At 68.3% G+C, this 115,343-nt stretch carries 98 protein-coding genes, 2 tRNA genes and 1 pseudogene (2 of these 101 only partly in view); 39 read left to right on the top strand and 62 right to left on the bottom strand.

The window, feature by feature from the left end; translation table 11 throughout:
- Positions 1-1,560: the 3' portion of an EAL domain-containing protein gene (locus EV659_RS07515; RefSeq protein ID WP_132708250.1), read on the top strand. 69 nt of this gene lie to the left of the window's left edge; 1,560 of the gene's 1,629 nt are visible here — the last part of the coding sequence; its start codon lies beyond the left edge, outside the window; it ends in the stop codon at positions 1,558-1,560.
- 105 nt (positions 1,561-1,665) lie between these two features.
- Here EV659_RS07515 and EV659_RS07510 read toward each other — a convergent pair whose 3' ends face one another.
- The 4 genes from EV659_RS07510 to EV659_RS07495 all read right to left on the bottom strand — a co-directional run bounded on the left by EV659_RS07510 (position 1,666) and on the right by EV659_RS07495 (position 5,958).
- Positions 1,666-2,463, bottom strand: coding sequence for an enoyl-CoA hydratase/isomerase family protein (locus tag EV659_RS07510; RefSeq protein ID WP_132708249.1), 798 nt, complete (start codon positions 2,461-2,463; stop codon positions 1,666-1,668).
- 69 nt (positions 2,464-2,532) lie between these two features.
- Positions 2,533-3,654 carry an LPS export ABC transporter permease LptG gene (gene lptG / locus EV659_RS07505; RefSeq protein WP_132708248.1) on the bottom strand — a complete coding sequence of 374 codons (1,122 nt, stop codon included), beginning with the start codon at positions 3,652-3,654 and terminating at the stop codon, positions 2,533-2,535.
- Positions 3,651-4,883: an LPS export ABC transporter permease LptF gene (gene lptF, locus EV659_RS07500; RefSeq protein ID WP_165878781.1), complete on the bottom strand. Its 1,233-nt coding sequence runs from the start codon at positions 4,881-4,883 to the stop codon at positions 3,651-3,653. The genes lptG and lptF overlap by 4 nt, the downstream gene beginning before the upstream one ends.
- Positions 4,884-4,941: 58 nt before the next feature.
- Positions 4,942-5,958, bottom strand: coding sequence for a hypothetical protein (locus EV659_RS07495; protein WP_132708246.1), 1,017 nt, complete (start codon positions 5,956-5,958; stop codon positions 4,942-4,944).
- A 615-nt stretch (positions 5,959-6,573) separates the two neighbouring features.
- Between EV659_RS07495 and EV659_RS07490 the strand changes: the two genes are divergently transcribed.
- Positions 6,574-7,398, top strand: coding sequence for a glycosyltransferase family 2 protein (locus EV659_RS07490; RefSeq protein WP_165878780.1), 825 nt, complete (start codon positions 6,574-6,576; stop codon positions 7,396-7,398).
- 119 nt (positions 7,399-7,517) lie between these two features.
- On the opposite strand, the gene EV659_RS07485 is transcribed toward EV659_RS07490, so the two are convergent.
- The 5 genes from EV659_RS07485 to EV659_RS07465 all read right to left on the bottom strand — a co-directional run bounded on the left by EV659_RS07485 (position 7,518) and on the right by EV659_RS07465 (position 15,555).
- Complete coding sequence (locus tag EV659_RS07485; protein ID WP_132708244.1) at positions 7,518-9,725, bottom strand: 3-hydroxyacyl-CoA dehydrogenase NAD-binding domain-containing protein; 2,208 nt, start codon at positions 9,723-9,725, stop codon at positions 7,518-7,520.
- 94 nt (positions 9,726-9,819) lie between these two features.
- A complete protein-coding gene (locus EV659_RS07480; protein WP_132708243.1) occupies positions 9,820-11,031 on the bottom strand; it encodes an acetyl-CoA C-acetyltransferase in 1,212 nt (403 codons plus the stop codon).
- 97 nt (positions 11,032-11,128) lie between these two features.
- Positions 11,129-12,922, bottom strand: a complete 1,794-nt coding sequence (locus EV659_RS07475; protein ID WP_132708242.1) for an acyl-CoA dehydrogenase C-terminal domain-containing protein — start codon at positions 12,920-12,922, stop codon at positions 11,129-11,131.
- Between the two features lie 16 nt (positions 12,923-12,938).
- Positions 12,939-13,559, bottom strand: a complete 621-nt coding sequence (locus EV659_RS07470; protein ID WP_132708241.1) for a MerR family transcriptional regulator — start codon at positions 13,557-13,559, stop codon at positions 12,939-12,941.
- Between the two features lie 235 nt (positions 13,560-13,794).
- Positions 13,795-15,555 (bottom strand): alpha/beta fold hydrolase, encoded by a 1,761-nt coding sequence (locus EV659_RS07465; protein ID WP_165878779.1) that lies wholly within the window; start codon positions 15,553-15,555, stop codon positions 13,795-13,797.
- Positions 15,556-15,907: 352 nt separating this feature from the next.
- Here EV659_RS07465 and EV659_RS07460 point away from each other — a divergent pair, with 352 nt between their 5' ends.
- Positions 15,908-16,741 carry a crotonase/enoyl-CoA hydratase family protein gene (locus EV659_RS07460; protein ID WP_132708239.1) on the top strand — a complete coding sequence of 278 codons (834 nt, stop codon included), beginning with the start codon at positions 15,908-15,910 and terminating at the stop codon, positions 16,739-16,741.
- A 73-nt stretch (positions 16,742-16,814) separates the two neighbouring features.
- On the opposite strand, the gene EV659_RS07455 is transcribed toward EV659_RS07460, so the two are convergent.
- Positions 16,815-18,476, bottom strand: coding sequence for an EAL domain-containing protein (locus EV659_RS07455; protein WP_132708238.1), 1,662 nt, complete (start codon positions 18,474-18,476; stop codon positions 16,815-16,817).
- A gap of 454 nt (positions 18,477-18,930) precedes the next feature.
- Here EV659_RS07455 and EV659_RS07450 point away from each other — a divergent pair, with 454 nt between their 5' ends.
- Positions 18,931-19,461, top strand: a complete 531-nt coding sequence (locus EV659_RS07450) for a flavin reductase family protein (RefSeq protein WP_132708237.1) — start codon at positions 18,931-18,933, stop codon at positions 19,459-19,461.
- 28 nt (positions 19,462-19,489) lie between these two features.
- Here EV659_RS07450 and EV659_RS15130 read toward each other — a convergent pair.
- The 3 genes and pseudogenes from EV659_RS15130 to EV659_RS07435 form a co-directional block, all read right to left on the bottom strand.
- A pseudogene (locus EV659_RS15130) lies at positions 19,490-19,999 on the bottom strand (winged helix-turn-helix domain-containing protein).
- Positions 20,000-20,154: 155 nt separating this feature from the next.
- Positions 20,155-21,132 carry a DUF2336 domain-containing protein gene (locus tag EV659_RS07440; RefSeq protein ID WP_132708236.1) on the bottom strand — a complete coding sequence of 326 codons (978 nt, stop codon included), beginning with the start codon at positions 21,130-21,132 and terminating at the stop codon, positions 20,155-20,157.
- Positions 21,133-21,183: 51 nt separating this feature from the next.
- The gene (locus tag EV659_RS07435; protein ID WP_132708235.1) at positions 21,184-21,753 is read right to left on the bottom strand and encodes a gamma carbonic anhydrase family protein; all 570 of its coding nucleotides are present in this window, start codon (positions 21,751-21,753) and stop codon (positions 21,184-21,186) included.
- Positions 21,754-21,862: 109 nt separating this feature from the next.
- On the opposite strand from EV659_RS07435, the gene EV659_RS07430 reads away from it, so the two are divergent.
- From EV659_RS07430 to EV659_RS07405, 6 genes are all read left to right on the top strand, one after another.
- Positions 21,863-23,644 (top strand): monovalent cation:proton antiporter-2 (CPA2) family protein, encoded by a 1,782-nt coding sequence (locus EV659_RS07430; protein ID WP_132708234.1) that lies wholly within the window; start codon positions 21,863-21,865, stop codon positions 23,642-23,644.
- A 17-nt stretch (positions 23,645-23,661) separates the two neighbouring features.
- A complete protein-coding gene (gene mnmC2, locus EV659_RS07425) occupies positions 23,662-25,557 on the top strand; it encodes a tRNA (5-methylaminomethyl-2-thiouridine)(34)-methyltransferase MnmC2 (RefSeq protein ID WP_165878778.1) in 1,896 nt (631 codons plus the stop codon).
- Positions 25,554-28,142 carry a patatin-like protein gene (locus tag EV659_RS07420; protein ID WP_165878777.1) on the top strand — a complete coding sequence of 863 codons (2,589 nt, stop codon included), beginning with the start codon at positions 25,554-25,556 and terminating at the stop codon, positions 28,140-28,142. Before mnmC2 ends, EV659_RS07420 begins: the two co-directional genes overlap by 4 nt.
- A 115-nt stretch (positions 28,143-28,257) precedes the next feature.
- Entirely contained in the window at positions 28,258-29,121 is an 864-nt protein-coding gene (locus EV659_RS07415; protein WP_132708231.1) for a glutamate racemase, read from the top strand.
- Positions 29,118-30,272, top strand: a complete 1,155-nt coding sequence (locus EV659_RS07410; RefSeq protein ID WP_132708230.1) for a sialidase family protein — start codon at positions 29,118-29,120, stop codon at positions 30,270-30,272. Before EV659_RS07415 ends, EV659_RS07410 begins: the two co-directional genes overlap by 4 nt.
- Before the next feature lie 125 nt (positions 30,273-30,397).
- Positions 30,398-30,994, top strand: coding sequence for a cob(I)yrinic acid a,c-diamide adenosyltransferase (locus tag EV659_RS07405; RefSeq protein ID WP_132708229.1), 597 nt, complete (start codon positions 30,398-30,400; stop codon positions 30,992-30,994).
- A 29-nt stretch (positions 30,995-31,023) separates the two neighbouring features.
- On the opposite strand, the gene EV659_RS07400 is transcribed toward EV659_RS07405, so the two are convergent.
- Positions 31,024-31,773 carry an endonuclease/exonuclease/phosphatase family protein gene (locus EV659_RS07400; RefSeq protein WP_132708228.1) on the bottom strand — a complete coding sequence of 250 codons (750 nt, stop codon included), beginning with the start codon at positions 31,771-31,773 and terminating at the stop codon, positions 31,024-31,026.
- 240 nt (positions 31,774-32,013) lie between these two features.
- On the opposite strand from EV659_RS07400, the gene EV659_RS07395 reads away from it, so the two are divergent.
- Positions 32,014-32,421, top strand: a complete 408-nt coding sequence (locus tag EV659_RS07395; protein ID WP_132708227.1) for a GFA family protein — start codon at positions 32,014-32,016, stop codon at positions 32,419-32,421.
- A gap of 399 nt (positions 32,422-32,820) precedes the next feature.
- On the opposite strand, the gene EV659_RS07390 is transcribed toward EV659_RS07395, so the two are convergent.
- The 18 genes from EV659_RS07390 to bchF all read right to left on the bottom strand — a co-directional run bounded on the left by EV659_RS07390 (position 32,821) and on the right by bchF (position 52,352).
- Complete coding sequence (locus EV659_RS07390; protein ID WP_132708226.1) at positions 32,821-34,026, bottom strand: amidase family protein; 1,206 nt, start codon at positions 34,024-34,026, stop codon at positions 32,821-32,823.
- A gap of 288 nt (positions 34,027-34,314) precedes the next feature.
- Positions 34,315-34,402 (bottom strand) — tRNA-Ser (locus EV659_RS07385).
- Positions 34,403-34,474: 72 nt separating this feature from the next.
- A complete protein-coding gene (gene modB, locus EV659_RS07380; RefSeq protein ID WP_132708314.1) occupies positions 34,475-35,200 on the bottom strand; it encodes a molybdate ABC transporter permease subunit in 726 nt (241 codons plus the stop codon).
- A gap of 50 nt (positions 35,201-35,250) precedes the next feature.
- A complete protein-coding gene (gene modA / locus EV659_RS07375; RefSeq protein ID WP_132708225.1) occupies positions 35,251-36,033 on the bottom strand; it encodes a molybdate ABC transporter substrate-binding protein in 783 nt (260 codons plus the stop codon).
- A 293-nt stretch (positions 36,034-36,326) separates the two neighbouring features.
- Positions 36,327-37,547 (bottom strand): 5-aminolevulinate synthase, encoded by a 1,221-nt coding sequence (gene hemA / locus EV659_RS07370; RefSeq protein ID WP_132708224.1) that lies wholly within the window; start codon positions 37,545-37,547, stop codon positions 36,327-36,329.
- Positions 37,544-38,473: a putative photosynthetic complex assembly protein PuhE gene (gene puhE / locus EV659_RS07365; protein WP_132708223.1), complete on the bottom strand. Its 930-nt coding sequence runs from the start codon at positions 38,471-38,473 to the stop codon at positions 37,544-37,546. The genes hemA and puhE overlap by 4 nt, the downstream gene beginning before the upstream one ends.
- A gap of 17 nt (positions 38,474-38,490) precedes the next feature.
- The gene (acsF, locus tag EV659_RS07360; protein WP_132708313.1) at positions 38,491-39,558 is read right to left on the bottom strand and encodes a magnesium-protoporphyrin IX monomethyl ester (oxidative) cyclase; all 1,068 of its coding nucleotides are present in this window, start codon (positions 39,556-39,558) and stop codon (positions 38,491-38,493) included.
- A 44-nt stretch (positions 39,559-39,602) separates the two neighbouring features.
- Positions 39,603-39,950 (bottom strand): hypothetical protein, encoded by a 348-nt coding sequence (locus tag EV659_RS07355; RefSeq protein ID WP_200287373.1) that lies wholly within the window; start codon positions 39,948-39,950, stop codon positions 39,603-39,605.
- Positions 39,947-40,408 carry a photosynthetic complex assembly protein PuhC gene (gene puhC, locus EV659_RS07350; protein ID WP_165878776.1) on the bottom strand — a complete coding sequence of 154 codons (462 nt, stop codon included), beginning with the start codon at positions 40,406-40,408 and terminating at the stop codon, positions 39,947-39,949. Before puhC ends, EV659_RS07355 begins: the two co-directional genes overlap by 4 nt.
- 55 nt (positions 40,409-40,463) lie before the next feature.
- Positions 40,464-41,168, bottom strand: coding sequence for a photosynthetic complex putative assembly protein PuhB (gene puhB, locus EV659_RS07345; protein WP_132708221.1), 705 nt, complete (start codon positions 41,166-41,168; stop codon positions 40,464-40,466).
- A complete protein-coding gene (gene puhA, locus EV659_RS15125) occupies positions 41,165-42,139 on the bottom strand; it encodes a photosynthetic reaction center subunit H (RefSeq protein WP_132708220.1) in 975 nt (324 codons plus the stop codon). The genes puhB and puhA overlap by 4 nt, the downstream gene beginning before the upstream one ends.
- Before the next feature lie 24 nt (positions 42,140-42,163).
- Entirely contained in the window at positions 42,164-43,615 is a 1,452-nt protein-coding gene (locus EV659_RS07335; RefSeq protein WP_132708219.1) for a BCD family MFS transporter, read from the bottom strand.
- Positions 43,612-44,313: a magnesium protoporphyrin IX methyltransferase gene (gene bchM, locus EV659_RS07330; protein WP_132708218.1), complete on the bottom strand. Its 702-nt coding sequence runs from the start codon at positions 44,311-44,313 to the stop codon at positions 43,612-43,614. The genes EV659_RS07335 and bchM overlap by 4 nt, the downstream gene beginning before the upstream one ends.
- Positions 44,313-45,209, bottom strand: coding sequence for a ferredoxin:protochlorophyllide reductase (ATP-dependent) iron-sulfur ATP-binding protein (bchL, locus tag EV659_RS07325; protein ID WP_132708217.1), 897 nt, complete (start codon positions 45,207-45,209; stop codon positions 44,313-44,315). Before bchL ends, bchM begins: the two co-directional genes overlap by 1 nt.
- A complete protein-coding gene (locus EV659_RS07320) occupies positions 45,206-48,940 on the bottom strand; it encodes a magnesium chelatase subunit H (protein ID WP_132708216.1) in 3,735 nt (1,244 codons plus the stop codon). Before EV659_RS07320 ends, bchL begins: the two co-directional genes overlap by 4 nt.
- Positions 48,915-50,528, bottom strand: coding sequence for a ferredoxin:protochlorophyllide reductase (ATP-dependent) subunit B (gene bchB / locus EV659_RS07315; RefSeq protein ID WP_132708215.1), 1,614 nt, complete (start codon positions 50,526-50,528; stop codon positions 48,915-48,917). Before bchB ends, EV659_RS07320 begins: the two co-directional genes overlap by 26 nt.
- 13 nt (positions 50,529-50,541) lie before the next feature.
- Positions 50,542-51,810 (bottom strand): ferredoxin:protochlorophyllide reductase (ATP-dependent) subunit N, encoded by a 1,269-nt coding sequence (locus EV659_RS07310; RefSeq protein WP_132708214.1) that lies wholly within the window; start codon positions 51,808-51,810, stop codon positions 50,542-50,544.
- A gap of 17 nt (positions 51,811-51,827) precedes the next feature.
- Entirely contained in the window at positions 51,828-52,352 is a 525-nt protein-coding gene (bchF, locus tag EV659_RS07305; RefSeq protein WP_132708311.1) for a 2-vinyl bacteriochlorophyllide hydratase, read from the bottom strand.
- A 561-nt stretch (positions 52,353-52,913) separates the two neighbouring features.
- Between bchF and EV659_RS07300 the strand changes: the two genes are divergently transcribed.
- From EV659_RS07300 to EV659_RS07275, 6 genes are all read left to right on the top strand, one after another.
- Entirely contained in the window at positions 52,914-53,651 is a 738-nt protein-coding gene (locus EV659_RS07300) for a cobalamin B12-binding domain-containing protein (RefSeq protein ID WP_165878775.1), read from the top strand.
- A 106-nt stretch (positions 53,652-53,757) separates the two neighbouring features.
- Positions 53,758-55,140, top strand: a complete 1,383-nt coding sequence (gene ppsR, locus EV659_RS07295) for a transcriptional regulator PpsR (RefSeq protein WP_200287368.1) — start codon at positions 53,758-53,760, stop codon at positions 55,138-55,140.
- Between the two features lie 370 nt (positions 55,141-55,510).
- Positions 55,511-56,398 carry a chlorophyll synthase ChlG gene (gene chlG / locus EV659_RS07290; RefSeq protein ID WP_132708211.1) on the top strand — a complete coding sequence of 296 codons (888 nt, stop codon included), beginning with the start codon at positions 55,511-55,513 and terminating at the stop codon, positions 56,396-56,398.
- On the top strand, positions 56,398-57,804 hold the full coding sequence (locus EV659_RS07285) for a BCD family MFS transporter (RefSeq protein ID WP_132708210.1): 1,407 nt from the start codon (positions 56,398-56,400) through the stop codon (positions 57,802-57,804). The genes chlG and EV659_RS07285 overlap by 1 nt, the downstream gene beginning before the upstream one ends.
- Before the next feature lie 57 nt (positions 57,805-57,861).
- Positions 57,862-59,052, top strand: a complete 1,191-nt coding sequence (locus EV659_RS07280; RefSeq protein ID WP_132708209.1) for a geranylgeranyl diphosphate reductase — start codon at positions 57,862-57,864, stop codon at positions 59,050-59,052.
- A gap of 238 nt (positions 59,053-59,290) precedes the next feature.
- A complete protein-coding gene (locus EV659_RS07275) occupies positions 59,291-59,593 on the top strand; it encodes a hypothetical protein (RefSeq protein WP_200287366.1) in 303 nt (100 codons plus the stop codon).
- Positions 59,594-59,686: 93 nt separating this feature from the next.
- On the opposite strand, the gene EV659_RS07270 is transcribed toward EV659_RS07275, so the two are convergent.
- Together EV659_RS07270 and EV659_RS07265 are read right to left on the bottom strand one after the other, a co-directional pair.
- Positions 59,687-60,091, bottom strand: a complete 405-nt coding sequence (locus tag EV659_RS07270; RefSeq protein WP_132708208.1) for a c-type cytochrome — start codon at positions 60,089-60,091, stop codon at positions 59,687-59,689.
- Positions 60,092-60,357: 266 nt separating this feature from the next.
- Entirely contained in the window at positions 60,358-60,951 is a 594-nt protein-coding gene (locus EV659_RS07265) for a histidine phosphatase family protein (protein WP_165878774.1), read from the bottom strand.
- A 171-nt stretch (positions 60,952-61,122) separates the two neighbouring features.
- Between EV659_RS07265 and cobT the strand changes: the two genes are divergently transcribed.
- Positions 61,123-62,187 carry a nicotinate-nucleotide--dimethylbenzimidazole phosphoribosyltransferase gene (gene cobT, locus EV659_RS07260; protein WP_132708206.1) on the top strand — a complete coding sequence of 355 codons (1,065 nt, stop codon included), beginning with the start codon at positions 61,123-61,125 and terminating at the stop codon, positions 62,185-62,187.
- Positions 62,187-62,981, top strand: a complete 795-nt coding sequence (gene cobS / locus EV659_RS07255) for an adenosylcobinamide-GDP ribazoletransferase (RefSeq protein ID WP_132708205.1) — start codon at positions 62,187-62,189, stop codon at positions 62,979-62,981. Before cobT ends, cobS begins: the two co-directional genes overlap by 1 nt.
- Positions 62,982-63,121: 140 nt before the next feature.
- Here cobS and EV659_RS07250 read toward each other — a convergent pair whose 3' ends face one another.
- Positions 63,122-63,553, bottom strand: a complete 432-nt coding sequence (locus tag EV659_RS07250; RefSeq protein ID WP_132708204.1) for a hypothetical protein — start codon at positions 63,551-63,553, stop codon at positions 63,122-63,124.
- A gap of 193 nt (positions 63,554-63,746) precedes the next feature.
- On the opposite strand from EV659_RS07250, the gene typA reads away from it, so the two are divergent.
- From typA to EV659_RS07235, 3 genes are all read left to right on the top strand, one after another.
- Positions 63,747-65,588: a translational GTPase TypA gene (gene typA, locus EV659_RS07245; RefSeq protein WP_132708203.1), complete on the top strand. Its 1,842-nt coding sequence runs from the start codon at positions 63,747-63,749 to the stop codon at positions 65,586-65,588.
- 85 nt (positions 65,589-65,673) lie between these two features.
- Complete coding sequence (locus EV659_RS07240; protein WP_165878773.1) at positions 65,674-66,282, top strand: YceI family protein; 609 nt, start codon at positions 65,674-65,676, stop codon at positions 66,280-66,282.
- 131 nt (positions 66,283-66,413) lie between these two features.
- Positions 66,414-67,391, top strand: a complete 978-nt coding sequence (locus tag EV659_RS07235) for a DUF481 domain-containing protein (protein WP_132708201.1) — start codon at positions 66,414-66,416, stop codon at positions 67,389-67,391.
- A gap of 15 nt (positions 67,392-67,406) precedes the next feature.
- Here EV659_RS07235 and EV659_RS07230 read toward each other — a convergent pair whose 3' ends face one another.
- The gene (locus EV659_RS07230; RefSeq protein ID WP_132708200.1) at positions 67,407-67,838 is read right to left on the bottom strand and encodes a secondary thiamine-phosphate synthase enzyme YjbQ; all 432 of its coding nucleotides are present in this window, start codon (positions 67,836-67,838) and stop codon (positions 67,407-67,409) included.
- A 113-nt stretch (positions 67,839-67,951) separates the two neighbouring features.
- Between EV659_RS07230 and EV659_RS07225 the strand changes: the two genes are divergently transcribed.
- Positions 67,952-68,449 carry a PaaI family thioesterase gene (locus tag EV659_RS07225; RefSeq protein WP_132708199.1) on the top strand — a complete coding sequence of 166 codons (498 nt, stop codon included), beginning with the start codon at positions 67,952-67,954 and terminating at the stop codon, positions 68,447-68,449.
- A 76-nt stretch (positions 68,450-68,525) separates the two neighbouring features.
- Here the strand turns inward: EV659_RS07225 and EV659_RS07220 are convergent, their stop codons facing one another.
- Positions 68,526-70,316, bottom strand: coding sequence for an AMP-dependent synthetase/ligase (locus EV659_RS07220; protein ID WP_132708198.1), 1,791 nt, complete (start codon positions 70,314-70,316; stop codon positions 68,526-68,528).
- A 354-nt stretch (positions 70,317-70,670) separates the two neighbouring features.
- Here EV659_RS07220 and EV659_RS07215 point away from each other — a divergent pair, with 354 nt between their 5' ends.
- The gene (locus EV659_RS07215) at positions 70,671-71,015 is read left to right on the top strand and encodes a PilZ domain-containing protein (protein ID WP_132708197.1); all 345 of its coding nucleotides are present in this window, start codon (positions 70,671-70,673) and stop codon (positions 71,013-71,015) included.
- 345 nt (positions 71,016-71,360) lie between these two features.
- Here the strand turns inward: EV659_RS07215 and EV659_RS14840 are convergent, their stop codons facing one another.
- The 3 genes from EV659_RS14840 to EV659_RS07200 all read right to left on the bottom strand — a co-directional run bounded on the left by EV659_RS14840 (position 71,361) and on the right by EV659_RS07200 (position 74,223).
- Entirely contained in the window at positions 71,361-71,684 is a 324-nt protein-coding gene (locus EV659_RS14840) for a hypothetical protein (RefSeq protein WP_184409789.1), read from the bottom strand.
- 173 nt (positions 71,685-71,857) lie between these two features.
- A complete protein-coding gene (locus EV659_RS07205; RefSeq protein WP_243641588.1) occupies positions 71,858-73,444 on the bottom strand; it encodes a PH domain-containing protein in 1,587 nt (528 codons plus the stop codon).
- Positions 73,445-73,659: 215 nt separating this feature from the next.
- Entirely contained in the window at positions 73,660-74,223 is a 564-nt protein-coding gene (locus tag EV659_RS07200; RefSeq protein WP_132708195.1) for a PH domain-containing protein, read from the bottom strand.
- A 275-nt stretch (positions 74,224-74,498) separates the two neighbouring features.
- On the opposite strand from EV659_RS07200, the gene EV659_RS07195 reads away from it, so the two are divergent.
- Positions 74,499-74,708, top strand: a complete 210-nt coding sequence (locus EV659_RS07195) for a cold-shock protein (protein WP_132708194.1) — start codon at positions 74,499-74,501, stop codon at positions 74,706-74,708.
- Between the two features lie 190 nt (positions 74,709-74,898).
- Complete coding sequence (locus EV659_RS07190) at positions 74,899-75,396, top strand: hypothetical protein (protein WP_132708193.1); 498 nt, start codon at positions 74,899-74,901, stop codon at positions 75,394-75,396.
- A gap of 135 nt (positions 75,397-75,531) precedes the next feature.
- On the opposite strand, the gene uvrB is transcribed toward EV659_RS07190, so the two are convergent.
- On the bottom strand, positions 75,532-77,871 hold the full coding sequence (gene uvrB, locus EV659_RS07185) for an excinuclease ABC subunit UvrB (protein ID WP_132708192.1): 2,340 nt from the start codon (positions 77,869-77,871) through the stop codon (positions 75,532-75,534).
- A 149-nt stretch (positions 77,872-78,020) separates the two neighbouring features.
- Here uvrB and EV659_RS07180 point away from each other — a divergent pair, with 149 nt between their 5' ends.
- The 4 genes from EV659_RS07180 (at position 78,021) to EV659_RS07165 (ending at position 82,787) form a co-directional block, all read left to right on the top strand.
- Positions 78,021-79,070: an SDR family NAD(P)-dependent oxidoreductase gene (locus tag EV659_RS07180; protein WP_132708191.1), complete on the top strand. Its 1,050-nt coding sequence runs from the start codon at positions 78,021-78,023 to the stop codon at positions 79,068-79,070.
- Entirely contained in the window at positions 79,070-80,218 is a 1,149-nt protein-coding gene (locus tag EV659_RS07175) for an NAD-dependent epimerase/dehydratase family protein (RefSeq protein WP_132708190.1), read from the top strand. Before EV659_RS07180 ends, EV659_RS07175 begins: the two co-directional genes overlap by 1 nt.
- A 4-nt stretch (positions 80,219-80,222) precedes the next feature.
- Positions 80,223-81,215, top strand: a complete 993-nt coding sequence (locus EV659_RS07170) for an NAD-dependent epimerase/dehydratase family protein (protein ID WP_132708189.1) — start codon at positions 80,223-80,225, stop codon at positions 81,213-81,215.
- A 252-nt stretch (positions 81,216-81,467) separates the two neighbouring features.
- Positions 81,468-82,787, top strand: coding sequence for an oligosaccharide flippase family protein (locus EV659_RS07165; RefSeq protein WP_132708188.1), 1,320 nt, complete (start codon positions 81,468-81,470; stop codon positions 82,785-82,787).
- A gap of 155 nt (positions 82,788-82,942) precedes the next feature.
- On the opposite strand, the gene EV659_RS07160 is transcribed toward EV659_RS07165, so the two are convergent.
- The 8 genes from EV659_RS07160 to EV659_RS07125 all read right to left on the bottom strand — a co-directional run bounded on the left by EV659_RS07160 (position 82,943) and on the right by EV659_RS07125 (position 91,847).
- Complete coding sequence (locus EV659_RS07160; protein WP_165878771.1) at positions 82,943-84,079, bottom strand: glycosyltransferase family 4 protein; 1,137 nt, start codon at positions 84,077-84,079, stop codon at positions 82,943-82,945.
- Between the two features lie 96 nt (positions 84,080-84,175).
- A complete protein-coding gene (locus tag EV659_RS07155; RefSeq protein WP_132708186.1) occupies positions 84,176-85,057 on the bottom strand; it encodes a sulfotransferase in 882 nt (293 codons plus the stop codon).
- Between the two features lie 408 nt (positions 85,058-85,465).
- Positions 85,466-86,239 (bottom strand): potassium channel family protein, encoded by a 774-nt coding sequence (locus EV659_RS07150; RefSeq protein ID WP_132708185.1) that lies wholly within the window; start codon positions 86,237-86,239, stop codon positions 85,466-85,468.
- Between the two features lie 180 nt (positions 86,240-86,419).
- The gene (locus tag EV659_RS07145; RefSeq protein WP_132708184.1) at positions 86,420-87,349 is read right to left on the bottom strand and encodes a helix-turn-helix domain-containing protein; all 930 of its coding nucleotides are present in this window, start codon (positions 87,347-87,349) and stop codon (positions 86,420-86,422) included.
- Between the two features lie 116 nt (positions 87,350-87,465).
- Positions 87,466-88,335: a carboxylating nicotinate-nucleotide diphosphorylase gene (nadC, locus tag EV659_RS07140; RefSeq protein ID WP_132708309.1), complete on the bottom strand. Its 870-nt coding sequence runs from the start codon at positions 88,333-88,335 to the stop codon at positions 87,466-87,468.
- Between the two features lie 119 nt (positions 88,336-88,454).
- Positions 88,455-88,988, bottom strand: coding sequence for a molybdenum cofactor biosynthesis protein B (moaB, locus tag EV659_RS07135; RefSeq protein ID WP_132708183.1), 534 nt, complete (start codon positions 88,986-88,988; stop codon positions 88,455-88,457).
- Positions 88,978-90,855, bottom strand: coding sequence for a lytic transglycosylase domain-containing protein (locus EV659_RS07130; protein ID WP_132708182.1), 1,878 nt, complete (start codon positions 90,853-90,855; stop codon positions 88,978-88,980). The genes moaB and EV659_RS07130 overlap by 11 nt, the downstream gene beginning before the upstream one ends.
- Positions 90,855-91,847, bottom strand: coding sequence for a uracil-DNA glycosylase (locus tag EV659_RS07125; protein ID WP_200287362.1), 993 nt, complete (start codon positions 91,845-91,847; stop codon positions 90,855-90,857). The genes EV659_RS07130 and EV659_RS07125 overlap by 1 nt, the downstream gene beginning before the upstream one ends.
- Positions 91,848-92,066: 219 nt before the next feature.
- Here EV659_RS07125 and EV659_RS07120 point away from each other — a divergent pair, with 219 nt between their 5' ends.
- From EV659_RS07120 to EV659_RS07105, 4 genes are all read left to right on the top strand, one after another.
- Positions 92,067-93,725, top strand: a complete 1,659-nt coding sequence (locus tag EV659_RS07120; RefSeq protein ID WP_132708181.1) for an electron transfer flavoprotein-ubiquinone oxidoreductase — start codon at positions 92,067-92,069, stop codon at positions 93,723-93,725.
- Between the two features lie 232 nt (positions 93,726-93,957).
- On the top strand, positions 93,958-95,703 hold the full coding sequence (locus tag EV659_RS07115; RefSeq protein ID WP_165878770.1) for a tetratricopeptide repeat protein: 1,746 nt from the start codon (positions 93,958-93,960) through the stop codon (positions 95,701-95,703).
- Positions 95,704-95,837: 134 nt separating this feature from the next.
- Positions 95,838-96,770, top strand: a complete 933-nt coding sequence (locus EV659_RS07110) for a 4-(cytidine 5'-diphospho)-2-C-methyl-D-erythritol kinase (RefSeq protein WP_200287360.1) — start codon at positions 95,838-95,840, stop codon at positions 96,768-96,770.
- A gap of 101 nt (positions 96,771-96,871) precedes the next feature.
- Positions 96,872-96,945: transfer RNA gene (locus EV659_RS07105), tRNA-Gln, on the top strand.
- Positions 96,946-97,224: 279 nt separating this feature from the next.
- Here the strand turns inward: EV659_RS07105 and EV659_RS14670 are convergent.
- The gene (locus EV659_RS14670) at positions 97,225-97,896 is read right to left on the bottom strand and encodes a response regulator transcription factor (RefSeq protein WP_165878769.1); all 672 of its coding nucleotides are present in this window, start codon (positions 97,894-97,896) and stop codon (positions 97,225-97,227) included.
- Positions 97,897-98,210: 314 nt separating this feature from the next.
- Between EV659_RS14670 and EV659_RS07095 the strand changes: the two genes are divergently transcribed.
- Genes EV659_RS07095 through astB form a run of 4 tightly spaced genes read left to right on the top strand, consistent with a single transcriptional unit; the run spans position 98,211 to position 103,477 of the window.
- Entirely contained in the window at positions 98,211-99,533 is a 1,323-nt protein-coding gene (locus tag EV659_RS07095; protein WP_132708177.1) for a hydrolase, read from the top strand.
- Complete coding sequence (locus tag EV659_RS07090) at positions 99,530-100,594, top strand: arginine N-succinyltransferase (protein WP_132708176.1); 1,065 nt, start codon at positions 99,530-99,532, stop codon at positions 100,592-100,594. Before EV659_RS07095 ends, EV659_RS07090 begins: the two co-directional genes overlap by 4 nt.
- Before the next feature lie 10 nt (positions 100,595-100,604).
- Positions 100,605-102,077, top strand: coding sequence for a succinylglutamate-semialdehyde dehydrogenase (gene astD / locus EV659_RS07085; protein ID WP_132708175.1), 1,473 nt, complete (start codon positions 100,605-100,607; stop codon positions 102,075-102,077).
- The gene (astB, locus tag EV659_RS07080) at positions 102,074-103,477 is read left to right on the top strand and encodes an N-succinylarginine dihydrolase (RefSeq protein ID WP_132708174.1); all 1,404 of its coding nucleotides are present in this window, start codon (positions 102,074-102,076) and stop codon (positions 103,475-103,477) included. The genes astD and astB overlap by 4 nt, the downstream gene beginning before the upstream one ends.
- 148 nt (positions 103,478-103,625) lie before the next feature.
- On the opposite strand, the gene EV659_RS07075 is transcribed toward astB, so the two are convergent.
- The gene (locus tag EV659_RS07075; protein ID WP_243641586.1) at positions 103,626-104,426 is read right to left on the bottom strand and encodes a ferredoxin--NADP reductase; all 801 of its coding nucleotides are present in this window, start codon (positions 104,424-104,426) and stop codon (positions 103,626-103,628) included.
- Positions 104,427-104,817: 391 nt separating this feature from the next.
- On the opposite strand from EV659_RS07075, the gene tspO reads away from it, so the two are divergent.
- Positions 104,818-105,312 (top strand): tryptophan-rich sensory protein TspO, encoded by a 495-nt coding sequence (tspO, locus tag EV659_RS07070; RefSeq protein WP_200287358.1) that lies wholly within the window; start codon positions 104,818-104,820, stop codon positions 105,310-105,312.
- Between the two features lie 375 nt (positions 105,313-105,687).
- On the opposite strand, the gene pufC is transcribed toward tspO, so the two are convergent.
- From pufC to EV659_RS07015, 11 genes are all read right to left on the bottom strand, one after another.
- Entirely contained in the window at positions 105,688-106,845 is a 1,158-nt protein-coding gene (gene pufC, locus EV659_RS07065; RefSeq protein WP_132708172.1) for a photosynthetic reaction center cytochrome PufC, read from the bottom strand.
- Positions 106,845-107,816: a photosynthetic reaction center subunit M gene (pufM, locus tag EV659_RS07060; RefSeq protein ID WP_132708171.1), complete on the bottom strand. Its 972-nt coding sequence runs from the start codon at positions 107,814-107,816 to the stop codon at positions 106,845-106,847. The genes pufC and pufM overlap by 1 nt, the downstream gene beginning before the upstream one ends.
- A gap of 47 nt (positions 107,817-107,863) precedes the next feature.
- Complete coding sequence (gene pufL, locus EV659_RS07055; RefSeq protein WP_132708170.1) at positions 107,864-108,691, bottom strand: photosynthetic reaction center subunit L; 828 nt, start codon at positions 108,689-108,691, stop codon at positions 107,864-107,866.
- 132 nt (positions 108,692-108,823) lie between these two features.
- Positions 108,824-109,003, bottom strand: a complete 180-nt coding sequence (gene pufA, locus EV659_RS07050; protein WP_132708169.1) for a light-harvesting antenna LH1, alpha subunit — start codon at positions 109,001-109,003, stop codon at positions 108,824-108,826.
- 32 nt (positions 109,004-109,035) lie between these two features.
- Entirely contained in the window at positions 109,036-109,239 is a 204-nt protein-coding gene (pufB, locus tag EV659_RS07045) for a light-harvesting antenna LH1, beta subunit (protein WP_132708168.1), read from the bottom strand.
- A gap of 115 nt (positions 109,240-109,354) precedes the next feature.
- A complete protein-coding gene (locus EV659_RS07040) occupies positions 109,355-109,600 on the bottom strand; it encodes a hypothetical protein (protein ID WP_132708167.1) in 246 nt (81 codons plus the stop codon).
- 52 nt (positions 109,601-109,652) lie between these two features.
- Positions 109,653-111,107: a chlorophyllide a reductase subunit Z gene (gene bchZ / locus EV659_RS07035; protein WP_132708166.1), complete on the bottom strand. Its 1,455-nt coding sequence runs from the start codon at positions 111,105-111,107 to the stop codon at positions 109,653-109,655.
- A gap of 1 nt (position 111,108) precedes the next feature.
- Positions 111,109-112,731, bottom strand: coding sequence for a chlorophyllide a reductase subunit Y (gene bchY / locus EV659_RS07030; protein ID WP_132708165.1), 1,623 nt, complete (start codon positions 112,729-112,731; stop codon positions 111,109-111,111).
- Positions 112,732-112,758: 27 nt separating this feature from the next.
- Positions 112,759-113,748, bottom strand: coding sequence for a chlorophyllide a reductase iron protein subunit X (locus EV659_RS07025; RefSeq protein WP_132708164.1), 990 nt, complete (start codon positions 113,746-113,748; stop codon positions 112,759-112,761).
- Complete coding sequence (gene bchC, locus EV659_RS07020; protein WP_132708163.1) at positions 113,745-114,707, bottom strand: chlorophyll synthesis pathway protein BchC; 963 nt, start codon at positions 114,705-114,707, stop codon at positions 113,745-113,747. The genes EV659_RS07025 and bchC overlap by 4 nt, the downstream gene beginning before the upstream one ends.
- 132 nt (positions 114,708-114,839) lie before the next feature.
- Positions 114,840-115,343: the 3' end of a methyltransferase gene (locus EV659_RS07015; RefSeq protein WP_132708162.1), read on the bottom strand. It continues 738 nt past the right edge of the window; the window shows 504 of its 1,242 coding nt (coding positions 739-1,242); its start codon lies beyond the right edge, outside the window; the stop codon is at positions 114,840-114,842.

The raw sequence follows: 115,343 nt of genomic DNA, 5'->3' as shown, positions 1-115,343 counted from the left end.
GACTATCGCATTCTGCACGCCGATGGCGCCGTCACCGGCACCGCGCTGGGGGGCGCTAAGGGGCCCCTGGCGCTACCCGACGCCATCGCCGCCGATGACCGGCCGGCGCTCCATGGCGCCTTCGACGCCTTGTCGAGCACCTTTCGCAGTGGTCCGATCCGCTTGCGCCTGCCCTGCGACGACGGCGAAATGCGCCCCTTCATCGCCAATTTCGGCCGTCTGCCGCACCGCGACGGGCGTTATTATGCGCTGCTCACCAGCCCGGCCCATTACGGCACCACCGCGTCGCTGATCGACCATCTGGTGTCGGCACGCAACCGGCCCGACGGCGGCCGGGCCATGCTGGAGCGGCTGGCCCGCCTGCTGACCGAGCCCAGCGCCGGCCCCGCCGACGACGGCGTACCGCACCGGCTGTTGACGGTGTTGGAGACGTTGGGCGACGACGATCTGAACGACGCTCAGGTGCGCGCGTTCGAGCAGCGGCTGAGCGCCATGTCGTTGGGCGGCCAAGGGGCGATCAAGCTGAGCGACCACCGCTTCGCCGTGGTCCAGGAAGACACCGGCGACGGCGCGGCCACGCGCGCCATGATCGCCGGGTTGGGCGAGGCAACGGGCGTCGACGTCCGCTCCGCCACGCTCGACCCGAGCCGCGCGCTCGACCGCGAGGACGCGGTGCGCGCCATTGTTTATTGTCTCCAGCAATTTACTGAAGACGCACAAGGTTTCGACATCGACTCGCTGTCGACCAATTTCGCCAGCGTCATCCGCGAGGCCAATGACAATGTGAGCCAGTTCCGGCGGGTTCTGTCGGAAGGGGCGTTTTCCCTGGTGTTCCAGCCGATCGTCACCCTGGCCAACGGCATGCCGCACCATTACGAGGTGCTGGCCCGCTTCGACCAGACCGAGGGCCAGACCGGCAGCCAAGCGAACGGCCCGGCCCGCCCGTCACCCTATGCCACCATCGCCTTCGCCGAACGCACCGGGCTGATCGCGGAATTCGACCGCGCGGTGATCACCCGGGTGATCGACAAGCTCAACCAGATCGACGACCGGCATCGCCCGCCCCGGGTCGCGGTCAACATCTCCGGCCGGTCGCTGCAGAGCGATCCGTTCGTAACCCAGTTGTTGCGCCAACTGGCCCGGCACCAGCGGCTGTCCGACCGGCTCAGCCTGGAAATCACCGAATCGGCCGAGATCAAGGCACCCGAAACCCTGCAATCGACCATCAACCGGGTGCGCGACCTGGGTTTCAAGGTCTATCTGGACGATTTCGGTGCCGGCGGTGCGGGCTTTCGCTATCTCAAGGCGCTGCGCGTCGACGGCATCAAGATCGACGGCAGCTATATCCGCGATGCCCAACGCAGCCACCGCGACCACGCCTTCCTGCGCTGCATGGTGGGGCTATGCCGCGACCTGGATATCAAGACCGTGGGCGAGTGGGTCGAAACCCCGGAACAGGCGGCGATGCTGCGCGGCCTCGGCGTCGACTATGCCCAGGGTTTCCTGTACGGCCACCCGCAGCCCGGCCTGAAGGTAACCCCGCGCTCGGCGGTCGGCTGACCGGGCGCACCCGTGCCAGCCATGCGCCTGCCTTGCCATGCCGCCCCGCCGGCGCGCCGGCAGCCACGCCACAACGGTCGGGCGCCGGGTACCGGGCGCCGGGCGTCAGCCACCGGTGAAGCGCGGCGGCCGCCGGTCGGCGAACGCTGCTACCGCCTCTCCATGGTCGGGGCTGGCCTGGGTGATCATCTCATAGGCGATGGCGGCCTCGGAAATCTGGTTGGCCAGGTCGCGCAGCGGCAGGTTGATCGCCGCCTTGGTCCAGCGCTGCGCCCACCGCGCCCCGCCGGCCAACTTGGCCGTCAGGGCGTCGACCCGGTCGTCGAGCGCCGCCGCCGGCACGGCATCGTTGATCAACCCGATCTCGGCGGCGCGCGGGGCGGCCACCATGTCGCCGGTGAGCAGCAGTTCCTTGGCGCGCGGATAGCCGATGATCTGCGGCCACAAGAGCGCGCCGCCGTCGCCGGCCACCAGGCCCATCTTGACATGCGGATCGCCGATCGACGCGGTGTCGGCGGCGACGATGATATCGCACAGCAAGGCCAGCGACGCGCCAAGCCCGGCGGCCGGCCCGTTCATCCGGCAGACCACGGGCTTTTCCATCTCCAACGCGCCCAGGATGATGCGCTTGGCGTCTGCGGCGATGGCGCGAAAACGCCCCGGCTCGTCGATCATGGCCTGAAACCAGGCCATGTCGCCGCCGGCGCAAAAACCGGGCTCGGCACCGGTCAGCACGATCACGTCGCTGTCGGGGTCGGCGCCCAGGTCGGGGAACAGCGCAGCCAATTCTTGGTGCAGCCGCCCGTCGACCGGGTTCATGGCGCCGGGCGTGTCGATGGTCACGGTCAGCACCCGGCCGGCGCGCTCGAAGCGCAGCCGTTGATAGTCGCGGCCCAGGGCCATGGGCATCCTCCCTCACCTCTTTTGGGTATGGGGGAGAGCTTGACCGACGCCCGGCGGGCCGGTCAACGGCTACTCCTCGGTGAGGAAGATCAGCGCGAAGCCCACCAGGGCGAAGAACAGCAACGGCGCGAAGGCGGCCACCGCCGGCGGCACGCTGCCCAATTCGCCCATCGCCAGCATGAAATTCTCGGCGACGAAGTAACTGAAGCCGAGCGCCATGCCGATCAGCAGCCGCGCGGTGCCGCGCCCGCGGCGCATGGCGCCAGCGCCTGCCACCGCGCCCATCAACGGCATCACCAGGGTCGACGCCGGCCCCGACAGGCGGCTGAGCAGCGCGGTCGACAGCGCGGCGGCGTCGCGCCCCTGCTGCGCCATGGACGCCACCACCTCGCGCAAGGTGCCAAGCTCGGTCACGTCCGGGTCCACATTGCGGGTCAGGAACTGGTCGGGCGTCAAGGCAAGGTCCCACACCGCCGACTGCGCCGCCGTGGTCTCCAGCGTGTCGACGCCGAACCGGCGGACCCCGAACAACCGCCATTCGCCCTTGTCGTACCAGGCGAAGTCGGCGCGTTCGGTATAACGCACCATGCTGTCCGCGCCGAGGCCGTAGACGGTCACCTGGTCGAGGATCACCCGGCTGCCCGAGCGGCTCAGCGCCTCCACATGGATCACCCGGTCGCCCTGGGTCAGCCAGATATCGGTGCGGATATCGGGGCGCGGCGGCAGGTCGGCGGCATAGTCGTTCTGTTGCCAGTATTTCAGCCGGTTGGACGCGTCCACCACCACGGTCTCGAAGAACAGGAAATGGCCGATGGCGATGGCCAGACAGACACCGCCCAGCGGCAGCAGCAACCGGTGCGGCGACAGGCCGGTGCCGCGCATGACCGTCAATTCGCTCGACTGGCGCAGCGTCGACAGGGTGAACAACACGCCAAGCAGGGCGGCGAACGGCACGAACTGGTCGACCAGTTGCGGCACCCGCAAGACCACATAGCGCAACAAAGCCCCCCGGCCCGCGCCCTCGCCCGCCAACAACGCCTCCGACGTGGCCATCAGGTCGAGCAGTTGCAGCACCACCACGATCAGCGCCAGCACGAGCGCGAACCGCAGCGCGAACTGGCGCGCCAGATACCCGGCGAGCGTCGGCGACGGCACCGCCAGACGGACCAGGCGCTTGAACGGACGGGTCATGGAACGGGTCTCCGACGAAGGCGGCGGGCCAGACGCCCGAGCAGGGCGCCCAGGCGCTGACCGGCGGTTTCAAGCGGCGTCAGCGCGGGCGCCCCCGGCCGGTCGCCAGTGACATGAAAGGCCCACAGCGCAAACGCCCACAAGGCGGCATAGATCGGCCACATGGCAAGCCACGGCGCGGCGACGCCCGAGGCCACGATGGCGCGGCCGGCTTCCATCACCTCATGATAGACGATCACCGTGACCAGGCCGAGCAAGGCGCCCGCGCCGCTGTCGCGGCGTTTGTCGATGACCCCGAGCCCGAACGCCAACAGCGGCAGCGGCAGGAAGTTGAGCGTCGACAGCAACCGCCAGTGCCATTCGGCGCGCGCAGCCGCGCTGTCCGGGCCGGTCGCGACGGCGTCGCCGCCCGGGCCATCCGGGTCGCCCGGCGCGCCATAGCCGGTCAAGCGCCACAATTCGGGCAGTGTCGCCTCTTCTTCGCGGCTGCCGCGCGGGCGGAACGCTTCGATCGGCGGCAAGGCGATCGGGCGATCCTGGCGCTCGAAGCGCAGCAGGCTCGGCGTGCCGTTGACATCGGTCAGGTTCAGCAACCGGCCCTGATAAAGCCGTAACAAGATGACGTTCTCGTCCGCCGTGGCCAGAAACTCCCCGCGCTCGGCGGTGACCACCACCCGGCCCCCGGGGCCGTGGCGCTCCAGAAAGATGTCGGTGAGGATGCGCCCGCCGCGTTCCACGCCGCCCACGTTCAAGACCACCCCTTGCGCCAGGTCCACATACTCGCCGACACCGACGGTGGCACCGAGGGCGCCGCTGCGGGCGTCGAACTTGAGCGCGCTGTAGGTATAGAGGCTGACCGGCTGCACCCAGCCGACCACCAGCGCATGCAGCGCCATCAACGGCACCAGCACCACATAGAGCGGTCGCACCAGCCGGCGCAACGACACCCCGGCACCGCGGATCACGTCCAATTCGCTCGACCGCGACAACCGCCGCGCCGCCGCCAGCATGGCGATGAACGCGGCGAGCGGCAGGGCGGTGCCCAGATACTCGGGCAGCAGGTGCAAGAGCATGGCCCAGACCACGTCGGCCGGGCCGTTCTCGTTGATGACGAAATCGAACAGCCGCAGCATCTGCTCCAACAACAGAAGCAACACCGCGATCACCAATGTCAGGGCGAACGGCTCGGCGACACTGCGCAACAGGTAACGGTCGAGGGTCTGAAACACCGGCCGGGGCTTCCTCACGGCAGGACGACGGGAGCGGACAGCGTGGCCCCCGATCGCCTCAATGGCCGAATTTCCCGCCGCTATCAAGGGGACCGGCGGACACGGGCTCGCCCGGCGTCCCGGCGATCCGGCCGCTGCCGGTCAACCCGGTCAGCGCGAACAGGCCCAGATTGGTCGCCTGCATCAACACGCCATTGACCAGAAACAGCGCCGAGACCGCGCTGTCGGGCGCCGCCACCGCACCGGCCAGGGCCACCGCCACGGCGGCGAAGGCCAGTTCCTTGGCCGGCACCAGCGGCAGCCGGGTCATCGCCATATAGAGCGCCAGAAAGACGCCCCATGTGGACCAGTCGACCAGCGGCAACACCAAGGCCCACTGCGCCACCTGCAAACCGGAGACCACCGCCAGCCGCGCGCCATGCAGCGCGAACACCCGGCGCGCGGCCGCCGCCGGGATCGACAGCACCCGGCCGCGAAACACCAGGAACAAGGCCAGCAGCAGCGCCGCCGCTGCCGCCGCCCAGGCAAGCGTGCCCTCAAGCCCCGGCGCGGCGTCGAGCGCGCGGCTCAACTGCCCGGTCGCGGCGACCGCGGCCAACAGCGCCAGCGTGGCGATCATGGCCGCGGCCGACGACAGGATATTGACGTCCTTGACCAGCGCGAACACCGGCAGGCCGCCGGGGCGCGCGTCGCCCAGTTCGCGGCGTGCCCAATGGTAGAAATAGGCCTCGCCCGAATAGTCGACGACGGCGAAGTTCAGCACCCGCTTGCGCAGGAACACCGGCCAGGCGCGCCATAGCGGGCGGCCGAAGAGATGGCCGTAAATGGCGATCTCGAAGCCTGAGAACGCCGCATAGCGCACAGCGAACAACAGGTAGAACCAGGGCGAGGCCGGCGTGTCGGCGAGCACCGCCTCGAACCCGACGCCCCATAGCTGGTGGACGAGCAGCGCCAGCACGGCGCAGAACAGCGCCGCCTTGACCGTCCGCCCGACCCAGGCCGGCGGCGTCCAGGCGCGCGCGCGCCCGGCCACCTGCCGGCCCCGCGCCCATAATGATGCCCAGGCTGTGCCCATGGCCGTGCCGCCGCCTCCGTCGCCTCGGATGTGCCGCGCCCTGCCTTACTGTACCGGCCCGGCCGCCGCAATCGTCACGATCGCGACACTGCGGGCCTTTACCACCCCCGCACCGCAACCTATTTGAGGCACAAAGCCCGCAGGGCATCCCCGCAGAGTAGCGCAGATGATCCCCACAGACACCGAAGCCGCCGGCCTGGCAGCCCCCGTCGCACCGACCGACCGGCCGCGCTTCGGCCGTTCGTGTTGGTCCTGGTGGATGACGGCTCGCCGGACCTGGCGCGTCGGGTGCTGAAACAGGGCCGGGCGATTTATCCGTGGCATCTGTGGTGCCAGGCGTCGGATCGGCGAGCGAACCGACGCAGCGTGCGCTGGACGCTGGTTGAGCGGCGATCTACTATTTCTCGCCAAGACGGTCGAAAGACTGGTTTTTCTATACGTTCCTGGCACAAAGATTTGCCCGTCGCCAGTGCAATGACATTAATCTTAGACGCCGCGATTGGGTAAGCCACCCCGAAGACCGGGACGGCGAGCATTTTGACAGGAACCCAAAGTACCCCCCTGGACAGAGGACAAGCCGATGGGCTCTTATCCCGGTCTAATGAGGAGAGCCCCTTGACGGACAAGCAACAAACCGCCGCCACGCCCGAACGCTGGACCGTGGTCATCCCGGCGTTCAACGAAGCCCGGTTCATCGCCCGCACGCTCGACACCCTGGCCGCCCAAAGCATCGGCACGCCGTCGATCGTGGTGGTCGACAACGCCTCGACCGACGGCACCGCCGAGGTGGTGGCAAGGTTCGCCGCCGAGCATCCGGGCCTTGACGTGCGGGTCGTGCCCGAACCGCGCCAGGGCCGCCTTTATGCGCTGGAAACCGGCATCGCCCAGGTGACCACGGCCTATGTGGCGCTGTGCGACGCCGACACGCTCTATCCGGTCGACTATCTGGCGCGCGCCGGCGCCGGCTTCGACGCCCACCCGGACGCCGCGGCGGTGTTCGCGCTCGGCGTCTATCGCGGCTCGTCGCCGCTGCGCGCGCGGCTGGTGCGGCTCAAGGGCGCCATCGCCGGCCGGCTATTGCGCAACCAGGGCCACACCGGCGGCTATGGCCAGTGCTTCCATATGGGCCGCCTGCGCGCTGCGGGGGGATATTCGGTCGATCTGTGGCCGTTCATGGTCGCCGACCATGAGGTGGTCAACCGGGTGCGCCGCCACGGCCGGATCGTCTATAGCGGCAATTTTTGGTGCCTGACGTCGGACCGGCGCAAGGACCGCAGCCGGGTCGACTGGTCGCTCGGCGAGCGCTTGCTGTACAATTTCTCGCCCGGCTTCACCAAGGACTGGTTCTTCTATCGCTTCCTGCGCCCGCGCTTCGAAAAGCGCACCATGTACAACATCAACCTGCGCAGCCGGGACTGGGAAGGCGACCCGGCCCCCTGATCCCCCCGCGACGCCCGAAGACGCGACAGCCAAAACGACGCGCCGGCGCATAAAACGGCCACGCAAGGGGCTGGTCCCTTGCGTGGCCGCGATGCTTATCAGCGCCTCGACCGGTCGGGTCAGGCAGCAGCGCGCTGTTCCATGTCGCCATAGAAGGTGCGCCCGGCCGCCGCCATATCGCGCAGCAGCTTGGGCGGCGTGAACCGGTCGCCGAAGCGCGCCGCAAGCGCGTCGGCGTCCTCGACGAAGCGGGCGATGCCGTAGGTGTCGAGGAAGCTGAACGGCCCGCCGGTAAAGGGCGGGAAGCCCCAGCCGAAGATGGCGCCCAGGTCGCCGTCGATGGGGTTTTCCAAGATCCCCTCCTCGAAGCAGCGGGCGCATTCGACCACCTGCGAGAACAACAGGCGATGGCGCACGTCCTCGGCCGACGGTTGGTCGCCGGCGACCGGGAAGGCGTCGGCCAGGCCGGGCCACAGGCCGGTCTTGCGGTGGTCCTGATAGTCGTAGAAGCCCTTGTCGTTCTTGGCGCCGAACCGGCCCAGATCCTCGACCATGCGGATCGCCACCGCGTCGCCGGGGCTCGCCACATAGGCGTCGCCCAGATCGGCCATGGTCTGACGCATGATCTTGACCGACAGGTCGATGGCCACCTCGTCGCCCAGTTCGAGCGGCCCCATGGGGAAGCCCGCCTGGCGCCCGCAATTCTCGATCAGCGCCGGGGCGACGCCCGCCTCCAACATGCCGAAGCCTTCCATGATATAGACGCCGACACAACGCGAGGTGTAGAAGCCGCGGCTGTCATTGACCACGATGGGCGTCTTGCGGATCGCCTGGGTGTAGTCGAGCGCCTTGGCGATCGCCTTGTCGCCGGTCTTCTCGCCCTTGATGATCTCGACCAGCATCATCTTCTCGACCGGCGAGAAGAAGTGGATGCCGATGAAGTTCTCAGGCCGGCTCCACGCCTCGGCCAGGCTGGTGATCGGCAGGGTCGAGGTGTTGGTGCCGAAGATGGTGTCGGGGCCGACCACCGCTTCCGCCGCCTTGGTGACCTCGGCCTTGATCTCGCGGTTTTCGAACACCGCCTCGATGATCAGGTCGCAGCCCTTGAGGTCGTTATAGTCGGTGGTCGGGTGGATGCGGTCCAGCAGCGCCTGGCCCTTGTCCTGGGTGGTGCGGCGCTTCTTGACGTCCTTTTCCACCAGCCGCTCGGAATAGGCCTTGCCCTTGTCGGCGGCGGCCTGCTCGCGGTCCAGCAGCACCACCTCCATGCCGGCCTTGGCCGACACATAGGCGATGCCGGCGCCCATCAGCCCCGCGCCCAACATGCCGAGCTTCTGGATCGGCGCCTTTTCCACCTCCGCCGGGCGGTTCATGCCCTTTTCGGCCGCCTGCTTGTTGACGAACAGGGTGCGGATCATGTTGCCGGCCACCGGCCCCTGGATCAGCTTGGTGAAATACTTGCTCTCCAGCCGCACGGCGGTGTCCATGGGCACGATCGAGCCTTCATAGACGCAGCTCAAAATCGCGTCGACGGCGGGATAATTGCCCCAGGACTGGCCGCGCGCCATGGCGTTGGCGCCGATGAAGGTCTCCACCGCCTTGGGGTGCATGGCGCCGCCGCCGCCGGGATACTTGAAGCCCTTCTGGTCCCAGGGCGCGACCACCTTGGGGTTGGCCTTGACGATCTCCTTGGCCTTGGCGAGCAACTGATCGGGCTCGACGACCTCGGCGACGATGCCGAAGCCCTTGGCTTCCTGCGCCTTGATGGTCTTGCCGGTGGTCAGATACTGAAGCGCCGCCTGCAGGCCGATCAGGCGCGGCAGGCGCTGGGTGCCGCCGGCCCCCGGCAACAGCCCCACCATCACCTCGGGCAGGCCGAACTGGGCGTCGGGCGTGCACACCCGGAAGTGGCAGGCGAGCGGGATTTCGAAGCCGCCGCCGAGCGCCCGGCCGGCGACCGCAGCCACGAACGGCTTCGCCTTAGCGCCCTGCTTGAGCATCGCCTTGGCGTCGTGGCCGCCGGTCTCCAGCTTGCGCAGCAACAGGTTGAGCGACACGTTGCGCTCATAGACGTCCCCGGCGCGCATCGACGGCGCCTCGCGCGACAGATCCTGCAACATGCGCAGGTCGGCGCCGGCCATGAAGTCCTTCTTGCCCGAGATGATCACCGCGCCGACGATGGCGTCGTCGGTGATCACCCGGTCGACGGCGCGGGCCAGGTCGTCGCCCAGGCGTGCGTCGATCACGTTCATGGATTGGTCGGGCAGGTCGATGGTCAGGACGGCGATACCGTCGGCGTCGACATCAAAACGGATGGTCTCGGTCATGGAGTGGTCCTCCCAAAGGTCTCGCGGGGTCGGGCACAAACCCGGTCGCCCGGCGGGCCATCAAGGCACCGCACGGCCGACCGGCGGGCCTCGATCACACGCGTTCGATGATAGTCGCCGTGCCCATGCCGGCGCCGATGCACAGGGTGACGAGCGCGGTGCCCTTGCCCGACCGCTCCAACTCGTCGAGCACGGTGCCGAAGATCATCGCGCCGGTGGCGCCGAGCGGATGGCCCATGGCGATGGCGCCGCCATTGACGTTGATGTCGCCATGGTCGATGTCGAGCGCCTGCATGAAGCGCAGCACCACCGAGGCGAACGCCTCGTTGAGTTCCCAGACGTCGATATCGTCCTTGGTCATGCCGGCGCGGCTGAGCGCCTTGTTGGCGGCGAATTCGGGGCCGGTGAGCATGATCGTCGGCTCCGAGCCCACCGACGCGAACGCCTTGATGCGCGCACGCGGCTTGAGGTCGTACTTGGCGCCGGCGTCGCGGTTGCCAAGCAGCACCGCCGCCGAGCCGTCGACGATGCCGGAAGAATTGCCGGCATGGTGGACATGGTTGATCTTCTCGATCTCGGGGTAGCGCTGGATCGCCACCTTGTCGAAGCCGGGCATCTGCTCGCCCAGACCGGCGAAGCTGGGCTTGAGCGCGGCGAGCGACTGCATGTCGGTCTCGGGCCGCATATGTTCGTCATGGTCGAGCACCGGCTCGCCGATCACGTCGCGGATCGGCAGGATCGAGCCGGCAAACCGGCGGTCGTCCCAGGCCGCCTTGGCGCGCTTCTGGCTTTCGACCGCATAGGCGTCCACATCGTCGCGGCTGAAGCCGTATTTGGTGGCGATCAGGTCGGCGGAGATGCCTTGGGGCACGAAATAGCTGGGGATCGCTTGTGCCGGGTCGCTGGGCCAGGCGCCGCCGTCGGCGCCCATGGGCACCCGCGACATATGCTCGACCCCGCCGCCGATCACCAGGTCGGCAGCGCCGGCGGCGATGTGACCGGTGGCGGTGTTGATGGCTTCGAGGCCCGAGGCGCAGAAGCGGTTCATCTGCACGCCGCCGGTCTCCTGGCCGATCCCCGAGGCGAGGACGGCGGTACGCGCCACATCGGCGCCCTGCTCGCCCACCGGGGCGACGCAGCCGAGATAGACATCGTCGACGCTGTTCTCGGGCAGATGGTTGCGCGTCCGGACCCCGGCGAGCACCTGGGCGGCCAGATCGGTCGGGGTGATCTCGTGCAGCTTGCCGTCGGGGCGGCCCTTGCCGCGCGGGCTGCGCACGGCGTCGTATACGAACACATCGGTCATGATCGGCGATCCTTTCCCTATTGGCGGGCGACCCGGGAGCGGTCCCCGGATCGCAACATCGTTGGGCCCGGTTTGCGGGCCTGGGCCTTGCCGCGCCTTAGAAGGCGTCGGCGGCGAGCGCCATCACCGGGTCGGCGCCGGCCTCCACCTTGGCGCGCAGGCCGCCGGTCTCGGGCAGCATGTGCTTGGCGAAGTAGCGCGCGGTGATCAGCTTGTTCTCGTGGAACGCCATGTCGCCGCTGCCCTCGTCAAGCCGGGTCAGCGCCACCTTGGCCATCTTGGCCCACATGTGCCCCATGACCACCAGGCCCATCAGGTGCATATAGGGGGTCGACGCGGCGCCGGCATTGTCGGGCGCCTTCATGGCGTTCTGCATCAGCCACATGGTGCACGCCTGCAGGTCGCCGAGCGCGGCCTGGAGCGGTGCGGTGAACTCGGCCATCTCGGCGTCGTCCTTATGGTCGGCGCAGAAATCCTCGACCAGCTTGAAATAGGCGCGCACCGCCCGGCCATTGTCCTTGGCCAGCTTGCGGCCCACCAGGTCGAGCGCCTGGACGCCGTTGGTGCCCTCGTAGATCATCGCGATGCGGGCGTCGCGGACGAACTGTTCCATGCCGTATTCGCGGATATAGCCGGCACCGCCGAACACCTGCTGGGCCTGGGTGGCGCACTCGAAGCCGCGGTCGGTGAACACGCCCTTGATCACCGGAGTCAGCAGGCTGATCAGGTCGTCGGCCTCCTGGCGCTCCTCCTCGGACTGGGCCTTCTCGGCCAGGTCGACCAACAGACCGCCCCACAGCGCCACCGCGCGCGCGCCTTCGTTGAACGCCCGGGCGTCCATCAACATGCGCCGCACATCGGGGTGGACGATGATCGGATCGGCCTTGGCGTCGGGGTCCTTGGCGCCGCTCAACGACCGGCCCTGGATGCGGTCGCGGGCATAGTCGGCGGCGTTCTGATAGGCCACCTCCGACAGCGCGATGCCTTGCAGGCCGACGCCGAGACGCGCCGCGTTCATCATGATGAACATGGCCTTCAAGCCCTTGTGCGGCTCGCCCACCAGCCAGCCCTTGGCGCCGTCATAGTTGAGCACGCAGGTGGCGTTGCCGTGGATGCCCATCTTGTGCTCGATCGAGCCGCAGCTGACCGCGTTGCGCTCGCCCGGCTCGCCGGCGTCGTCGAGGATGAACTTGGGCACCACGAACAGCGAGATGCCGCGGGTGCCCTCGGGCGCGTCGGGCAGTTTGGCGAGCACCAGATGGACGATATTCTCGCTCAGATCGTGTTCGCCGGCCGAGATATAGATCTTCTGGCCCGAGATCTTGTAGCTGCCATCGTCCTGCGGCTCGGCCTTGGTGCGGATCATGCCCAGATCGGTGCCGCAATGGGGCTCGGTCAGGTTCATGGTACCGGTCCAGGTGCCCTCGACCATCTTGGGCACATAGGCGCGCTTTTGCTCGTCCGAGCCGGTGGCGCTCAGGCAGGCGATGGCGCCGGCGGTCAGGCCCGGATACATGGCGAAGGCCATGTTGGCCGAGATCATCATCTCCTCGAACGCGAAGCCGAGCACATGGGGCAGGCCCTGGCCGCCATAGTCGGGGTCCTGGGTCAGGCCGCCGAAGCCCAGTTCCACATAGCGGTCATAGGCCGCCTTGAAGCCCGTGGGCGTGGTCACCGAGCCGTCGTCGTGGCGGGTGCAGCCCTCGGCGTCGCCCGACTGGTTGAGCGGCTGGAGCACGCCCTCGCAGAACTTGGCCGCCTCGTCGAGGATGGCGGTGACGGTGTCGGGCGTCGCCTCGGCGAAGCCGGGCAGGTTCGAATAACGGTCGATCTGCAACACATCGTGCAGCAGGAAGGTCATGTCCTTTACCGGTGCGCGATACGTGGGCATGGCACGCGATCCTTTCTCACCTTTCGGGGTCGGGGGACGGATCGGCCTCGGCGGACGATCCGGACACGGGCTCTGGGGCCTGGACAGGCGGGTCTTGGGACGGGGACGCGGTCGCCGCCGTGGCGTCGTCGCACGGGCGCACGACGATGCCGCCGCCGACCGCCGCCTGGAACCGCGCCCGCGCCTCGGCCTCGACGCTGGGGTCGGCGAGCACCGAGTCCACCAACGCACAAAAGGCGGTCAGTTCGCCGAGGGTCTTATCGATATCGTCGCGCTGACGGGTCAGGGCGGCGATGCGCTCGCGGCATTTTTCGAGCGTGCGCCGGCGCTGGGCGGTGCGGTCGCGGTCATAGCTGTAGAGGTCGAGAAGCTCGGCGATCTCGGCCAGCGAAAAGCCGACCCGCTTGCCGCGCAGAATCCACGACAGGCGCGCCCGATCGGTGGCCGAATAGACGCGCACCTGCCCCTCGCGGCGCGGGCTGAGCAGGCCGTGATCCTCGTAATAGCGGATGGTCCGATGGGTGACCCCAAAGGCCGCCGCCAGATCGGCGATCGAATAGGTCCGCTCGCGGCCCGCCGGTGTCCGGTCGGTCGCGTCGGCGGCACCGTTCCGCGCCGGGCGCGTGGTGTCGCTCATGCGATGCAATCCTCTCCCTCTGCTTCGAGGGCTACTTGCCCTTTACGTAAACGTCAAGGGGCAAGCCGAGAGACGCGCAACCATGCGCGCCGGGTCGGCACTGGGGGATAAGAAAGCAACGCCAAGCGCCGCGACTCAGACCCATTTGAAATGCGGCGCCATCGCGTACCGACCTGACGCACCGGTCTGGCGGCCTTGTGCGGCGCCGGCTAGCCGAGACCCGACGCCCACAGAATCAAAAAAAGCCGTAGCCGAACGCCACGGCGGCGAGGGCGAGCCCGGCGAACGCCACGCCGGTGGCGATCAAGCGACCGGTCAGCCGGTACCAGCGGCGCCGCCAGGCCAGACCTACGAGCGCGGCGATCGGCACCGCCGCCACCGCCACCGCGGTCCACAACAGGCCGACCGGGCCATAGCCGGCAGGCAGCCCGAACAGCAGCAAGGATGGCGTCTCGGTTCCGGTCCGATAGAGGCCGGCGGCAACGCCCGCCATGGCGACCAGGGCAAGCGCCGCATACCCGCCGATAACGAACCGGGCGGTGCGGCCCCTGTCGAAGCGCCCGGCGCGCCGCTCGGCAAGCGCCTGCAGCGGCCAGCCCACGGCCGACAGGACGAGCAGAACCGCCAGCCCGACCGCCCCGCCCAACACCAGCCTCGGCTGGGCCTCCAGGTCGCGGGCCAGCGACAGGATCTGGGGCATCCACGCCACGTCGAAGACGAAAGGCTGCCGGTCAATGCTGCACGGCGCGTCGGCCGGGACTGTCGGGTTCTGAAAGAACGCCCGCACCCGCGCCTGCGCACACGGCCGCGATACGGTCGCGCCGTCGCCGTCGTCGGCCAGGGGCAGGGTTTGCGATCGGGACAGGGTTTCGGCCACCAGCGCGCCATAGCGCGGCGGGCTGCCATTGCTGAAGGCGCCGTTGACCAGCAGCGTCGGCCGGTCGGAAACCACCGGCGGCCTTGCCTTGGGCGCCGGCACGCCGAGCGCCTCGCACAGGGCGATGTGGTCGATGGCGAAAAGGGTCGGGTGGGCGTCGTGGTCGGCGGCCAGATCGGCGGCGTCGAAGCCCCGGTCGGCGCAGGCGATGCTGTAGACCGTCGACAGGCGCAACATGGAGGTGCTGGCCCAGGACAGGGAGACCATTTGCCCGATGGTCTCGGCGCGGCGCTCGCTGACGCTGCGCACGACCAGGGGCAACACGGGCAAGAGACGACGATTCTGTGGTAGATAATGCAGCAGAAACTGAAACCCGAGCGCGTTGAGCACGAAGCGGGTGGGCTCGGCGTCCGGGCCGTGTGCGATGGTGAACGGGAACGGCTGGTGCACAAGGCCGGCGCTGGCGTCGGTGACCGCCCCGGTGGCGCTGCCAAGAGCCTTGGCACATGACCGTTCAGTATTGCAGATGGCATCGACGCGCGCCAGGGCGCGGTGAAAATTGCGCCGCCAATCGCGCATCCACAGCGCACCCGGCGGCTGGACGGCATCCAGAACCACCGCCGACACAGGGTCGGGGTATTCGCGCATGACCTCAAGCGCGGTGCGCGCAGAAAATCCCAGCCCCCAGAGATGGATATGCGGGATACGCAGGGCGCGGCGCACGGCCTCCACATCGGCGGCCATGGCCGGATAGGTCAAGGCGCGGCGGTCGATCCCCACATCGGACAGCCGGGCGAGACAGCGCCGAACGATGCCGCGCAACGCATCCTCGAACGGGGCCGCCGAGATCGAATCGGCGAAGACTTGGAACAACTGCGCCTTTTCCGCCTGGCACGACGCGCGGTTGAGGCCGAACCCGCGCTGGTCGATCAGCACGATGTCGCGATCGCGGCGCACGGGATGAGCCGCCAATTGCCGCACAATGGCCGCGCCCCCGGCCATCGCCGGCTGCGAACTCAGCACGAACACCGGTGTCGCCGCGCCGGCGGGCGCCGCCACCGCCTCCAGGATCACCACCCGCAACCGCAGGGTCGGCCCCGACGCGCGAGCCCGGTGCACGGGAACCTCCACATGACCGCAGCGGACATCCTTGATACCGGCCAAGGCTGGATCGCAAGCCAACCGGTTGTATTCGCCCACGCCGGCCCGGGCACAGCCATTCGGCAATGCAAGCAAAAGGATTGAAAAAAGAAGTATAACAGAACTACGAATCATGAAGACGTCCAGTCAGCGGGGCAAGCTCAGCCTTCTCGCCACCCCGCATCAAACAAAGCGCCAAGTTTGGCCAGCAATTATGTCTGAATAGTTACTGACCGCCCCACCCCATCCGGCGCCGGTCGATTGGCCCGTGCATGGGCCGCACCAGAGCGATATGCTGGCGCGGATCTTTTGCAGCCCCGGGAGCCCGCCGATGCCGTTCGAGCCCGCCGAGATGGAAAGCCTGACCCTTACCGTCGACCGGAAGATCGCTCATGTGGAGTTGAACCGCCCGGACAAACGCAATGCCATGAACCGGGCATTCTGGGACGACTTGCCGCGCCTGATGGACGCCCTGTCCGAGCGCAGCGATGTGCGCGCGGTGGTCATCTCGGGGCGCGGCGCCATGTTCACCGCCGGGCTCGACCTGACCATGGCGCAGGAGTTCGTCGCCCCGGCCGATGCCGATCCGGGCCGTGTGCGCGAGAAGCTGCGCCGCACCATTCTGGCCATGCAGGACACCTTCACCGCCATCGAGCGCTGCCGGGTGCCGGTGATCGCGGCGATCCACGGCGGCTGTTTGGGCGGCGGCGTCGACCTGGTCACCGCCTGCGACCTGCGCTTCGCCGCCGCGGACGCGTACTTCACCATCCAGGAAATCAACATCGCCATGGTCGCCGATGTGGGCACGCTGCAACGCGCGCCGCACCTGCTGCCCCATGGCGTGCTGCGCGAACTGGCCTATACCGGCCGACCCATGACGGCGGACGAGGCGGCGGGCTATGGCTTCGTCAACGCGGTGTTACCGGACCGCGAGGCGACCCTCGACCGGGCGTTCGAGACCGCCCACACCATCGCCGCCAAAAGCCCGCTGGCGGTCACCGGCACCAAGCAGGTGATCAACCATGCCCGCGACCACAACGTCGCCGACGGGCTCGACTATGTGGCCACCTGGAACGCCGGATTGTTGATGAACGGCGACCTGATGAAGGGCATGTCGGCCGCCCTGTCCAAGAGCCCCGCCGCCTACGACGACCTGGCCGATTGAGCTCGACCCTCGGACCAACAAGAGGCGCACCAAGGTCGCCCCGTTCCCGGTTGCCCGGCCGCCGCGGTTGCGATCAGGGTTTGATCCCGCCGGCCGCCGGCGGGGTTTCGGTGCCGAACAAGCGGCGGACATTGTCGCTCTTGGCCATTGCCGCTTCGCGCAACGACTGTTCCAGATCTTCGAGATAGGCGTTGAGGTCGGCCACCGGCATGGGCCGGGCGAAAAAGAACCCCTGCGCGTAGGGAACCCCCATGGCGCGCAGATAGGCCGCCTGTTCGGGCGTCTCGACGCCCTCGGCGATGATCCCCATGGTGAGACGCTGGCCCAGATCGACGATGGCGTCGAGCACCGGGCGTTTCACCGCATCGGTGCCGATGGTGTCGACGAAGGTGCGGTCGACCTTGAGGATCTGGGCCGGGAACCGCTGCAGAAAGGCGAGCCCGTTGTGGCCGGTGCCGAAATCGTCGATGGCGATGGAAAAGCCCTGCGCCGACAGCATCTCCATGACCCGGAGCGGCGTCTGGTCATAGTCGGACAGGATCTCGCGTTCCGTGGACTCGAGGGTGATCTGCGACGGCCGGAGCGACGTGTAGGCAACCAGTTGGCGCAGATCGTCGACCAGGTCGAAGGTGCGGAAGTGGCTCGCCGCCAGATTGATTCCCACATGGAATTTCGGATCGCCGTAAAGCTGCGGTGCCAACTCGTCGATGGCGGTGCGGATCAACCAACGGGTCAGCGGCACGATCAGACCGTTGCGTTCGGCGATGGGGATGAACCGGTCGGGCCGGATCATGCCCATGGACGGGTGCTGCCAGCGGATCAACGCCTCGACGCCGACGCACCGGTCGGTCTCCAACTCGATGATCGGCTGATAATGGATGCGAAAATCCTCGCAATCGCGCGCCACCGACCGCCGCAGGCTCTGTTCGAGCGACATCTGACGGGTGGTCTGGCGATAGAACAGCAGGCCCAGACTGGCGCCCAGCAACGCCGCCAAAGGCGCGATCAGCGGCAAATTGTTCTTGAACGTGCGCAGCACGAAGCCGGGATCGGCGCGCACCACGGCCCGGAAGGGATAATCCTCGGAACGCACCGACTTGACGATGCCGCGATCAGCGCTTTGGCGGGTGTTCCAGGAGCCGTCGGGATGCGCCGCACCGCCCTTGGCGACGACGATCTCGCTGCCGTCGTCGAGCAGCAGGCTGGCATGGCCGAAGCGGCCCAGATGGCGGACCACCGACGGATGCGCGAATTCATCGGGAGCGACCAGGCCGTTGATCGCACCGCCACCGGTCATCGGCACCGCGATCACCAGCGACCGGCGCTGCCGGACCTCGGTATCGGACACCGTCATGAACACGCCGTCGCGCTCGAACGCCTGCATCATCTCGATGGGCGACGGAATGCGCGCGGCACCGAAATTGGTGCAATAGACATTGCCCTGATCGTCGATGATGCCGAACTGTCGCACGAACGGCGACAGATAGCTCTGCAAGGACAGGGATTCGGTGGACCAGGCGTCGCAGGGCTGGCCGGCCAATGCCGCCAGCGAGCCGATTTCCCGGATCGCATAGCGCACCACCGCCTCGCTATCCTCGAGTGTGCCGCGGGCATACCCTTCGACCGCCCGATGGCTCTGCCGCACCGACAAGGCATAGCCAAGCGCAAGGGCGAGCGATGCCGCAACCAGCATCACCAGCACGGTGCTTGCGATCACAAAGAGACGTCGGTGCATGGCTGACCCAGTATCCTCACAAGCCTGGCGGAACCTTTCCCAACACCGGTCGCCAATCGATAAATCTGCCCGCCAAGTATTGATGAACGGTTACGATCCCATGTCACGGCCCCTGGCGCAGCCCTGGCACGGTCCGTATCGCGGCGGCTCGCCACGGCGCTCCGGCGCGAGAAGCGGTCTCCCGCCCCGGCCGGCGATATGCTAAGCCGCCTCGGAAGGCTGGGCCAATGCCGACGGTCTCACCGTGGCTCGTCAGGGCCCGACGGTGAAGGCAAAAGCCTCCGCGATCCGAGGCTTGCCGAGTTTTTCCGGGGCCGATCCGAGGCGACCCCGGGGGGCGGTCCGCCGGCAGTGGGCCAACCGCCGATGTCCGACGTATAACGGGCCGCAGTCGCGTGGCCCTCGGGCTGACGTGTCGCGTCTTCCCGCCACCCCGAACCGATCTTGTCCTGCCATGTTGAAAGCCGTTGACGATATGCCGTTTCATCCGCTGACCGATCCGGGCGAAGCCGACCTGCGCGCCTACCGCAACGCCCTGGGTCGCTATCCCACTGGCGTCGCGATCGTGATCGCTGGCGGCGGCGGCTACCAGCCGGTGGGCATCACCATCAACAGCTTCGCCTCGGTCAGCCTCGACCCACCGCTGGTGTTGTGGAGCGTCGAACGCAGCAGCAGCGCGGTCGATGCGTTCACCCACGCGCCCGGCTTCACCATCTCGATCCTGGCCGCCGATCAGGGCGCCATCGCCCGGCAGTTCGCCACCTCCAAGCACAGCCCGGCCGAGCGCCTGATCGGCGCACCGCTGGCCGACGGACCGGGCGGCGTGCCGATGGTCGAGGACGCCGCGGCCCGGTTCGACTGCCATCTGGAAGCCACGTTCCCCGGCGGGGATCATGTCATCATCGTCGGCCGCGTGCATCATTTCGACTATGACGACGGTCAGACGCTGTTGTTCCAGGATGGCGGCTTCGGCGCCGCGGGCTGAGCGTCGTCGACGATCGGTCGCCGTGCGCTCACTCGGCGGCAGCATCGCCGTCCTGCGGCCCCAGGCCCAGAAGCGCGCCCAGGCGAACCACATAGGCATCGAACGCCTCGTGCCCGGCCTCGGTCATGGTCACGGTGGTCAGCGGCCGGCGCTTCTCGAAGCGTTTGTGGATGGCCACCTACCCCGCTTCCTCCAGCTTGCGCAGATGGGTCGACAAATTGCCGTCGGACACCCCGACCTGCGCCTTGAGATGGCCGACCTCGGCGCTCGTCGCGGTCGCCAGATATGCCATGACCGCCAACCGCACGCGACCGTGGATCACATCGTCGAGGCCGCGGGGGTCAAGGGTGCCGGTCGACCAGCCGATCGCCGCCGTCAGGGTCAGGACCACGCCGGTGCCGATGAACGCCGTGGCATACAGCGCCGTCAGCTTGTTGCCCGGACGGCGCCCGGCCGTGCGCGCCCCGATCCAGGCCGACAACGCCCATCCAAGCACGATCGCCACCGCCCAGCCGAGCGTCCCGCCACCGTCCTGCATCGCCCCCTCCATCGACTTTGCATTGCAAAGCATGGATTTGGCCGCGACGCATCAAGCCCGACGGCACCGCGCCCCACACGAGGGCGACCGGAGGCTGATACGGGAGCCGATACGGGGGTCGACACGCCTCGCGCCTTGCGGGATCGACCGGCGCGTTAACAGGCGCGGCTTTGCTCGGTCATGGTCAGATAGTCGTCGTAGGCGTCGGCCAACAGGCGGATGCTGGCGGGACCGATATCGGCCATGCGCAGGTAGCGTACCAGGGCGGCGACACCGCGCGCATCGAGATCGCTCAGCACCCAGGCCGGGTCCACATCGACGAATACGCCGACCGCGACCGCGAAGCTCCGCAGATTGCCGTTGCGCACCAGATGCAACAGCAGATCCAAATCCAACTCGCCCACCTCGTGCAGGTGGGCCAGATAGGCCATAATGTTGGGCACCGGCGCACTGTCGAGCGTATCGCCCAGCACCCGGCGACGGGCCGACTCGGCCAGATAGGCGGCATAATCGCGGCCCAGATCGAATCGCACCACCAGCGCTTCGCGGGCCGCCTCAGACAGGCGTTCGAGTAACGGCTCGACCGCATCCACCGGCAGATCGCCGCGCCGACTGAGCGCCGACAACAGCGTCTCGGTCTGCGGGAACCGGTCCAGGATCCGCCCGCAGACCCGCGACGACATCACCGACCCGTCATTCTCCACCAGCGCCCGAACCGCCGGTTCGGCGCCGTGTTCACTGAGCATGCGGGAAAGCGGTTCGGACACCGACGCCCGACTGGCGACGGCGGTCTGCACCGCCGGGTCGCCGTCATAGACCAAGGCGGCAAGCTGTCGGTCGGTGAGTGTCGGGCTGTGGCGGATGAACGGCAGCGACACTTCCGGCACATCACGGGCCAGCACATCGACCAACCGGGCGGGCAAGATCTCGCTGGTCGCCACCGCCTCGGCCAGGGCGGCGCGCACCGCCACCGACAGATCGTGCGCCAGTGCCTCGGCGATGCCGATGGCCGCCTGCCGGTCGACCCGGGCGCCATCCACGGTCAGGTATCGACCGAGCCGACGGGCCAACGCTTCGCGATCGGCCACCGCGGATTCGGTGATCGTGGTAAAAATATCCCTGGCCTGACCCATACTCGACACCACACCAACTCGCGCACCGTCCGCCCTAGGCCGTCCTGGCCCCTACACCGTCGCGCCCCTGGAGACGGACGGCGCGCAGGCCCCCGCCATTGGCACCACGCCGTCATGATGACGACGTGCGTTTTGCACATAATGCACCGCCGACGCTTTCAAAAGGTTGACTTCCTGGGGCTTCAGGTCGCGCACCACCCGGGCCGGGCTGCCGACCGCCAGAACCCCGGCCGGGATTTCCTTGCCCTCGGGCACCAAGCTGCCGGCGCCAAGGATCGCGCCGGCGCCGATCGTTGCGTGATTGAGCACGATGCTACCCATGCCCACCAGGGCGCCGTCTTCGACCGTGCACCCATGCAAGGTCACCCTGTGGCCAACCGTCACACCCTCGCCCACAGTCAGCGGCGCGCCCATGTCGGTATGCAGCACGCTGTTGTCCTGAATGTTGCTGTCGGCGCCGATTTCGATCCACTCATTATCCCCGCGCAGGGTGGCATGATACCATATGGATGCGCCGGTGCACAAACGCACCCGGCCCACCAGCGTGGCGTCGGGGGCGATGAACGCCGCGCGCTCGATATCCGGCTCGATGCCATCCAGGCTGTAGATCGATCGGGTCATGATACCTCCTCGCTCGCGCAAAGCCGCGACCGGCCCACGCGCATTGATTGCGGCGTGCGGGACGCCTAATGACGACCCCCCAACCCTAGAAGCCGGACGCACCGCCGTCATGCCGATTCTCAATCAAGCCCTGATCTTCCTGGGCGCCGCCTTGATCGCCGTGCCGATCGCCAAGCGCCTCGGCCTCGGCGCCGTGCTCGGCTATCTGATCGCCGGGGCGGTGCTCGGCCCCTCGGTCAGCGGCCTGTTCCAGCACCCCGACGCGATCCTCGACGTGGCCGAGATGGGCGTGGTGCTGCTGTTGTTCGTCATCGGGCTCGAACTCCAGCCAAGCCGGCTGTGGACCATGCGCCACACGGTGTTCGGGCTCGGCGGCTTGCAGACCGCGCTGACCGCCGCCCTGTTGACCCCGGTGCTGATCTGGCTTGCCGGTCTGGACTGGGCGCTGGCTTTGACCCTGGGTGTCATGCTCGCCGCCTCGTCGACGCCGCTGGCCTTGCAGATGCTGGCCGAGCGCCAGGAACTCAAACAAGCGCACGGTCGGGTCGCCTTCTCGGTGGTGCTGTTTCAGGACCTGATGGCGATCCCCCTGTTCACCGTGATCCCGCTGTTGGGGATGGCCGGCATCGGCGCGGCGTCGGCACCGGCCCTGCTGCACAGCGCGGCGGTCAGCCTGGCGGTGGTGGCGGCGTTTCTGATCGGCGGCCGGTTCGTGCTGCGCCGGGTGCTGCGGCTGATCGCCGAGGTCGACCAGCAGGAAGCGTTCACCGCCACCGCACTGTTCACCGTCGCCGCCAGCGCCTGGGTGATGACCCAGGCCGGGCTGTCGCCGGCGCTCGGCGCCTTCGCCGCCGGGGTGTTGCTGGCCGACAGCGAGTATCGCCACGAACTCGAAGCCCGGATCGAGCCGTTCAAGGGCCTGCTGCTGTCGCTGTTCTTCATCGCCATCGGCATGTCGCTCAAGCTGTCGCTTGTGATCGCTCACCCGCTGACCATCCTCGGCGCGGTCGCCGGGCTGGTGGCGGTCAAGGCGGCGGTACTCTACGCCCTGGCGCGGGCCTGGAAGCTGCCCGGGCGGCCGGCGCGCAAGCTGGCGCTGGTGCTGTCGCAGGGCGGCGAATTCGCCTTCGCGCTGCTGATCCTGGCGTTTCAGGAAGACCTGCTCGACCGGACCATGCTGGAAGGCTCGCTGCTGGTCGTCGGGCTGTCCATGGCGACCACGCCGCTGTTGATGGCGCTCGACGACGCGCTGGCGCGGCGCCAGAGCCGGCCCGAGCCGCGCCGGCCCGACTATGACGCCCCCGACGACGGCGCCGAGGTGATCCTCGCCGGCTTCGGCCGGGTCGGCCAGATCGTCGCGCGGGTGCTGCGCGGCCGGGGCATCGCGTTCACCGCGCTCGAAGAGCGGCTCGACCAGGTGGAGATGGCCCGGCGCTTCGGCAGCAAGGTCTATTTCGGCGATGCCGGCCGGCTCGATCTGTTGGAGGCCGCCGGCGCCGACCGGGCCAAGCTGTTCGTCCTTGCGGTCGAGGATGTGGAACAGTCGCTGCGCATCGCCGACACCGTGCGCACCCACTATCCCGACCTGCCGATCCTGGCCCGGGCGCGCAACCGCGACCATGTCTACCGGTTGATGGATCGCGGCGTGGCGGTCATCGAACGCGAGACGTTTCATTCCAGCCTGCGCCTCGCCACCGCCACCCTGACCCGGCTGGGGCTGAGCGACGACGAGGCCCTCAGCATCGTCGAGCGGTTCCGCCGCCACGACGAAAACCGCCTTTACCTGGCCCATGCCACCTATAAGGATGAGCAGAAGCTGATCGAACTGGCCAAGCGCGAGGTGGCGGTGTTGAGCCAATTGCTGCAAGACGATTCAGACCTGCGGTCATGACCGGAGAGACCCCACCCGTGCCCACGGCCTCCCCCCTGCTCGCCCCGCCCGCCCTCGACTGGCGCGGCACCACGCCGGTCGACCGAGCCACCGGCGACATCTATTTCAACGCCCAAGACGGCCGCGGCGAGACCGAGGGCGTGTTCCTCGCCGGCACCGGGCTGGCCCAGACCTGGGCCGGACGCCGGCGCTTTACGGTCGGCGAAACCGGCTTCGGCACCGGGCTCAATTTCCTGTGTACCTGGGACCTGTGGCGCCGCACGCCCGAGGCGCGGCGCCCCGGCCGGCTGCACTTCGTCTCGGTCGAGGGCCACCCGCTGACGCCCGGCGACCTGGCCCGCGCGCTCGCCGCGTTCCCCGACCTTGCGCCCCTGGCCCGGCAATTGGTGCGGCAATGGCCGCCCGGCGAACCGGGCTTCCACCGCCGCTGTTTCGACGACGACCGGGTCGCGCTGACTCTGCTGTTCGGCCCGGCGGCCCATATGCTGAGCCAGTTGGAGGCGCGCGTCGACGCCTGGTTTCTGGACGGCTTCGCGCCGGCCGCCAACCCGGCCATGTGGGACGACGCGGTGATCGCCGAACTGTCGCGGGTCAGCGCACCGGGCGCCCGGCTGGCCACCTACACCGCCGCCGGCGCGGTGCGCCGCACGCTCGCCGCCCACGGCTGGTCGGTGACCAAGGTGCCCGGCTACGGCGCCAAGCGCGACCGCATCGACGCGCGCTTCGAGCGCCGGCCGGGCAGCGCCTATCCCGGCCGCCCCTGGTGCGCGCCACCCGCCCCCCGCGCCGACGCCGGGCCGGTGGCCGTGGTCGGCAATGGCGTGGCGGCCATGCACATCACCCGCGCGCTGCGCGCCGAGGGCGTCGAGACGGTGATGATCGGCGCCGGCGAGCCCGCCTCGGCGGTGCCGGGCGGCGTCGCGGTGCCGCGGCTGAGCCTGGGCGACGACGCCGCCGCGCGGCTGGCGGTGCGCAGCTATCTGCACCTGACCGCGCCGATCGCCCCCGACCCCGACGCCGCGATCCTGTCCCTGGCACCGGGGGAGGGGGCGCGCTTCGACCGGCTGATGGCGCGCTTCGCCTGGGCCGATGACCAGATCCGCCCGGTCGACGCCGCCACCGCGTCCGACCTGCTGGGCACCCGGTCGACCGCGCCGGGCTATCTGTTGCCGAAAAGCCCGCTGGCCGCGCCCTATATGCTGATGCCCGACCGCCCCGGGCGGGTGACCGCCCTCGACCGCTGCGGCGACGGCTGGCGGCTGACGCTCGCCGACGGGTCGGCGCTCGACGCGGCCCATGTGGTGCTGGCCACCGGGTCGGACCTGGCGCTGTGCCCGACGCCCTTGCCGGTGCGCCTGCGCTGGGGGCGCACGGTGTGCCTGGCCGATCCGCCGATGGTGCCGCGCCGGCCGGTCAGCTTCGGCGGCCACGCGGTCGCCACGCCCAAGGGGCTGTGGGTCGGCTCCACCTTCGACAAGACCGACGAGGCCGGCGACGCCACCGCCGACCTGCTGGCCAAGATGGCCAAGGCGCTGCCCGACCTGGCCGACGCCCTGGCAGCGACGCCCGCCGCCCGGCAGTGGCGCGGCGCGCGCTCGACCACGCCCGACCATCTGCCGCTGGTGGGGCCGTTGTTCGCGCCCGAGCGGGTCGCCGCCGACTATGCGCCGCTGGCCCGCGACGCCAGCGACCCCCGGGTGCCGCCGCTCGAACCGCTGCCCGGGCTGACCCTGGTCAACGGGCTCGGCGCACGCGGCTATCAGACCGGGCCGCTGCTGGGCGAACTGGTGGCCGCGCAACTGGCCGGCGCGCCGTGGCCGGTGGAGCGCCATCTGGCCGAGGCCATGCACCCGGTGCGCTTCGCCATCAAGGCGCTGGTGCGCGGCCAGGCGCCGGTGGGCGCCGACCCGTGAGGGAGAAGGAGCTCAGGCTCGCGCTGGTCTGCTATGGCGGCATCTCGCTCGCCGTGCACATCCACGGCGTGACCCGCGAGCTCCACAAACTGGCCCGCGCCTCCAAGCTCTATTTCAGCGAAGCCGACCCCGCACGCCGGCGCACCGCCACCTTCGACGCCCTCGACACCCCCGACGGCCGCGAGATCGACACCGAACGGGTCTATTTCGACCTGTTGCAGGAGATCGGCCGCGACGTGCAGCTCAAGGTGGTGATCGACGTGATCGCCGGGGCGTCGGCGGGCGGCATCAACGGCGTCATGCTCGGCCGCGCCCTGGCCCACGACCTGCCGCTCGACGCGCTGCGCAGCCTGTGGCTCGACGAGGCCGATGTGGAGCGGCTGATGGCGCCCGAAAGCCGGCCCGGGCCACTGTCGAAGCTCTATAAGCGGCCGGTGTTCCTGTTCGTGCGGCTGCGCAATCTGGGCAATGTGCGCACCCTGTTGCGCCGCAGCACCGATTCGGAGATTCGCGCCAAGCTGGATTATTTCCTGCGCGCGCGCTGGTTCCGGCCGCCCTTCTCGGGCCGGCGGCTGTCGCGGCTGTTGCTCAAGGCCTGTTCCGCCATGGGCACCAGCGCCGGGCGCAGCGATAGCTGCCTGCCGCCCAACCAGCCGCTCGACCTGTTCGTCACCGTGACCGACTTTCGCGGCTATCGCCAGCGGCTCAAGCTGCACGACCCGGCCGAGATCGAGGAGACCGAACACCGGCTGACCCTGTCGTTCCGCCACCATCGATCGGTGGGCATCGACGAACAGGGCTTCAACGACGCCGCCCTGCCGGGGCTGGTGTTCGCCGCCCGCGCCACCTCGTGCTTTCCCGGCGCCTTCCCGCCCGCCCGGCTGCGCGAGATCGACCAGGTGTGCTTCGGCAACGCCCGGCCCTGGCCCGAACGCCAGGCATTCATCGACCGGGTGCTGGCGCCGGCGGTGACGCCGGGGCGCGCGGCGCATCGGATCGCCTTCATCGACGGCAGCGTGCTCAACAACAAGCCGTTCGGGCCGGTCATCGACACCCTGCCCGAGCGCGTGGCGCACCGCCAGGTGGACCGGCGCATCGTCTATGTGGACCCCGCCCCGCCGCGCCGCCGCGCCGTGCCGGCCGAAGAGACCATGCCGGGGTTTCTGCGCGTCATCTCGGGCGCGCTGTCGGTGATCCCGCGCAACCAGCCGGTGCGCGACGAACTGGAACGGCTGAACGCCCTGTCGGAGGAAACCCGCCGGCTGCGCGAGGTGGTCGACGCCGCCCGGCCGAGCGTCACCGACACCATCGCCCGGCTTTTGGGCCCGGCGCTGCGGCGCGGCGTGCGCGCCGACCGGCTGGCCGACTGGCGCACCAAGGCGCACGAGCGCGCCGCCCAGTCGGCCGGCTTCGCCTATGAGGGCTATCTGCAACTCAAGCTGGTGTCGGTGCTGCGCCGCCTGGCCGAGGCGATGGCCCGCGCGCCGGACGCGGGCCCCGATGCCGACGCCGACGCGATCGAGGCCCGCTTGCGCGCCTGGGCCGCCGAGGCCGGGGTGTTCCCCGCCCAGGCGGATGACACGGACAAGCCCTGGCACGATTTCCTGGCCCGTTTCGACGGGGATTATCGGGTCCGGCGCCTGCGCTTCGTGATCCGCCGCATCAACGAACTCTACGAGCAGCCAGGCGCGCCCACCGACACGCTCGACGCGCTCAAGGGCGCGCTCTACCGCTATCACGGAGCCGCCCGCTACGGCCTGGAGCGCGCGCTCGCCGTCGACGCCGACGCGGTTCTCGGACCGGTGCTCGGCGAGCCGGCCGCCGCCGCGACGGCCCCCGCAGCAACGCCCGAAACGGCCCCCGAGGCGGCCCCCGAGGCGGCCCCCGAGCGATCCCAGCCAGCGACGCCCGCACCCACCATCACGGACACGGCAGACGCACCGGTGACGGCAGCACCAGCGCGCGCGCCCGACGGCGACACGGCGGCCGGCGAAGGCGCGGCGCCGACCGACGGCGCCGACAGACCCGCTGAGCCGGCGGTGGGCGCCGGGCCCGCAGCCGGGCTCGACGAACTGGCCCGACGGCTCGGTCTCGACGCCCTCGACACCGCAGTGGATGCGGCGCTGGCGGGCCAGGTGAGCGCGCTGGACCGCGGCCCGATACGGCGCGACATTCTGGCCGCCTATCTGGGCTATGAGTTTTTCGACACGCTGATCTTCTCGATCACCCGGCAGCAGAACATCCACGAATTGGACGAGGTGCTGGTCGACCGGATCAGCCCCGAGGACGCCACCGCGCTCAGCAACGACCAGGGGCGCGGCTCGCTCAAGGGCACGGCGTTCGGCAATTTCGGCGCCTTCTTCTCGCGCGCCTATCGCGAGCATGACTATCTGTGGGGCCGGCTGCACGGCGCCGAGCGCTTGGTCGACATCGTCGCCAACTCGGCCGAGGCGAGCGGCGCCCGGGTCGACCGCGACGCCATCAAGCGCCGGCTGTTCCGCGCCATCCTGGAGCGCGAGGCACCGCGCCTGACCGAAATCCGCGACGTCACCGGCGAGTTGAAAGTGATCCTCGATATGGTTTGACGCCCGGCCTCGAACCGCGACACATAGTCGAAACGCCACCAGAGCGCCGCAATCGTCGCGCACACAGGGACCCCGGCTTCGTGACCCCATCGCCCCAACCCGCAGAGGCAACGCCATGATCGGCCTGTTCGATTCGGGCTCGGGCGGGCTGACCGTGCTGGCCGCCTGCGCCGACGCCCTGCCCGACCGCCGGTTCATCTATCTGGGCGACCATGCGCAGACGCCCTATGGCCCGCGCTCGGCCGACGACATCCAAAGGCTGACCCGGCGCGGCGTGGCGCACCTGTTCGCGCGCGGCTGCCGGCTGGTGCTGATCGCCTGCAACACCGCCGCCGCTGTAGCGCTGCGGCCGCTGCAACAGACCTGGCTGGCCGAGGACCATGCCGACCGCCGCGTGCTCGGCGTCCATGTGCCGCTGATCGAGGCGCTGACCGGCACCCAGTGGGCGCAACCCGCCAGCCTGCCGCGCCGCGCCGGCCAAGGTCCGCGCACCATCGCCGTGTTCGCGACGCCGGCAACGGTGGCCAGCGGCGCGTTCGAACGCGAGACCGCCCTGCGCGCCGAGGGCCTGACCGTGTTGTCGCAAGCCTGCCCCGGCCTCGCCGACGCCATCGAAGCGGGCGAGGACGCCGAGGCCCTGACCGCGCGCATCGGCGGCTTCTGGGACGCGCTCGCCCACGACCCGCGCGCCGCGGCGATCGACAGCGTGGTGCTCGCCTGCACCCACTATCCCCTGGTCGCGCCGCTGTTCGCCGACGTGCTGCCCCGGCGCATCCAGATCCTGGTCCAACCCCACATCGTCGCCGGCGCGTTGGTCGGCTATCTGGCGCGCAACCCGCATCTGTCGGTGCGCCGCGACGCCGAGGGCGCTGGGGGCGCCGGGGTCACCCTGCTGACCACCGGCGACCCGGCCCTGCTGGTCGACGCCTCGCCCTGGCTGCCGCCGCGCTTTCGCCATTTCGAGCGGGTCCGCCTGTGAGCGCGCCCGCCTTCACCGTCGGCCGGCCGCGCGTGCTCTACCGCGACCCGCGCTTCTACAGCGCCTTTCCAAGCCTGGCCGCCCTCGGCGACGGCCGGCTCTTGCTGGCCTTTCGCCGGGCGCCCGACCACCGCCACCTGTTCGCCCCCGACCAGCGCGCCGAGGCGTTCGACCGGGTCGACCATCTCCACCCCCGGAGCCACACCGCCCTGCTGCCGCTCGGCGCCGACCTGGCGCCGGCCGGGCCGCTCGCCACCCTGGCTGGCGAGGCCGAGACCGCCGACCAGGACAGTTCGCTCCTGCGCCTGTCGGATGGGCGCTTGGTGCATCTGGGCTTTCGCTGGCTGCCGGTGACCGACGCCGTCGAGGCGCTGGCCGAGCCGCTGCGGCCGTTCGCGCGGCAGGGCGAGACCGGGCCCGCCTATCTGCACTGGCACGCCGCCGCGCGCACCAGCGACGACGCCGGCGCCAGTTGGAGCGCCCCCACCCCGTTCGCGCCCGACCCGCTGGTGCGCGCCGACCTGGCCCCTTGGGTGCCCGGCACCAGTTCGGTGCGCGGCCAGATCGTCGAACGCGCCGACGGCACGCTGCTGGTGGCGGCGTATGCCTTCGCGCTCGACGGCGTCCGGGGCAGCGCGGTGCGCCTCTTTGAAAGCCGCGACCGGGGCCGCACCTGGCAGCCCGTGGGCGCGCCCCTGACCCTGGCCGACGCGCAACTGAGCGAGGCGAGCCTGGTCGCCTGGCCGCGCGGTCGGATCTCGCTGTTCGCGCGCACCCACGGCGCCGAGGGCCGCCTTGCCTACAGCGTCGCGGCCGACGGCGGGGCCCGCTTCTCCTGCCCCCGCCGGCTCGACATCCACGGCCACCCAGCCGTGGCCCAGCCGCTGCCCGACGGCCGGCTGTTGCTGGTCTATGGCGTGCGCACCGAGCCCTATGGCGTGCGTGCGCGCGTGTTGCGCCCGGGATCTGCGCCGGGCGCCGCGCCGCTGGCCGACGGGCCCGAGATCGTGCTGCGCGACGACGCCCCCGGGCCCGACACCGGCTATCCCTGGGTCGCGCCCTTAGCGGCGGGGCGGCTGGCGGTCGCCTACTACACCGCCGACGAGCACGGCATCCGGGGCATCGAGGGCCAGATACTCAGCCCCGCCTGAGGCCGGCCGCCTATGGCGCCTGACGGCCCCGTCATCAAAAAAGATGACTTTATCGGTCTTCTATTGTTAGACTGCCGCTTCGGCCATGTGGCCCGCCCTCCCATCGACCGAAGAGGACCCGACCCATGAGCGACACCGACACCGCGCCGCCCAGGACCCGCGTTACCACGCGCACCGGCGACCGAGGCCGCACCGGCCTCGGCATGGGCGCCCGGGTATCCAAGGCCGACCCGCGCGTCGAAGCCTATGGCACGGTGGACGAGGCCAATTCGGCCATCGGCCTGTTGCGCACCATGCTCGCCGGCCGTGCCGACCGCCAGCAGTTGGACGCCCGGCTGCGCGCCATCCAGGTGGACCTGTTCAACGTCGCCGCCGACCTGAGCATGCCCGGCGCGGCGGGCGACGACTTGCGCCTGACCGCCGCGCCGATGGAGCGCATCGAGGTGGAGATGGACGCGATGAACGAGGCGCTGCCGCGCCTGGCCAATTTCATCCTGCCCACCGGACAGGGCATGGCCGCCGCCCAGGCCCATGTGGCGCGCACGGTGGTGCGCCGGGCCGAACGCCGTCTGGTCCGGCTGATGGAGGCCGAGCCCGACGCGGTGAACCCCGAGGTGCTGCGCTACCTCAACCGCTTGGCCGACTATTGCTTCGTGCTCGCCCGGCACCTGAACGACAAGGGCGCGGCCGACGATGTGTGGGCGCCGCGCGGCCTGCGCTGACCCCCGCCGAACGGGAGCCAGCGGCGCGCCTAATAGTGCGCGCTGACCGCGATGTGGTCCGAGATCAGGTTGATGCGGGTCACCTGGGCCAGCGCTGTCCGGTTGGCGGCGCTGCCATTGGCGGTGAAATAGTCAAGGTTGCGCACGCCGCAGGTGCCCTCGCCTGACTCATACAGATGGCCGTGCGGGATCGGGTTGGCCTGGGGGTAAAGGTCGCCCGGCTGGCAATTGAAGTCGCCGCCGATCACATAATCGTCAGTGCCTTGCGCGCCCGCTGCGGCCGCGATCATGTCGCTCACATAGGTGCGCGACAGGGCCGCCCCAACGCCCGAGGGCGCATGCATGGTATAGTAGGTGGCGGTGCCCATGGTGACGCCGACGATCGGCCGGGTGCCCGGCGCGCCCTGCGGCGGGCCATGGACCACCACGCTGCCGGTCAAGTCGGCGGCCTGGCCGTTGACCGGGTCGGTCTGGACCAGGACCGCGTAGGAGACCCGGTTATTGCCCTGGCCCCAACGCCGATGGGCGATGAAATAGGTCAGCGGCCGGCTCGACGTGCCGAAATTCTTCGACAGGGCGGTGATATTGGCCGGCGGCTGGCCCCAGCCCTGGGGCGTCTCGGCGCCCGGTACGTCGGAGCATTCCTGCAGGAACACGATCGCCGGCTGCTCGGGCAGGTCATACTGGGCCGGGCGCTGGATACGGCCGGCGAGCGCCTGCCACTTGCTGTCATAGCTGCCTTGGCCGCCCTGCATGTTCCAGGTGAGCATCAGAGACATGGGGGTGCACCTTTTCGCGATGGATGACGACCACGCAAGCGTGCTCGATCGCCACCCTCCAGTGCACGGGTCCCCGGTTCACCCAGGCCAAAACGGCGCCCCGCCGCCGCCCGAGGACCGCACCCGATAGCCACACCGGCCCATTTTGCGCCACCCTTTGCTCCACCCCAATGCAACGGTCTTGGGCGCAGACTGGGGCCGGACGCGAAGACCGGCCAAACCGGAGAGAAGGTCAGACTGATGAGCGATACGTATCTCGGAGCATGCCTATGCGGAGAAGTCCGCTTCAAAGTTCGTGGGGAGTTTCAGCACTTTTTCCTCTGTCACTGCCGGCGCTGTCGCAAGGACACCGGGTCGGCTCACGCCGCGACCCTCTTTTCGTCGACGGCGACGATAGAGTGGTTGTCCGGCGAGGAGAGCGTCAGCCACTATGTCGTCCCCGAAACCCGGCATGCGAAGTGCTTCTGCGCGCAATGCGGCGCCGCCGTTCCGAGCCGACAAATGGACGGCGCCCTGCTCGTCGTACCCGCCGGAAGCCTCGACAGTTCCATCGAGATGCGGCCAACGGCTCATATCTGTGTTGCAAGTCGCGCCGGCTGGGATCGGAACCTGCATGAGATTCCAGAGCTCGATGCTCTACCAATGTAGAAACGGCGGCTTGCGGCGACAGATCACCGCTACGGAACACCGTCGGGACGGGGTGGCGGGCCGAAGCCGATGAAAAAGAGAACTACACCTACGCTATAGCCCTCTAACAGGCTGCTGGAAAACTCCGACCACCGCAGGTTCGACGCGAAAGTGCGTCACTTTTCGGGCTCTCTCGTGGAGCTAATGAAAACCCAACTCGTCGGCGCCTGCCGAGCGGGCCGAGAGGTGCGCTCCTAAAACCTTTTTCAGCAGCCCTCTAAAATTAAGGCTCGAACGGAATGGTTCGAATGAGGCAGATGGTCGCGCAATTCACACTTCTGTTCCGGCGTTTGCGGCAGAGTTTTCCTGGGAAATCAGCGCCGCCGATTTTTATGCGACGCATAGGATTTCCGCGCAATATCAACTGATCATTCTCTTTACCGCACTTAATAGAAACTCGTCCTGATAGTGGCCTGCAACGAAGGACAAGCCAACCGGACAGGTGTCCACGGTCAATAGCGGAGCAGAGATTTCCGGCAAACGTGCCACACCGGAAAACGCGGTGATGGTCATCGTCGGATCATAGAAGTTCATCACCGCTTCAAGCGTGTTCAGGGAGCCTTTCCGGGGCGCGATTTTTGGCGTCGTAGGGAAGCAGATCAGCGTTTCCGGGGTGAAGAAGGCATTGATCTGCCTGAAGAGGCTTTCACACCTCGCCATGTTGTCGAGCGCCGCGATGCGGTCGAACCTCTGGACATTTCCGTAGGCCATCGAGAACGTGAAGCCGAGTTCAGGCTTGCAGGCTTCGATCCAGTTGCCGACCGTGCTCTGGAATTCGGCGGTCTGCAGATCACGCAATCCATTCAGGTTGCAGACCTTCAGTTCGCACGCCTCCCCGACGATTTCGGAAAACCTTACCGGCTCGATCACAATGCCGGTGCGTTCTGCCATTCGATCCAATGCGCTGCCAACTTCATCTCGAACAGCGGCATCCGCGATCTCAAGCGCATCCTGCAAGACGAGCATACGCCGTGGCGACGGCATCGGCGAAGCGGGGGCGTTCAGCAAGACGCGCATCGCCGCATCGAGCACCTCGAACCGATCCGCGAGCACGCCTACGGTACTGACGCTTGGCTGGAACGGCAAAACGCCGGCCTCGGAAATCCGATGAAGGGAGGGACGCATCCCCCAAAGACCGCAAAGGCTTGCTGGAACACGGATAGAACCTCCCGCGTCCGTGCAAAGAGAAAAATCCGCCAGACCATTGGCGACGGAAGCAGCCGAGCCGCTAGACGACCCGCCGGGAACGCGATCCGGTGCTTTCGCGTTTCGGGGGGTGCCAAAATAGAAGCTCTCCCCGTCGAGGCTATACGTGAACTCATCCGCCACGACCTTCCCGACGCAGCGCGCTCCAGAGGCAAGCAGTTGATCAACGCAGAGGGCGTTGTGAACAGGTGCGGGATGTGCGTCCCGCCAGGCGGGGCTTCCATAGGAAGTCTTATGTCCCGCAAGGTCGATGTTATCTTTCACGGTGAAGCGAAGCCCATCCAGCGAACCGCTACGTACGGGCGCGAGGTCAAGCTGTTCGACCAGTGCGCCGGATGGGTCTGTTGGAGAGCTAGGCATATAGTCTATTTCCTGGCGCGAATCTGAACGGATTTTCGGGCAGTTCTACAGCGCCGGGTCGAGACGATCACGCTCGTCTGTCACAATGTCCCAGAATCTGAGACAGGCTCAGCGCCTCGCTCACCTGTTTCAGGGGACACCATTGTTAACGATCAAAGGCCGCAGGGGGGGGCATCCTGATTTTCAAGATTTGCCGGGCTGTAGCGTAAAAACTGCGTCTTGCTATTCCACCCGGTGGAATGCGGTGTTCGGCGGCAATATCGCGCTATAGAGGGCAATCGGCGGGAATGGCGGAGCAGGCGGGATTCGAACCCGCGAGGGCTTGCGCCCAACACGCTTTCCAGGCGTGCGCCTTAAACCGCTCGGCCACTGCTCCAGACGCCAGGGGTGCGGTCGGGCCTTGGCCCTACACATTCCGCGGCCATCTGGCAAGGCCCGGGCAGAAAAATCACTGCCGGCCCGGGCGAACGGCCCCGGCTCCCGCGCCAAGGCCCGGCCCGGTTCGGCGCTCGACCGCATAGGTTGCGACCAGAACCGCGAACGAAAAGACCAACAGGCCCGCCGCCAGACGGTGCGCCGCAGCATAGTCAAGCGTCGCAACATGCTCATAGAGCGCGATCGAGACCAAGCGCGTCTCCCCGGGAATATTGCCGCCGACCATCAACACGCCACCGAACTCGCCCACCGTATGGGCAAAACTCAATACACCGGCAACCAGATAGCCGCGCCGCGCCTGGGGCAGCACCACCCGCTGGAACACCCCCCAAGGCCCGGCGCCGAGCGTCGCAGCCGCTTCCAGGGGCGCCCGCCCCACGGCGGCGAAGGCGGCCTGGAGCGGCTGAACCGCAAACGGCAGCGAATAGAGCACCGAGGCGACCACCAAGCCCTGGAACGAAAAGGTCAGGGTCTGACCGGTGAGCGACACCCACAACTCGCCGAGCGGCGCCGTCGGCGCAAAGGCGAGCAGCAGATAGAAACCGAGCACGGTGGGCGGCAACACCAGCGGCAGAGCCACCAGCGCCTCCACCAGCGGCCGCCAGCGGGTCCGTCGGGTTGCCAACCACCAGGCGATGGGCGTGGCCAGCACCAGCAGCACCGCCGTGGTCACAGCCGCCAGCAGCATCGTCAACCCGACCGGCCCCGCCGCGGCCTCGCCACTGCCCGACAGCAGCATCCCTGAAACCGCCGGCATGGCCGAGGCCGCGCCAAGCCCGGTCGCCCAGATCATCGCGCCGGCACACCGTAGCCGAAATCGCCGATCAAAGCGGCGGCCTCGTCGCTTTGCAGGAAGACCAAAAACGCCTCGGCCGCCCGATTGTCTCGGCCGCCGCTCAGCAGGACGGCGTCTTGGCGCACCGGCGGGTGAAAACCGGGCGGCACGGCCCACCATCGGCCGCGCACGCCGTTGGGGCGAGCGAGCACCGACGCCAGCCCGACAAAGCCCCAGTCGGCATTGCCGGTGGCCGTGAGGGCGAACGCCTGGCCCACATTCTCGGCGCGCACAAGACGCGACGCCAGCGCTTCGGTCAGATCCAGACGGGCCAGCACCGCCATCGCCGCCGCGCCATAGGGCGCCAGATCCGGGTTGGCCACGGCAAGGCGACGGAACGAGCGAGCGCGCAGCACCGCCGGCCCATCGACAGTCGCGCCGCCAGGCGCCGGCTGCCAGAGGGCGAGCCGACCGACCGCGTAAGTAAAGCGCGAGCCGGCGAGCGCGTGACCCTGGGCCACCAGGCGGGCCGGTCGGTCGGCGTCGGCGGCCAGGAACACGTGATAGGGCGCGCCATAGCGGATCTGGGCATAAAGCCCGCCGGTCGAGCCGTGGACCACGCGCAACGCCAGCCGGTCCTCGCAACGGCGCGAAAACGCCTCGACCAGCGCCGCGAGCGGCCGGGCGAAATTGGCCGCCACCGCAACGGTCGCCGTCTCCGCCGCGCGCCCCGGCATGGCCGCCGCCTCCCACAGGACGCCGACACCGACAAGAAGGCCAAACAGCCACGTCCGCATCTTCCGCTCCCCCCGCCCACAGGCCGCCACCACCAGGCCATGGCTGGGGGGCGATTGCGACGGAGTCTAGCGGGATGGGCGGTCGGGAGCCAGCGGTCAGGCGTCACCCCGGCGGCGTGCACGCCAACCGGCGCCGCTGCTCAGGCGCGCGAACGGCGGCCCCAAGCCGAGCCCGAGCCGGCCGTAACGCGGTCATGGACCGGCGACACCAGCGGGGGCCCGGCAGAGACGGCCCGGGCGCCGGCACCAAGCCCGCCGCCGCCCGGGTTTTGCCAGAACAGGTGCGCGACCGGTCAGGCGACCTGTTCGCCGCGTGCCAGGGCGCACTCCGCCCACATTTCGCCGAGGCTGTCGAGCAGGTGGTCGATGTCCTCGTCGGTGTGCATGGGGCTCGGCGTGATACGCAGCCGCTCGGTGCCCTTGGGCACGGTGGGATAGTTGATCGGCTGGACATAGATGCCATAGGCGTCGAGCAGCCGGTCGGAAATGCGCTTGCACTTCTTCGGGTCGCCCACCATCACCGGCACGATATGGCTGGGGTTGGGCATGTGCGGGATGCCCATGATGTCGAGCTTGCGGCGCACCCGGGCCACCTGGCGCTGGTGCAATTCGCGCTCAGCCGAACTGGTCTTCAGGTGGTTGATGCTGACCCGCGCGGCCGCCGCGATCGCCGGCGGCAGGGCGGTGGTGAAGATGAAGCCCGAGGCGAAGCTGCGGATAAAGTCGCACAACGCGTGGCTGCCGGTGATGTAGCCGCCGATCACGCCATAGGCCTTGCCCAGCGTGCCCTCGATCAGGTCGACCCGGTCCATCACGCCGTCGCGCTCGGCGATGCCGCCGCCGCGCGGCCCGTAAAGGCCCACCGCGTGCACCTCATCCAGATAGGTCATCGCGCCGTATTGTTCTGCGAGGTCGCAAATCGCAGCGATGGGGGCGATGTCCCCGTCCATGGAATAGACGGACTCGAAGGCGATGATCTTGGGCTGGGCCGGGTCCAGCTCGGCCAGCTTGGCTTCCAGATCGGCCAGGTCATTGTGCTTCCAGATGCGTTTCTGGCAACGGCTGTGGCGGATGCCTTCGATCATCGAGGCATGGTTGCCCTCGTCCGACAGCACGACGCAGCCGGGCATCTTGGACGCCAGGGTGGTTAGGGAAGCCCAGTTGGACATGTAGCCCGAGTTGAACAGCAGCGCGCCTTCCTTGCCGTGCAGGTCGGCGAGTTCGCGTTCCAGCAACACATGCTCGTGGGTGGTGCCGGAGATATTGCGCGTGCCGCCGGCGCCCGCCCCATAGCGCTCGACCGCTTCGTGCATGGCGTTGAGCACGACCGGGTGCTGGCCCATGCCCAGATAATCGTTCGAGCACCAGACCGTGACCGGGCGCTTACCCTCGGGTCGATAGTGGGTGGCCTTGGGGAAGTTGCCCCGGTGGCGCTCAAGTTCGGCAAAAACGCGGTAATTCCCCTCCTCTGCCAACTTGTCCAATTCCGTTTGGAAAAAAGTCTCGTAATTCATGACGTCCTCCCAGGGCTATCGGGGGCAATGCGGGGCAGAAGGCCGGCGTCCTTGCACCCTGCCCGACAGGGCTCGGGATATGGGGCGAGGGGATTCTTTTCCGCATACTCATGACGCACATCGCGCGCCTTGGAGGCCGGTCGCTCAGGCGACTCCGACCGGTGGAAACAGTTCCAGAGGCCCGCCAAAGGCAGCGGCAGAACCAGGAACCAGTGTTCGATCATGGCAAGGCCGAGCATGGCGGCCAGGAAGGTATAACTGATCGCGGTGGCCGAGCCCGCGGGCGCCGCCATCGCTTCGGTGACCAGCCAGTATTCCGCCGCGCCGGCCACGACCTGCGACACGGGGAAAAACGGGTTCATCGGTCGCACGCGCAGGAAGCTTTTGAGAAAGTCCATATGCGGTGCGACCCAGTCTTCGCTGACGTTGCGCACGCCCAGGAAGACGTTGATACGGGCGCTCTGGTGCATCACCATGACCAGCATGAAGGTCAGCAGCGCCAATTGATTGGGCGACCCCCAAGTAATCGCGGCGATGACCACGCCGGTCACCACGATCGAGATCTCGTGATACTTGGAGATCTGCAAGGCGTGACCGAAATGGCGCCAGCCCGAGCAGCCGGGCGCGCAGCGATGTTTGCGCGGCCCGGTCAGATAGCCCAGATAGAAGGTCAGTTCCTGCCAGCCCCAGGCGATCAACCCGCAACTGAACGAACAGAACAACGCCGCCGGGGTGGTCGCCTCGGCGCTCCAGTCGAGGCCGAGCAGAGCGCCGGCGAACAACAGGGTGCCGCCGGCCAACGACCATTTGAACGTCCAGCGCGGCCGGCGGTTCAAGTACAGGATCAGCCCCGTGCTGAACCACCACAGGAACACGGCATACCCCACGATGACGAGCGGGTGGGACAGCATGGCGGGCATGTCCATGGGGCGGCTCCCTTCGCTTACCAGGCAGGCTGCAGGCGGATGCCCTGCGGCAGCTCGTTCTTGACCGCCGGCAGCATGTAAAGCTGCGCGAAGGTCAGCGCGGTACCGAGGCCGTAATACGCCCGCTTCAGGTTGCCGAAGAAGCCGCCCTGCTCAGCCCCTTGCGCGACCTTGTCGGACTGCTTGCGCAGCCGCTCCATGCCGGCGCGGAACTTCGGGTTGTCGATGTCCAGCAGCACCGGAAACACCTGCGACGACACCTCGCGGGTGATGCGGAACACGGTATAGTCGTATTCGGTGGGGTCCAGTTGCAGCGCCTTGTGGAAGGCCGGCCGGCTGTGGTCGCGCACATACATGGTGGCGTAGACGGCAAGCTGGAAAAACCGGATCCACAGCTTGTTGCCGCCCTTGAGCAGCTTGGGGTCGGCGCGCATGATCATCGCCAGCGCCTCGCCATGCTTGAACTCGTCGTTGCACCACTCCTTGTACCACTTGAAGATCGGGTGGAACTGGAGCTCGGGGTGGCGTTCGAGCTGACGATAGATGGTGATATAGCGCGCGTAGCCGATCTTTTCCGACAGATAGGTGGCGTACCAGATGAACTTGGGCTTGAAGTAGGTGTACTTCTTTTCCTTGGTCAGGAAGCCCAGGTCGACGCCGATGCCGAAATCCTTCAGCACGTCGTTGATGAAGCCGGCGTGGCGCGCCTCGTCGCGGCTCATGTAGCGGAACAGGTCGCGCGCGTCCTGGTTGGAAACCCGCTTCTTGATCTCGGCATAGAGGATGCAGCCGGAAAACTCGGCGGTCACCGAACTGACCAGGAAGTCGACGAATTCGTCGCGCAAGTCCTTGGGCAGCGCATCGAGGTCGGCCTCGTCGAAGTCGGGCGTGCGGTTGAAGTGCTGCTTGTTGGGATCGGCCTTGAAATCGGCCATCAACTGATCCCACTCCGTGCGCACCAGGCTGACGTCCAACTGGTCGAGCGCTTCATAGTCGGTGGTATAGAAGCGCGGGCTCAGGATGGTGTCTTCCTGGGCCATGTCGGTGGTCTTGTAGCTGAGCGTATCTTCGCCGGTCGCCTGCATGTGCTCGACGGCGTCGATCGGCTCCTGAAACCCCGTATCGGCGTTCATAGCGTCCTCCGGCCGGTGAAGCTGACTTCGAACAGCTCGGTGATCTCGAAAATCGCGGCAATCTTGGTCCAGGCGCGGGCCAGCGGGCCGGCCCGGCGGACCTTGGCCCGGCGACGTTCGATGAACCGGTCACCCGGCTTGGCGTCGATCGCGTCACCCTGCACGGTGACGGTATCGCCGGCGTCGACGGTGACCTGGTTGCCCAGGAGGACGTGGGCGCAGAAGAATTCTTCGGTTCGTTCGACGGCGACGCGGCACGGCACCTCGAACTCTTTCAGATGTGCCAGATCCGCCGGCGCGGGCCGGGACGGGGTCTGGTTCGGGTTGGCGGACGGGATCGTCATGAGGTTTTCCCTTGACGTGGTGGGAGAAGGGCCGCGAAGGCATTCACATTGTCGCGACCGAACGCGTTCAGGAACACATGCTCGTCAGTGCTGGGGTCGACCAACGACAGACGACCATCGTCCCACAGGATCAGCTTGAACGGTGCGTCCGAGCCGACGCCCTCGGCCTGGCGCTTGCGGGCCAGACCACGCATCAGCGAGCGGACGAAACCGTTGGTGCCGGCTGCCATCACCTCGACCAACTCGCCGGTATCGGCGTCGTGCACGCGCACCGAGCCGTCGCTATGGTCCGAGAACAGCAGCGATCGCTCCATCACCAGATCGGCATCGGGCGGGGGCACGTCTCCCTTGCCGGTCACGCGCGACCAAGTGGCCAGCGCCAAGCTCAAAGCGATCATGAGGCCCGCCGCGTAAAGCATCGATTTCGGGAAACGCTCGGGGCCTTCGGTCTCACTCATCGGTTCTGTCTTTCGCTCCAGGTTCGGGTGTCGCGGGCCTTTGGCCGGGCGTCGGTCAGGACGCGGCGGCCACGGCCCGCGGCTTGTCACTTGCCGGCTTGGCCGGCGCCTTGGTGGTGGTATTGACGGCATCGGCCTCGGCGGTCGGCGCACACGCCGTCTCCGGGTCCAGATCGTGATACTCGCACAGCGCCGCCGACAAAAGCCGTGCCACATAGTCGCCGTTGATCAGGCCCCGCAGCATCGGCTGCACAGCCCGATACTGCCGCGGCCGAACGTGCGGCCAAAGCAGCAGATACGCCGGCTTGTTGCCTTCGACCAGGGTCAACGGCAGATCGGTGGTGCCGTCGCCATGGGTCTTCAGCGCCGCGCTTTCGATGATCTTGAACGGCAGGTTGACGGTTTTGGACACCGCCACCCCGGCCCGGATCGCCACCCGCCGGTTAGTCACCGTGTAGACCGTGGTCTTGGCGATGGTCCAGGCGAGGAACGCCAACAGGCCCAAGCCCAGCACCGCGGGGGCGAGGATGATTGCGGCGGACGTCGCCGCCGCAATCATGCCCAGGCCATCCGACAGGCTGGCCACCAGACGCCAGACCACCAAAACCGCGAAATAGATCGCCACCGCGCGGATGTGGAACACCCGCAGCGCGATGGCCGACCAATGCGGCGCACCCTGCCAGAGGATCTTCTCCCCCTCTGGCGGCAATTCGGGCAGGCCGCGAACCGGCTCGTAATGGTCGTCGTCGTGGTGGGTCATAGCGCCGGCCCTGCGTGCTCCTTGGTGGAATACAGACGACCGCCGCCGAAGTAAGCGGTGATCTTCTCTTCCTCGAGCGCGGTGATCTGGTCGTTGCCCTTGATTTGCGGAATGTTCTTGAAGTCTTCCGCGTTGAGCGCGCTCACATAGATGCCCGGCTGCGTCGACGGCAGGCCGATCAGCTTGTTGAAGAAGGTGTTAGGGCCCTTCACGCGCATGAATTCGCGCGGCACCATCACGGTCTTCTTCTTGGCCAGCTTGGGCGTCGGCGCAGGTGCCGGAGCCGGTGCCGGTGCCGGCTTGGGTGCCGCCGCGACGGTCTGGTCTTCATCCTCGGGCTTGGCCACGCCTTCGCTCGCGGTCGCCACCGGCGTCGGCGCGGGCGTCGGCTTGGGTGCGGGTGCGGGCGCGGGCTTCGGCTGGTCAGCCAGTTCCACTTCCAAGTAGCGCACGATCAGGTCGGCCTTGTCGATCCACAGATCGCCCACGGTGCCGGCGGCCTTGCCGTCGGCACCGTACACGGTCATGCCGCGCGGATCGTCGTCGCCGTCACACGGGTAATAATCGGGATCGGCGCGCAGCGGCACCACCTTGTTGACGCCCTCCAAGGTCAGGTCGGGATGGTCGTCCCGCTCGGCCCAGGTCGCCGGACCGACGCCGTCGAGCAGCGGATTGCCGGTCGCCTCGAACGGCGAGCCTTCCCAGGCATAGACCTTTTCGATCGGCTCCTTGCGCTGGTCCTTGCGCCCGGCGGTCGCCGTGCCGCGACCGTGCGGCAGGGTGAATTCCTTCGGCTTGGGGAACCAGACCAGCCCGATGTCCTCGGGCGTGCCGTCGTCTTTCTCCAGCGGGTAGCCTTCCCGACGATCTTCGCGGCGCAGATAGAAGATCAGCCCCGCAAAGAAGAGCCAGAAGACGTAGAGCGTGACCTGCGCCACGTCCATATAGCCTGTTAATGCCCCGGTTTCCATTTCTACCTCCTGTGGCAAAGGCAATTAGCCCGGAAACTCGGCCAAGCCGAATTTCCGGTCGGTTGACTGGTCGGACGCCGGCGCATGGCTAACCAGCGGCCCGATCGCAGCCAGGGTTGCGAAGACGAGAACGAGTTCCAGCGCGTAGACCGACAGATAACTGGCCGACGGCTGAGCGAAAGGTGGGCCCAAGGCACCGGTTTGGCCCACCCAGATGAGCGCATCGCGCAAAACGCCGCCCAGCGCGATGGCCAGACCGGTGGCGGTGGCCTGCACCGCCCCCCAGGCACCAAGCGCGATGCCGCTTCGACCCTGTCGCGGATCCGACAGGGCCATGGCCGCGGTCAGCGTACCCACGGCGAACAGGCCGCCGCCGAACCCGATCAACACCGTCCCGGCGCGGAACAACAGCGGCGAGTTGAACGGCTCCGACAGGATCACGGCGGGAAACGCCAACAGCCCGGCCAGCGCACCGATGGCCGCCAGCCGACAGGCGTCGGCGCCGCGGGCGAGCCCGCGCGCGGCGAGCGTGAACCCCGCCAGCGTGCCGGTCGCCCACAGCGCGGTCAGCACCGTGGTCGCCCCCACCGACAGGCCCAACACCTCGCCGCCATAGGGTTCGAGCAGGATGTCCTGCATCGAGAACGCCGCCGAGCCCAGACCCACCGACAACAACAGCCGGCCGGCGCGCGGGTTGGCAACCAGCGCCCCCCAGGCGTCGCGGAACGACACCCGATTGTCGGCCTCGGCCATCGCCTTCTTGGTGAACCCGCGCTGGCGCGGCTCCTGCTGCCACAGCGCGATCACGTTGAGCAGCAAGGTCACCACGGCGGTGCCCGAAATCACCTGGATCAGCCGCAGATGGCTGAAATCGGCCAAGAGCGCCCCCAGCGTCAGCGAACTGGCGACCATGCCCAGCAGCAGCATCACATAGAGCAACGCCACCACCCGGGGCCGGCTGTGTTCGGGCGCCACGTCGGTGGCCAGCGCCAGCCCGGTGGTCTGGGTGGTGTGCAGGCCGGCGCCCACCAGCAGGAACGACAGCGCCGCGCCGGCCTCGCCAACGATCGCCGGCGCCTGGCCGTCGCCGGTCATGACCAGAAGCGCGAACGGCATCAATCCCAGCCCGGCCCACTGCAACATGGTGCCGAGCCAGATGAACGGCACCCGGCGCCAGCCGAGCACCGAGCGGTGATTGTCCGACTTGTGGCCGATCAACACCCGCGCCGGCGCGAACAGCAAGGGCAGCGCGATCATCGCCGAGACGAGCCCCGCCGACAGCCCCAACTCGACGATCATCACCCGGTTGAGGGTGGCGTTGAGCAGCACCAGCGCCATGCCCACCGAAACCTGGAACAACGACAGACGGAGCAGCCGGGCGAGCGGCAGCTCCGTGGTCGCGGCGTCCGCGAACGGCAGGAAGCGCGGCCCCACCTGGGACCACAGATCGGCAAAGCTGGTCGGCCGCTCGGTCATGCCTTCACCAACTCCATGCCCTGGCTGATATAGAAGCTGCTCTTGATCCGCCGCGTCCGGCCTGGCTGCCAGCCGGCCATCGCCGGCTCAGCCGCGATCCGCTTGCGCAGATTGGCCTCGGCGATCGGCTCGATGGCCGGCGCCCGGTCGCTGCGCGGGAAGAACCCGCCGACGAAATGCATGGTCGCCAGCAAGGGCGTGCGCGGGGCGAAGGTGAACACCACCGAGCCCCGGGTCCGCGCCGCCAAGCCGGCCAGGGCGGCGACCATGTCGCCGCCCTTGTAGTGGATCAGGCTGTCCATGGACACGATATGGTCGAACGCGCCCAAGCCGGGGTCGAGCATGTCGCCCGACAGGAACCGGATCGTGCCGCGGCCGAGCTTTTCGGGCGTCCGGTCGTCGGCCAGCCCGACCAGCGTCGGCGACAGGTCGATGGCGGTCACGTCGGCACCGCGCCGGGCGGCCTCGACCGCCAGCGCACCGGTGCCGCACCCGGCATCGAGCACGGTCTTGCCGGTCAGGTCCTCGGGCAGCCACGACAACAGCGTCTCGCGCATGGTGTCGCGCCCGGCGCGCACGGTGGCGCGGATACCGCTCACCGGCGCGTCGGAAGTCAGTTTGGCCCACGCGTCCGCCGCCGTCCGATCGAAATATTCGAACAACTGCTCCCGGCGCTCGCGATAGCTCGTGCTGTCCATCACTCGTATCCCAACAGGTCGAAGATATCCCGGTCGCGCAACGGGTTGGCGTCCAGGGGATCGCCGCCCGCATAGAGCGTCTCGGCCAGGTTCATATACTCGTCGATCACCGGCTTGAGCTCGGGCTCGGTGTCGGCCATCTCGAACAGGACCGCCTTTTTCAGCCGGCTGCGACGGATCGCGTCAAGCTGCGGGAACCGCGCCTTGGTCTGCAGCCCGGTGGCGGCGTTGAACTTGTCGAGCTGGTCGGTGGCCTCGCTGCGGTTGGCGATACAGCCGCCCAGGCGCACATTGTAGTTTTTCGACTTGGCCTTGATCGCGCCGATGATGCGATTCATGGCGAAGATCGAGTCGAAATCGTTGGCGGTGACGATCAGCGCCTTGTCGGCGTGCTGCAGGGGCGCTGCAAAGCCGCCGCAGACCACGTCGCCGAGTACATCGAAGATCACCACGTCGGTCTCTTCGAGCAGATGGTGCTCCTTCAAAAGCTTGACGGTCTGGCCGACCACATAGCCGCCGCAGCCCGTCCCGGCGGGCGGCCCGCCCGCTTCGACGCAGCGAACGCCGTTATAGCCTTCGTAGACGAAGTCCTCGACCTCCAGCTCCTCGGAGTGGAAGTCCACGTCTTCAAGCGCATCGATGACCGTGGGCACCAGCCGCTTGGTCAGCGTGTAGGTGCTGTCATGCTTGGGGTCACAGCCGATCTGCAAGACCCGCTTGCCCATCTTGGAGAACGCCACCGACAGGTTCGACGAGGTGGTCGACTTGCCGATGCCGCCCTTGCCGTAGACCGCGAACACCTTGGCGCCCTCGATCTTCAGCTTGGGGTCCATCTTGACCTGGACGCTACCGTCGCCGTCCTCACGCTTGTTTCGGGTTAGAGTTGTCGTGCTCATGCTGCGGCTCCTAGACCGACGCCTTCGAGTTGATCTTCCAGTTCCTCGCTCGCTTGTTGGAGCCGCTCCAGCGTCTCCTCGTCGGGGTTCCAGAAGTTGCGTTCATGCGCCTCCAAAAGGCGGGAGACCATTTTGGCCGAGGCGGTCGGGTTCAATTCGGCCAGGCGGCGGCGCATTTCGTCGTTCAGCAGGAAGGTTTCGCTGACCTGCTGATACACCCAACCGTCCACCTGCCCGGTCGTCGCCGACCAGCCCATGGTGTTGGTCAGATGCTCTTCGATCTGGCGGACGCCCTCATACCCGTGCTTGAGCATTCCCTCATACCATTTCGGGTTCAGCATGCGGGTGCGGGTTTCGAGCGCCACCTGATCACCCAAGGCCCGGACCTTGCCCTTGCCTTGCGTCTGGTCGCCCACATAGACGGGGACATTGGCCCCGCCGCGGGATTGCGAGACGGCCTTGGAGATGCCGCCTAGCGTGTCGAAATAGGTGTCGATGGTGGTCACGCCCAGTTCGACCGAGTCGAGATTCTGGTAGGTGACGTCCACATCGGCGAGCATGGTCTTGAACAGCTCTTCCTGCTGCACCGGCTTGCCCTTGCGCCCATAGGCGAAGCACTTGCGCTTGGTGAAGGTGTCGGCGATCTCGCCGCCCTCGTCCCAGCGGCCGCTGTCGACCAGATTGTTGACGTTCGAGCCATAGGCACCGTCGGCATTGGAGAACACCCGCAACGCGGCGGTCTCCATGTCGCAGCCATGCTTTTCCATATAGTCGAGCGCGTGGGCGCGGACCTTGTTCAACTCCACCGGCTCGTCCGCCGTGGCCGCCAGCCAGCACGCTTCGGCCAGCATCTGGGTCTGCAACGGCAGCAGGTCGCGGAAGATGCCCGACAGGCTCATCACCACGTCGATGCGCGCCCGGCCCAACTCGTCGAGCGGGATCAACTCGGCACCGCACAGCTTGCCATAGCTGTCGAGCCGCGGCCGCGCGCCGATCAGCGCCAGGGCCTGGCCGATGGCGGCCCCCTCGGTCTTCAGATTGTCGGTGCCCCACATGACGATGGCGATCGAGGACGGCAGCGCGCCGCCGTCTTCGAGATAGGTGGCGAGCAGGCGCTGCGCCTGTTCCGCGCCGTCCTTGAGCGCGAACGGGCTCGGGATGCGGAACGGGTCGAAGCCGTGCAGGTTGCGCCCGGTGGGCAGGATGTCGGGCGTGCGCAACAGGTCGCCGCCGGGTGCGGGCGGCACATAGCCGGCGTCGAGCGCGTGGATGAGCGCGTCCACCTCGGTGTCGACGCTCAACTGCGCGTCCACCCGGGCCAGCTTGTCGAGCATGGCACGACGGCTTTCCGCCTGCTCGTCGGACATCTCTGCCTCGGCGCGGCGCCACAGCTTGAAGGCGCCGGCGGCGTCGCGGGCGGTCACCAGATGCTCGATCACCGCGCGCTCGGGCCGCTCTTGATAGCTGGCATCGGCCACCGACAGCAGCATGTCGATGCGCGCCTGTTCGCCGAGCGGCTCGCCGACCACGTGCAGGCCGTCGGGGATCAGGGTGTATTCCATCTCCAGCAGGTCTTCGCCGAGCTTGGTGATGTGCGCTTCCACATCGCCCGACCAGTCGGCGTCGGCCTCGACCAGGTCGAGCGCTTCGGCCTGCGCCTTGATGGTCTCGACCATCTCGGCCTCGCGCGCCTCGGCGCCCTGCTCCAGCTTGCGCCAGCCGTCGATCGACGCCTTGAGTTCTTCCAAGCCCTTGTAGAGCCCGGCATGGGCCACCGGCGGGGTCAGATAGCTGATCAGCGTCGCCGCCGCCCGGCGCTTGGCCACCGCGCCTTCCGACGGGTTGTTGGCGGCATAGAGATAATAGTTGGGCAGATCGTGGATCAGCCGGTCGGGCCAGCACGCCTCGGACATGCCGGTCTGCTTGCCGGGCATGAATTCGAGCGCGCCGTGGGTGCCGAAGTGCAGCACCGCGTGGGCGCCGAAATCGTCGCGGATATAGCGATAGAAGGCCGAGAAGGCGTGGGTCGGCGAGAAGCCGCGCTCGAACAGCAGGCGCATCGGGTCGCCCTCATAGCCGAACGCCGGCTGGATGCCCACGAACACATTGCCGAAATGCGCGCCGAGCACGAAGATCGACCGGCCGTCGCTTTGCTGCCGGCCCGGGGCGGCCCCCCACTGGCCTTCGATCTCGGACAGATAGCGCTCGCGGCGCACATGGTCGTCGGCGGAAATCGCCTGGGCCACATTGGCGTCGGTGCCGTATTGGCTGGCATTGCCGTGCAGCACCGCGTCGCGGAACGCGTCCACATCGGCGGGCAGGTCGACCGTATAGCCCTGGTCGGCCATTTCCTTGAGCGTGCGATAGGCGGACTCGAACACCGACAGATAGGCCGCCGTGCCGATATTGCCGGCATTGGGCGGGAAGTTGAACATCACCAGCGCCACCTTGCGCTCGGCGCGGCGGCTGCGGCGCAGCGCCACCAGCTTTTCCAGGCGCGCGGCCAGCATCTCGACCCGCTCGGGGTGGCTGGCCATCTCGCGGCCCATGGCGCCGGGCTTGGCCGACCGGCCGCCGAACACCATCGGCCCCGTGGAGCCGTCGAGTTCCGGGATCGCCACCATGATGGTGGATTCCACCGGCATCAGCCCGCGCTCGGACTGCTCCCACTCCTGCACCGACTGGAATTCCAGCGGGTGCGCCGCCACATAGGGCACGTCCAACTGCTTCAGGATCGTCTCGGCGGCGCGCGCGTCGTTATAGGCCGGCCCGCCGACCAGGCTGAAGCCGGTCAACGACACCATGGCGTCGACCACCGGCTTGCCGTCCTTGAGGAAGAATTCCTCGATCGCCGGGCGCGCGTCGAGGGCGGCGGCGAACACCGGGATCACCTTCAGCCCGCGCGCTTCGAGCGCCCGAATGGCACCGTCATAATGGGCATGGTCGCCGCTCAACACATAGGAGCGCAGCACCATGACGCCCACCGTGCCCTTGGCGCCGTCGTTGCGGGCGATGGCGTCGAGGTCGCGGATATCGTCGGTGACCTTGTCGGGCAGGTCGGGGTGGAAGATGCCGTTGTCGGGATATTCCTTGGGCGGCGGCGTGGTCAGCGACCCGGCGAGCCCGGTCCGCGGCCCCGAGGCGTAGCGGTTGATCAGGAAGCGCATCAGGCGCTCCATATTCTCTTCCGAGCCCGCCAGCCAGTATTGCAGGACCATGAAATAGGCGCGCACGTCCTGGGCCGTACCGGGGATCCATTTGAGGATCTTGGGCAGCCCGCGCACCACGCTCATCTGCTTGGCGCCGCTGTTCTTGCCCTTGGACCCGCGCAGCTTCTTGAGCATCGCCATGGGGCCCTTGGGCTCGCCGTCCATGGAGAACTTGCCCATCGACGTCAGCCGCATGATCTCGCCCGACGCCATGGCGCCGATCATCACGTCGCACTGGTCGCGCCGCGCCTGCAGGGCCGGCAGCACCGCCTGGATCTGGTCATCCAGGAACAGCATGTTGGCGAAGATGATGTCGCCGTCGGCGATGTCCGCCTTGGCCGCCTCGACCGCCGAGGGATTGTCGGTCCACTCGGCCGCGGCGTGCAACGAGACCTCAAGGCCCGGCACATCGCGGCGCAAGATCCGCGACGCTCGCTCGATCGCCCCGGACAGATGGCTGTCCAACGTGATGATAACGACCTTCACGGGCGTCGGATCAACGGCCGAAGTGGGCTTTGGCATCGTACAAGGTCTCCACCGTTATCGTCGCGACCCCATTGTCGGCCGCGAACTTTTCGGTATTCCGCCGGACTTTGCCGCGCACGAAGAACGGAATCTTCTTCAATTCCTGGAGCGCGCTGTCGTCCCAGTGGGTGCCGGCCTCGCCCGTCGCATCCGCCGCCGGTTCGACCGCCGACCCATTGGTCGCGGCCGCTCCATTGGGCGCCGATGGCTGGGGCTGAACCCGGATTTCTCCCTCGCCGGCGGTTGCCAGATGCGAGGGCATGGCGTCGTCGTTGAATTCGAAGTCTTCCCGGAACATGCCGAGCAGATGCTCTTCAAGCCCCATGACCAGCGGGTGGACGAAGGTGTCGAACAGCACATTGGCGCCTTCGAAGCCCATCTGCGGCGAATAGCGAGCCGGGAAATCCTGCACGTGCACCGGCGCCGAGATGACCGCGCAGCCGATGCCGTGGCGTTTGGCGATGTGGCGCTCCATCTGGGTGCCGAGGATCAACTCGGGCGCGCTGTCCTCGATCGCCTTTTCCACCGCCAGATAGTCGTCGGTGATCAGCGCTTCGAGGCCCAATTCCTTGGCCATGGCGCGCACGTCCTTGGCGCGCTCGCGGCTGTAGGTGCCGAGCCCGACCACGTCGAAGCCCATCTCGTCGCGGGCGACGCGGGCGGCGGCGAGCGCGTGGGTGCCGTCGCCGAAGATGAACACCCGCTTGGCGGTCAGATAGTTGCTGTCCACAGAGGCCGAGTACCAGGGCAGCCGGCTTTCATTGGCCGCCAGCACCGGCTCGGGGTCGATGCCGGCCAGCGCCGCCACTTCGCGGACGAAATCCTTGGTGGCCCCGACGCCGATCGGCACCGTCTGAACGTAGGGCTGGGCGAAGGTGCGCTCCAGCCATTTCGCCGCCGTCAAGCCGATCTCGGGGTAGAGGACGATGTTGAAGTCGGCCTCGCCGAGCCGGGCGATATCGCGGGCATGGGCGTCGAGCGGCGCGGTCACCGCCACCTCGATGCCCATCTCGCCCAGCAGCCGCTTGATCTCGACCACATCGTCGCGGTGGCGGAAACCGAGCGCGGTCGGGCCCAGCAGGTTGACCCGCGCCGGTCGGTCGGCGGGGCGCGGCGGGCGCTCGGTGCCCGGCGCCGGCGCGTGGGCGCCGGCCAGGCCGCGGACCATCTGATAGAAGGTCTCGGACGCGCCCCAATTCTCTTTCTTCTGGTAGCTCGGCAGTTCGAGCGGCACCACCGGGATGTCGAGCCCGATCGCCTCGGCCAGACCGCCGGGGTCGTCCTGGATCAACTCGGCCGTGCAGCTCGCCCCCACCAGCATGGCCTGGGGCTTGAACCGGGCATAGGCGTCCTGCGCCGCGTCCTTGAACAAGACCGCGGTGTCGCCGCCCAGGTCGCGGGCCTGGAAGGTGGTGTAGGTGACCGGCGGGCGCTTCTTCAGCCGCTCGATCATGGTGAACAGCAGGTCGGCATAGGTGTCGCCCTGCGGCGCGTGCAGCACATAGTGCACGTCGTGCATGGCGGTGGCGACCCGCATGGCGCCCACATGGGGCGGCCCTTCATACGTCCAGACGGTGAGTTCCATCGTGCGTTCCCCCTCAGGCCACCAGGCGCGTCTTGCGATTGAGCGGCCGGGCGAACAACTCCGCCAGGTCACCCGCCTGCTCGAACCCCTGGATCGGGGTGAACACCAACTCGATCGACCATTTCGTCGTCAGCCCCTGGGCCTCCAGCGGATTGGCCAGCCCCAGACCGCACACGGTGATATCGGGCCGGGCCGCCACGCAGCGGTCCAGTTGCTTCTCCACATGCTGGCCTTCGCTGAGCATGGCGTCGGCCGGCAGCAGGGCCAAGTCGGGGCCATGGATCGTCCGGTTGAGATAGGGCGTGCCCACCTCGACCAGTTCCATCCCCATCTCGCGGTTGAGGAAGCGCGCCAGCGGGATCTCCAACTGGCTGTCGGGGAAGAAGAAGATCCGCTTGCCTTCGAGCTCGGGGCGATAGCGGTCGAGCGCCCGGTTGGCCCGGTCGCGGTTGGCCGCCGTCGCCACGTCCACATGGGACCCGGGCAGGTCGAGCGCCTCGGCCGCCGCCTTGAGCCACAGCGTGGTGCCTTCGACGCCGAGCGGGAACGGCGCGTTGACCTGCACGGCACCGCGGTCGGTCAACGCCTTGGCGGTGTCGGTCAGGAACGGCTGCGCCATGATGAAGCGGGTATTGGGCCCCACCGGCGGCAGATCCTGGCTGTTGCGCGGCGGGAAGAAGCGGATCGGCCCCAGGCCCGCCTTGTCGGCGATGCGGGTGATCTGATCCTCGACCACGTCGGCGAGCGTGCCGACCACCAGCAGCGACGGCGCCGCCCCCGGCGCCGCGTCGGGCAGGGTCGGCACCATGGCGGTCAGGCAGGCGTCCTCGCCCTGGGTGAAGGTGGTCTCGATGCCGCTGCCGGAATAGTTCAGCACCCGGACCTTGGGGCTGTATTCCACATTGAGCCGCTCGGCGGCGCGCGACAGGTCGAGCTTGATCACCTCGGACGGGCACGAGCCGACCAGGAACAGAAGCTTGATATCCGGCCGGCGCTCCAGCAACTGACGCACGCAGCGGTCCAGCTCTTCGTTGGCGTCGGCCATGCCGGCCAGGTCGCGTTCGCCGATGATCGCGGTGGCGAAGCGGGGCTCGGCAAAAATCATCACCCCGGCGGCCGACTGCAACAGGTGCGCACAGGTGCGCGACCCGACCACCAGGAAAAACGCGTCCTGGATCTTGCGGTGCAACCAGACGATGCCGGTCAGACCGCAGAAGACCTCGCGCTGGCCCCGCTCCTTGAGAACGGGACGGTCTTCGGTGCACCCGGGCGCGGGTGCCATGGGAGTGGAGCCGTCACTCATCCGGCTGCCCTTTCGGTGAGCGGCGCAGCGGAGGCGCCATCTGCCGCAGCGGCGGACGAAACGGCGGCAGCCTCCATGGCTTCGGATTGAAGCCGAGCGGCGCGGAGTTTCAGGAGGAATTGCGCGGCATTGACCGCATAGGTGGCATAAGCCGCCAGCGTGATGGCCATCTGCACGCCAGGCCCCGCCAGATCGAAGATCAGCACCGCCATGTAAGCGGTGTGCAGCGAGATCACGATGAACGAGACCACATCTTCCCAGAAGAAGGTGGGCGCGAACAGATACTGCCCGAACACCTCCTTCTCCCAGATCGCCCCGGTGACCATGATCGTGTACAGAATCAGCGTCTTGAACACGATCGAGATGGTCGCCGCCAGCCACCCCTCGCCGGTGGCCAGGAAGTAGAGCACAAGCCCCAGGCTGACCAGGAACACGAGGAACTGGAAGGCGGCAAGGAAGCCCTGAACCGGCGTCCACGGGGAGGCATCCCGCCGGCGCCGCTGCTCAGGGGTGTACAACATGCCCTTGGTTGATGGCCGGGCGTGGCGGGACGCGGCTGCACCCGCGCTTTTCCCGCCGGACGAAGAATGTTGCACCGCAAAGTCTCCGTTGGCGAACTTCTATGATTCGGACGGTAGCGACGCGATTTCGGAGTGTCAACTAAAACTGACGTAAATTAGAATTGACAGTTAGCCGCAGACATGATTAGTTGAACATGTGTGGGGCGCGGTTTGCGTTGCCCCCGTGGTAAACATGCAAGGAGGGACGGCGCCAGCTGGCAGTGCAGCGGACGCGGGCCGGCGATGCGGGGGGCGGGAATTGCTGGCCCCGCGCGCAGGGCGTGGTGTAATCTTTTGCGATCCGACGGGATTCTCAAAAGGGGAGCCACTATGACCTTCTCGTTAGGAGGACCGCATGACCCGGAGAAACACGCAGCATCCCGGCCCCCCTCTTTACGCAACGAAGAACACGGCCCACAAAGCGGCGGATCGGCCATGCACTCGGCGGGCATGCCTATCAGCCATGAAAGGTTGAAGACATTGGCTGGGGCGATTGAAGCGGGGGTGATCCCGAGATTGCTGATGGCCCACCGGCAAGATGGCGCGACATCACCGACGCCGTCCGCCGAAGCCGACGGCGGTGCGATGGGCTACGAACTGACCGCCCTCGACGTCGACGCCTATACGCGACTGATTCTGGAAGACAGCGCCGAAGCGGCGGCCGAGCGGATCCAGGAGTTCCATGAACTCGGCGTGCCGCTCGAATCCCTCTATCTCGACCTGTTGACCCCGGTGGCCCGGCGCCTCGGCGGACTGTGGGACGAGGATCTGGTGGATTTCACCACCGTGACCACCGGCATGGGCCGGCTGTCCTACATCATTCGGATGCTGTCGCGCGATACCGGGGCGGCGTTCATGCGCGAGGGGCGGCGGGTGCTGTTGTCGACCCCGCCGGCCGAACAGCACAGCTTCGGCCTGTTCATGGTCAGTGAATTCATGCGCTTTGCGGGCTGGGACGTGCGCAGCGAGCCGGCCCTGTCGCGCGGGGCGCTGATCGACACCCTGCGCGACGAATCCTATGTCCTCGTGGGCTTTTCGCTCGGGTCGACCAAGGGTCTCGACTGGCTGAAGGCGACGATCCCGGCCATGCGCCGAGCGTCGGTAAACAAAGATGTCTGCGTCATGGTGGGCGGTCCGGCGTTTCTAACCGACCCCGGCCTCGTGGACTTGGTGGGCGCGGATGTCATGGCGCGGGACGGGCGCGAAGCGGCGGCGTTGGCCGAACGCGCCGTGTCGGCGCCGATGCGGCTGAACCAATGATCGCCCTGGATCGGGAGTGACGCCGCAAATGCTGGGTGGGGCCAAGGGCCAGAATGCGTGGGAACCAGTGAGACGCTTTAATGCAGCAAAGGAGTCGCTCGGCGATTTGCACGCCGATGTCGCGGAAATGATCCTGGCGGCATCGGCCGATATCGCGTTGGTGCTCGACCGGGACGGGGTGATTCTCGACCTGACCTTCGGGCAGGAAGATCATGTGATCGTCGGCGCCGACGAATGGCCGGGCTTGCTGTTCACCGATATCGTGTCGGTCGACACGCAGCCCAAGGTGGAAGCCTTGCTGGACGAGGCGGAGAGCGTCGAGAAACCGTCGCGCTGGCGCCAGGTGAACCACCCGCTGCCCGGCGGCGACGAGGCCCCGGTCCAGTACATCGTCGTGCCGCTGGGGCGCGACGGCCGCAAGGTGGCCATCGGGCGCGACCTGCGCAATCTGGCGTCGCTCCAGCAGCAATTGATCCAGGCCCAACAGGCCATGGAGCGTGACTATTCCCGGTTCCGGTCGGCCGAGACCCGCTATCGGCTGCTGTTCCAGATGTCGTCCGAAGCGGTCCTGGTGATCAACGCCCGCACCCGTGAGGTGACCGAGGCCAATGCCGCCGCCGGCGCCGCCCTTGGTGCGGACCCGAAAAAGCTGGTCGGCCAGCGCTTCCCGCAAGGCTTCGACCCGGCGGGCGAGGCGGCGGTGGGCGAACTGCTCGAATCGGTGCGCACCGCCGGCGGCACCGACGAGGTGAGCGCGCGCCTGTCCTCGGGCGAAAAGAGCTTCCTGATCTCGGCCAGTATGTTCAGCCAGGACACCACGCCCTTTTATCTGGTGCGTCTGCGCATCGTCGGGGCCGAAGGCGGCGAGGCGATCATGCCGGTAGCCCGCTCGCGGGTCCTCGATGTGGTCGAAAAATCGCCCGACGGCTTCGTCATCACCGACGGCAAGGGCTATATCGAGGTCGCCAACCGAGCTTTCCTGTCCATGGTGCAGTTGGTCAGCGAACAGCAGATCCTCGGCCAGTCGCTCGAACGGTGGATCGCCAAGCCCGGCGTCGGCCTCAACGCCCTGCTCGCCAATCTGCGCCAGACCGGCACGGTGCGGCTGTTCAACACCACGCTGCAGGGCGAGTATGACGAGGCCACCGAAGTGGAAATCTCGGCGGTCGAGGTGAAGGGCGAAGACAAGCCCTGCTACGGCTTCATGATTCGCAATATCGGCCGGCGCTTCGCCTCGGGCTCGGTGGTGCCGGGCGACCTGCGCAATTCGGTCAAGTACATGACCGAACTGGTTGGCCGGGTGTCGCTCAAGGAAATCGTCTCCGAGACCACCGATGTGATCGAACGCCTGTGCATTGAGGCGGCGCTCGAACTGACCGGCGACAACCGCGCCTCGGCGGCCGAGATGCTCGGTCTCAGCCGGCAAAGCCTGTACGTCAAGATGCGCCGCTATGGTGTCGGCGAATCGGAATCCAATATCCGCAACTGACCGCCCGCGGTCGGTTCGCCCCCTGCCGGGAGACGCCGCCCTCCGTCATCGCCAATCAGACATCGGACCACCCGCCCAGAAACCCGAGCCGAAACCGGACCGCAAACCGCGCCCACCCGGGACCAACCGCGACGCCGCGCGCCGCGGCCCGCCCCTGCCGGGCGCGGCCGTCACCGCCCGAAGCCCCCAGATCCTTCGATTGCCACTGATCACCCTCTGGCGCCGCCGGGCGCCGGCATGCAGCAGCCCCCATGCACGACCATGAAGCGCCCGCCGCTTCCTTTTGCCCCACCGACGTCCAGTCATGCCGACAACTTTGACTGTCAATCAAAGTTGACAGATGAGGACCGTCTCACTACGATTTTCGCCCATGATGATGCCCCAGCCCGCCGCCGTTTTACAGTTGTTGAAGCCGATCACGTGGTTCCCACCCATGTGGGCCTATATGTGCGGTATTGTCTCCACCGGCCTGCCGATCACCGACCGCTGGGTACAGTTCGTCGCCGGTGTGTTGCTGGCCGGGCCGATGGTCTGCGGTACCAGCCAGGCGGTCAACGACTGGTTCGACCGCCATGTGGACGCCATCAACGAACCCGACCGGCCGATCCCGTCGGGCCGCATCCCCGGCCGCTGGGGACTCTATATCGCCGTTTTGTGGACCCTCGCTTCGGTGGCGGTGTCGCTGTTGCTGGGCCTGTGGGGCGTGGTCGCGGCGATCGTCGGCCTGGCGCTCGCCTGGATGTATTCGGCGCCGCCGTTCCGGTTCAAGCGCAACGGCTGGATCGGCGCCACCGCCACCGGCTTCGCCTATGAGGGCCTGCCCTGGTTCACCGGCGCGGTGGTCATGGCCGCGGTGTTCCCCGACCCCAAGATCATCACCGTTCTGGTGCTGTACAGCATCGGCGCCCACGGCATCATGACCCTGAACGACTTCAAGGCGGTGGAAGGCGACCGGGAGACCGGGCTCGCCTCGCTGCCGGTGACCCTCGGCGTCGACCGGGCGGTGGCGGTGGCCAACTGGACCATGGCGGTGCCGCAGATGGTGGTGATCGCCTTGCTGATCCACTGGGACCGGCCGCTGTTCGCCAGCGCGGTGCTGGTGTCGCTGGGCTTGCAGGCGATCTGCATGTTTGAGCTGGCGCAAAGACCGAAGGAACTGGCGCCCTGGTATAATGCCACCGGGGTCACCCTTTATGTGTTGGGCATGCTGGTGACCGCCTTCGCCCTGCGTCCGATTGTGTTCGTGGAGATGGCCTGATGAGCCCCAGCAAGCATCTCGATTGGTTCGGCACCTTCCGCCTCGGCCTGGTGCAGATCGCCATCGGCGGCATCGCCGTGCTGATGGACTCGACCATCAACCGGGTCATGGTGGTGGAACTGGGCATGGCGGCGATCCTGCCCGGCCTGTTGATGGGCATCTATTACGCGGTGCAATTGGCGCGGCCGCGGCTCGGCTACGGCTCGGACGTGGGCGGCCGGCGGACTTTGCTGATCGTCGGCGGCATTCTGGTGTTGGCGCTCGGCGCCACCGGGGCCGCCGCTGCGACCCTGTTGATGGCCAGCCACCTCAAGCTCGGCATCGCCGCCGCGGCGGTCGCCTTCACCATGGTCGGCATCGGGTCGGGTGCGGCGGGCACCACGCTGCTGGTGCTGGCGGCCAAGAAGGCGGCGCCGCACCGGCGCGGGCCCACGGCGTCGATCCTGTGGATCATGATGATCTTCGGCTTCGTGCTGTCGTCGATCATCGCCGGCAATCTGCTCGACCCGTTCAGCCTGGAGCGCCTGGTCTGGGTGGTCGCGCTGATCTCGGCGGGCGGGGTGGTGTTGACCCTGCTCGGCATCTGGGGCGTCGAACGGGACGGCCTGCCCGACAGCGCCGAAGACGCCGACAGCGACGACCACAAGGCGCCCCAGCAACCCTTCTTCGAGGCGCTGCGCGAGGTCTGGGCCGAGCCGGTGGCGCGCGTCTTCACCGTGTTCGTGTTCGTCTCCATGCTCGCCTATTCCGCCCAGGACCTGATCCTGGAGCCGTTCGCGGGCAAGGTGTTCGCCATGACCGTGGGCGAGACCACCAAGCTGACCGCCCAGGAAAAGAGCGGCGCGCTGATGGGCATGATCCTGGTCGGCCTGTTGTGCCGCGGCGACCGCTTCGGCCGCTTCTCCAGCCTGCGCTTCTGGTGCGTGGTCGGCTGCCTGATGTCGGCCACCGCGCTCAGCGGGCTCGCCGTCGGCGGTGCGGTCGGCACCGCCTGGCCGCTCAAGCTCAACATCTTCCTGCTCGGCCTCGGCAACGGCGCGTTCGCCATCGCTGCGGTGGGCTCGATGATGAACTATGCCAGCGAGGGCCGCGCCGCGCGCGAGGGCGTGCGCATGGGCATCTGGGGCGCGGCCCAAGGGGTCGCCATGGGGGTCGGCAAATTCTCCGGCGCCGCCGGGGTCGACGCCACCAGCCTGGCCAGCAGCGCCACCGCCCTGCCCTATCAGACCGTGTTCGTGACCGAGGCGGTGCTGTTCGTCACCGCCGCGATCATCGCGCTGCGGCTTGCGGCGGTGCGCACCCCCTCGGCCGAGCCCGAGGAGAGCGACGACCCGGCGGCCCCTGCGGGCGGCCGGACCAAGACGAAGACAGTGAAGCGTTCAACCCTTCCGGCCGGCAGCGTATAGCGTCGGACGCCGTCCGGGCCGGCGGTGAAGCCGGGACCAGGATCAAGGAGATGAATCATGCGGCAGATGTATGATTGTGTCGTCGTCGGCGGCGGTCCGGCCGGAGCCACCGCCGCCACCGAATTGGCAACCAAGGGCCTGGACGTGCTCCTGCTCGACAAGCGCGGGCGCATCAAGCCGTGCGGCGGCGCGATCCCGCCCAAGGCGATCGAGGAATTCGACATTCCCGACAGCCAGTTGGTCGCCAAGGCGCACGCCGCGCGGGCGATTTCGCCGTCCAAGCGCGAGGTCAACATGCCGATCAACGGCTTCGTCGGCATGGTCGATCGCGAGCATTTCGACGAATGGCTGCGCTGCCGGGCCGTCGAAGCCGGGGCCGAGCGCATCGACGGCAAGTTCGAAACCTTCGACCGCGACGCCGACGGCACCGCGCTGATCCGCTTCCGGCCCAAGAGCGTCGGCCGTGACGGGCCCCTGGAGACGGTGCGCGCGCGCATGGTCATCGGCGCCGACGGCGCGCGCTCGGCGCTCGCCAAACAGACCGTCAAGGACGCCGACAAGGTGCCGAGCGTGTTCGCCTATCACGAGATCATCCGCTCGCCCAAAGAGCCGACCGAGAATTTCGTGCCCGACCGCTGCGACATCATCTATGAGGGCAAGCTGTCGCCGGACTTCTACAGTTGGGTGTTCCCCCATGGCGATTTGACCAGCGTCGGCACCGGCACCGCGCACAAGGGCTTTTCGTTCCGCAACTCGGTGGCCGAACTGCGCCAGCGCATGGGGCTCGACCAGTTGGAGACGGTGCGCACCGAGGGCGCGCCCTTGCCGCTGCGGCCGATGAAGAAGTGGGACAATGACCGCGACGTGGTCCTGGCCGGCGACGCCGCCGGCGTGGTCGCCCCGGCGTCGGGCGAGGGCATCTATTACGCCCTGCTCACCGGCCGGCTGGCCGCCGATGCGGTCGAACAGGCGCTCGAAACCGGCAAGGCCAAGGCGCTGGCCAGCGCACGCAAACGGTTCATGAAGGACCACGGCAAGGTGTTCTTCGTGCTCGGGATTCTCCAGCACTTCTGGTATCAGAACGACAAGCGCCGCGAACGGTTCGTGGCGATCTGCGACGACCCCGACGTGCAGTATCTGACCTGGGAAGCCTATATGCACAAGCGCCTGGTGCGCGCCAAACCGGCCGCCCATGCGCGCATCTTCTTCAAGGACATGGCCCACCTGCTCGGCGTCGCCCGCGCCTGAGCGTCCGAGCCTGGGCTTCCGGGCCTGAGTGGCCGAGGCTGACTGTCCGGGCCTGGGCGTCCGAGCTGGGAGGCTTCCCAGATTAAGCTGGCGGGCCAACCACCCGGGCACCGCCCCAACGCCCACGCTCGCCGGCGTGGGCTTTTTTGCCGCCACCGGGGCCTGCCTTGTCCCCGGGGCGCTCGCGGCGCCTTGTTCTGGCCCGCGCGCCCGTCTACATCTGCGCCCAGGATCCAAGGTGACCGGAGGCATGTGGGGGATGCAGGGCCTGTTCGAAAGCGGACGAATCGTCGATCTGGCGTTGGTCTTCGTGGTGCTGGAGGTGGTCGCGCTGTTGGCCCTGCGCCGACGGCGCGGGCGCGGGCTGAACCCGGCCGCCATCGCCACCCTGCTAGCCCCCGGCGTGTGCCTGTTCCTGGCCCTGCGCGCGGCGCTGACCGGGGCGCCCTGGCCGGTGCTTGCCGGCTGGCTGACCGCTGCCCTGATCACCCATGTGCTCGATCTGTGGGCCCGCTGGCGCGCCAGCGACCGGCCGCAATAGAGCCGGTTCCGCTCGGCCCGGGCACAGCGACAAAAAAGAACCGGCGGGGCGAGCCCCACCGGTCCTGTGCCTAGTCAAACGGGATAGGGCCGATTATTCGGCCATGCCACCATTGGCCTTGATGTAGGCGATGACGTCCTGGACGTCCTGCTCGCTCAGACCGCCGCGGTAGCCGAGCTGCCACATCCGGTTGCCGTCGAGGAAGTCCTTCTCGGTGATGTAGTGGGTGATCTTCTCTTCATCCCACTTGAAGGTGGCGTCCTTCAGCGCTTGCGAATAGCGCGGCAGATAGCCATCGACGGAGCCAGCCTCGCGGCCGACGACGCCATAGAGCGACGGGCCGATGCGCTGCTGACCTTCCTGGATCACGTGGCAACGCAGGCACTGACGCTGATAGACCCGCTTGCCGGCTTCGGCATCGCCCTCGGCATGGGCGGCGGGGGCCGCCACGAGCGCGGACGTGGCCAAGGCGGCGGCGGTAACAAAAGCACGTAGCATTGGTAGTCTCCCCAGTAGAAACGACAGGCGTAGTGGTAGGGATTTGCGGTCCACTTGACAACCGCGATAGGCGGTCCTCTTCGTCGCGGAAACGATCTTCCGCGGATCAGGATCGACCCTAGGGGACCGCACATGAAGCGAAGCTTAACGCCCGGTCGGCTTTCCGCCCCTCTGGCCACCGACCGGGACGGGAGCATGGACGGGGACAAGGTCCGGCCCGCCCTCGGGCCAACGCGTCCGCGCCGGCCGAGCCTGGTCCGTCCCGGTCAGCCGTTAAGCCGGTCGACCGCCCAGCCCGCGGCGCCGAAGTGGATCAGCCGGGTCACCGACAAGGGGGCGACCGACAGCGACAAGGCGCGGCCCGGCGCCAGGCCCAGCACATGGTGCACCGCCGCGCGAACCACGCCGGCATGGGTGCACACCACCAGCCGCGCGCCGGCCTCGCGCGCCGCCAGGGCGTCGAGCGCCGGGCCGATCCGGCGACACAAATCCTGAAAGCTCTCGCCGCCGGGCGGGGTCTGGTGCGCCAGCGCCGCCATGGGCAGGCCCCACAGGTCGGGCAAGCCGGCGGTCTCGGCGCCGTCCCAGGCACCGAAATCCTGTTCCGCCCACGCCTCGACCACGCGCGGCACCAGGTCGCTGCCGGCCGCCGTCAACAGCGCGTCGAGGGTCTGGCGACAGCGCCGACGCGGGCTGGTCACCGCGCCGGTGGCCAAAGCCAGCGCGTCACCGGCCACCGCCGCGATCCGGTCGGCGTCGTCGAGCGCCGCGTCCACCTCCGTGCGGCCGTAAAGCCGCCCCGGCTGTGCCACCGGCGCATGACGGATCAGGGTGATGTGGGTGGCGGGCGGCGGTGTCACGGGCGCAAACTCCTGGCTGTCGGTGATCGGTCGGGGGCTTGTGTGGGGGCTGTGAAAGAGCGCCTGACGGCGCGCATCTTGTGGCCCGGGGTCGGGCGCGCTAAGCACGCCCAAACCGGCCGGCACCATCGGCGACCGGCGCCCTTGAACACAAGATGTATCGATTTAGCCATGACCCATCCACAACCCCTACCCCCGTTCACCGACTGGTCGGCGGTCCGCCAGGCGGCTGCCACCCTGCCCACGGCCGATCAGGCCGCCGGGCAAGCGGCGCGCGCGCGCCAGAACAATCTGACCAAGCCGCCGGGCTCGCTCGGCCGGCTCGAAGACGTGGCGGTGTGGCTGGCCGGCTGGCAGGGCACCGACCGGCCCCGGCTGGACACTCTGCGCACGGTCATCTTCGCCGGCAATCACGGCGTGGCGACGCAAGGCGTGTCGTCGTTCCCGCCCGAGGTCACCAAGCAGATGGTCGCCAACTTCGCCGCCGGCGGCGCCGCCATCAACCAGTTGAGCCGCTGGGCCGGCGCCGACCTGGACGTGATTCCGCTCGACCTGGACCGGCCGACCGCCGACTTCACCCAAGCCCCGGCGATGACCGCCGACGAGGCTTTGGCAGCGTTCAACGCCGGCGCGACCGCGGTGCCCGACGGCCTCGACGCGCTGGTGGTGGGCGAGATGGGCATCGCCAACACCACCGCCGCTGCGGCACTGGCCGCCGGCCTGCTGGGCGGTCGCGGCGTCGACTGGGTCGGCCCCGGCACCGGGCTCGACCGCGCCGGGGTCAACCGCAAGGCCGAGGCGGTCGACCGCGCGCTCGACCGCCACAGGGACGCAACGGGCGACCCGCTGGCGGTGATGGCGTGCCTCGGCGGGCGCGAACTGGCCGCCATGGCCGGCGCCATCTTCGCCGCCCGGCTGAAGCGCACGCCGGTGGTGCTCGACGGCTTCGTGGCGACCGCCGCCGCCGCCGTGCTGCCCGGGCTCGCCGCCGGGGCGCTCGACCACTGCCTGGCCGGCCATGTGTCGGCCGAGCCCGGCCATCGGCGCCTGCTCGACGCCTTGTCGCTGCAACCGCTGCTCAGCCTGGGCATGCGCCTCGGCGAGGCCAGCGGCGCGGTGGTGGCCCTCGGGCTGATGGGCGCTGCGGTGGCGACCCACAATGGCATGGCCACCTTCGAGGAAGCCCGTGTCGCCGCCGGCACCGGTGCCGGGCCCGACCGCGAGGCGGCGTCCTGATGGCGCGGCGGGGGCTCGCCCGGCTGCGCGACGACGTGCGCGCCGCCGCCATGCTGCTGACCCGTCTGCCGGTGGACTGGGCGCTGCCCGACCGCGAGGAAGGCGCGCTGCCCAACATGGATGGCTCGGTCTGGGCCTATCCGCTGATCGGCGCCGTGGTCGGCGCGATCGCGGCGGTGGCCTATGCGCTGGCCTGGTGGCTGCTGGGCCTGCCCCTGGTGGCGGCCTTGCTGGCCCTGGTGGCCACGGTGATGGCCACCGGCTGCTTCCACGAGGACGGCCTGGCCGACGTGGCCGACGGGCTCGGCGGCGGTCACACCAAGGAAAAGAAGTTGGAGATCATGCGCGACAGCCGCATCGGCACCTATGGCACGGTGGCGGTGGTGCTGGCGCTGGGTCTGCGCGCCGCCGCCCTCGCCGCCCTCGCCGAGCCGCTGTTGGTCGCCGCGGCACTGATCGCCGGCGGCGCGCTCGGCCGCGGCACCATCGTCGCCATGCTCGCCACCCTGCGCCCGGCCCGGCGCGACGGTCTGGGCGTGGTCGCCGGCCGGCCGTCGGGCCCGGTGATCGCCGCCGGGCTGATCCTGCCCGCCGCCATCGCCTCGGTCTGCCTGCCGGGCCCGGTGGCGCTGGCCGCCATGCTCGCCGCCCTGGCCGCCGCCTGGGTGATCGGGCGCATCGCCGTGCGCGCCATCGACGGCTATACCGGCGACGTGCTCGGCACCGGCGCGCAGGTGGGCGAGATCGCCGTGGTGCTGACCGTGGCGGGGCTGCTGGCGCCGGCCGCCGGCTGACCCCCGCCCGCAGCCCGGCCCACAGCCCGCGCACAGGCCCGCGCAACCCCCAGGCCGGGGTGTTCCGCACGCCGGCCCAACCGGCTTGCCCAACGCCCCGGTCAAAAGCGCCGGTCGCCGCCTCGGGGCCGCCGGCCGGATCAGTCGGCGGGGGTCAGGCGGATGTCCAGATTGGGGCGTTTCTTCAGGCTGGCCTTGATGCGCAGGCCGCCCTGGCCGTCGGGGGTGACGCGGCAGCGGTGCTGGAGCGTTTTGCCGAGCCGGATCACCAGCCCGCCGGCCTCCGACTCGGCGGTGCCGGGATAGCGCCCGCCGCCGTACCAGCCCACCGCCGAGCCATCGGGCGCCACGTCGAAGGCGATTGCCAGCGGCATGTCGCCCATCACCGGCACCTGCGCGGTGCCTTCGAGCTTGACCCGGCCGGCGCTGAGTTCGGTGAGCGTGATCTGGCCCGCGCCCTTCATCAGTGACACGGTGATGGTGGCGACGAACCGCGCACCGACGCTGCCGGGAATCAGCGTCGTCAGGTCGGGCGGCGGGGTGCCATTGGGCTTGGGCGGTTGCTCTGACATGGCCGCTCCCCTAGCGTGGCCGGCCCGGCCGATCAAGCGCGAAGCAGTCGCATCCGGCGCGTCTGGCGCGCATCGCCGGTCGCGGCGTCACAAGGACAGTTGCGCCGTGCGAGCCGGTCCCATACCGTCGCGCGCGATTCGGGGCGGCGGTTCGACCCCGCGCTCCCAGTACTGACCGAGAGGATTTCGCGCCATGGCGCTGCGCAACATAGCCATCATCGCCCACGTCGACCACGGCAAGACCACGCTGGTCGACCAGTTGTTCCGCCAGTCGGGCACCTTCCGCGCCAACCAGCGCGTCGACGAACGGGCCATGGACCGCGAGGACCAGGAACGCGAACGCGGTATCACCATCCTGGCCAAGTGCACCTCGGTGATGTGGGGCGAGACCCGGCTCAACATCGTCGACACCCCCGGCCACGCCGATTTCGGCGGCGAGGTGGAGCGCATCCTGTCCATGGTCGACGGCGTGCTGCTGCTGGTCGACGCCGCCGAAGGGCCGATGCCGCAGACCAAGTTCGTGACCCAGAAGGCCCTGGCCATCGGCCTGCGCCCGATCGTCTGCATCAACAAGGTGGACAAGCCCGACGCCGACCCCGACGCCGCCCTCGACCAGGTGTTCGACCTGTTCGCCGCGCTCGAAGCCGATGAAGACCAATTGGACTTCCCCGTGCTCTACGGCTCGGGCCGCGAGGGCTGGATGGCCGACGCCCCGGACGCCGGCGACGGCTCGCTCGCACCGCTTTTCGACAAGATCGTCGAACATGTGCCCGCCCCCCGGCCGCAGCGCGAGAACAAGCTTGACGAGCCGTTCACCATGCTGCCGACCCTGCAGGAGCGCGACCAGTTTCTGGGCCGCATCCTCACCGGCCGCATCGAATCGGGCCGGGTGCGCATGGGCGAGACGATCAAGATCCTCAGCCTCAATGGCGTCAAGGCGGGCGAAGCGCGGATCACCAAGCTGTTCCACTATGAGGGTCTGGCCCGCGTGCCGGTGAACGAGGCCGGTGCGGGCGATATCATCGCGCTGGCCGGGCTGGAGACCGCCACGGTATCCGACACGCTGTGCGCGCCCGAGGTGGAGCAGCCGCTCGAAGCGCTGCCCATCGACCCGCCGACCCTGTCGATGACCTTCCGGGTCAACGATTCGCCGCTCGCCGGGCGCGAGGGCGACAAGCTGACCGGCCGCCTGCTGCGCGACCGGCTGTTCCGCCAGGCCGAGACCGACGTGGCGATCCATGTGGCCGAGACGCCCGAGCGCGACGCCTATCAGGTGGCCGGCCGGGGCGAATTGCAACTGGCGGTGCTGATCGAAACCCTGCGTCGGGAAGGCTTCGAGCTGTCGGTGTCGCGCCCGCGCACGGTCAACAAAAAAGACCCCGAGACCGGTGAAATCCGCGAGCCCATCGAAGACGTGCAGGTGGACGTGGACGAGGAACACCAGGGTACGGTGGTCGAGAAGCTGTCGCAGCGCAAGGCCGAGCTGGTCGAGGTCAAACCGTCGGGCGGCGGCAAGGTGCGGCTGGTGTTCAGCGCGCCGTCGCGCGGCCTGATCGGCTACCATTCCGAGTTTCTCACCGACACCCGCGGCACCGGCATCATGCACCGCCGCTATTCCGGCTACACGCCCTACAAGGGCCCGATCCCCGGCCGGCGCAACGGCGTGCTGATCTCGATGGAGAACGGCAAGGCGGTGGCCTATGCGCTGTGGAACCTGGAAGACCGCGGCGTGATCATGGTCGAGCCCGGATCGGAGGTCTATGAGGGCATGATCATCGGCGAGCACAGCCGGCCCAACGACCTGGAAGTCAACCCGATCAAGTCGAAGAAGCTGACCAACATCCGCGCCGCCGGCAAGGACGAGAACGTCCAGTTGACGCCGCCCCGGGTGCTCAGCCTGGAAGACGCGCTGGCCTATATCGACGACGACGAGTTGCTGGAGGTGACGCCCAAGAGCATCCGGCTGCGCAAGCGGTTCTTGAAGGCCCATGAGCGCAAGAAGGAATCGCGCAAGGCCGAAGCGGACGTGTTGTAATCGCCCGGGCGCGTCGGGGCTTGCGTTCGACCGGGCCGGTATCGACATTGGGGATGACCGTTCAACCTTGAAAGGAGCATCCCCCATGTCTCTGGACCTGATCCGTCACAGCCGTTCGCTTGTGGTCGCGGCCGGCCTGCTGCTCGGCGCCGGTCCGGCCGGCTGGGCCGCCGACTGGACGCTGGCACCCGACGCCAGCAGCTTGAGCTTCGGGTCGGTCAAGGCCGACACGGTGGGCGAATCGCACCGGTTCGAAAGCTTCGACGCCACCGTCGGCGACGACGGCGCGTTCGCCTTGACCATCGACCTGGCCAGCGTCGAGACCGGCATCGATATCCGCAACCAGCGGATGCGCGAGTTTCTGTTCGAGGTGGCCGAGTTTTCCAAGGCGCGGCTGACCGGCACGCTCGACCTGGCCGCCTATCGCGACCTGGCCGTGGGCGCCATGGCCGAGGCCGACCTGACCGGCACCCTGTCGTTGCACGGCATGGCCAGCGACATTCAGACTGCCGTGACCGTTGTGCGGCTCGATCAAAATCGTGTCGGCGTCTTCCCACGCCAGATCGTTTTCATTAATACCGAAGCGTTCGGGCTCACCGACGGGGTCGACAAGCTACGCCAACTGGCCGGCTTGCCGTCGATCACCGGCGCAGTGCCCGTTTCGTTCAACCTGGTTTTCACGCGCGAGGGCTGACTTAGGGCCCTGGTGCCCGGTCACTTCACGAGGGTCGTTTGGCGTTTTTCAAGCCCTGCATGTCCGCGGCGGCGATTTCCGCCGCTGTGTTTGTCGCCTCGCCGGTCGGTCACGCCCAGGAGGCACCCGGTTTGCGCCCCGCCGCCGAAGCCTTGCTGCGGGCTGCCGCAGCGGGCGACGACCCCTCGGCCCTGCGCGAGGCGGTGCGGCTGTTGTTGGCCGCCGACCCCGGGCTTGCCGCCACGCTGCGCCGGACCCTGGTGACCCTGGTACCCCAGGAGCGTGTGGACACGCTGAGCGCCCGCGTGCCGGCGCTGGCCGCGCCACCGCCGACGGCAACGCCCCAGCCGGTGCCGCCCGTGGCCGAAGCGCCGGTGACCGAAGCGATCGCCCCGCCGCCGCCCGCGCCCGAGCCCGAACCGCAAGAGGGGTTCTTTAAATGGAAAGCATGGGAAGGCGAGGTCAAAGTGGGGGGCAGCGCCAGCACCGGGGATGTGAACGAACAAGCCCTGAGCCTGGTCTTCGAAATGTCCCAGGTGATTGCCGATACCTGGGACCACAGCGTCTCGGTCAACACGGACTATTCGCGCAACAACAGCGTCACCAACCAGCAACGGCTGGCGAGCGCCTATGAACTATTCTACCGCGGATGGGACAATTACTTCCTGTCCAGCCTGACCCGCGTGGACTATGACCGCTTCGGCAGCTTCTTGTGGCGGATCACCGAAGCGCCGTCGGTGGGGTGGACGATCTACAACCGCGAGAAGCTCGGCTGGTCGCTCCAGGGCGGTCCGGGTATCCGGTTCACCAATCTGGCCGAAACCGACGCGGCGGGGTCCGAGTTCAACGAGACCAACACCGAATTCGTGTTCCGGCTCGGCTCCAATTTCGACTGGGCGCTGAACGGCCGGGTGACCCTGTCCAACGACAGTTCGCTGTTCACCGGCCCGACCACCACGACCGCCGAGAACGAAATCGCCCTGACATCGGACCTGACCGACCGCTTGTCGGCGGCGGTGTCGTTCAATGTGCGCTGGGATTCGCAGGTGCCCGAGGACACGTCGCGCATCGACACCCTGTCGCGCTTCAGCCTGGGCTACAAGTTCTGACCGTGTTGTGACCGCTCAAGCCGCCGGCGCGCCCAGGCAGGTGCACACCACCGTGCGCCGCTGGGGCGCGTCGCGATGCTCCCACAGATAGATCCCCTGCCAAGTGCCGAGCGCCAGCCGGCCGCCGGCCACCGGCACGGCCAGCGCCGTCTGGGTCAGCGCGGCGCGGATATGGGCCGGCATGTCGTCGGGCCCTTCCACCGTGTGCCGGTATAGCCCGGGATCGCGGGCGACCAGGCGGCGAAAGAAGGTCTCAAGGTCGGCGACCACGTCCGGGTCGGCGTTCTCCTGGATCACCAGCGACGCCGAGGTGTGGCGGATAAACAGATGCGCCAGCCCGGTATCGAGCCCGGTGGCCGTGACCGCCCTGGCCACCGCGCTGGTGATCTCCACCAGCCCCGGCCCGGGGGTGGCGACGGTCAATTCGGTGTGACTATTGGTGTGCATGGGCTGCCTCTCCTCGCTTTCGGGGGCTCAGGGCATCGGGGGCGAAGGGCTTGCGTCGCCGGAACAATCGCGGCTAGCTGGCATCTTGTCCCCGAACAGGAGCCCGCCCGCCCATGTCCGATGACCGCCCGACGCCCGCCGATCCGACCCCGCAAGACGCCACCCCAAGCGCCCCGATCAGCCCACAAGCCGCCGCCAAGGCGGCCGAACATGGCTTCGAGCCGGTCGCCGACGCGGGCCCGTTCACCGACATGATCGGGCCGATGTTCCACAAGACGCTCGACGACGGCAGCCGGCAATTGGCGCTCTATGCCGAACGCCGCCACCTCAACAGCGGCGGCATCGTCCATGGCGGCCTGCTGATGACCCTGATCGACAACACCCTCGGCCGCCATGTCTATTACCAACTGCCCGCCGGCAGCGCCCTGGTGACGCTGAGCCTGAACACCGATTTCGTCACCGCCGGGCGCGAGGGCGACTTCATCATCGGCCGCGCGCGCATCGTGCGCATGACCCGCTCGGTGGTGTTCGTCGAAGGCACGCTGCGCCGCGACGACACCGTGCTGCTCAACGCCCAGGGCATCTGGAAGATCCTGCGCCGTCCCGACTGAGGCGAGCGACGCGCCGCCCCTTGGCCCCCTTGGCACCCCTGGACACTGGCCCCAAACAGCGATGGCGGCCACCGGGTCAATGGCCGCCGTATAGCGCCTCCAACTCCGGCTCATAGTTGCGCCGGATCACGTGGCGGCGAATCTTCATGGTCGGCGTCAGCTCCTCATTCTCGATCTCAAACGGCGCCCGGGCGACCACGAAGCGGCGCACCTTTTCCAGATTGTTGAGCCGCTTGTTGACCCGGCTGACCGCGGCGTCGAGGGCGGCGCGCAGATCGGCGTCGTCGCCAAGCGCGGCCAGATTGCCCGGCTTGCCGTGCTGGTGCGCCCATTGGCTCAGCCATTCCGCGTCCGGTACGATCAGCGCCACCAGATGCGGCTTGCGGTCGCCATAGATCATCGCCTGGCCGATCTCGGGTTCCAGCGCCAGCATGCCCTCGATGCGCTGGGGCGAGACATTGTCGCCCTTGTCGTTGACGATGATGTCCTTCTTGCGGTCGGTGATGACCAGATGGCCGTCGGCGTCGATATGGCCGATGTCGCCGGTGTGCAGCCAGCCGTCGACCACCGCACGGCGCGTCTCCCGGTCGTTGCGCCAATAGCCCTGCATGACCAGTTCGCCGCGCACCAGAATCTCGCCGTCCTCGGCGATACGCACGCGCACATCCTTGAGCGGCGGCCCGACCGTGTGGGTCTTGGCATAGCCCGGCCGGTTGACCGAGATCACCGGCGCCGCCTCGGTCTGGCCATAGCCCTGCAACAAGGGCAGGCCGAACGCCATGAAGAACTGCCCAACCTCGGCGTTGAGCGGCGCGCCGCCCGACACCAGCGCCTTCAACCGGCCGCCGAAGCGGTCGCGCACCTTGCGCCGCACCAGACCTTCGAGCAGTCGGTCCTGCATCCGCTCGGCGCGGCTGAGCGGCTTGCCGGCCAGCGTCTTGGTGCCGAGGTCGAGGGCGCGTTCGAACATCGCCGCCTGCACACCGCCCTTCTGCTGCATGGCCCGGGTGACGCGCATGCGCAGCATCTCGAACAGCCGCGGCACCACCACCATGATGGTCGGCTTGGCCTCGATCATGTTGCTGGCCAGTTTGTCGATGCCCTGGGCGTAATAGATCTGCGCGCCGATGGCGATCGGCAGAAACTGGCCGGCCGAATGCTCATAGGCGTGGCTGAGCGGCAGGAACGACAGGAACACATGGTTGTCGAGGCCGATCGACCGGATCACGTCGGCGGCGGCCCCGCAATTGTGCAACACCGCACCGTGATGCAGCATCACCCCCTTGGGCGCGCCGCCAGTGCCCGAGGTGTAGATGATGCACGCGGTGTCCGAGCGCGCGATGGTGCTGGCGATCTCGCGCTCGGCGGCCACGTCCGGGGTCTGCTCGTCGAGCACGGTGTGCCAGTCGAGCATGTCGGCGTTGATCGACTGCGCCACCTTGGGCGGCTCCATGGTGATGACGAATTCCAGCGCGTCGGACTGGTGGGCGGCGGGTAACAGCGTCTGCGACAGCCGCGCGGTCGACACGATGGCGGCGCGCGCCTGGCTGTTTTCCAGAATGTGCTGGTGATCGCGATGGGTGTTGGTGGTGTAGGTGGGCACGGTGACGCCGCCGGCGGCCATGATCGCCAGGTCGGCGATCAGCCATTCGGGCCGGTTTTCCGAAACCAGCACCACCCGGTCGCCGGCGCGGATGCCGCGCGCGCGCAACGCCCGCGCCAACCGGCTGACCGCCTCGGCGGTCTCGCCCCAACTGCGCGACTGGTAGGCCTTGCCGGTCTTGGCCCATAAAAACGGTTGGTTGGTCCGTTTGGCCGCCTGATCCAGAAACATCGCCACCAGATTCTGGCTGGTATCGGCAAGCATGGTCGTCTCTCCCCCAAGGCATGGTCTGGGCGGCCCCGGTTGTCCCGAATGCCGCCCGCGCCGCCGCACGCCACATAGCCGCCGGCCGCTCGCCCATCAAGCCGCAGCGCCCCGAAGCGGTCAATGTTTCTCGCCCGGCCGGCGCGCTGGCTGGGGGGCCGGGACGGCCGGCGGGGCGGGGGCCGCGGGGCGCTTGTCTGAGCGGAATTCCTTGATACATTGCACAGGCTCGGCGACGCGCCCAGGCACCGACCGGGGCACACAGCGCGGCGCGGCAAACGCCAAGCGGCCGGACCGGACAGGGGATTCGACGTGGCGGTCCTGATCCCGCCGCGCAGGGGGTAAGACGGGACCATGAGCGACGGCTCCGAACGACGCGAAGACGATCGGCTCGACGTGGTCTGGCGGGCGACACTGGTGGTCGGCGACCAGACGTTCCAGGGGCGGCTGGTGGACGTGTCAACCGCCGGCGCACGGATTCACTTCGACGCGGCACCCGCGTTGACCACCGGCACCGAGGGCCTGTTGAAGATCACCGAGTTGGGCGAATTCGCCGCGCGGGTGGCTTGGATCCGCGGCATCGACGTGGGTCTTCAGATGGTCGCGGGCCCCGACTTGCTGCTAAAGAAGTTCGCTGAGGCAAGCGGCGAATATCCGTCCCAGCACCCGACCCAGTCGGACCGCGACCCGCTCACCTAATCCGCATCGCCATTGCCAGCCTGGACAGACATCGGCCCCCGAACCGCGCGGCCGGCGCGCACCAACCGCCCGTCACACGCCCGGTGGCCACGACCTGCGTCGCTCCAGACCGACGGGACCAGGCCGTGGGGACGGCGCCAACGGGGCGCAACGAACCCGCGAGAGCCGAGCCGACCAACCGCCACACCCCAGCTCTTGGCCGGCGCGTCAACACCGCCGACACGCCCGCGCAGCGGAGCCGGCCGCCCAAGACCCGCGAATCGGCACACATGCACCGGCTCCCGACGGCCGGGACCGCAACAGCCCCACGGGTCCACGCCCCTCGACGGGCCGCGGCCCAGACGGTCAGCGACGGGGGCGTTGGCGCGCGCGCACCGGAACAGGCACCGGCACGAGGGCCGGGCGGAACGCCAGGCCAAGCGACAGCCCGCGGCGGCGACCCGGCGGCGTGCGACCCGCGCCGTCCTGGCTCATCACCGCGGTGCCCATGGCCAGGCTCCCGAAGGTGATCGCCAAAAAGAAGGCGAGCAGGCCCAAGGCCAGCACGGTGACGTCGGATTGCCAGATGAGCGTACGCAGGGCGCCGATGTCGAAGGCGAGCAGCGCGCCCATGAAGGTCCAGCCGACCGCGATACCGACCAGGCAGTGGTGCAACAGAAAACGTAGCATCAAACCCCTCCCTCAAAACCTAAAGGATCGGGACGTCCGCCCGGTCGGTCAAGCGAAAACCCGGTCGCCCGACGCGACCCCGGGTCACGGGGCCTCCGAACCGCGCCGCCCACCCCCCGGCCTCAGTCGCCCACCCATGGGCACGCCTGGCCGCTCATGACCGGCGACGGCCGTCACAACCAAGGGCGCGGGTCGGTTTCGGCCCGATAGAGCATCCAGGCGGCGGCATCCTCGGCGGCATCGAGCGGCACGAACGGGACCGTCAGGGTTCGGCCGGCCAGATGAACCACCAAGTCGGCGAGTTTGCGCCGGCGCTGCAACAAGCTCTGCTTGATGACCACCGACTGCACCTTGTGCAGGGCGAACAGCGTCCGCCGCCGACCGATCAGGCCACTGTCCACGGCCCCGTGCTCGCCGGTGACCACCAGGCCGGCGCGCGCCCGGACCAGCGCCGCCGCGCCTGCCACCACGACCGGCCATGCCAGAGACAGCAGCGCCCAGAGCGAGGCGCCCGCCACCCACGCGACGCCGCCGCCGACCGCCGCGGGGATCGCGCCCCACAACAGGGTCATGTGCAGCACATACACCGGATCGCTGCGGACCCGCGGTGTGCGTCCCCAGCGCTCGCCAAGCTCGGCCAACGCCGGGTCGAGACGGCAGAGAATCGCGGTCAATTCGGCCGCCGGCAAGGCCGGGATCAACAATGGGCCGGCGCCGCTCGACCCGAAGTGAGCCGTCGCCCCGCCGGCCTGGACGATCTCGGCCACCCGCAGCCCCATGATCCGAGCCAAAGGCCCCTGACGCAGACGGACGAACTGGACCTTGGCGTCGCGCACCAGGCGCTCGCGGCTCTCGATCAACCCGCAGCGGCGCTGGAACCCGTCGCCAAGGCGCACCAGCCGATAGCCGTGCAAGGTGACCAGCGCCGCCGCCACCGACGCCACGACCACCAGCACCAACACCGCCGCCAGCGACGCGACCACCGCGATAGTCCCGGCCAGCCAGACCCCCTGGTCGACCAGCCATTCCAGCAGCCGGCGAAACCCGGCATTGTCGTCGGCCGCGTCAAGCACCAAGCGTACGCCGCGCTCACCGGCCCAGCCCATCGCCACGCCCAAGCCGGGCAGCAACCACCAGCCGCCGCCGCCGACCAGACCGTGGCGCACCAGGTGACCCGGCCGGGCACGCCACAGCAGCGTGGTCGCATCCCGGTCCGCCGTCGCTTCGGCGTCCGGCCCGGTGTCCGCAATGGGCGCCGCCGCGCCGGCCGCGCCGGCCGCTCCGGCAGCCCCGACAGCGGCGCGGCTCACGTCCCCGCCACCGCCGGCCGCCCGCACCCTATTGCGCAGCCGGTCGGCGAAAGCCCGCGAGACGCCCGGTAGACGAACCTCGCGCCCCGACGACCCGGCGGTTTCCAGACTGACGCTGAACAGGCCGAAAGGGCGGAAGAACAAAGGCTGGTCCAGATTGACCGTTTGCACCCGCTCCAGATCGAGGCTCAACCGTTCGCGATTGACCACGCCGCGAAACAGGTCGAATCGGGCCACGCCCAAGCGAAACCGAAACCGCCGATAGGCCAGCACCGCCCAGATCGTCACGCCGACCAGCACCGCCCCCAGCCCGGCGCCCAGCAGCAACAAAAACTTGCTCAACGACCCCGCGGTCAGCCCCACTGCGGCTCCGCCGGCAAGCAGCCCCTGGGCCTGAGTCTTGACCAGCGACCAGAAGCCCTGGACGGTGAAATGCACCAAAGCGGCCACATGCAAGCGCTGCCAGTCCGGTCCGGCCGGCGCCGCTTCGTCCAGTGCTTCAGCGGGCGTGTCGATGGGCGTTTCAAGCGCCGGATCGCCCGACCGTCGATCCCGCCTTTCCGACGCGACCGAAGCCCTCTCGGGCCTGGGATCAGGGGGCCGATCGGGGGGCGAATCGGGACACGGCGGCGCAGGTGGCCTGGATGGCGGCGCGGGGGGCGGTGTCATCGCGGCTCGCCGGACAGCTCGCCGGACAGCCCGCCGGGCTGCCCCCCGGCCTGAGCCAGCAACAACTGGTGCAGGCGCTCGGCGATGGCCGCGTCCAGCCCGACCAGGGCCACGTCGGCAGCCTCCGCGCCGGCTGTATAGACCCGCACGGATGCGAGCCCGAACCAGCGCTCCACCGGACCGCGCTGGGTCTCCACATGCTGGATACGGCCGAACGGCACGGCGACCCGCCGACGCCAGAGCAACCCGGTGCGCCAGACCAGGTCATGGGCGCGCACTGCATAGCCCTTGGCCCGACTGGCCGGTCCCGCCAGCAAACCGGCCGCCGCCCATTCCAGGGCCGTCGCCCCGGCCAAGACCCCGGCGACCAGGGACCAGAAAGGCTGCGGCACCGCCCATGCCAGCACCGCCAGAACCGCAATCAACGGCACCGACACCAGCGCCTGACCGGCCCGCACCGCAGCCGCATGGCGCGGCGAAATGGCGGTGAACGCCACATCGCTCAGGCGCGGCAGGGCACCCGCGTCCAACACCGGGTTTTCGAACACTGGCTGTATCATGACGCGCCGGCACCCCCAAGACGAGAAAGACGCCGGTGAGTTTGGTCGGCACCGGCGCACCGCGTCAAGCGAGCCGTGGGCGCCGGACCGAACACGGAAAAGCTTGCGTTTCCCTGAAATCTGTCTATTTTGAGGGATGCAGTTTCAAACGACCCCGGCGTATGCCGGCTGCGGTCTACCCGATCGAGCTACACGCGACTTCCGGCGACTTTGAGACCTGTTACCCCTGCCGCGCCAAGCGATGGCGTGGCAACGACCTATGAGGAACGACCAAGATGACGACTGGAACCGTGAAGTGGTTTAATCGGGACAAGGGCTATGGCTTCATCCAGCCCGAAGGCGGTGCGAAGGATGCTTTCGTGCATATCTCCGCCGTGGAACGCGCCGGCTTGACCACGCTGGAAGAAGGCCAACGCGTGCAGTACGAACTGCAGGCCGGCCGCAACGGCAAGCAATCGGCCGAAAACCTCGTGCTGGTGGACTGACACCGGCGCCGAGGCGCGTCCCGCCCTCGGGCGGTGACGGCCGACGTTGACCAAAGGCCCGTGAGAGCGACGCTCTCACGGGTTTTTTGTGTTTGCGCGCGGGCGGATATCACCGGGCGGCCGCTGCATGCCTTGCCGACACCGGCGCGGGCGACTATGCCGGTCGCGGGTATGACAAGGAGTGCAGGCGATGAAACCACGTATCATGACAACGGGACTCGGGCTGGCGGCGATGATCATGGCGGCGATGGCGGGCCAGGACGGGCTGGCGGACGCCAGGATGACCGACCAGGGCGGTCCGGTGCGTGCGCCTGAGACCACGTTTCGCCAGATCTGCACCGCCTGCCACGCCGAGCGCATGGCGCCCGACGACATGCACGCGCGCCGCACCATGGCCGCCCCGCCCATGAACCTGATGTCGACGCTGATCCGCCGCAAGCTGGGCAATGACCGGCAGGCGTTCGTCGACCATGTGACCGGCTTCACCCTGGCGCCGACCGCCGACCGGGCGCTGGCCATGCCGCGCGCGATCCGCCGCTTCGGGCTGATGCCGCCGATCCAGGAGATCGACCCGACGCTCACCGAAGCCGATATCGAGGCGGTCGCCAACTGGCTTTACGACCATTACGACTATGAGGCCGAACGCGGCGCCCTGCGCGACCACGAACGCGACCACCACCGCCCATAGCCGCACCACAGCGCAAACAAACGCCCGGTGCCGCGCACGGCGAACGGCGGCCAGGGGGCGGCGCTTGCGCGGGGCCTGACGGAACCGACGGGGGCGGCGCGAAACACACGGCGGTCGGCGGGCGGGTGCCGGCGCCTATTGCACCTTGCCGCGGACCGCGCGGGTGCCCGGGCGGCCGGCGCTGGAGCGGCCCTTGGGCCGGCCGTCGCTGCGCCCGCCGCGCGCCTTGCGCTTGGCCTTGTCGGGCCGCGCCGTCGCCGCTTCGAGCGTGCCGGCGCCCAGATCCTGTTCCTCCAGCCGGCGCAGTTCGTCACGCAGGCGCGCCGCCTCCTCGAATTCCAGATTGGCCGCCGCCTCCTTCATCCGGCCTTCGAGCTCTGCCATGTGCGCCTTGAGATTGTGGCCGATGAGCGCGCCGGCCTCCTCGCCCGCCTCGACGGTCACATAGTCGGCCTCTTCCCGGCTCTCCAGGATGTCGCCGATCTTCTTCTTGATGGTCTCGGGCGTGATGCCGTGCAGGGCGTTATAGGCCAGTTGCTTGTCGCGCCGGCGGTCGGTCTCGGCGAGCGCGCGCTCCATCGAGCCGGTGCGCTTGTCGGCATAGAGCAGCACCCGACCGTCCACATTGCGCGCCGCCCGGCCGATGGTCTGGATCAGCGACGTCTCGGAGCGCAGGAAGCCCTCCTTGTCGGCGTCGAGCACGGCGACCAGGCCGCATTCGGGGATGTCGAGCCCCTCGCGCAGCAGGTTGATGCCGACCAGCGCGTCGAACACGCCCAGGCGCAGGTCGCGGATGATCTCGATGCGCTCGATGGCGTCGATGTCCGAGTGCATGTAGCGCACCCGGATGCCGTTTTCGTGCAGATACTCGGTCAGGTCCTCGGCCATGCGCTTGGTCAGCGTGGTGCACAGGGTGCGCCGACCGGCCTGGGCCTCGCGGCGCACCTCGTGCATCAGGTCGTCCACCTGGGTCTCCACCGGGCGGATCTCGTAGGGCGGGTCGACCAAGCCGGTGGGCCGGATCACCTGTTCGGTGAACGCGCCGCCGGTCTGCTCCAACTCCCACGGCCCCGGGGTCGCCGACACATAGACCGACTGCGGGCGCATGGCGTCGAATTCGGCGAATTTGAGCGGCCGGTTGTCGATACAGCTGGGCAGCCGGAACCCGTGCTCGGCCAGCGTCGCCTTGCGCCGATAGTCGCCGCGTTCCATGCCGCCCACCTGCGGGATGGTCACATGGCTTTCGTCGACGAACAACAGCGCGTTGTCGGGCAGATACTCGAACAAGGTCGGCGGCGGATCGCCCGGGCGCCGGCCGGTCAGATAGCGCGAATAATTCTCGATGCCGGCGCACGAGCCGGTGGCCATCATCATCTCGATGTCGAAATTGGTCCGCTGTTCGAGCCGCTGGGCTTCCAGCAGCTTGCCCTGGGCCTCGAATTCTTCGAGCCGCGCCTGAAGCTCCTGGCGGATCTGCTTGGCGGCCTGGTCGAGCGTCGGCTTGGGTGTCACATAGTGGGAATTGGCGTAAAGCTTGACCTTGTCGCGGGTGGCGATCTTCTCGCCCGTCAGCGGGTCGAACTCGTGGATCGCCTCGATCTCGTCGCCGAACATGGACAGCCGCCAGGCGCGGTCTTCCAGGTGGCTGGGGAAGATCTCCACGGTATCGCCGCGCTTGCGGAAGGTGCCGCGCTGGAAGGCGTTGTCGTTGCGCTTGTACTGCAATTCGGTGAGCTTGCGGCGCAGGGCGCCGTCCTCGATCTCGTCGCCGACCGCCAGCGTCACCGCCATTTCCGAATAGGTCTCGACCGCGCCGATACCGTAGATGCACGACACCGACGCGACGATGATCACGTCGTCGCGCTCCAACAGCGACCGGGTGGCGGCGTGGCGCATCCGGTCGATCTGTTCATTGATATTGGCTTCCTTCTCGATATAGGTGTCGGTGCGCGGCACATAGGCTTCGGGCTGATAATAATCGTAATAGCTGACGAAGTATTCGACCGCGTTATTGGGAAAGAACTGCTTGAACTCACCGTACAGCTGGGCGGCGAGGATCTTGTTCGGCGCCAGGATCAGCGCCGGGCGCTGGGTCGCCTCGATCACCTTGGCCATGGTGAAGGTCTTGCCCGAACCGGTGACGCCCAACAACACCTGGTCCATCTCGCCGGCCTCGGCCGCCGCCACCAACTCCTTGATCGCCTGGGGCTGGTCGCCGCGCGGTTCGTACTCCGACTCGATGCGCAGCGGCACCCCGCCCTCGGTCTTTTCCGGCCGCACCGGCCGGTGCGGCATCCAGGGCTGCAGCCCGCCGGCGACTTGACCGGCGGGATCGGGCGCGGGGGCATCGGGCGCGGCGGGGGTCGACATGGGCGCGGCGGCTTTCCGGTTTTGGCAGGTGAACGGGACGGGAACAAGGTGGGGCGCCGGCGCCCGCTTGTCCAGGGGCGCCCCGATCCGCGACCGGCCGCCCATGCCCCCGCCACATCCATCAAGACGCTTGCGAGCCCCTTGCCCGCTGTCGTACCCACGTCAGTGTTGGCGGCACCCGGCGCCGCCGACGCCGCACCGCTTTCTAGCCCCGGCGCGGCCCTTCCCACGTCAGACGGGACGACAATTCGACGATGATTGACCAAGCCTTTTGGGCGAACAAGCGCGTGCTGGTCACCGGCGTGTGCGGTACCGTGGGCGGCGAATTGCTGCGCCAATTGATGGCCACGAGCGTCGCCGAGATCATCGGCATCGATCATAACGAGAGCGATCTGTTCTTCCTGGAACAGCGCTGTCAGGGCGACGACCGGGTGCGGCTCTATTTGGGCGACATCCGCGACCGCGACCAGTTGATCGACCGCATGCGCGGCATCGACATCGTCTTGCACGCCGCCGCCCTCAAGCATGTGGGCCTGTGCGAACGGTCGCCGCGCGACGCCATCGCCACCAACATCCTGGGCACCGAAAACATCATCGAAGCGGCGATCGCCAACCAGGTGGGCCGGGTGCTGTTCACCTCGTCCGACAAGGCGGTCAACCCGACCAATGTGATGGGCACGTCGAAGCTGATGGGCGAGCGGCTGATGACCTCGGCCAACGCGCGCCGGCCCGAAGGCGGCACGGTGTTCGCGTCGACCCGGTTCGGCAATGTGCTGGGCAGCCGCGGCTCGGTGATCCCGGTGTTCCGCCGCCAGATCGCCGCGGGCGGGCCGGTCACCCTGACCGACCCCGAGATGACCCGGTTCATCATGACGCTGGGCGAGGCGGTGCGGCTGGTGATGGACAGCGCGATGATCGCGCGCGGCGGCGAAGTGTTCGTCACCAAGATGCCGGTGGCGCGCATCGCCGACCTGGCGCGGGTGATGATCGACACGCTCGGCCCCTGCCATGGCCACGATCCGGCCAAGATCGCGGTTCAGGAAATCGGCGCCAAGCCGGGTGAAAAGCTCTATGAGGAGTTGATGAACGAAGAGGAGGTCCGCCGCACCGTCGAGCTGTCGCAGTACTTCGCGGTCAAGCCGGCGTTCCGGGCCGACTATCAGGACATTCGCTACGACTATCCGGGCGAAACGCCGCAACCGTGCGCCAAGGCCTACAACTCCTCGCTGGAGCCAGCCATGTCGCGCGCCGATCTGACCGATTACATGACCCGCAGCGGTCTGTTGAACGACGAGGCTGAGTGATGCGCGTATTGATTCTGGGCGGCGACGGCTATCTGGGCTGGCCGACCGCCATGGACATGGCGGCCCGGGGCCACGATGTCTGGGTGATCGACAATTATCTGCGCCGCCACATGGCCGCCGACACCGACAGCGAGCCGTTGATCCCGGCACCCAAGCTGCCCGACCGGGCGGCGCTGTTCGAGGCGGCGACCGGCCACAAGATCCGCGTCACCGAAGGCGACGCCGGCGACCGCGAGACGCTGGCCCGGGTGTTTCAGGAATTCGTCCCCGAAGCGCTGATCCACTACGCCGAACAACCCTCGGCGCCCTATTCCATGCGCGACTATGACAGCGCGCGGATCACCCTCGACAACAATCTGGGCGTCACCTTCAACGCCATCTGGGCGATCCTGGAACACGCCCCCGACTGCCACCTGATCAAGCTCGGCACCATGGGCGAATACGGCACGCCCAATATCGACATTGAGGAAGGCTGGATCGACATCGAGCACAAGGGCCGGCGCGACACCTTCCTGTTCCCGCGCGCGGCGGGCTCGCTCTACCACACCACCAAGGTGCTCGACACCGACCTGATCTGGTTCTACTGCCGGGTCTACGGCCTGCGCGCCACCGACCTGATGCAAGGCCCGGTCTATGGCCTGACCCTGCCCGAGGCCGGCGGCGACACCCGGCTGATGCCGCACTTCCACTATGACGACATCTTCGGCACCGCGCTCAACCGCTTCCTGGTCCAGGCGGTGGCCGGCGTGCCGTTGACCGTCTATGGCAAGGGCGGCCAGACGCGCGGCTATCTCAACCTGCTGGACACGTTGCAATGCGTGAATCTGGCCATGGAGACGCCGGTGGAGCCAGGCCGGCTGCGCATCCTCAACCAGTTCACCGAGACCTTCTCGGTCAACGCGCTGGCCGAGCAGGTGCGCCGCGTGGGCGGCCAGATGGGCCTCGACGTGACGGTGCAAAACCTGCCCAACCCGCGCAAGGAAGCCGAGGAACACTATTACAACCCGGCCCATTCCGGGCTGCTGGACCTGGGGCTCCAACCCCACTATCTGACCGACGAGGTGATGGCCGAAATGCTGTCCCTGGTGCGCGACCATGCCGACCGGATCGACACCGGCCGGATCCTGCCCCGAGTGAAATGGAACTAAAAACATGCGTTGGTTGATTACGGGCGGCTGCGGCTTCATCGGGCGGATGCTGATCCGCCGGCTGGTCGACGAGGGCGGCCATGCGATCCGCGTGGTCGATAATCTGAGCGTCGGCCAAACGGATGCGCTGACCGCCTTCACAGCGCTCACCCGCGAGGATGCCGAGCGACCGGGGCCGATGGCCGACACACCCGGCGTGACCCTGATCGAAGCCGATATCCGCGACGCCGCCGCCATGGCGCGCGCGGTCGACGGCGCCCAGGTGATCGTCCACCTGGCCGCCAACACCGGCGTCGAACCGTCGGTCAAGGACCCGATGTTCGACTGCGAGAGCAACGTGACGGGCACGCTCAACATGCTGGAAGCGGCACGCCACGCCGGCACCGACACGTTCGTCTTCGCGTCGAGCGGCGCGCCGGCGGGCGAGGTGGAACCGCCGATCCACGAGGAACTGGCACCGCACCCGGTGTCGCCCTACGGCGCCAGCAAGCTGGCCGGCGAGGGCTATTGTTCGGCCTATGCGCGCACCTTCGGGGTCAAGACCGTGTGCCTGCGCTTCGGCAATGTCTACGGGCCGGGCTCGACCCACAAGTCGAGCGTGGTGGCCAAGTTCATCCGCCGCGCGCTCGCCGGCGAAAAGCTGGAAATCTACGGCGACGGCGCCCAGACCCGCGACTATATCTTCATCACCGACTTGGTGGACGCGATCGTCAAGGCGGCGACCGTGCCGGACGTGGGCGGCGAGGTGTTCCAGATCGCCACGGCGGCCGAGACCTCCGTCGGCGAGATGGTCGACAAGCTGTTGCCGGTGCTCGAAGCCCATGGCGTGGCCCGGCCCGAAGTGATCCACGGCGCACCGCGCCAGGGCGACGTGATGCGCAACTATTCCGACACCTCCAAGGCACGGCGGATGCTCGGCTGGCAAGCGACCCACGACCTGGACACCGGCCTGCCCAAGACCGTCGCCTGGTTCACCACCCCGGCCGGCGACGTCTGACCGACGGCGGAGGTGCCGAAACCGCCGCCCCAGCGGTGGGCCGATTGCGCCCCGGCGGTGGCCACCACGGCGCCAAGCGGTTTCCCAACGGATGCCGTGGCAAGCATCGCAGGACGCTGCCGCCGCGCCAAGGATGAGCGAGCCCATGCGCCCGACGACGCCACCGCAACCGTCCACGCCCCGCAAGGCTGCCCCAGACGCGCGCCCCCCCGGCCATCGCGACCGGCCGGCAGACCGGTCGCCAAACCGACCATGACCGACGACCCGCCCGCGCCGCCGGCCGGCGCATCGGATCAGCGCACGGCGCGGGTCGGCCTGTTGCGGGCCGGCGCGTGGAGCCTGGTGCTCAAAGCCGGCAACCTGCTGCTGGGCCTGGGCCTCAGCGTAGCGCTCGCGCGGCTCATGGGGCCGAGCGCCTATGGCCATTACGCCTTCGCCCTGGCGATCGTCATGATGCTGGCACTGCTTGCGCGGCTCGGCCTGCCGGCCTTGACCCTGCGTGAGACCGCCCAGGCGCTCGCCCGTGGCGATGGCGGCCACTATCGCGGCATCTGGCGCTGGGCGCTGGTTGCAGTGGGCGTGTTGTCCGGCATCGCCGCGACCGGTGCCGGGCTGGTCGCGGTGACGCTCGACGGTGTCCGGGCGCAGGCGGTGCTCGCCGGGCTCGCGCTGGTACCGCTGGTGGCGCTGTTGCGCCTGGCCGATGCGCGCGCCCGGGGGCAGGGGCGGATCCTCGCGGGCCAGATCCCCGACGGGCTGCTGCGCCCTGCCCTTCTGCTCACCCTGGCGCTGGCCGCGGCAACGATCGCCGGACCGACCGCGCTGACGCCGTCTCGGGTGATCGCCGGCCACGCGCTCGCCGCCGGGATCGCATTGGCGGTCGGGCTGGCGCTGCTGCGCCGGGATCGGCCGGCCGGGGCCGCGCTCGCGCCGGTGTTCGAACATCGGCGCTGGGCGCGCGCGGTGCTGCCGCTGGGGCTGATCGCCGGGCTTCAGGTCGTCAACATGCACGCCGACCTGATCCTGCTGGGCCTGTTCCGCCCGGCCGAAGAGGTCGGGCTCTACCGCGTGGCGGCGCAAGCCGCCCTGCTGATCGGTGCCGGACAGCAAGCGCTCAACATGGTCACCACCCCGCAATTCGCCCGCCTGGCCGCCGCCGACAACCGGCCCGGCCTGCAGCGGGTGGCGACGCTCAACGCCCGGCTCGCCGCGGCGCTGTCGCTGCCCGTGGCGGCGCTGTTCGTGCTTGGCGGCGAGCCGGTGCTGGCGGTCCTGTTCGGCGCCCAATACGCCCCCGCCGTCGGAGCGCTGGCGATCCTGTGCCTGGGCCAGGTGGCCAGTGCAGCCGTGGGCGGGGTTGGCCATCTGCTCAACATGACCGGCAACGAAGCGGTCAACGCCCGGACGTTGGCGGCGACCATGACGCTCAATCTGGCGCTCAACCTGGCCCTGATCCCGGCGTTCGGCATGGCCGGTGCGGCGACCGCCACGACCCTGTCGCTGGCGCTTCTGAACGCCGTGCTGTGGCGCGCTGCCAAGGCCCGGGTGGGCGTGCGCTGCGACCCGTTCTGACCAGGGCCGAGAGGCTTCCCTGGGCCGCTTCTGGCCACTCCTGTGGTCGGCCACCGGTTTTGATCGCCTTGTCTGCGGGGTCGGTCTGAGAGCCCGGTGTGATCGCCGAGCCTCGGCCGCCCGGTCTGATCGAGAGGCCGCGCCGCCCCCGGCGCTCACCCCCGGCGGGCCGCCGGCACCTCGGCATGGACGCGGCGTAACAGGGCTGCCAGCCGCTCGGCGAACACCGTGGTGTCGAAGGCGCGCTCGATCAGCCGCCGACCGTTCAGCCCCTTGCGCAACCGCGCCTCATCATCGGCGCACAACCGGTCGAGCGCCTGATACCATTCGACCGCGGTGGCGGCGCTGAGCCCGACATCGTCGGCGGCCAGCACGTCGCGGTTCATGCCCACCGGCGACGCCACCGCCGGGATCCCCACGGCCAGGAATTGCAGCATCTTGTAGCTGCACTTGCCGCGCGACCAGGCGCTGTCGTGCAGCGGCATCAAGCCGATATCCATGTCGCGCAGGTCGGCCAGTTCGCGCGCCGGGTCCCAATAGCGAAACACCAGCCGCTGGTCGTCGAACGCCCAATGGGGCGGCCGCCGGTTCGATATCGCCAGGAACCGCACATCGGCCCGGTCGCGGACCAGGGCCTCGACGGCGGGGCGCGCCAGGTCCAGATTGGGGTGGTTGCCGTCGGTACCGATCCAGCCGATGGTGATCGGGCGGCGAGCGACGCGCTCACCCGGCGCGGCCACCGGGCGCGGTGTGTAGAGTGTGGTGTCCACCGGCGTCGGCAGCACGTGGACGTTGGGATTGTGCGCACGGTACCAGGCGGCGATGGTGTCGTTGCCGGCGATGATCGCGTCCACGTTGCGCGCCAGGCGGCCGGCGGTTTGTTCGCTGTTGTGGCCCGACAGCCAGATGGCGTCGTCCACATCCAACACCCGGGGTCGCGGCAAGAGATGCACCGCGCGCTCCAGCCCCGGCAGCACCGACCGGCCGATCAACGTCACGTCGGCACGCCGGGCGCCCAACACGCCAGGCACCCGACCGAGAATGTTGAGCGTCATCTGCATCAAGGCCCAGGGCGGCAGGTAACGCCGCGATACCCGGTTGAGCAGCCCCGGCAACAGGATGTGCTGGCTGACGAACGGGCAGTATTCGCGCAGCGTCACGCCCCGCTCGGCGAGGGGCACCCGGTACTGCCGAACCCGGAAGCGCGGCGAGGGCGCATGACGGCCCGAGGTCAGCGCAGCGACGGTGAGCGGCGCCCTCTCGGTCCGCTGGCCGGTCTCATGGCTAGACATGCCGGCGTCCCAGCCGCACCAACCGGTCAGCGGTGCGCGCCCTGGCCCGAACGGCGCGTCCATCCGGACGATCCGAGCCGGAGGAGCCCGCACCGCTCATCGCCGATACCCGAAGCGCGCCAGCGCCTCGCCCTGGGCCGCGGCCACCGACGCCCATGCCGGGTCGCCTTGATGGGCGTAGGCGCGCTGCGGGTCGACCCCCGCCGCAGCGGCCCGTATCCGCTCGGACGAAACGGCCAGCCCCAACGCAGCGGCCAGATCTCCCAGACCGACGACCGGGTCGCCCAGCAGCGTCTCATAGGTCACCTCGTGCACCACCGTGCCCTGGGGCAGCGCGAACGGCCCGCCGGTGTCGGCGGCGAGCCGCTCGGCCCGTTGCATATAGTCGAGCCAGAGCGAGAAGGCGCCTTCGGGCTCGCGACAGCGCACCGAGTCGACGAAGCCACCGCACTTGGGCAACAGCGCGTGGAGCGGCCGGTGGCGACGGTAGCGCCGTTCGATCACCCGACGGCTGCGCGCCGTGCGCATCACCAGGCTGCGCGCCACGTCGACGCCATGCCGGCGCACATGGATCAGCCGGGCATCGGGAAACACGCGCAGCCACAGCGGCAGGGTCAGGGTGTTGCGCGGATCTTTCCAGCCCCAAGGCCCCGGCAGGTTGGTCAGCCCGCGGTGGCGCCAATACGCCCGGGGGCCGAGAAAGGCCAAACTGCGCGGCCCGGCGACCGCATGGGCCAGATAGCGCGCATGGACCTGCGCCAGATCGTCGTCGGCGAGCAAGCGGTCGAACGGTACCGGCTCGTCCCAGCGCGCGCCGGCGGCCGCCAGCAGCCATTTATTGAGGCTTTGGAAGAACCGCGCTTCATGATTGGCGTCAAGACCCGCACCCATGAACACCCCGAGCCCGGACAGCGCCCGCGCCACCATAGTGGTGCCAGACCGGTGCATGCCGTAGACGATAATCGGGCCGGGTGACATGGGCGTGGAACGACTCTCGTAAGAAGCTTTTTCAGGCTGGAAGACCTGCGTTAATGCGCTCTGACCATCGGGCCAAGTTTGCCTCAAACAGCGACAACGGCAACTCGGTCTGTCGACACCAGTCGGCAATAGGATCCGTTTGACAGCCGGAAGCAGGTTTTAATGTTGCGCCGAATTCTGACCTTTGCCCCGTAGAACAGTCTACAGCAAGGGAGAGATTCCCGTCGCATCGATACCATAAAGAATTTTTTGCCCTTTCGAACTTAGCGGCTCCTTCTACACTGGCGGAGGAGCGAGAACAATGTCTGAAGAACACAAGGGCGAAAGTAGGGGACGGGCTCGCTTCCACACCGCGATGCCACCTCATCGACAACAGACCGGCAAGGGACCGCCGGCCGACGCCCCCGCTCAGGCCCAGTCGCCCTCGGTGGGGATGCTCAGCGTAGCGCCGCAATGCTTGCAATGGACGGCGTCCGGGTCGTGACGCTCGAGGCCGCAGGTGGCGCAGGCATGGCGGATCTTGGGCGGCCGGAAGATCGTCTGCACCAAGCGCAGAAACAACGCCACCCCGAACACCATGATCAGCACCGAAACCAGGCGGCCCAGCGGGTCGGCCATGGTGATGTCGCCAAAGCCCGTGGTGGTCAGCGTCGCCACGGTGAAGTAGAGCGCATCCAGATAGCTGGAAATCGCCGGATTGTCTTCGACCTCGATCACATAGACCAGCGCGGTGATCACGAACACGAAGACGATCAGATTGACGCTCGACTGCACCACCTCCTCGTGCCGGCGAAACCACGCCGACGTCTCGCGCAGTTCGCGGATCACATAGTAAGAGCGCAGGATGCGCAGTATCCGCACCACGCGGACGAACGCCAGATTGCTGAGAAACATCGGCGCGATCAACGACGCGACCACGAGCACGTCGAGCCAGGTCATCAGGTTGGCCGCGAACGCCGCCCGATCGCGCGAGGCGATGAGGCGTGCCAAAAGGTCGAGCACCAGCAGCCCGGCAATCGCCATGTCGGCCGCGTGCAACCAAGCACCCGCGGGCAAAGCGGTGGAAATCAGGAAATACAGCACCACGAGGGCGTCGAAGACCGCCATGGCATAGCGCGCCCGGCGCGCGTGCCGGCCGCCGCCCTGGTAAAGGTCGAACAGGCGTCGGTGCAACCAAGTCATAGCGCTGGCTCGACCCTCCCGGCCCCACGCTCGGCGCCGATGACGGCCGCCAGTGCGGGCCACCGCACCACCCGGCTGGACAGAACCACCCGATTGGGCCCCGCCGACCGTGCCGAGCGCGCCGCCAACCGCGCGCCCCTCACCCGCGGCCCGGCCCGCGACCGCCCACCGGCCGGGCGATCAGTTGAGCGATGCCTTGCGATAGGCCCCGGGTGTCGAGCCGACGCTGCGCCGAAACGCAGCGGTCAGGTGCGACTGGCTTGAAAACCCGGTCTCGCGCGCGATGTCAGCGATCGACAGCGACGGGTCCACCAGCAGTTGCTTGGCGCGTTGGATGCGCCGTTCGAGCACATACTGGTGCACGGTCTGCCCGGCCCGTTGCTTGAAGATCCGGGCCAGATGGAACGGCGAGCACTGGGCGATCCGCGACAGTTCTTCAAGCGTCAGCGACGCGCCGGGATTGGCGTCGATATAGGCGATCACCTCGTCGAGGCGGCCGCCCGCCTCGGTTTGCGGCTTCTTGGCCGGCTGGGCGAGATCGTCGGCCATCATGACCAACCGCGCCACGATCAGGTTGGCGCCGTGTTCGAGATACTTGGCGCTCAGACCCGGCAGCGCGTCGCCATGCTCCCACAAGGACAGCATCACCTGCGAAATCACCGGGTCCTGGTGCATCCGCTCTTGCAGCGGCGTCAGATCGGTCTTCGAGCCGTCGCGCCGCGCCGCCATCGCCCGGTTCATCAGCGATACCGGGATCGACAGCGCACACACCTCGTGCGAGCCGTTATTGACCGCCGACACCGCAACCCCCGGCGGCGCCAGGATCATGTCGCCCGGCCGCGGATTGACGTCGAACTCCTGGTCGCCAAAATTGACATCGCTTTGCAGATTGCCGCGCACCAGGGTGAACAATGTGTATGTCTCGGTCGGCGGATGATTGACCTCGCCGGCGCGATGGCGCGCCCGGACCACCGACACCGGCTCGCCCGTGCTCAGGATCACCTGTTTGACGCCCAGCGCCTGCGACCGATAGGGACCGTGGCGATACCACTGCCCCAGGTCGAGCACCGCATCCAGCTTGCCGCCGTCCAAATTTTGAATCTGGTTCATGTCACGCTACCATGACCTTGTGGCCATCCCGCCGTTATCATGCCTCTAAGAATGTAGGGTCGGTGTCCCCCGCGTTCCAGGGCGGGCGGGCGTCCAGCGCCTGAACCGGAGCCTGATCAGTCCCGAGAGCATGCAAAATCAAGACCTATATCTATCGCGTGTGCGGATTGTGTCAAGCGACCGACGGAAACAAAATCGACACCTGTCTCCGCAATCGATCGAATTTTCGTCAAAGTGACACCACCGGACGCCTCCAACGGCACATGACCGGCAGCAAGCGAGACAGCCTCTCGCATGGTTGAGAGATCCATATTATCCAGAAGAAGGCGACTGACACCGGAGGCTAGGCCAGTTTTCACTTGGTCTAGATTATCACACTCCAGCTCGATCGGCAGATCTGTTTTCGCCATAACCCGGTCGAGTGCCGCCTGCACTCCACCGGCGGCGGCGATGTGATTGTCTTTGATCAGGATCGCATCCGCCAGCCCTTGGCGGTGATTGTGGGCGCCGCCACAGCGCGACGCGTATTTTGCCAATCGGCGCAGGCCCGGCACGGTCTTGCGGGTGTCCAGAAGCACCGTACCGGTGCCGTCGATGGCGTCCGCATAGGCCCGGGTCAGCGTCGCGATCCCGGACAAATGTTGCAAAAGATTGAGCGCGGCGCGTTCACCAACCAGAATCGGCCGGGCCGCGCCGGCAACCGTGAACAACGTCTCGCCGGCGGCCAGCCGCTCGCCGTCGCGCACCCGAGCCGCGATCTCGAGCGTCGGGTCGAGCGCCCGAAACACCGCGAGCGCGAGCCCGAGGCCGGCAACCACCATGGTCTCGCGTGCCACCGCCGAGGCGGCGGCCCGAGCGGCCGCCGGCACGGCCAGATCGGTGGTTACATCGCCGCGCCCGGTGGCTGGATCGATGCCGTCTTCGCGCAGCAATGTGGCGACAAACGCCGCGGTTTCGGCCGGCGACAGCGGGCCCGACGACGCCATGGCGGCGGCCGGCGCGGCCCCGGCAGCGGAAACGGGATCGGACGAGGGCGAAGACGGCGGAGGCGCCATGGGCAGAACTCCCTGGATCGAGAACGACCGAAGCGGTCGGATGAAGCGGATTAGCGCTCGCCGAGGCGCGGCAGAAGCTCGGCGAAGTTACACGGGCGGTGGCGGCTGTCCAATTGGGCCGCAAGGATGCGGTCCCAGCCGTCGCGCACCGCCGACGGGCTGCCCGGCAAGGCGAAGATATAGGTGCCGCCGGCGACGCCCGCAGTGGCCCGGGACTGGATCGTCGCCGTGCCGATGATCTCGAACGAGATCCAGCGGAACAACTCGCCGAAGCCCGGGATCATCTTGTCGCACACCGCCTCGACCGCCTCGGGCGCCACGTCGCGCCCGGTCACGCCGGTGCCGCCGGTGGTGATCACCACCTCGACCGCCGGGTCTTGGGCCAGCGCACGCAGCCGCGCGGTCAACGCCGCCAGATCGTCCGCCACCCAGTCCCGCGCGGCCAAGACGTGACCGCCACCGGCGACGCGCTCGGCCAGCACATCGCCCGAGGCATCATCGCCGGGTCCGCGGCTGTCGGACACGGTCAGCACGGCCACATGGAGGGGCCGAAAGGCGCGGTCGGCAGCGGCATCAGGGGCCACGGATCAAGTCTCCGCCAAAGCGCCCGGCAACCGTCACGGCGCCCGGCGGGTCCAATTGTTCATACAATGGCCAGGCGTTGGCAGCGAGTGCGTCGAGCGACGGCGCCGCCTGCCCCAGGCGCATTCGATACAGCCACAGATTGGCCATCACCCGCTTAACATAGGTGCGGGTTTCGCTGACCGGAAGGGTCTCCACATAGAGCAGCGGGTCGGCCAGATACTCGGTCTGGCGTTTCCAGCGGGCCAGATTGCCCGGCCCGCCATTATAGGCCGCCAGCATCATCAGCAGGTTGCCGTCGGTGCGCTCCATCCGGCGCAGCACATCCAGATAGCGCTGGCCCAATTCCAGATTGAGATCGGGCTGATAAAGGCGGTTGCGCCGCCAGCGCAGGCTCTGGTCGCGCGCCATCATGCCGGCCGTCGACGGCATCAACTGCATCAACCCCGACGCCCCGGCATGGCTGCGCGCCCGGTGGCGAAACGCCGATTCCTGCCGGATCACGCCCAGCACCAGCGCGCGGTCGAGGGCGAGGCCCGCCTCGTCGAGCCACGCCGGCACCGGAAAGCGCCACGCCCGCGGCGCCGCAGCACCGGCATGGCGGCCCACATAAAGCTGCGTCGCCGGCAGGTCGAGCGCCGCCGCCAGGGCGCCGAGCGCGCGCCAATGCGTGTGGCCACGGCGCTTGACGATCAGCCGCAGATCCTGGTCGGCGCGAAAGTACTGCCCCGCATCCACCAGCGCGATCACCCGCCGCACGGCGGGGTCGGCGCGCAGCGCCGCCATATCGTCGTCATCGACCGCCTGACCCGACGCTCCCTGGCCCGGCGTGCCCTGGCCCGGCGTGCCCTGCCAATCATCGAGCGGCGGCAAGCCCAACTGGGCCCGCGCCAGCAACCCATAAAAGCTCTCCGGCGCGCCCAAGGCCCGGCGCAGATGGGTCGACACCCGCCCCGCAGAGCCGCAGACCAACGCCGCGCGCGCCGCCCAAACGGCACCGGCGGCGCGGCGTTCGGCCGTCTCGCCCTGCTCGGCGACCAACGCGAACGCCGGCTCGGCCCCGGTGCAATCACCCGACCGCCAGATCGCCAGGCCAACAGCCCAGGCATCGGCCCCCGCCGCGGCAGGGGCCAAGGCCATGGCATGGCGCCCGAGTGCGGCCGCCTTGGCGTCGTCATGGTCGCGAAAGTAAGCGGCGGCGGTTGCCGCCAAGGCTGCCGAACGCTCCGCCGGCGTCAACAGATCGGCCGCCGCCCAAAGGCGCTTTTCGGCCCGATCCGGGCGACCGAGACGCAGATAGCGCGCAACCAGCGCCTCAACCGCCGCCACCTGGCGACGCTCGGCGCGGCTGCGGCGCGGACCGCTGTCCGGCTTGGCGCGCGGCGTCGGCACCACGGCCGCCGTCGAGGCACCAGCGCCGGCGGCGGCCACGTCAAGTCCGGCCCACGACCGCAACACCACCGGGTCGGGCCGACGCGGCGCGGCCGCCCGGCCCTGTCGACGCCGTGCCAGGGCATAGACCCGTTGGGCCCCGGGATGGTCGGCATACTCGGCCAGCCAGTCGCGCAGTTCGTCGTAGCGCGAGCGATAGGCCGTGGGGTGCATGTAACGCTGGAACAGCACGTGCCCCATCAAGATGCGGTCGTCGATCTGGGCGATTTGAGCGTCGGCCGCCGCCCACTGCCCGTCTTCCTGCAACTGGAACACCCGGCGATAGCGCACCGCATCCGACGGGCTCAGCACGCGGACTTCGGCCGCGGGCCAGGGCGCCGCCGGTTCGTCGGCCGCCGCACCGATCCCAATGGTCGCCAGGGCCAGCAGCCAGACCGTCACCCTACGCCCCCACACCACACACAGCCGTCCGGCCATCACGCCCCCTTGATCCGTTCGGCGATCTGCAACAAATCCTGCCACGCCAAGCCTTTGAGCGCCGGCTGCCGCAACAGATAGGCCGGGTGAAAGGTCGGCATCACCGCCACCCCCAGGCCCGCCGACTGACCCGCCCCGGCACCGCCTCCAACATCGTCTCCGGCACCGTCTCCGGCCGCGCTCTGCGTCGGCGCCAGGGCCTGCCAGCGGCCGCGCAGTGCGGTGATCCCGGCGCTCGCCTGCAAGACGCCCTTGGCCGCGGTATTGCCCATGACCACCACCACCCGCGGCGCCGCCAAGGCGATATGGCGCAGGATGAACGGCCGACAGATGGCGATCTCTTCCAGGCTGGGCGTGCGATTGGCGGGCGGGCGCCAGTTGACCACATTGGTGATGTAGACATTGTCCGACCGACTGGCGCCGATCGCCGCCAGCATTCGGTCGAGCAGCCGACCGGCATCGCCCACGAACGGCCGGCCCTGGCGGTCTTCTTCAGCGCCCGGCGCCTCGCCGACGATCATCAGCGGCGCGCCCGGCAGGCCATCGGCGAACACGGTCTGGCGCGCGCCGCGCTTGAGCGCACAGCCCTCGAACCGGTCGAGCGCCTGACGCAACGCCTCAAGCGTCCCGGCCGCCCCGGCCAACCGTTCGGCCTCAACCGCAGCAGCCGCATCGCCCGCAACGGCCGCCGGGCGCGGCGACGGCGCCTGGGCCGGCGCGCGGTTTGGGACGGACGCATGGCTCGGGGCGGCGGCCCGATCCGGCGTGGCGTCACCGTCCGCGTCGCGCGACGCGCCGCCGCGCGACGCCCGGCCGCCCGCCAGATCGCCGGCCTCAGCCGACGGTCCATGGCCTTCGCCCGGCGAATGTCGTGCCGCGCGGTGCTGTTGACGTGCCCGACTGGCGGCGAAACGGTCCACCGGCGTCTCGACGATCGCTTCGTCGGCGCCCATGGCCACTTGCCAGGCTAAGAGCTGGGTCGCGTCTCCCACGCCCCTTTATCCCTTTTTACTTGCACTATTGCGGCAGTGAGGCGCCATGGATCGGCCGGTTTTTGTTCAAGCTTTAGTCGAGACCATGCCGAACGGCGGTTGTAAAGGCAAGCATGGTCTCAGAGCCGATTTGACGGCATCGGTCAAATCCGTTCTTATGGCGCCCGACCGACGCGCCCGGCGGGTCCTGCCGCGGCGCCCAATCCGATGGGGTGGTGAATGGAACGCGAGTCCATGGAATTCGACGTGGTCATCGTTGGTGGCGGCCCGGCCGGCCTGTCCGCGGCGATCCGCGTGCGCCAATTGGCCGAGGAACGCGGCGAGGACGTCAGCGTCTGCGTCCTGGAAAAAGGCTCGGAAATCGGCGCGCACATTCTGTCGGGTGCGGTGATCGACCCCAAGGCGCTCGACGAGTTGATCCCCGACTGGCGCGACAGCGACTGTCCGCTGCGCCAGAAGGTGACGTCGAACCACCACTGGTTCCTGTCTCAGACCGGCAAGACCGAGATCCCGCACGCCCTGCTGCCGCCGCTGATGTCCAATAAGGGCTGCTACACCGGCAGCCTGGGCAATCTGACCCGCTGGCTCGCCGAGCGCGCCGAGGCCCTGGGCGTCGAGGTCTATCCAGGCTTCGCGGTCGCCGAGGTGCTCTACAACGACGACGGCTCGGTCAAGGGGGTGGCCACCGGCGACATGGGGGTGGCGCGCGACGGCAGCAAGAAGGACGGCTATGAGCCCGGCGTCGAGCTGCACGGCAAGTACACCCTGTTCGCCGAGGGCGTGCGCGGCTCGTCATCCAAGCAACTGATCGAGCGCTTCGACCTGCGCGCCGGGCGCCAACCCCAGACCTACGGCATCGGGCTCAAGGAATTGTGGGACGCCCCCGACGGCCAGCACGACCCGGGCCGGGTCATCCACAGCCAGGGCTGGCCGCTCAAGGGGGTCGCCGGCGGCGGCTTTATCTATCACCAGGACAATGGCCAGATCGCCATCGGCTTCGTGGTGGCCCTCGATTACGAGAACCCTTATCTGTCGCCCTATGACGAATTCCAGCGCTTCAAGGACCACCCGGCGATCCGGCCGATGCTGGAAGGCGGCCGACGGGTCGCCTATGGCGCCCGGGCGATCAATGAAGGCGGCTGGCAGTCGGTGCCCAAGCTCAGCTTCCCCGGCGGCGCGCTGATCGGCTGTTCGGCGGGCTTCGTCAACGTGCCGCGCATCAAGGGCACCCACAACGCCATGAAGACCGCCATGCTCGCCGGCGAGGCGGCGGTCGACGCGGTGCTCGCCGGGCGCGCCAACGACGCCCTCGACAGCTATCAAATCGCCTACGAAAAGAGCTGGGTGCACAAGGAATTGAAGCGGGTGCGCAATGTCCGCCCGGCACTGGACAAGTTCGGCATCGTCGGCGGCACGCTCTATGCCGGCACCGACATGTGGCTGCAAAGCCTGGGGCTCGGCTGGCTGCTGGGCTGGACCTTCGGCAACCCGAAAGACCATGAAAAGACCGGCAAGGCGAAGGACTATCAGCCGATCGACTATCCCAAATATGACGGCGTGGTGACCTTCGACAAACTGTCCAGCGTCTATCTGTCGAACACCTATCACGAAGAGGACCAGCCCTGTCATCTGACGCTCAAGGACGACAGCGTGCCGATCCGCATCAATTGGGAGCAATATGCCGCCCCCGAACAACGCTACTGCCCGGCCGGCGTCTATGAGATCGTCGAGGCCGAGACCGGCGGCGGTGGGCTGCGCTTGCAGATCAACGCGCAGAACTGCGTCCACTGCAAGACCTGCGACATCAAGGACCCGACCCAGAACATCAACTGGGTGGTGCCCGAGGGCGGCGGCGGGCCAAACTATCCCAATATGTGATCGCGGTTTCGCAGGCGCGGCGCTTGGGCTAGGCTGAGCGGATCACAGGGCCCCGTCGGGACGACGGCGCCCGATCCCGCCGGCTAAGCCGCTGAAGACGGCAGCGCCACCGGGTGGCATGGCGGTCGCGCGTGACCACGCCCGACCGCCAGACCGGGGCGCCGCGCCGACCGGGGCTGCACCGGCCGGACCGCGCCGCCGCATCGCGGCGTCGTGCCATGAAGGAGGGGCCATGACACACCGTTGGATCGCCGGCTTGGCCGTCGCCCTGCTCGGCGCCTGCACCGGCGCACAGACAGCGCCACCGCCCTTGCCCTTTGTCGACACGCCCGAGGTGGACACGGGCACCCCCGGGCCGCGCGATTTCGGGCCCTATGTGGCCGGCCGCTTCGCCAGCGAGATCAAAGACCCCCGGGCGGTCGATTTCTACCGCCACGCCCTGGCGCAGGACCCCGACGATCCGGGGCTGCTCAACGCCACCTTCACGCTTGCCCTCGCCGAGGGCCGCCTGGACACCGCAGCCGACATGGCCGAGCGGCTGGCCCCGTTCGGCGCCGGCAATCTGATGGCCGAGACCATGCGGCTGTTGAACGCCATCGAGCGCGGCGACGACGCCCAGGCACTCCGCCGCCTTGACGCCATCGATTCCAACTTCTTTCGGCAGTCGCTGGCGCCGATTATCGAGGCTTGGCTCCTGGCCCGCCAGGGCCAGGGCGATGCCGCCCTGGCGCGCCTCGACGCGGCCGGCCAGCCGCGCTTCAACCGGGTCCGGGTGCTGACCCATCGGGCGCTGGTGCTGGATTATCTGGGCCGCACCAAGCTGGCCGAAGCGGCCTATCAACTGGCCATCGACACCCCGGGCGGCGCCGACCCCGATCTGGTTGGCGGCTATGGCAATCTGTTGATCCGCACCGGGCGCGCGGACGAGGCCGTGGCGCTATACAGCCGGCTGGCGGAGGCCGCCGCGGGCAACCGCATCGAGCGCGCCACCATCGACCGGCGGCTGGCAGCGGCGCGCAAGGGCCGGACCCTGCCGGTGCTGGCGCGCAGCCCGGAAGGCGGTATCGCCCGGCCGTTCCTGGCGGTGGCGCGGGATTTGTCGCGCAACACGTCGATCCAGCCGGCGATCGTGTTCGCGCGCTTCGCCACCTTCGCCGCCCCCGACCTGTATGACGCGCATCTGCTGCTCGGCCATTTGTTGTCGCGTCAAGAGCGCTTTGCGGCCGCACTCGATGCCTATGGCGTGGTCGAGCGCGCCGACACGCCCCTGGCCAGCGCGGCGCGCTATGGTGCCGCCGTCGCCCTGGCCCAGACCGGTCGCAGCGACGAAGCCGTCGCCGCGCTCAAGCGCCATCTCGAGGTCGCCCCCGAAGACAGCGACAGCTGGATCACACTTGGCGACCTGAAGCGCCAGGACGGCGATTTCGACGCCGCCGAAGACGCCTACAGCCGCGCCATCGTGCTGATGGAAGCCGACGAAACGGTGGGCTGGTATCCCTATTTCGCCCGCGCCATCGCCTATGAACAGACCGATCGCTGGCCCGAGGCCGAGGCCGATCTCAAGCGCGCCATGGCGATTCGGCCCGATCAGGCCGATGTGCTCAACTATCTGGGCTATAGCTGGATTGACCGCGGCCTCCACCTGGACGCCGGCATGGACCTGATCGAGCGAGCCATGGACCTGGAACCCGGCAACGGCTTCATCATCGACAGCATGGGCTGGGCGCACTATCTGCGAGGCAATTACGATCAGGCAGTGGCATTTCTCGAACAGGCTATCGTCGAAGAACCCGACGACCCGACCATTTCGGACCATCTGGGCGACGCCTATTGGCAAGTCGGCCGGCATCTGGAAGCACGCTATCAGTGGGAACATGCCTTGACGCTGACCGACGCGGCAGACACACAGGCGGCGATCCGCGACAAACTGACCTATGGCCTCACCCTTGCGGGCACCGAGAAGACGAAGACCGAGTGACACCCCCCGCGCCGCCGCGCCGGCCCCGGACCCGCCTCGACACGGTCCGCTTGCCGGCGCCACCGGCGCGCAACAATCCCTGACGCAGCCGGGCGCTGCCCCGACGCCCTGCGCACAAGACGGCGGCGCCGATGATGAGTGATGCAAGTTTTCTGACCGTGGCTGCGCCCGCGAAGGTCAATCTGTTCCTGCACCTGACCGGCCGCACGGCCGACGGCTACCACACGCTGGAAAGCCTGTTCGTGTTCGTCCATGTGACCGACCAGATCGCCCTGCAACGCAGCACCAGCTTCGACTTTCAGGTCACCGGCCCGTTCGCCGACCTGCTCGACAGCGACGCGGAAGACAATCTGGTGATGCGCGCCGCCCGATTGTTGGCCGCCGAGGCCGGCGCCACCGCCGGACGAAGCCCGGTGCACGCCGCAGCGGCCCCGGCGCACACCGCCGCTGGCGCGCGCATGGTGCTGACCAAACGCCTGCCGCCGGCCGCCGGCATCGGCGGCGGCTCGTCCGACGCGGCGGCGACCCTGCTGGGCCTGGCGCGCCTGTGGAACCTGGCCATCGCGCCCGAGCGGCTGGCCACCCTGGCACTCGAGCTGGGCGCCGACGTGCCGGCCTGCCTGCACCGGGCGCCGCAATGGGTGGCGGGCATCGGCGAACGCTGCACCCCGGCACCGCAACCGCGCTTTCGCGCGCTGGTGCTGGTCAATCCCGGCGTCCTGGTGCCCACCGCGGCGGTGTTCAAGCGCTTCGCCGCCGACGGCCGGGGCTTTTCCGACCCCATCGACATCTGGCCGACGGCACCCGACCGGATCGACCGCGACTGGCTGGTCGGGCGCACCCGCAACGACCTGGAGCCCGTGGCAATCGCGCTGGCGCCGCAGATCGCCTCGGTGCTCGACACGCTGCGCGATCTCGACGGCGTGCAACTGGCCCGCATGTCGGGCAGCGGCGCCACCTGCTTCGCCGCCTTCGACACCCTGGAGGCCGCCGAGGCGGCGGCCGAACGGCTGCGCACCGACCGCCCCGACTGGTGGGTCGAGGCCGGCCACATCCTGACCGATTGAGCCCCTGCGACACCGCGCCGGGCGGCGCGATCAGAAATCGGCAACAGGGGTCTTTACAGGCCCCACCGGACTATGCTTTATCCCCGCCACGCCATGCGTGTTGGGGCGTAGCCAAGCGGTAAGGCATCGGTTTTTGGTACCGTGATCGCAGGTTCGAATCCTGCCGCCCCAGCCACCCAATTCTTCCCAATCAAAGCGGCTTGACGCTGAACCGACCATCGGTTCGCGCTCGACCTTTCGGGTCGGCGACCGTCATCATGGGCGGAGTGGGGCTCTCACCCGACGCGGCGGTGTCTGAGATCAGCCGACCGGCGATCACGGCCAGGCAGCTAACAGGGCCCAGGCCAAGCGTTCAGCCGAGCGCTCGGCCAAGGGCCTGGGGCGGCGTCGACCGAGCTGCGACCGGGTGTGGGCCACGCCTCAGCCAAGACCGCCCCTGCGCCGGTGATAGCGCTCAGCCGGCTTGGCGCAGGGCACCGCCATACCGCACCACGGCCTGGGTCCGGTTGGTCACGCCCAGCGCCTTGAACACCGCGTGGATATGCGCCTTGACCGTGCCTTCGGCGATGCCCAGCCGGGCGGCGATTTCCTTGTTGGCCAGTCCTTCCGCCACCATGGCCATGATTTGGCGCTGGCGGAACGAGAGGTCGGCGCACCGCCCGGTTTGCGTGCCGGACGCCGCCGCGCCGGTCTGGGACGCACGCACGAGGCCGATGGGACCAGCGGCCGGGGTCGCCGACGCGCCGTCGCCAAATGCCACCGCAGAGCCGCGCAAGGGCTCGGCGCCGCGCAACGCGTCGGCGATGGTGTCGCCATCGGCCGCGCGGTCCAGGAACACGATCTCAGGGTAGCGCCCCTCGACCGCGGGGTCGGGCGTGTCGCGGAAGAACGCCAGCCGCGCGCCGGCGACCAGCCGGCGGGTCAGGCTGATGCAGTCGGCCAGATCCAGATCCAGCGACGGCGGATAGGCGATCACCAGCGCGATGTCGTCATGGGCGGTCGCCTGGCGGACGAAGTCGGCCATCGACGCCGCTTCGAGTATGGACCCCACGCCGCCCAGTTGCGCCAGCACCTCGTGCATGGAATGACGGAACAGCGCATGCCGATCCAAAAGCAGGACTTTCATGATATCTCTTCCTCGGCTGTCGTTGCCGGACCCGGCGGCCCGGTCCATTGTTGTGCGCGGTTGTCCGCGCATCGTGCGCAGGCGTTGGCGCTTATCGTTGAGCCGGTGTGCCGGCCTCGTTATGGCTAAACTATAGCCTCGCCCCCGCCGAAAGTGTAACCGTTTCTGCGACGGAGTGTGCCGATCCATCGACAATCCGCCGGGGCGATCCGAAACCGGCCCCCTGCCCCGGCACCCCGCCCGCGCCGCCCGGCGCGCCCCGACCGGGCACCAGCGGGACACGATCCTTTCAACCGACAAGGATGATCCACACGATGACAAGCCTGTCCGTGACCCCGGCGATGCAAGACGCCCTGGCCTGGCTCGACGATCAGTCCGCCACCATGGTGGCAATGGTCGAGCGCTGGGCCCATCAACCATCGGGAAGCTGGTACGACGACGGTTTGGCCGCCATGGGCGCCATCGTCCGCGACGCCTTCGCCGACCTGGGCGGCACCTATGACGCGGTCGAGGCGGCGCCGGGGCAGACGGTCACCGACGCCGGCGAGGCGGTCGCCATCCGCTACGGCCCGATCCACCGCTTCACCCAGCGCACCCACGCGCCGCGCCGGGTGCTGCTGACCGGCCATCTGGACACGGTCTATCCCGAGCACAGCCCGTTCACCCGCTGCCGCTGGCTCGACGACACGACGCTCAACGGCCCCGGCGTCGCCGACATGAAGGGCGGGCTGATCGTCATGCTGCACGCGCTCAAGGCGTTCGAGCGTACGCCGCTGGCCCAAGGCGTCGGCTGGGAGGTGCTGGTCAGTTCCGACGAAGAGATCGGCTCGATCGGCTCGGGCCCGGCGCTCGACGCCGGCGCCGCGCGCGCCCATATCGGCCTGACCTACGAGCCGGCGCTGGCCGACGGCACCCTGGCCGGCGCGCGCAAGGGCTCGGGCAATTTCACCCTGGTGGTCGACGGCCGCTCGGCCCATGCCGGGCGCGAGTTCGAGGCCGGCCGCAACGCCGTCTGGCAACTCGCCCGCGCCATCGACGCGCTCTATGCGCTCAACGGCCAGCGCCCTGGCGTCACGGTCAACCCCGCCGTGATCCACGGCGGCAGCGCCAACAATGTGGTGCCCGCCCGCGCGCTCTGCCGGTTCAACATCCGCGTGCGCGACGCCGACGAACAGGCGTGGGCCGAGACCGAACTGGCGCGCCTGGTGGACCGGCTGAACGGCGAAGACGGCTTCCGGGCCACGCTCCATGGCGGCTTCTACCGGCCGCCCAAGGTGTTGTCGCCGGCCAACCGGGCGCTGTTCGACCTGGTCGGGCGCTGCGGCGAGACGTTGGGCGTGCCGATCGCGGTGCGCGACACCGGCGGCTGTTGCGAGGGCAACAATCTGGCCGCCGCCGGCCTGCCCAATGTGGACACGCTCGGCGTGCGCGGCGGTCAGATCCACAGCCACGACGAATATGTTCTGGTGGACAGCTTCGCCGAGCGCGCCAAGCTGTCGTTTCTGATCCTGTGCGCCTTCGCCCAGGGCGAGATGGACTCCGCTCTCGGTGTCGATCTCGATGCTGGCCCCGATGCTGACCCCGATGCTGACCTCGACACCGCCCCGGCGGCCGGCAAAGCGGAGGCCCGGCGATGAAGCTTTTGCGGCCCGTGGTCGCCGCGGACCTCGACGCGCTGGTGCGCCTGGCCGGCCAGACCGGCGGCGGCATGACCAGCTTTCCCCCCGACGCCGCCATCCTGTCGGAGCGGATCGCCCGGTCAGAAGCCAGCTTCGCCCGCGACCACCCCTACCCCACCGACGACTATTTCCTGTTCGTGCTCGAAGACCCCACGGGCCAGGTCAATGACGGCGGGGTGGTCGGCACCGCCGGCATCTTCGCCGCCGTCGGCATGGCCGAGCCGTTCTATTCCTACCGGCTGCTGCACCTGACCCAGGTGTCGCGCGAACCGGCCAAGACCGTGCACACCCAGTTGTTGCAGCTGACCAACGACTATGCCGGGATCACCGAGGTGGGCACGCTGTTCCTGGCCGAGGGCGCGCGCGCCGGCGGCGCCGGGGCGTTCCTGTCGAAAAGCCGCTTCCTGATGATCGCCGCCCACCCCGAGCGCTTCGCCGACAAGGTGTTCGCCGAAATCCGCGGCTGGGTCGACGAGCACGGCCACTCGCCGTTCTGGGATGCGGTCGGCCGGCACTTCTTCGGCGGCATCGACTTTCGCGAGGCCGACCAGATCAACAGCCGCGGCAACCAGCAGTTCATCGCCGACCTGATGCCCAAATTCCCGATCTACACGGCGCTGTTGCCGGCCGAGGCGCAGGCGGTGATCGGCCGCCCCCACGACCACGCCGCCCCCGCCAAGCGCCTGCTGGAGCGCGAAGGCTTCCAGGTCGCCAAGGCGGTCGACATCTTCGACGCCGGGCCGTGTCTCGAAGCGCCGGTGACCTCGATCGCGACCATCCGCGCGGTGCGCACCGCCAGTTGGACCGAACACCCCGCGCCGCCGCCGCACCCGCTGTCGGACAAGGGCCCCGAAGGCCGCATCATGGTCGCCAACACCGACCTCGAACGCTGCCGTATCGCGCTCCTCGACCGGCCGATGCCAGATCCCGGCGACAAGCTGGCGCTGACCGCGGCCGAGGCGCGCGCCCTTGCGCTCGAAGCCGGCGATGTGCTCACCATCGCGCCGTTCAAAGCCTGAAGGAGTTTTTATGACCGACACGCCCCACCTGATCGGCGACCGCTGGTGCCCCGGGTCCGGCGCGCCCTTCGCGTCCCACGACCCGGCCACCGGCGCGCCCCTGTGGACCGGAGCCGGCGCCGCCGCAGCCGAGGTGGACGCCGCCGTGGCGGCCGCGCGCGCCGCGTTCGACGCCTGGGCCGACCATGGGCTCGACGCGCGCCTGGCCCTGGTCGAGGCCTATGCCGAGCGCCTGCGGGCCAATCAGGACCGGCTGACGCAAGCGATCGCGCGCGAGACCGGCAAGGCGCGCTGGGACGCCGCCGGCGAGGCCCAGGCCATGGTCAACAAGGTGGCGATCTCGCGCCAGGCCTATCGCGACCGCACCGGCGTTCACGACACGGTCAGCGGCGCGCTGCGCACCCGGCTGGAGCACCGCCCGCACGGGGTCATGGCGGTGTTCGGCCCCTATAACTTCCCCGGCCACCTGCCCAACGGCCACATCGTGCCGGCGCTGATCGCCGGCAACACGGTGGTGTTCAAGCCCAGCGAACTGACCCCGGCGGTCGCCGAGATCATGGTCCGCTGCTGGCAGGAGGCCGGCCTGCCGCCGGGCGTGGTCAATCTGGTCCAGGGCGGGCGCGATACCGGCATGGCGTTGAGCGGCCATGACGGCGTCGACGGCATCCTGTTCACCGGCAGTGCCGCCACCGGCGCCGCCCTGCACCGCCAGCTTGCCGGCCGGCCGGACAAGCTGCTGGCGCTGGAAATGGGCGGCAACAACCCGCTGATCGCCTGGGACGTGGAAGACCCCGACCCGGCGGCGCTGCTGATCGCCCAGTCGGCCTATCTGTCGGGCGGCCAGCGCTGCACCTGCGCGCGCCGGCTGATCGTGCCCACGGGCGCAGAGGGCGACGCGCTCGTCGACCGGGTCGCCGCGCTGATCCCGGCGATCCGGGTCGGTGCCTGGGACGCCGAGCCCGAACCGTTCATGGGGCCCTTGGTGGCGCCGGCGGCCGCCGACCGGGTGATGGCCCAGGTGCAGGCGCTGCTCGACCGGGGCGCGCGCGCGCTCGTGGCGCCCGAACGGCCGGACCCGGCGGGCGCGTTCGTCCGCCCCGGCCTGATCGACGTGTCCGGCCTGGCCGACTTGGCCGACGAGGAGATCTTCGGGCCGGTGCTCCAGGTCCAGCGCGCCGCCGACTTCGAGGCGGCCCTGGGGCTCGCCAACGCCACGCGCTACGGGCTCGCCGCCGGGCTGATCTCGGACAATGCGGCGCGCTGGGACCGGTTCTCGGCCCGGGCGCGCGCCGGCATCGTCAACTGGAACCGGCCGCTGCCGGGCGCCGCGTCCAGCGCGCCGTTCGGCGGTGTCGGCATCTCCGGCAACCACCGGCCGAGCGCCTATTACGCCGCCGACTATTGCGCCTACCCCATGGCCACCCTGGCCAATGCCGAGGGCCGGGTGGGCGCGGTCGACCGGCCGCGGGGGTTCGCGCCATGAGCGCCGCCGAGCCCGTCGGGGCCGGGGCAGGAGCCGGGGCCGGCCCGGCCGCGCCCGGCGCCGCCGTCGAGGTGAATTTCGACGGCCTGGTGGGGCCGACGCACAATTATGCCGGGCTCAGCTTCGGCAACCTGGCCGCCGAGAGCAATGCCGGGGCCGTATCGAACCCGCGCGACGCCGCCTTGCAGGGCTTGGCCAAGATGCGCCGCATGCGTGCGCTGGGGCTGGTCCAGGGGTTCCTGCCGCCGCACGACCGGCCGCACCTGGCCAGCCTGCGCGCGCTCGGCTATCAGGGCGACGACGCGGCGGTGCTGGCGGCGGGCTGGGCCGACGAGCCCGCCTTGATGCGCAACCTGACCTCGGCCTCGGCCATGTGGACCGCCAACGCCGCCACGGTGTCGCCCAAATGGGACACCGCCGACGGCCGCACCCACGTCACCCCGGCCAATCTGGCGGCCATGTACCACCGCTCGATCGAGGCCGAGACCAGCCACCGGGTGCTGCGCGCCCTGTTCGCCGACCCGGCGCGCTTCGCCGTCCACCCGCCGGTGCCGGGCGGCGTGCACCGGGGCGACGAGGGGGCCGCCAACCACAACCGCTTAAGCCGCGGTCACGGCGAGCCCGGGGTCGAATTGTTCGTCTATGGCCGCCGGGGCTTCGAGACCGGCGCCGGCCCGACGCGCTTTCCCGCCCGCCAGGTGCGCTCGGCCAGTGCCGCGGTCGCCCGCGCCCACCGGCTGGCGCCCCAAGCCACGCTGTTGTGGCGCCAGAACCCCGCCGCCATCGACGCCGGCGCCTTCCACAACGACGTGGTCGCGGTCGCCAACGAGGACGTGCTGTTCCACCACGAGGCGGCGTTCTGCGACACCGCCGCACTCCACGACGCGCTCGCCCGGGCGGCCGAGCCGCTGGGCTTTCGCCCGCGCATCGTCTCGGTGGCCGAGGCCGAGGTGCCGTTGGCCGACGCGATCCGGTCCTATCTATTCAATTCGCAATTGCTGAGCGTGCCGGGCTCTCGGCGGATGCTGCTGGCGGTGCCGGGCGAGGTGGTGGAGACGCCGTCGACGCGCGCCTATGTGGAACGGCTGGTGGACACGGGCGGCGCCATCGGCGCGTATGAGGTGCAGGACGTGCGCCAGTCCATGCGCAATGGCGGCGGGCCGGCCTGCCTGCGCCTGCGCGTGGCGCTCGACGCCGGCGACATCGCCGCCCTCGGCGCCCGGCTGGTGCTCGACGACGCGTTGCTCGACGCGCTTGAAGCCTGGGTGCGGCGCCACTATCGCGACCGGCTGGCGCCCGACGACCTGCGCGACCCGGCGCTGATGCGCGAAAGCTTCGCCGCCCTCGACGAATTGACCGCGCTGGCCGGGCTCGGCTCGGTCTACGACTTCCAGCGCTGAGCACCCGGCGGCGGCCAAAAGAAAACCCCTCTCCGGCGGGAGAGGGGCTTGGACTTGGGCTTCGGCTTGGGCTTAAACGAAGCCGCACCCAGGGCCGGGGCCGGCGCCGAACCGATGGTTCGGCGGACCGGCGGACCCGGGCGCCGGATCAGCCGACGAAGGCGCGTTCGACCACGTATTCGCCCGGCTTGTTCTGGGTGCCCTCGGTCAGGCCCGCCTTTTCGCAGCGTTCCTTGGTGTCGTTGAGCATTTCCATCGACCCGCAGATCATCACCCGGTCGTGTTCGGGGTCGAGCGGCGGCACGCCCAGATCGTCGAACAGCTTGCCATTGTCGATCAGGTGGGTGATGCGGCCGAAATTGCGATCATACTCGGGGTCGCGGGTGGTGGTCGGATAGTGGATCAGCTGCTTGGCCGCTTCCTCGCCGACCAGCGGGTCTTCGGGCATCTTGGCCACCAGGTCGATGCCGTAGCCCAGACCGTTGCGGGTCCAGGTGGTGTGGGTCAGGATCACCTGGTCGAACTTCTGATAGGTCTCGGGGTCGCGAATCACGCTGGCGAACGGCGCGATACCGGTGCCGGTCGAGAACAGATACAGCCGCTTGCCCGGAACCAATGCGTCGTTGACCAGCGTGCCGGTGGGCTTCTTGCCCAGCAGCACGGTGTCGCCCGGCTGGATGTGTTGCAGACGCGAGGTCAGCGGACCGTCGGGCACCTTGATGGAATAGAATTCAAGCTCTTCGTCCCACGCCGGGCTGGCCAGGGAATAGGCGCGCATCAGGGGCTTGCCGTCCACTTCCAGGCCGATCATGACGAACTCGCCCGATTTGAACCGGAAGCTGCCCGGCCGCGACAGCCGGAACGAAAACAGACGGTCGCTCCAATGATGAATGGTCTGGACCGTTTCTTGCGTCGGGGCGTTGGGGGACATTCCTCGACGATCGGACATCGTGTTTCTCCATTGACTGAAGGGGGACGCAACGCCTCGTTGGACGCCAAAACCGGTCGCCTGCGGTGCCGGCCTCTTGCATCCCACGCAAAGGCCGCTCATATCACCGGTGGATATAGAGGTCTTGAGACGACAACGGAAGCCGTAGAATTTCTGTTGGCCGGGCTAGAACGCCTTGTGCGAACAGGCGCCGCACCGGCCGACAACTGACTGGCCAGGACGATCTAAATCGTCTGACCTTAAAATGTCGACCTGGACCTTTTGGCCCGCACTTGGTCCGCCCGATCGGGCACCGGGACTGCGATGGCCGGCTCCCACGATCCGCGATCTGGTCGGGGGCGTATATCAGACAATTAAAGTCTCGTTTTCAAGTATAAACAGGAGGTCGCCCGTGACCGAGATCCTGACCTTTGCTGGTTTTCTCGCTGCCTGCTTCGCCGCCGCCACCACCGGCGCGGTGTTCAAGCCCGGCGATTGGTATCGCACCCTCGACAAGCCGGTCTGGACGCCGCCGGACTGGCTGTTCCCGATCGCCTGGGGCGTGCTGTATCTGACCATTGCCGCCGCCGGCTGGCTGATCCTGCGCAGCGCCGGCTGGCCCGCGGCCGCACCGGCCTTGGCGGTTTATGGCGCTCAGTTGGTGGCCAACGCGGCGTGGTCGCCGCTGTTCTTCGGCCTCAAGCGAATCGACTGGGGCCTGGCGGGGGTCGTGGTGCTGTGGCTGAGCATCGTCGCCACCATTGCCATGTTCTACCCGCTTAACGCCACCGCCGCCTGGCTCTTGGTGCCCTATCTGGCCTGGGCCACCTTCGCCGGGGCGCTCAACTTCGATATCTGGCGGCGCAACCGGAAAGGCCGGGCGGGCCTCGCCTCCTCGGCGTCCTGACGCGGCACCAACGGCGGGCGCGGACGACACCGACCGGGTCCGCCGCCTCGGTCTTTAGAACGGTCGGCCTGGGGCCCCATTGGCGTTCCGCTCCGTATCGGCGCGAACCGCAGCGGCCACCCCGACCGGTCTTGACAACCGGACGGTCGGGCACCGGGTATTGGCAGTGGGGACCCGTCCCCGCTGCGCTGACCACGCCCGGCGCGCCTTGCCCCCCACCCCGTCGACGAGAGCCCCCGGTTCGCCCGTAAAGGGCGCCCTGCCCGCACTGCCGCCACGCCGGCGACTGACGCGGCGGCGATCCGTGGACACACAAAAAAGGCCCCGGCCGGAGCCGGAGCCTGTGATGTGGACCCTTGGGGTCGGCGGACGCGCTTACTGAGCGCTCGCGCCGGCCGCCGCGTCCGCCGCCGAAGCGGTGGTGGCATCGGCGCTGTAGTCGCCTTCGCCCCACAGTTCGGGGTGGTCCTTGAGCATCTTCGCGCCATAGAGCGGCTTGAAGACATTCTGGTGGCAGGTGGTGCAGTTCACCTTGGCCACATCGCCCGTCGGGCCCAACCGGTCACCGAACTCGGTGCCGCCGATCCAGTCGCTGGAGTCGGTCGGGATCACGCTGGCCAGCGGCGCCATCCAGTTGTTGTTGACCGTGCGGGTCATCTGGATGCCGTACCAGGCAATCGCCCGAGCCGGCGGGCTCTGGCTCCATTCGGCCATCGAGCGGGTGTTGTGGCAGTAGGTGCAGTTGACGCCCAGGCCCTGCGACATGTGGGTCATCATGGCGTACACATACTCGGTATCCATGATGTTGCTCGCATTGCCGTTGGGCAGCGCCTTGGCACTGATCACCCGGGCCGCATTGTCTTCCAACAGATACTCGGTGAACGGATCTTCAGGCAGCGACGAATAGTTGATCGCCGCCGTCGGATGGTTCTGACCGTTGTCCCAGCCGACCGCAGTCGGACGGTCTTCGGGCGACGTGAACCAAACCGCTTGGGGCACCGCGTTGCCACGGTGGCAGGTGTAACAGGTCACACCAGCCCCTTCGCCATTGGGGTTCACGTGGTCCTGCCAGTTCGAATTGATGTCGCGCGTCATCTGCATCATCTTGCGCGACACAATCTTCGTGTAGGGCCAGTCTTCCGCCAGGTTTTCCGGATTGTGGCAGTAGTTACACCCCTGCCGATCTTCCGGCACCCCTTCCTTCGGCACCACCCACTCGGTGATGTGGGCCATCAGTCGGGTGAACTGGTCGGCGGTGAGATCGCCCAGAACCTGGACGTTCTCATAGACTTCCGAGGCCATCGGCCCATCGCCCTCGATCGGCGGATAGAGCGGCGCCGGTACTTCGTTCATCGCGCGCTTGATGTCTTCCAAGCGCGGATTTTTCACCTGCTCCATAGCAACGCCACGGAAGCCGACTTGATCGGCGTCGAGCGGCGGCCGGTCGGCCGGGTCGTCGCAGCCGGCGACAACCAGGACCGAAACCCCGGCGATCGCCGCGGCCAGACGGCGGTTAAACACAGTGCGCGTCATCATGCACCTCCCATCGCGGCCGGATCGGGGGTCGGCGGGTAGACTTCGGGATAAGCCGGAGCCACGCCGTGCTTGACGCCCCACAGGTACCAATTGTCCACCACGGTGCCGGTCAGCAGGATGCCGATACCCCCGGTCAACGTGGTCAGGACGGCGAACCACCAGGCCCAGCGGTGGATGGATTCCATGGTCGCGTTGAAGCCCATGGTCCAGCGCCAGAACAGGCCGGCCCGCTCGGTTGCGGTACCGCGATCGGCGATCTGCTCGACCTCCCGCTCGCCACCGAACCGGCTGGTCGCCAGAATGGTCGCGCCATGCATCGCGAACAGCAGGGTCGAGCCATACAGGAACGCGATCGAGAGCATGTGGAACGGGTTGTAGAACAAGTTGCCGTAGCGGATCGAGAACGCCGCGGTCCAGTCCAGGTGCGGGAAGATACCGAACGGCACCGCTTCCGCCCAGCTGCCCATCAAGAGCGGCCGGATGAAGCCCAACACCAGATAGAGCCAGATCGCCGACGCGAACGCCCAGGCCACATGGGTGCCCATGCCAAGCTGAACGGCGCGACGGTAAGACCGGACCCACCACAGGATGATCGAGGCGGTCAGGAAGAACCCGGCCATCAGCCACCAACCGCCTTCTTGCAGCGGCGGCAACGACAGGCCGTATTCAGGGGCCGGCGGCTCGAGCGCCAGCCAGGGCAGTTGGCGGATGAACTCGATCGGACTCCAGTTCACCGAGGCCGCCATATTGAGCCCGATGATCTCGATCGCCACGAAGCCGCAGAGCAGCGACGCGACACCGAGCCAGCCGAGGTAGATGGGGCCCAATTGGGCGTTCCCGATCTTCCCAAGCCAATAGTTGAAGCCAGGCTTGCCCGTTCGCGGCTCGTTGCCCACGGGCAGGGGCACACCGGGATAGGTGGGCCCGCGCACCTGCACTTGAGTGAAGATATTCTGATATTCCGACATGGGTTTGGACCTCTCTCATATGCCCAAGACGAAGGCGTCTTCAGGCATCAGCTCCAGATCGGCAGCTCAAGCCACCAATCCCACCACTCGGGCCAGCCGCCGACCCAGAAGGGGCCGCTGATCACGATGCAGACGGCGCTCCAGAAGCCGGCGCTCAGCGCCAGGAACAAGCCCAGTCTGTGGATTCCCAATGGGCCAATGGAATAGCCCATGAAGTCGCGGAAGAAGGTGTCTTCGTGCTCGGTCCCCTTGATCGGATCGCCCTTCTTGTGCGGGTTGCTGACCGACAGAATCGCCGACCCGTGCAAGCCCAACGCGAACGTAGTCGCGAAGAAGAAGCTGACCGCGATCATATGCGCGGGGTTATAGTGGAAGTGGAGATACTGGTAGCCGACGTTCGACACCCAATCGAGGTGCGACATGATCCCGTACGGGAAACCATGCCCCCACGCGCCCAGCAACAGCGGGCGAATCACGACGAGGGTCACATAGGCGAAGATCGCCACCCCGAACGCGATCGGAACGTGCAGTCCCATGCCGAGTTTCCGGCAAATCTCCACCTCGCGCAACGCCCAGGAAACGAACGCGCCGATGGCACAGATCGTGATGATCTGCCACAGACCGCCGTCCATAAGCGGTGCTAGACCCAGACCGTATTTCAGGTCGGGCGGCGCGATATTGATCTGCCACACATTCCAGGTGGGGCCCAAGGCGGCCCCATAGATGATCAACGCGGTTCCGAGGAAGGAGAAGAAGAGCGTCGTGACACCGAAGAACCCGACGTAGAACGGCCCGATCCAAAAGTCGAACAGGTCGCCGCCTATCAGTGTCCCGCCCCGGACGCGGTATTTTCTCTCATAACTGAGCAAGGCCATGGCTGGATCCTCCGGTTAGGTCAGTTAGCCCCAACGTTCAAAGCCGTCAGTGAACCGGGCGGCGGACGAACGGGTCGAAGAGCTGTCCCCGATCCCGTCCGCCGCCCGAAAAGTCAGGCCGTTGACCTAATGTCAGCCGAGGCCGACGACTTGGGTCACAGCGCGCGCCGCTTCCATGGCGTTGCCTTCCAGCCAGTTGAAGCGCTCGGTGCTCAACAGGATGAAGTGGATGAAGATCGCCAGCACGAACAGGAAGGTGAACAGCGCGATCAGCGTGCGACGCGGATCGAAAAGCATCCAAATTCGCCACATAACTTTTCCTCCTTTTTAACAGATAAGACCGATTAGCCGAGCAGCGGCAGGCTGCTGAGCGTGTCCATCACCGAAGCATAGCCTTCGGGACCCGGAATCCACGGACGCCAGGACCAGGCCAGCAGGTGGGCGATGATCGCCACGACGGTGAAGCCGATGAAGCTTTGAACGAAGATCTTGTGGAACTCCTTCGCTTCATCTTCGGAGAGGCCGGTGAGGCCCGTATTGTCTGCCATTGTCTTTTCTCCTCAGTTAAGCCCGACTGGACTAAAGGATGGCTAAGCCACCCATGGGGAATGGATGCCGCTTACTGCCCGGGGCCGCGGGCACAGCACCCCAAATCGTCGGCCCCTACCAGGAGAGGAAGGCGAAGCCGATGGCGGCATTGGCCTTCTGCCACGCCTCCCGGAATACCGAGAGACGCTCTCCCTGGTCCGCTTGCCGGCGGCCGAACGACGGCATCAGCCGCGTCACGGTCACGCCGATCAACAGGATCACGAAGGTGACCAACAGCGTGATGCGGAACTCCAACGCCTCCTTGCGGCGCACACGTCCGTGGGGAGCGTCGGCGGCGTGGGTATGAATGACATCAACCATTGGTCCTCTCCTCGTTGCAGCGGCGCGTTGGCCGCTTCAGGCCGGCTGCCGTCTAGCTGACGGCCTCCGGCGTTGATGGTGCGGCCGCCTGGACATCCGCCTCGGTCACCCGATCGGCACCCTTGGCCCGGCAGGCCGCTTCGACAGTGTCCCGCAGCCGCTTGGCCGCGGAAATCCGGGTCAGAACCGGGTAGCCCTCCACCACCCGGTCGTAGACGCGCTTGGCCGCGTCGTCCCACGGCAGCTCGCGGTGCAGGCGCGTGGGCGTGGCGTCGGCCGCGTCCATGTCGCTGCCCAGCGGCAGGATGTGGAACAAGGCGTCGAACAGCGCGTTGCAGGTCTCCTGAACGAGATAGGTCGCCCCGGCATAGCCCATGAACGGCGTGCCGGTGTGCCGGCGCACGATCGCGCCGGGGAACGACGCCGGGATGTACATGGCCCGGCCGCCGATCTCGGACAGATACATGCGCTCGTTGTAGCTGCCGAACAGCACCAGGGGCGTCTTCTCGTGCACCGCCTTGCGCACCGCCTCGTTGTCGGTCTTGGCACCGGGGATGCGGGCGAACGAGAAGGTACAGGGAAAGCCCAGCTCGCCCTCCATGAAGTGCCGGATGCCGCGCGCATAGGTCTCGTTGGCGACCACCGCGAAGCTCGCCGTGGCGTAGAAGTCCTGCGTCACCGACCGCCACAGATCCCACAAGGGCTTGATGGTGGTGTGTTTTTCCTTCTCGATGAACGGCTCGGGATCGAGACCCAAAAGCTCGCCCAGCTTGCGCAGGAACTTGGTCGTCGAGTGCAGGCCGATGGGCGCCTGCAAATAAGGCGTCTCCAGGGCTTCGCACAGCAACCGGCCGAACTCGCGGTACAGGCAGATGTTCACATCCGCATCGACCAGCCGCGGCGTATCTTCCAGGTGGCTGCCGAGCGGGAACACCATGTTCACCTCGGCACCGATGCCTTCGACCAGCCGGCGGATTTCCGCCAGGTCGGAGGGCATGTTGAACATGCCATAAGCGGGGCCGATGATGTTGACCCGGGGCGCCGCGCCGTCGGCGCGCTTCTTGGGCTTCGGCCGCTTGCCGTTCTTGAGGCCGTAATTGTGCCACAGCCAGGCCATGGCGCGGTCGGCGCTCTGCCACTGATCTTCGTCGATGGTCCGGGGCAGGAAGCGCACCAGACCGGTGCCCTCGGGCGTCACCCCGCCGCCGATCATCTCGGCGATGGAGCCGGTGACCACCACCGACGGCAGGTCGGGGTCGAGCACCGAATGGGCCTGCTTCATGGCCTCTTCGGTGCCCTTCTGGCCCAACTCCTCTTCGGCCAGGCCGGTGACGACGATGGGCAATTCATGGGGCGGCAGCGCGTCGGTGTAGTGCAGCACCGAGGTCACGGGCAGGTTCTCGCAGCCCACCGGGCCGTCGATGACCACCTGCAAGCCCTTGATGGCGGTGAAGACGTACACCGAGCCCCAATAGCCGCCGGCGCGATCATGATCGAGGACGAGCATCTCAGCGGCCCTCCTCTGCGGTCGGCTTGGCGATGCCGGAGCGGTTGCGCTTGGCGAACTTGGCGCGGAAGCCGGGCCGGTCTTCGGGCACCTCTTCCCAGACGCCCGAGGCGAAGCCGGTGCCGACGCCGGCGAAGAAATCCTTCATGGTGTCGAACCGCGCCTTGCTGGCCATGGCGGCGTTGACCACCTGGGCCAACGAGCCGGCGCCGGCGACGCCCATCAGCGGCCGCGCCGAAATCAGATTGGTGAAGTAGAGCCCCGGGATCGCCTTTTCCTTGGCCTTCTGCACCACCGGCGTGGTGCCGACCGCCAGGTCGGGCTGGAACTCGTCCATCGCCGCGCAGTCCTGTTCCAGCGACGCGCGGTACTGCACGTGCACGCCATGGGCTTCGAGCCACTGCCGGTCGGCCTCGGAATAGGGCGTCCGGGGACAGGCGGTGCCCACATAGCGCACATCCGCCCCGCTTTCGATCAAGAGGCGCGCGACCAGCAACTCCGAACCCTCATAGCCCGACAGGGTCACCCGGCCCTTGATCGGCGCGCCGGCGAGCGCGTCCTTGATCGCCGGCAGGAACCGGTCCTTGGCCGCCGCAACCCGGGCCGCAGCGATGCCGCAGGCCGCGCCGATATTGTCGAGCCAGTCGGCGGTCCCTTCCATGCCCACCGGCGCCGAGCCGACCACCGCGCGACCGGCCTGGTCGAACTCGCGGAAGCTGGCCGTATAGTGCGGGTGGATGCCGGCCACCGCCGCGCAGTCGAGTGCGGCATAGAGCTCGCGCCACTCGCGGGTCGGCACCACGGGGCCGACCGCCAGATCCAGCGGCGCCAACAGCGCCCCGATCGAGACCGGATCAGCGGGGAACATCTCGCCCACCAGGGTCACCGTCGGCAGGTCGCTGCGCCCGGTCTTGGGCGCCGCCACCGGGCCGTTCTCCACCTCGGTGCGCGCATAGTTGAGCATGGCGCCGGCGAGGATGTCCTTGGCTTCGGCATGGGTCGGCACGCCGAACCCGGGCACGTCGATGGGCACCACACGCACGCCGTCGATTTCCTTGGGCAGCGCCTGGATCGGCACGCCCGAGGCGGTCGGCACACACAGATTGGTCACCACGATGGCGTCGTAGCGCTCGGGGTCGGCCAGCGACTTCACCGCGTTGCGGATATCTTCGTAGATCGTGCCGGTGACCAGCGTTTCGCTGTCGAAGGGCACATAGCCCACGGTGCGCCGCGCCCCGTAGAAGTGCGACGTGAAGGTCAGCCCGTAGACGCAGCAGGCCGAGCCGCACAGCACCGTCGCCGTTCGCTTCATGCGCAGGCCGACGCGCAGCGACCCAAAGGCCGGGCACATGCCCTGGGGCTTGTCGTGCGGGCCGGTGGGGTAATCCTCGGCATAGCGCTTGAGCGTCTCGCTCTTGCCGGCCTTCTCGGCCGCCTGGCGCATTTCCGCCGCACCGGCGTGGCAGCCCAGGCCGTCGCCCTGGGTGGCGGCCACATTGATATCCTTGGCGCCATCCGCCACGACCGTTTGGGCCGGGGCGGGTTCGTTGTTCAAGGGCGCATCCGCGGCGGCGTCATAGACCACCTCCGCGCCGGCCGCGCTCGTATCATCATATGTCGACATCGTCGTGACCTTTCCCCAGTCCACCGATCAAACGTCGTCGTAGATGACTTCGAGCGATTCCTTGACCGGAATCTCGCCCGCACACATGTCTTCAAGGGTCGCCGGCTCAAGCTCCACGTCGCGGCCCACGTCTTCCGACTTGAACAGGCCGAGCAGATCTTCCTGGCTCAGCGGCGTGGGCATCAGCGGCGGCGCGGCAGCGGCGTTGCGGCCCAATTCGTCGAACAACGGCCCCCATTCGCTGCCGGGATAGCCGATGATCTGATAATTGGCGCTCTTCTTGCGGATTTCGTCATGCGCCGGGATCGAGGCGAGCACCGGGATATTGGCCGCCTCGGCGAACGCCTGCGCCTCGCCGGTGCCGTCGTCCTTGTTTACCACCAGGCCGGCGACGCCCACATTGCCGCCGAGCTTGCGGAAATAGTCCACCGCCGAGCAGACATTGTTGGCCACATAGAGCGATTGCAGGTCATTGGAGCCGACCACGATCACCTTCTGGCACATGTCGCGGGCGATCGGCAGGCCGAACCCGCCGCACACCACGTCGCCGAGGAAATCGAGCAGCACATAGTCGAAATCCCACTGGTGGAAGCCGAGCTTCTCCAGCAGCTCGAAGCCGTGGATGATGCCCCGGCCGCCACAGCCGCGACCCACTTCCGGGCCGCCGAGTTCCATGGCGAACACGCCGTCGCGCTTGAAGCAGACGTCTTCGAGGCGAACCTCTTCGCCCGCCGCCTTCTTCTTGGCCGAGGTCTCGATGATGGTCGGGCAGCTCCGGCCGCCGAACAGCAGCGAGGTGGTGTCGCTCTTGGGGTCGCAGCCGATCAGCAGCACGCGCTTGCCCTGCTGGGCGAGCATGTACGACAGGTTCGACAGCGTGAAACTCTTACCGATGCCACCCTTGCCGTAGATGGCGATCACTTCGCAGCCCTTGCTGGGCGTATTCGCTTCGTCGCGCTTGCGCGGCGCATCGCCGCTAGTCTTTTCGGGCTTTTGAGGTCCGTCGAGGGGGCTCATTGCGTGCTCCTCCAGTCCAGGATCATCTTGAGGCACGCAGGGTCGCCAAAGGCGGTGCGATAGGCCCGGTCGGCCTCGCGCGGGTCCTGCGTGTGGGTAATCAGGCCGCCGAGGCTGAGACGGCCCGTCGACAGGAGGCGCTGCACTGCCTCCAGATCCGGCCGCGCCCATTCCGCCGCAATGCGAATGCGGCTTTCGCGAATGAACGCGGGCGCGAACGAAAAATTGAGCGGCTCGGCATAGAAGCCGGCAAGCACGATCTCGCCAGCCGGGCCGGGCACGAACTTGGGCTTCTGCCGGGCAATCAGCGCATCGAGAATGCCGCTGTCGCCGCTGACGTCGCAGATGCGTTGATAAACTTTGGTGTCGTCCTCGTCTGGATGGACCACCCGATACCCTTCGGCGCCATCCATGCGCTGGGGATTGACCTCCCACACGGTCGGCGCGGGCGCGCCCTCGGCCACCGTCATGCGGGCGATCAACCGGCCGAGCACCCCGTGGCCGACGATCAGATCGGGCGGCGCGAACGCCGCGCCGTCCATCATCGCGTGATAGCCCGTGGCGGCCAGCGCCAGCAGCACACCCTCGGCTTCCAGGTCGTCGCCGATCGGCACCACCTTGGCGCCCTCGACCACCAGCCGCTCGGCCGCGCCGCCGAACAGGCCGCGCACCTCGCCATAGCAGTTGGCGCCGGGCACGAAGACCCGTTCCCCCACCGACCGGCCCGACTCAGGCCCCGCCTCGACCACCCGGCCGACCGACTCATAGCCAGGCACCAGCGGATAGCCCATGCCGGGAAAATCAGGCATGCGACCGGTCCACAACAGCTTTTCCGTGCCGGTGGAAATGCCGCTCCACTCGATCTCGACAACCACATCCGTGGGCGTCGCCGCCGCCAATTCCAGACGGCTGACGGACAAGCTCTCCGGCTTCTCCAGCACGATCGCCATCGCGTCCATCAGCGGGTCTCCTTCCACCCCTCAAGGCCCGGAAATCGCCCGGGTTCGGGGGGCCTTTGTTCGAGTGTCAGTCTAGAACGACAGTCTTGGTTGTCAACTCAAATTTACACACCATGGAAGCCTCTGGTGCGCTTACTGTTTCCGGGCGCTCAGCACCCGGACGATCATCGGCTGGCGGGTCGAATGCTCCCGCACATCGGTGAATCCGGCGGCTTCGAGGAGGCGTGTCAGATGCGCCCGGCTGCGCGGCCGGCCGCTGCCCATGGCCAGCAGATAAAAGCCGAAATAGGCGTCGCCCACGGGCTCGGCACCGGGGGTTTCGGCCATCGGCTCGGCGATCAACAGGGTGCCACCGGACGCCAAAGCGTCGTGGGCGCGACTCAGCAGCGCGCGCACCACCGGTTCGTCATGGTCGTGGACGATGCGCACCAACGAAATGAGGTCGGCGCCGGCCGGCAGCGCGTCGACGGTGAAGTCGCCGCCCACCGCGTCCGCCCGGCGCGCCAACCCGGCACGGTCGAGCGCCGCCTGCGCGCGCTCGGCCACCGCCGGCAGGTCGAACACGGTCAGGCGCAGCGCCGGCGCGACGGCCGAGACGCCGGCGACGAAGCGCGCGTCGCCGCCGCCCACATCGAG

The sequence above is a fragment of the Rhodothalassium salexigens DSM 2132 genome, from assembly GCF_004341375.1.
Taxonomy (GTDB): Bacteria; Pseudomonadota; Alphaproteobacteria; order Sphingomonadales; family Rhodothalassiaceae; genus Rhodothalassium; species Rhodothalassium salexigens.
Note: the sequence above shows the minus strand (reverse complement) of the source record. Positions and strands in the feature narration are given on the sequence as shown.

What these genes read in the sequence shown, in the direction of transcription:
- EV659_RS07510 (WP_132708249.1), bottom strand. Translation starts at nt 2,463, where the DNA reads ATGGCCCTGGGCCGCGACTATCAACGGCTGCGCTTCGAGCGCGCCGGC.
- lptG (WP_132708248.1), bottom strand. Translation starts at nt 3,654, where the DNA reads ATGACCCGTCCGTTCAAGCGCCTGGTCCGTCTGGCGGTGCCGTCGCCG.
- EV659_RS07495 (WP_132708246.1), bottom strand. Translation starts at nt 5,958, where the DNA reads ATGGGCACAGCCTGGGCATCATTATGGGCGCGGGGCCGGCAGGTGGCC.
- EV659_RS07485 (WP_132708244.1), bottom strand. Translation starts at nt 9,725, where the DNA reads ATGACCGAGACCATCCGTTTTGATGTCGACGCCGACGGTATCGCCGTC.
- EV659_RS07480 (WP_132708243.1), bottom strand. Translation starts at nt 11,031, where the DNA reads ATGACCGATGTGTTCGTATACGACGCCGTGCGCAGCCCGCGCGGCAAG.
- EV659_RS07475 (WP_132708242.1), bottom strand. Translation starts at nt 12,922, where the DNA reads ATGCCCACGTATCGCGCACCGGTAAAGGACATGACCTTCCTGCTGCAC.
- EV659_RS07470 (WP_132708241.1), bottom strand. Translation starts at nt 13,559, where the DNA reads ATGAGCGACACCACGCGCCCGGCGCGGAACGGTGCCGCCGACGCGACC.
- EV659_RS07460 (WP_132708239.1), top strand. Translation starts at nt 15,908, where the DNA reads ATGCCGTTCGAGCCCGCCGAGATGGAAAGCCTGACCCTTACCGTCGAC.
- EV659_RS07455 (WP_132708238.1), bottom strand. Translation starts at nt 18,476, where the DNA reads ATGCACCGACGTCTCTTTGTGATCGCAAGCACCGTGCTGGTGATGCTG.
- EV659_RS07450 (WP_132708237.1), top strand. Translation starts at nt 18,931, where the DNA reads ATGTTGAAAGCCGTTGACGATATGCCGTTTCATCCGCTGACCGATCCG.
- EV659_RS07440 (WP_132708236.1), bottom strand. Translation starts at nt 21,132, where the DNA reads ATGGGTCAGGCCAGGGATATTTTTACCACGATCACCGAATCCGCGGTG.
- EV659_RS07435 (WP_132708235.1), bottom strand. Translation starts at nt 21,753, where the DNA reads ATGACCCGATCGATCTACAGCCTGGATGGCATCGAGCCGGATATCGAG.
- EV659_RS07430 (WP_132708234.1), top strand. Translation starts at nt 21,863, where the DNA reads ATGCCGATTCTCAATCAAGCCCTGATCTTCCTGGGCGCCGCCTTGATC.
- EV659_RS07415 (WP_132708231.1), top strand. Translation starts at nt 28,258, where the DNA reads ATGATCGGCCTGTTCGATTCGGGCTCGGGCGGGCTGACCGTGCTGGCC.
- EV659_RS07405 (WP_132708229.1), top strand. Translation starts at nt 30,398, where the DNA reads ATGAGCGACACCGACACCGCGCCGCCCAGGACCCGCGTTACCACGCGC.
- EV659_RS07400 (WP_132708228.1), bottom strand. Translation starts at nt 31,773, where the DNA reads ATGTCTCTGATGCTCACCTGGAACATGCAGGGCGGCCAAGGCAGCTAT.
- EV659_RS07395 (WP_132708227.1), top strand. Translation starts at nt 32,014, where the DNA reads ATGAGCGATACGTATCTCGGAGCATGCCTATGCGGAGAAGTCCGCTTC.
- EV659_RS07390 (WP_132708226.1), bottom strand. Translation starts at nt 34,026, where the DNA reads ATGCCTAGCTCTCCAACAGACCCATCCGGCGCACTGGTCGAACAGCTT.
- modB (WP_132708314.1), bottom strand. Translation starts at nt 35,200, where the DNA reads ATGCTGCTGTCGGGCAGTGGCGAGGCCGCGGCGGGGCCGGTCGGGTTG.
- modA (WP_132708225.1), bottom strand. Translation starts at nt 36,033, where the DNA reads ATGCGGACGTGGCTGTTTGGCCTTCTTGTCGGTGTCGGCGTCCTGTGG.
- hemA (WP_132708224.1), bottom strand. Translation starts at nt 37,547, where the DNA reads ATGAATTACGAGACTTTTTTCCAAACGGAATTGGACAAGTTGGCAGAG.
- puhE (WP_132708223.1), bottom strand. Translation starts at nt 38,473, where the DNA reads ATGGACATGCCCGCCATGCTGTCCCACCCGCTCGTCATCGTGGGGTAT.
- acsF (WP_132708313.1), bottom strand. Translation starts at nt 39,558, where the DNA reads ATGCAGGCGACCGGCGAAGATACGCTCAGCTACAAGACCACCGACATG.
- EV659_RS07355 (WP_200287373.1), bottom strand. Translation starts at nt 39,950, where the DNA reads ATGACGATCCCGTCCGCCAACCCGAACCAGACCCCGTCCCGGCCCGCG.
- puhC (WP_165878776.1), bottom strand. Translation starts at nt 40,408, where the DNA reads ATGAGTGAGACCGAAGGCCCCGAGCGTTTCCCGAAATCGATGCTTTAC.
- puhB (WP_132708221.1), bottom strand. Translation starts at nt 41,168, where the DNA reads ATGACCCACCACGACGACGACCATTACGAGCCGGTTCGCGGCCTGCCC.
- puhA (WP_132708220.1), bottom strand. Translation starts at nt 42,139, where the DNA reads ATGGAAACCGGGGCATTAACAGGCTATATGGACGTGGCGCAGGTCACG.
- EV659_RS07335 (WP_132708219.1), bottom strand. Translation starts at nt 43,615, where the DNA reads ATGACCGAGCGGCCGACCAGCTTTGCCGATCTGTGGTCCCAGGTGGGG.
- bchM (WP_132708218.1), bottom strand. Translation starts at nt 44,313, where the DNA reads ATGGACAGCACGAGCTATCGCGAGCGCCGGGAGCAGTTGTTCGAATAT.
- bchL (WP_132708217.1), bottom strand. Translation starts at nt 45,209, where the DNA reads ATGAGCACGACAACTCTAACCCGAAACAAGCGTGAGGACGGCGACGGT.
- EV659_RS07320 (WP_132708216.1), bottom strand. Translation starts at nt 48,940, where the DNA reads ATGCCAAAGCCCACTTCGGCCGTTGATCCGACGCCCGTGAAGGTCGTT.
- bchB (WP_132708215.1), bottom strand. Translation starts at nt 50,528, where the DNA reads ATGGAACTCACCGTCTGGACGTATGAAGGGCCGCCCCATGTGGGCGCC.
- EV659_RS07310 (WP_132708214.1), bottom strand. Translation starts at nt 51,810, where the DNA reads ATGGCACCCGCGCCCGGGTGCACCGAAGACCGTCCCGTTCTCAAGGAG.
- bchF (WP_132708311.1), bottom strand. Translation starts at nt 52,352, where the DNA reads ATGTTGTACACCCCTGAGCAGCGGCGCCGGCGGGATGCCTCCCCGTGG.
- EV659_RS07300 (WP_165878775.1), top strand. Translation starts at nt 52,914, where the DNA reads ATGGCCCACCGGCAAGATGGCGCGACATCACCGACGCCGTCCGCCGAA.
- chlG (WP_132708211.1), top strand. Translation starts at nt 55,511, where the DNA reads ATGATGATGCCCCAGCCCGCCGCCGTTTTACAGTTGTTGAAGCCGATC.
- EV659_RS07285 (WP_132708210.1), top strand. Translation starts at nt 56,398, where the DNA reads ATGAGCCCCAGCAAGCATCTCGATTGGTTCGGCACCTTCCGCCTCGGC.
- EV659_RS07280 (WP_132708209.1), top strand. Translation starts at nt 57,862, where the DNA reads ATGCGGCAGATGTATGATTGTGTCGTCGTCGGCGGCGGTCCGGCCGGA.
- EV659_RS07270 (WP_132708208.1), bottom strand. Translation starts at nt 60,091, where the DNA reads ATGCTACGTGCTTTTGTTACCGCCGCCGCCTTGGCCACGTCCGCGCTC.
- cobT (WP_132708206.1), top strand. Translation starts at nt 61,123, where the DNA reads ATGACCCATCCACAACCCCTACCCCCGTTCACCGACTGGTCGGCGGTC.
- cobS (WP_132708205.1), top strand. Translation starts at nt 62,187, where the DNA reads ATGGCGCGGCGGGGGCTCGCCCGGCTGCGCGACGACGTGCGCGCCGCC.
- EV659_RS07250 (WP_132708204.1), bottom strand. Translation starts at nt 63,553, where the DNA reads ATGTCAGAGCAACCGCCCAAGCCCAATGGCACCCCGCCGCCCGACCTG.
- typA (WP_132708203.1), top strand. Translation starts at nt 63,747, where the DNA reads ATGGCGCTGCGCAACATAGCCATCATCGCCCACGTCGACCACGGCAAG.
- EV659_RS07240 (WP_165878773.1), top strand. Translation starts at nt 65,674, where the DNA reads ATGTCTCTGGACCTGATCCGTCACAGCCGTTCGCTTGTGGTCGCGGCC.
- EV659_RS07230 (WP_132708200.1), bottom strand. Translation starts at nt 67,838, where the DNA reads ATGCACACCAATAGTCACACCGAATTGACCGTCGCCACCCCCGGGCCG.
- EV659_RS07225 (WP_132708199.1), top strand. Translation starts at nt 67,952, where the DNA reads ATGTCCGATGACCGCCCGACGCCCGCCGATCCGACCCCGCAAGACGCC.
- EV659_RS07220 (WP_132708198.1), bottom strand. Translation starts at nt 70,316, where the DNA reads ATGCTTGCCGATACCAGCCAGAATCTGGTGGCGATGTTTCTGGATCAG.
- EV659_RS07215 (WP_132708197.1), top strand. Translation starts at nt 70,671, where the DNA reads ATGAGCGACGGCTCCGAACGACGCGAAGACGATCGGCTCGACGTGGTC.
- EV659_RS14840 (WP_184409789.1), bottom strand. Translation starts at nt 71,684, where the DNA reads ATGCTACGTTTTCTGTTGCACCACTGCCTGGTCGGTATCGCGGTCGGC.
- EV659_RS07200 (WP_132708195.1), bottom strand. Translation starts at nt 74,223, where the DNA reads ATGATACAGCCAGTGTTCGAAAACCCGGTGTTGGACGCGGGTGCCCTG.
- EV659_RS07195 (WP_132708194.1), top strand. Translation starts at nt 74,499, where the DNA reads ATGACGACTGGAACCGTGAAGTGGTTTAATCGGGACAAGGGCTATGGC.
- EV659_RS07190 (WP_132708193.1), top strand. Translation starts at nt 74,899, where the DNA reads ATGAAACCACGTATCATGACAACGGGACTCGGGCTGGCGGCGATGATC.
- uvrB (WP_132708192.1), bottom strand. Translation starts at nt 77,871, where the DNA reads ATGGGCGGCCGGTCGCGGATCGGGGCGCCCCTGGACAAGCGGGCGCCG.
- EV659_RS07180 (WP_132708191.1), top strand. Translation starts at nt 78,021, where the DNA reads ATGATTGACCAAGCCTTTTGGGCGAACAAGCGCGTGCTGGTCACCGGC.
- EV659_RS07175 (WP_132708190.1), top strand. Translation starts at nt 79,070, where the DNA reads ATGCGCGTATTGATTCTGGGCGGCGACGGCTATCTGGGCTGGCCGACC.
- EV659_RS07170 (WP_132708189.1), top strand. Translation starts at nt 80,223, where the DNA reads ATGCGTTGGTTGATTACGGGCGGCTGCGGCTTCATCGGGCGGATGCTG.
- EV659_RS07165 (WP_132708188.1), top strand. Translation starts at nt 81,468, where the DNA reads ATGACCGACGACCCGCCCGCGCCGCCGGCCGGCGCATCGGATCAGCGC.
- EV659_RS07160 (WP_165878771.1), bottom strand. Translation starts at nt 84,079, where the DNA reads ATGTCTAGCCATGAGACCGGCCAGCGGACCGAGAGGGCGCCGCTCACC.
- EV659_RS07155 (WP_132708186.1), bottom strand. Translation starts at nt 85,057, where the DNA reads ATGTCACCCGGCCCGATTATCGTCTACGGCATGCACCGGTCTGGCACC.
- EV659_RS07150 (WP_132708185.1), bottom strand. Translation starts at nt 86,239, where the DNA reads ATGACTTGGTTGCACCGACGCCTGTTCGACCTTTACCAGGGCGGCGGC.
- EV659_RS07145 (WP_132708184.1), bottom strand. Translation starts at nt 87,349, where the DNA reads ATGAACCAGATTCAAAATTTGGACGGCGGCAAGCTGGATGCGGTGCTC.
- nadC (WP_132708309.1), bottom strand. Translation starts at nt 88,335, where the DNA reads ATGGCGTCGTCGGGCCCGCTGTCGCCGGCCGAAACCGCGGCGTTTGTC.
- EV659_RS07130 (WP_132708182.1), bottom strand. Translation starts at nt 90,855, where the DNA reads ATGGCCGGACGGCTGTGTGTGGTGTGGGGGCGTAGGGTGACGGTCTGG.
- EV659_RS07120 (WP_132708181.1), top strand. Translation starts at nt 92,067, where the DNA reads ATGGAACGCGAGTCCATGGAATTCGACGTGGTCATCGTTGGTGGCGGC.
- EV659_RS07115 (WP_165878770.1), top strand. Translation starts at nt 93,958, where the DNA reads ATGACACACCGTTGGATCGCCGGCTTGGCCGTCGCCCTGCTCGGCGCC.
- EV659_RS07110 (WP_200287360.1), top strand. Translation starts at nt 95,838, where the DNA reads ATGAGTGATGCAAGTTTTCTGACCGTGGCTGCGCCCGCGAAGGTCAAT.
- EV659_RS14670 (WP_165878769.1), bottom strand. Translation starts at nt 97,896, where the DNA reads ATGAAAGTCCTGCTTTTGGATCGGCATGCGCTGTTCCGTCATTCCATG.
- EV659_RS07095 (WP_132708177.1), top strand. Translation starts at nt 98,211, where the DNA reads ATGACAAGCCTGTCCGTGACCCCGGCGATGCAAGACGCCCTGGCCTGG.
- EV659_RS07090 (WP_132708176.1), top strand. Translation starts at nt 99,530, where the DNA reads ATGAAGCTTTTGCGGCCCGTGGTCGCCGCGGACCTCGACGCGCTGGTG.
- astD (WP_132708175.1), top strand. Translation starts at nt 100,605, where the DNA reads ATGACCGACACGCCCCACCTGATCGGCGACCGCTGGTGCCCCGGGTCC.
- astB (WP_132708174.1), top strand. Translation starts at nt 102,074, where the DNA reads ATGAGCGCCGCCGAGCCCGTCGGGGCCGGGGCAGGAGCCGGGGCCGGC.
- EV659_RS07075 (WP_243641586.1), bottom strand. Translation starts at nt 104,426, where the DNA reads ATGTCCGATCGTCGAGGAATGTCCCCCAACGCCCCGACGCAAGAAACG.
- pufC (WP_132708172.1), bottom strand. Translation starts at nt 106,845, where the DNA reads ATGACGCGCACTGTGTTTAACCGCCGTCTGGCCGCGGCGATCGCCGGG.
- pufM (WP_132708171.1), bottom strand. Translation starts at nt 107,816, where the DNA reads ATGTCGGAATATCAGAATATCTTCACTCAAGTGCAGGTGCGCGGGCCC.
- pufL (WP_132708170.1), bottom strand. Translation starts at nt 108,691, where the DNA reads ATGGCCTTGCTCAGTTATGAGAGAAAATACCGCGTCCGGGGCGGGACA.
- pufA (WP_132708169.1), bottom strand. Translation starts at nt 109,003, where the DNA reads ATGTGGCGAATTTGGATGCTTTTCGATCCGCGTCGCACGCTGATCGCG.
- pufB (WP_132708168.1), bottom strand. Translation starts at nt 109,239, where the DNA reads ATGGCAGACAATACGGGCCTCACCGGCCTCTCCGAAGATGAAGCGAAG.
- EV659_RS07040 (WP_132708167.1), bottom strand. Translation starts at nt 109,600, where the DNA reads ATGGTTGATGTCATTCATACCCACGCCGCCGACGCTCCCCACGGACGT.
- bchZ (WP_132708166.1), bottom strand. Translation starts at nt 111,107, where the DNA reads ATGCTCGTCCTCGATCATGATCGCGCCGGCGGCTATTGGGGCTCGGTG.
- bchY (WP_132708165.1), bottom strand. Translation starts at nt 112,731, where the DNA reads ATGTCGACATATGATGATACGAGCGCGGCCGGCGCGGAGGTGGTCTAT.
- EV659_RS07025 (WP_132708164.1), bottom strand. Translation starts at nt 113,748, where the DNA reads ATGAGCCCCCTCGACGGACCTCAAAAGCCCGAAAAGACTAGCGGCGAT.
- bchC (WP_132708163.1), bottom strand. Translation starts at nt 114,707, where the DNA reads ATGGACGCGATGGCGATCGTGCTGGAGAAGCCGGAGAGCTTGTCCGTC.